Raw genomic sequence first — 113276 nt, 5'->3', positions numbered from 1 at the left:
GATGGCTCGCAGTTTGCCGTCCAGTTCAACTCGACCCGCTCCGTGGCCGAAGTTCAGGCCGAAGCAGCCACCAAAGTGAAAACCCACAGCCAGGAGCCCGCCGGCTCGCGCGTGGCGGCCACCGTGCAATCCGCGACCGACCGCGCCACCGTGCGGGCCCAAGCAGCTGACGCTGTCCGCCTGGGCCAGATCCCGCGCGGCGAAGCCACCTACCTGTAATCGCAGCTGCACGCTGGCCGGATTTCGGCCAGGCTCATCCAGAACCGCCGCGGAGGCTTCCTCCGGGCGGTTTTTTTGTTCCGGAAACCGCAGCACCATTGCAGCAAATGTCGTCCTACGTTAGGGCGGCCAACCTACTCAAACTCAGGGTAATCCCTAAAATGCCTGAACACTCTTGCGCTTGATGGCCGCGATCCGGTCCGTCAGCGCTTCTCTCGCCCTCCCCTGCGGTCTATCCGACCTCAGGAATCCACAGGTCCCCATGGCTCTCACCTCCATTTTTGCCGCGATGCGGCCACCTCCTGCCGCCCCCGACACGACGGACCGGATGCCGCTTGAGCAGATCCGGCATCAGATGCACCAAACCCTGCATGACTGCAAGAGCGTTGACGCGCAGCGCATCATTTTCAGGATCAACACGGCCCCTACGCCGGCCGACCTCTGGCTGTTGCGCAGTGACCTGTACCAGTGCATCTCGCGCACACGCGACCAGGCTGAAGCCACCAGGCGCATCAACGCCCTGCTGGGCACTTTCAGTGGCTGGCTGCCTGCCGCCCAACTCACCCCGATCTAGTTCGACCGGTTCCGTCCCGCGGGCCCAACTCGGCCAGAAAATCCAGGAAGGCCCGGGTCCGCGACGGCATGAACTTGCGCGTGGGCAGCGCCGCATAAATCGTGAAGCGACCAAACACCCAGTCCGGCAAAAGGTGCACCAGCGAGCCGCGTTCGAGGTGCGAGGCCACCAGCAAGCGCGACAGGAAGGTGATGCCGGCGCCATCAAGCGCCGCGCGCAGCAACACGTCAAAGCTTGTGGTTTGCAGTGCAGGCCTGAGGTCCACCTCGACGGCGTCACCGCCCCCCACCGGTTGCAGGCGCGTTTGCCGGCCATAGTGGCCGGAGTTCTGCGGCCACTGGAATTTCAGGTAAGTGTGGCCACGCAACTGTTCCGGCGCATCCGGTGTGCCGGCGCGCAGCAGGTAGTCGGGCGACGCGCAGGCGATCCAGTCGGTCGTGGCCAGCGGCCGGGCCACGATGTCACCGTCAAAACCCTCGTCCACCACCAGGAAGGTCACGTCAAACTCCTCGATGCGCGGCTGGGGAAAGGGGTCGATCTGCAGGTCCAGCAGCACCCCGGGGTGACGCGCATGCCAGGTGGCAATGCGCGGTGACAGGAAATACGAGGCCAGCACCGGCGTCGCCAGCACATGCAGCGTGCCCTGCAATTCGCGCGTGTGTTCCGCCGCGGCCGACTCGGCGTCCTCCACCTCGTGCAGGATGCTGCGAACCCGCAACAGGTAAGCCTCGCCTGCGTCAGTGAGTGCCAGCTTGCGTGTTGTGCGCTGCAGCAGGCGTACGCCCAGGTGTTCTTCCAGGGCCGCCACCATGCGCGTGACACCCGCTGGCGACATGTCGAGGGAGCGTGCTGCCGACGCAAAACCGCCCTCGTCGATCACATGCTGGAACACCTTCATTGAGCTCAAACGATCCATAGTGCAACAGATTGTATGGTTAATTCTCTATTGTTTCAATTACTGAAATGGTTAATTGATGACTATATAGTTTTAAATTGATCGATGAAGGCGTAAAGTTCAACCCATCGATGAGCACAAACCGACTCACCGAGACCGGACAAGATGGGACTGATGATGCCCACCCTGGCCGTAACTCTGTACCTACCCTGAAAGGATTCATCATGAAAACCACCCACCTGTTTGCCGTCGCCGCTTTCTCCACCCTGGCCGCTTTCGGCGCGCATGCCGACGAGGCCGACGGCTCGCAATTCGCCGTCCAGTTCAACTCCACCCGCTCCGTTGCCGAAGTCCGGGCTGAAGCACTCACCCCGGTGAAGATCAGCAATGGCAGCACCGGCTTTGTCGGCGTAACCAACTCCGGCCTGGAGCGCAGCGCGGTGCGTGCCAAAGCCATCGCAGCGTTGCGCAACGGGGAAATCCCGCAGGGCGAAATCGGCTACATGTAAACCTGCCGCGCCCGGAAGGGCCCTGCTGCTCCCGAAAAAAAGCCCGCTGCATGACTGCAGCGGGCTTTTTTTCGTGGATCAGGCGGTTCGGGCCTGTGGGCCCGTCACGGGTAGCGCCGCACCAGGGACTCGGCCACACACACCGGCCTGGTCGCCCCCTCCCGTTCGACCGTCACTTCCCAGGTCATCTGCTGCCCCTCGTTGTCAATCGGCTCGCAGGCCAGCAGCTTCAGGCGGGCGCGCAAGCGGCTGCCGACAGGCACCGGCGCCGTGAAACGCACCCGGTTGAGCCCGTAATTGACCCCCATGCGGGATTGAACAATCTCCAGGGACGATTCAAAAAATTTGGGCAGCAGCGACAGGGTCAGGAAGCCGTGCGCGATCGGCCCGCCGAACGGGCCCGCCCTGGCTTTTTCCGGGTCCACATGGATCCACTGGTGGTCGCCGGTGGCTTCGGCAAACAGGTTGACCTGCTCCTGGGTGATGGTCAGCCAGTCGCTGACAGCGACTTCCTGGCCGACACAGGCCGCCAGTTCGGAGAGGGTCTGGAAGGTTTTCATGCCCGGACTTTAACGCCCGCACCGATGGCGGCCTGTCCAGCCAGCGACACGGCCGACCCCGAAAGCGCCGCTGTCACTGGTCCAGCCAGCGACAGATGCCCTGCCACTGCTGCAGGTCTTTTTCCACCCGGCCCGGGGCAACGTCGAACACGGTCAGGCCACGGGCTGCCAGATGGATGTAGTTCTGGGTATCGCGCACATAACCGAGCACCGGCAAACCCAGGCCCTCGACAAAAGCACGCAGCTTGTCAGCCGCGATGGTGCGGGCATCGACGCGCATGCCGACGATGCCGACCTGCATCTTGCCGGCGTGGCGGTGTTCGGCGAGCTGGTCCAGAAAGCTGCGGGTGGCAAAAATATCAAACACGCTGGGCTGAAGCGGCACGATCACCTTGTCGGCCAGCTTGAGGACATCGTTGAAGCGCCAGCCGTGCAAGCCGGCGGGCGTGTCGAGCACCACATGGCTCGTGCCTTTGGGCGGTTTGACGATCAGGTCGGCGCTGACATCCCAGGTCGAGATCGGCCGGGCGGCGGGCGGCCGCAAGCCCAGCCAGAGGCGGGACGACTGCTGGCGGTCAGCATCGCCGAGCATGACCGCATGGCCCTGGCTGGCGAAATAACCCGCAACATTGGTCGACAGCGTCGTTTTACCGACGCCGCCCTTCGGATTGGCAATCACAACCACAGGCATGCGAATCTCCCGGAATTTTGTCGCTATGGTAACGGCTGGCAACACATCGGCCAAACCGCGGACGGGACGCAACAGTCGCGATGGAGCCGTCCCCCTTCTGCCAGCGCAATTGCCAAACCTGGCGTGGCGCCCTGCGATTTCAGTCAAATCGCCCTTCCGCCCTTGATGTACGGTCGCAGATAGCTCCTGTTTTTATAGCAAAGAGGGTGGGCACAACGATGTGGCAGCCGGGCAGTCACTCAAAACGTCTCAATTGCGCTGGTCCTGCGCCTCCCGCCGCAGCTTTTCCATCGTGCGCCGTTCGACGCAGACCGGATGCCTGCTGAAGGCAGGTTTGGCGCATTGTTCGTTCATGCAGATCTGGTACCCAAGCAACACCCGGCCTTCACAGGCCTGCGACGGACCGGACGACTGCGCTGCGGCAGCCGCAGGTGCCGGCGCGACGGCCGCCGCTGCAGCGCCCGTCCCGCCGTCCGCCGCGGCCGGCCGGGATGGCGTCGGCTTGTCCGTGCGCACCGGGGTGGCGCGTTTGGCTGATGGATTGACGGCGGCAGGCTCGGCACCCGCCTTGGCTGCCGGGCTGACAGGCGCTGCGCCGGCGGCCGTGCCCGGCAGGGCTGCGTCGGCGGGCGCCGCAACCACCGGCGCCGGTTGCCCGGAGAAGCCCTTGAACCCGACGCCGGCCAGCACCAGCACCGCCACGCCGGCCAGCACGACCAGCGGCATTTTGGAGCGCCCCGCTGGCGGCGCGCCGGATGCGGCCGGCGCGACGGGCGCGACGGGCGCGGAGGCTTGGGCCTTGTCCGGCACCGGGCTGTGAAGCGGCACCGTCGCCAAGCCCACCTGGGTCACTTCGGCGTCGCGGGCGTCGGGTGTGGCCGGCACACCCGCAGGAGGATCAAGCGGGGGATTCGAAGCCGGGATCGGGGCCAAACGGGTATGGGAAGCCTGCAGCCGCGTCCATTCGCTGGCCTCTTCGGTAAAAACCTCCGTGGCGGTGGATTCGATGCCCGCTCCAGAGCCATCGGCCTCCACCGTGTCGCCCAGCTTGCGCAGGCGCCGGCGCGCCAGATCGGCGTAAATGCCGGAGGGAAACCTGTCGAGAAACCCTTCCAGGTCACCCAGGTCCTCAGAGTCCTTGATGTCCTTCCAGTAGACCAGCTCAAGCTCCTGCGTCACGGTCGAGCCGGTGTCGGTGCCGGTCGTGTTGAGCTTGACGGTGGAGCCGCCCGCGCGTGAGCGGCCGGTGTCCGTGGCCGTGCCGGCGCGCACGCCGGACGGGCTCACGGGCGGCACAATGGTCGGGTCCGACGCATGGCCGCTGGCTTCCTGCAGCGCAGCCGAAAACTCCTGCGCCGTCGCAAAACGCTGCTCGCGTTTTTTGGCCAGTGCCCGCGCCACCACCGCGTCGATGGCGGCCGGCAACTGCGTGTTGAAGCTGCTGGGCGCGGCCGGGGTGTGGCCCACGATCTGCTGGATGATCGCAAAGTCGGTGTCGCCGTCGAAGGGCCGCTTGCCGGTGAGCAGCTGGTACAGCACCACCCCGGCCGCAAACAGGTCGGCCCGTGCATCGATTGGCAGGCCCTGCACCTGCTCGGGCGACATGTATTTGAGGGTACCCACCATGGTTCCCTGGGTGCGTGTGGTTTCACCGGAATCCTGGATGCGGGCCACACCGAAATCAGTGAGCTTGACCCGGCCATCCGCCTCGATCAGCAGGTTGGCCGGCTTGATGTCGCGGTGCACGATGTTCTGCCGGTGTGCATAGTCCAGCGCAGACAACAGGTCCCGGACCATGCGCAGCGTTTCCTCCAGCGAATAACGCCGCCCCGCGTCCAGGTGGTGTTTGAGGTCTTCGCCCTGGATGAACTCCATGACCAGAAAGGCCATGTCGCCATGGCGGTCCGAGTCATACACGCTGACAATATGGGGGTGCTGCAGGCGGGCGGCCGAATGCGCCTCGGTGCGAAAACGCGCTTCGTACTCGGCAGCGGCCTCTTCGGACAGGTTTTCCACCTTGATGGTCTTGATCGCGACGCGGCGGTCCAGATTGGGGTCGCGCGCCTCGTAGACCAGCCCCATCGCGCCCTTGCCCAGCACGCGAATGATGTCGTAGCGTCCCAGCTTGTTGAGGCTCATGGGGTAAAGGTGAAAAAGAAGGGGCAAAGACCGATGGATACGTTTGGAAACAGCAATTCTATCGGTCGCCGCATCAACTTCTGATGGAAAAGCTGATCAGCGGGCTGCCTTCCTTGCGTTCGCACCCGGCGCTGATCTGTCCGCTGCCGACCAGATAACACTCGGTGCGGCGCAGCACCACGGCCTCGTTCTGGTTGCCGAAGTAGACCCAGGTGCCATAACTTGAGGCATCGCTGAGCACGAACTGCCCGCCGCGCCACTCCAGCGTGGCGTGCATGCGGGACACCCGCGGATCGTTCAGGGCCAGCGACGCGCCGGCGCCCCGGCCGATGGACATCCTGGCGCTGCCGGCGTTGACCTGCACGGCCTGCGCGCCGGCCACCAGTTCGAGAACCAGCGGCGCGGCGTCGGCAGCCAGCGAGCGGCCCATCATGGTGGCATCGTCGTCGCGGCCGCTTTGCCATTCCACCCGGTACACCGGGCTGGCTTCCGCCTTGCCGCGCAGGTGCATCGGCCCCAAGCTGCGCAATGACGCCCGCTGCAGCGGCCCCAGGGCCGCCCAGACGTTCTGCGTGGTGAGAATCTGCGCCGCGCCGGCCAGGTCGGCCAGGCGTGCCGCCGAATTGACGGTATCGCCAAAACAGTCGCCGTCGATCTCGATCACCTCGCCCGACTCCATGCCCATCTGCATCTGCACCGGCGCGCCACTGCCGCCGGGCCGGATGGGTGCGTCGAGAAAGCGTTTCTGGATGCAGACACAGGCGGCCAGCGCATCGACCACCTGCGGAAACACGACAAACAGACCGTCGCCCAGCAGCTTGACGACGCGGCCGTTGTGCTGCTCGAAGACCTGGCTCAGGGCGCCAACCAGTTGCGTGACAAAGCGCGAGGCGGTTTCATCCCCCAGCCGCTCGAACATGCTGGTGCTGCCGACGAGATCGGCAAAAACGACGGTGGTCATGAAACCATTCTGGAAAACCGGAGGAAAGAACAGACCGGCACGCACGCGGTGTCAAACGGTAACACGTAACCTTTTGCGCTCATATTGGCGATTTTTACAGAAAATCACAAGATCTCGCGTGTGCAGTTTTTCCGGCGACGCGCGCCACCCACAGGTCGGTGGCGCCCGGCCTCAGCGCAACCCGTCCCAGAGCAGCTTGCAGCCGGTGAGAAACATGCCGCCGTACAGCACCCGGTAAAACAGCACCTGGCTGATGCGCCTGGCCATGCGCACGCCGACCCAGACGCCCACGGGCGCCAGCGGCAGCAGGACCAGCGAGGTCGCCATGTTGCGCAGGTCGAGCAGCCCCAGCCAGGCATACGGAATCCACTTGGAAAGATTGATCACAAAGAAGAAAAACGCCAGGGTTGCGGTGAATTTGAGCGGGCTCAGGCGCAGGGGAATGACGTAGGCGCTGATGGGTGGGCCGCCGGCATGGGCCACAAAACTGGTGAACCCCGAGGTCGCGGTCAACAGCGCACCCAGCCACTTCGGCGGCGGCGGGCTGTCGGGTCGGGGCGGAAACAGCAGGCGCTGCGCCAGAAACAGCAGGGTGAAAAAACCCACGATGCCGGCCACGACCTTGCCGTCGAGCAGGCTGAACAACAGGGCGCCGACCAGCGTGCCCACCAGCCCGAAAGGCACCAGGAACTTCAGCAGTTTGAGGTCGAAGTCCTTGCGAAAAGCCGCCATGCCGAGCAGGTCCATCAGCAGCAGCACCGGCATCAGGATGGCCGCCGCCTGCGGCACGGTCACCGCCAGCGCCATCATGGGCACGGCCAGCGAGCCGAAGCCCGCCCCGAACCCGCTTTTGCTGACCCCCAGCAAGAGCACGGCGGGAACCGCCACGGCGTAGAAGAAGGGGTCAGTGATGAGCGGAAAGGTCACGGGTTTGCCGGCAAAAGCTGCCGATTATCGGGCCTGCAAGGGCGCTGGCGCCGCCAGGCTGCACCGCCAACAGATCGGCAGCGGACCGGTATTGATGCAAGAAATATGGCTCCATCCCTTTAGGAACGGACGCCAGCAGCTATTGTTTCAGGAGCAACGTCCAGCCAGGCGTCCCCGGCTTCATTCGTGCGTTTCCAGGCCCAGGTAGGCTTTCTGGATTTCCGGGCGTGTCAGCAACTCGCTGGCCTCGCCCTGTGCAACGATGCGGCCCTCTTCCATCACATAGGCGCGTTTGGCCAGCTCCATGGCCATGGCGACGTTCTGCTCCACCAGCAGCACCGAGGTGCCCTGCGCATTGATCTGGCGGATGATGCGGAACATGTCCATCACGATCAGCGGCGCCAGGCCCAGGGACGGCTCATCGAGCAGCAGCAAGCCGGGCCGCGCCATCAGCGCGCGGCCAATCGCCACCATCTGCTGCTGACCGCCCGAGAGCGATCCCGCGGGGCTGTCCAGCTTGACCTTGAGCACCGGAAACAGCGACAGCACATGCTCCAGCGAGGCCTTGCGGTGCGCCTTGGCCGAGGCAATGAAACTGCCCAGCTCCAGGTTGTCCAGCACCGTCATCTGGGTGAACAGCCTGCGGCCCTCCGGCACGATGGCAATGCCGGCCTCGCAAAACCGGTGGCTGGCCAGCGCGGTGATGTCCCGCCCGTTGAAGTGCAGGCTGCCCGCGCGTACCCGGTGCATGCCCGCAATGGCATTGATCAGCGTGGTTTTGCCAGCGCCGTTGGGGCCGACCACACACACCAGCTCGCCGGGCTGAACCTGCAGCGAGACATCCCACAGCGCCGGCGCCGCACCGTAATTGACAGAAATATTGTTGACTTCAAGCATGGGGTGTCCCCAGGTAAGCGCTGACCACTTCGCTGTTTTGCATCACTTCCTGGGCCGGGCCGACGGCAATCAGCTTGCCGTAGTTGAGCACGGCGACGCGGTCGGCCAGCGCCATCACCGCGCGCATGACGTGTTCGACAAACACAATGGTGGCGCCGCGGTCCCGGATCTTGCGGATCAGCGCGATAGCCTCGTTGATTTCGCCCGGTGTGAGGCCGGAGAGCACCTCGTCGAGCAGCACCAGGCGCGGCCGCGAAGCCAGCGCACGCGTGAGTTCGAGAAACTTGCGCTGGTGCAGGTTCAGGTCATCGGGCAGGGCATCGGCCTTGTCCTGCAGGCCGGTGAATTCCAGCCACTTCCAGGCTTCCTGCGTGGCCTGTTCGTGGTTCAGCGCCGCGCCGCCGAACATCGCCACCAGGGCCACGTTCTGCAGCACGGTCAAATGGGCAAACGGCCGGGGGATCTGGTAGGTGCGCGCGATGCCGGCCTGCGCAATGCTGTGGGCTTCCAGCCCGGCGAGCTGGCGGCCTTCAAAAAACATCTGCCCGCCGGTCGCCGGGAAATGCCCGCTCACCACGTTGATGAAGGTCGACTTGCCGGAACCATTGGGGCCGAGCAGGCCGAGAATTTCACCTTCATGCACCTGCAGGCTCACACCGTCGAGGGCCTGCACGCCCTTGAACGCTTTGGACAGGTTCTGCACGTCCAGCAGCACCTTGCCGGAAGCGGCCGGCGCTGGCGCGGCCTCGGGGGCAGCCGCGGCCTGCGCCGCAAGCGCCGGTGGAACCGAACGATGGCCCGCCGTCCGCTTGAGGAAGAAACCCAGAATGCCGTTGGGCATGAACAGGATCACCAGCACCAGGATCACCCCCACGGCGGCCTTGCCGGCAATCGGGTTGTTGCCAGCCGTGAAGAAGTACATCAGGCAGGTGATGGCCACGGCGCCGACGGCCGGCCCGGCCCAGTGGCGCGTGCCGCCCAGCACACTCATCAGCACCACCGTCAGCGGCACCACGATGGTGAAGGTTTCGCCGGCCGTCACGTAAGACACAAACAGCGCGTGGATGCCACCGGCCAGGCCGGCCAGCGCGCAGGAAATGCCGAAGGCCAGCAGCTTGTAGCGAAAGGTCGGCACGCCCATCACCTCGGCCACGTCTTCGTCGTCATGGATGGCAAACAGGCCCATGCCGAGCCGGGACGCCTGGATGCGGTACGAGATCAGCAGGGTCGCGACGGCACCGAAGAGGGCCATCAGGTAGATCGACGACGATGCCGTCGGACCGATCGCCGGGATCGCCACCGAATTGAGGTAAATGCCCGGACCGCCGTCAATGCGCGTATTGAGCACGATGGTGCCCACCACAAAGGTGATGGCCAACGTGAGCAGCGCAAACAACTCGCCGCGCACGGACTTGACCCGAAACACCACGGCGCCCAGCGCCATGCCCAGCAGGGCCGCCAGCAGCGCGGCCGCGGGCAGGGTCCAGAGAAACGGCCAGTTCAGGTTGGCCGCCAGCCCGGCGGAGGTGTACATGCCGATGCCAAAAAAAGCACCATGGCCGAAGGAGAAGTAGCCCGAATACCCCGAAAGAATGTTCCAGGACAGGGCCAGGATCATCCAGTGGCAGAGCAGGTAGAGAAAGGACTCGTAGAAGGCCGGCACGCCGAGCCAGGGCACGCTGGCCAGCAAGGCACCCGCGGCCAGGATGCCGATGACTGTTTTGTTCATTGTTCAGATCCGAACGGAGCGCCGGGCCGCCCCAAGCAAAGTTCAGCCCCCTCGGGGGGCAGCGAAACACACGAAGTGGTGAGCGTGGGGGTCATAGCTTCCCGGGACGAAACAGCAGCATCACGATCAGCAGCGAAAACGAGACGATGGGTGCCCACGAGGGCGCGGCGACCGCCATGGTGATGGCCTCGCTGACACCGATGATGATGCCGGCCACCAGCGGGCCGAGCGCGCTGCCCAGGCCGCCGAGCATGACCGCCGCAAAGACGACGCCGACCCAGGCAAAAATCTGCGAGGGCGTGAGTGTGAAGGTCAGCGCCAGGCAGATGCCGGCGACCGCCGCCAGCGCGGCGCAGATCCCGGCCAGCATCAGCGACATGCCTTTCTGGTTGATGCCGAAGGCCGCGGCAATCGGTCCGTCCTCGGCCATGGCACGCAGTGCCTTGCCGAGGTCGGTGTAACGCATGGCCGCCCAGATCAGCAGTGACAGGCTCACCGCCACCACCAGCGTCACCAGCTCAGGCACCGGAATGTAGAGCGAGCCAATCGTGAACTTCTGGTCGTTGTAATGCGTCTCGAGACGGCGGAAATCCGCCGTCCAGATTGCCTGGATCACGCTTTCCATCACCACCGTGATGCCGAAGGTGACCAGCAGCGAATTGAAGGGCGAGATTGCAAAACGCGACAACACCCATTGCATGCCCACGCCAAACAGGAAAAACAGCGGCGGCAGGATCAGCAGCGTCAGCAGCGGGTCCACATGCCACACGGTGGCCATGTGGTAACTCATGTAGGCCGCCAGAAACACCAGGCCGAAGTGGGCCAGGTTGATCTGGCGCAGCAGGCCCCAGGTCAGGCCCAGCCCGAGCCCGATCAGGCCGTACAGGCCGCCGATGAAGATCCCCGAGAGGATGGACTGGGCGAGCAGGTTGAAACTCGGGAAACTCATGGGCGGCTCGCGGCGTCAGTTGACTTGCAGCTTGACGCCGGCGGGCGCGAACTGCGCCGGATGCACCACGACCCACTTGCCGTTTTGCACCTGCTTGATCTTCATCAGGTCGTCGCCGTAGTTGCCGGGGCCGTCAAAACGCAGGCGGCCGTGGATGGTCTCCACCCGGTTCTTGCGCAACCAGGCGCCGATCGCCTTGTCGTCAAAGCTGTTGGCGCCGCGCACGCCGGCTTCCAGGATCTGCCAGGCCGAGTACGAGGCCGCAGCCTGCACCTCGACCGAGGTGTCAGGCAGGTTGGCCTTGGTGGCGCGTTCGTTGAACAGTTTGACAAATTCGGCCGCAACCGGGTTGGCGGTGAACGGAGCGTGCTCTTCGAAGATCGTCAGCGACAGCGCATTTTTGCCATCGGGCGACTTGGTCATGGGGCCGGGCGCGGGATAGGTGTGGAAATGGAGCGGCGGCACGTAGTCGATTTTTTTCATCGCGTCGAGCAGCATGTTGCCCTCCAGGCCGATGTCGCCCACCCAGACCAGGTCCGGCTTGGCGTCCTTGACACGCGCGGCAATCGGTCCGAAATCGCGGTTGCCGAAGTCCCATTCGAGAAACAGCACTTCCTTGAGGCCGCGTTTTTTGGCGACTTCCCGCGCGCCCAGCGACATGAAGTGGATGGATGGAAACTTGCTGGTGACGAAGGCGACCGTCTTCGGCGGCTTGGGCGAAGCGGCCAGCGCGTCGAACACCGAGTTGGGCACCGTCGTGCCGGGGTCCGACCCCAGCGACCAGGCCGGAAACGCCATCTCGTACTTGGCCAACGCCGGAATGCCGAAGGTGTGGTGCACCAGCACCTTGTTGTAACGCTGGGCCACGCCCATGGCCGAGAGAATCGCCCCGGTGGCATAGGGCCCCATCAGCAGGTCCACCTTGTCCGAGGTCACGAGCTGCTCATACAGGGTGCGGGCCAGCTCCGGCTTGGACTGGTCGTCCTTGACAATCCATTCCACCTTGCGCCCCAGCAGGCCACCCCTGGCGTTGAGCTGGTCCACATAGATTTCGCCTGCCAGCTTGTGTGTCAGCGCGGTGGTGGCCAGCGGTCCGGTCAGCGCCAGCGTGCTGCCGATACGCAAGGGCGCGGGGGCCTGGGCGGCGGCAGGCATCGCCAGCAGGCTGACGGCTCCCGCCGCAGCAAGGGCGGACAAAAATCGGTTGAAAAGTTTCATGGTTTGTCTCCTGTTGATTTATAGGTAAGGACGCGGAAAAACTCGGGACTCAGTCGACCTGCGCGCCGGAGCGCTTGACCAGTTCAGACCATTTTGAAATTTCCGTCCGGCCGAAGGCGGCCAGCTCATCGGGCTTCATGCTGCGCAGCTCCAGACCCTGCGCGCCAAGTTTGGCCACAACCTCGCTGCTGGCCATGGCCTGGGCGGCGGCATCGCGCAGCCGGGCCAGGACAGGCGCCGGGGTGGCGGCGGGCGCGTAGATCATGAACCAGGCCACCAGGTCAAAGTCGCCCGCGCCCTGCTCGGCGATAGCCGGCACGTCCGGCGCAGCGGCGCTGCGCTTTGCACTGGAGGCCCCCAGCGCGCGCAGCTTGCCGGCCTTGATGTGGGGCAGCACGGCCGCCGGGTGGTAGAACATGAACTGCACCTGCCCGCCCATCACGTCGGACATGGCCAGGCCCCCTTCCTTGTAGGGCACATGCACCATCTCGCCGCCCAGCCTGGCCTTGAGCAGCTCGCCGGCCAAGTGGCCCGAGGTGCCGTTGCCGGCCGAGGCAAAACTCACGCCGCCGGGTTTGGCCGCCTGGGCCGCAAGGTCTTTCACCGACTTGAACGGCGAGTTGGCCGCCACCACCAGCAGCGTCGGCGTGTAGCCGGCGAAGGCGACGGGGGAGAAATCCTTGAGCGGGTCGTACGGCAGCTTTTTGTACAACGTGGCATTGATCGCATGGGTGCCCACCGTACCCATCACCAGGGTGTAGCCGTCCGCCGGCGACTTGGCCACCAGGTCGGAGCCGATGACACCGCCGGCGCCGGCGCGGTTTTCAACAATGACCGCCTGTCCCAGGGGTTTGGCCAGGGCTTCGCCAATGACGCGGGAAATGATGTCTGTCGTGGTGCCCGGGCCGAAAGGCACGATCAGCTTGACGGGCCGTGACGGATAGTCCTGTGCCAGCACGGCCGCCGGGCTCAGGCCCAAGGCGGCCAGGCCCAGTGTGCAGGCGGCCGCCAGCAGCGTGCGCCGCGCCAGGCGCGGGTGCAGGGAAGGGATGGAAAAAGAGGTCATGCGCGGGTTTCCGGTTGGGGTGTTGTGGCGGCGCGCGGGGTCCAGCCGCCGCGAAGTTCTGCGTTGTGCTCGCCCAGCAGGGGCGGTGCGGTGACATCGAGGGCGCGTTCGCCATCGAAGGAGACGGGCGAACGCACGGTGCGAAAGGTTCCGACCACCGGGTGCTCGGTTTCGACAAACAGCTGCAGGTGCCTGGCCTGCGGATCGTCGGGCACCTCGGCCGTGGTGTACATGGGCGCATGCGGCACGTCCCCGGCTTCCAGGCGGCGGCACCATTCCGCGCGATCGCGCTGGGCGAAGATCGGACCCAGCACGGCGATCATGTCTTCCTGGTGCGCGATGCGGGCCTCGCGCGTGGCAAAACGCGCGTCATCAAAAATGTCCGGCTTCTCCATCGCCGCGGCCAGGCCCTGCCAGAACTTGGGCGGCGAGGACATGTGCAGGGCGATCCATTTGCCGTCCGAACACTGCATCACATACGACTGCGACACGCTGGGCCGGCTGAACGGGCCCATGACTTCATTGGCGGAAAACAGGTGCTGGAAGGCGTCGAGGTTGAAGTGCGTCATGGCTTCGAACATGGAGACTTCCACCTTGCGGCCCACGCCGGTGGCGTGGCGTTCATGCAGCGCCCCGAGAATGCCGTAGGCCGCGTAGAAGCCGGTCAGGGAATCGGCCATGGCCGGGCCCAGCACGCGCGGATCCTTCGGGTTGACCAGCAGGCCCAGGAAACCGCTGACGGCCTGGGCGACGGTGTCGTACGTCGGTCGATGTGATGAGGGCCCGGTGGCACCGAAACCGCTGATGGAGCAATAGATCAGCCGAGGATTGAGCTTGCGCAGGCGCTCCTCGCCGACGCCGATCTGCTCGGCCACGCCGGGCCGGAAGTTCTGGATGTAAACGTCGGCTTCCTTGATCAGCGCATCGAACTGCGCCAGGTCCGCGGCCTGTTTGGTGTTGAGCGTGATGCTGCGCTTGTTGCGGTTGTAGGTCTGGAAATGTGGACTGTACAGGCCGTCCTTGAACGCCCGGAAAGGATCCCCCGTGCCCGGCAGCTCGACCTTGACCACGTCGGCGCCGAGGTCGGCCAGCAACATCGAAGCCGCCGGCCCGGTGATGAAGGTGCCGTGTTCCACGACCCGCACGTCCGCGAGAACCTTGCTCATGCCTGGCGCTCCGCCGGCATCTCGCCGGTGTATTCCAGCTCGCGCGTGGCCTGGTAGGACAGCGCAAAACCGATGGGGTCGCTGAGCTCTTCGTTCAGGTGCGCGATCAGGCTCGCGGTGCGCGCCAGCATGGGCACGCCCTTGAGCGCGTTAACCGGGAAGTCCACCCCCAGCAACACGGCGGGAATGGCGCCCGAGACATTGAGCTTGAGCTCCTTGCCAACGATCTCGGGAATCACGGCTTCCACGGCCTGGGCGATCTCCACGTAACGCTGGCCACCGCCGGCCCGGGCCGACACCTCGAACAGCTTGCCCACACGCGGATCGCGCGCCTTGTGCTCCGGGTGGCCATAACCGGCAATCGCCTGCTTGCGCGCGCGCAAGTCAGCCACCACCACACGGGCCGCCGCCTTGAGGTCACCGTGGTGGTTTTCAGCCTCCTTCTCGACCGCCAGGAACAGGCGCCCGGCGGTTTCCGAGGCGCCGAGGATCACCGAGCCGGAGCCGAGGATGCCGGCCGCGACGGCGCCCTGCATCGCGTCCGGCGCAGCCGCCAGCGTCATGCGCGCGGCCTGCACGCTGGGCACCAGGCCGTGTTCGGCAATGGCGACCAGGGTGGAATTAAGCACGGCGCTGGTGGCGGCGTCGGCGCGGCGCCCGGTCACCAGCAGGAAGAAGTAGTCGCCGAAGTTGATCTGCCCGATCAGTTCATGCGCAAGATCAGCGCCGCGAACAACGATGGTGTTTTCGTTCGAGGTGCAGATCGCAGAACGGGGCACAGTGGCCTTGCCGATTTTCAAATCATTTCTCCAGTCAAGAAAGGTGCGCGGGGGGCTCAGGCGCTGGCCACCAGCCGGAAGTCGTACTTCGCGCTGTGGAAAGGTTTGTCGAGGGTGCGGCCGTCGGGTGCGGGGCCGGCCAGGTGGGCATCGAAGTCCACGATCAGGCTGTTGCGCACGCCGAACACGGCATCCGAGTCGATGTAGGGGCTGTCGGACACGAAGATGTGGGTGGTCAGCCGCTCGTGGCCGGGCGCGGTCAGCATCATGTGCATGTGGCCGGGCCGGTTCGGGTGGCGGCCCATGCGGTGCAGCATGCCGCCCACCGGGCCATCGTCGGGCACGGGATAAAACGAGGGCTTGATGGACCAGAAGCGGTAGTTGCCGTCCGCATCGGTGTGAAAACGCGCGCGCAGGGCCATGCCCGCGTCCGCACCCTTTTGCATGTCGTAAAAACCCTCGCCATCGCCCGACCACACGTCCACCGCGCAGTTGGCAATCGGCTGGCCGGCCAGGTCGGTCACGCGGCCGTGGTAGTAACAGGGCTCGCCCGGGTTGCCTGCACCAATGTCGGCGCCCAGCGGCAGTTCCGGCGCGCCTTCCCAGTAGAACGGACCCTGCACGGTGGCTTCGGTCGGGGCATCGACACCGCTGCGTGCCTTGTGCGCCGCGGCGCCCTTGGCCTGCTCGATCGCCACCACCAGCATGGAAATGCCCAGCGTGTCGGACAGCAGGATGAACTCCTGGCGCTTGTCGTCACACATCTTGCCGGTGGCGGTGAGGAACTGGATGGCCGTCATCCATTCCTCGGGGGTGAGCTGCACGTCCTGCACGAAGGCGTGCGCGTGTTTGACCAGGGAGGTCATGACCTGCTTGAACCGCGCGTCCTGGCAGTCGTCCATGCGGTCCACCACGGCCTGCGCCAGGTCCTGTGCTTCGAGTTGCGCCATATCTTGTCTCCTGTAATCGTTTACCCTGAGTGGTTAACCCTAGGGCTGGGCATTGGAAAAGCAGCGTCAGTCTAGGACCTCAGACCCCGCTCCGGAAGTGATTAATTTCCACCGTTATCATCGATGCCATCAATGATGAAAACGGAGCTTCTTTCATGGAACTGCGCCACGTCCGCTACTTCGATGCCGTCGCCGAAACCCTGAATTTCACACGCGCCGCCGAGCGCCTGCACGTCACCCAGTCGACGCTGTCGCACCAGATCCGGCAGCTCGAAGACGAACTCGGCGTCGAGCTGTTTGACCGCAGCAGCAAAAAAGTCCGGATGACCGAAGCCGGCGAAATCCTGCGCAGCCACCTGACCCCGGCGCTGGGGCAAATCGACCGTGCCGTGCAGGCCCTGCGCAGCAATGCCGAAACCCTGACCGGCAGCATTCGCCTGGGCACCACGCCGAGCTTCAACACACGCATGGTGCCGCTGTGCGTGTCCACCTTCCTGCACCACTACCCGGGCATCCAGGTGACGGTCGAAGAACTGTCGGCCGACATGATTGCCCGGCGCCTGGCCTCGGGCCACCTGGACCTGGCTGTGTCCTACCGCCCCGAGGGCACCGACCTGTGGTTCGAGCCGCTTTACAACGAGGAGCTGCGCCTGGTGGTGGCCAGTTCGCACCCGCTGGCGACACGTCGGCGCGTGCGCATGGTCGAGCTGCATCATGTGCGCATGGTCCTGCTGCCGTCCCAGTTCCTGACGCGCAAACTGCTGGACGACTGTTTCGAAGCGGCGGGCGCCGAGCCCCTGGTGGCGGCGCAACTCAACTCCATCGCACCGATGATCGAGCTGATCCGCCAGACCGGGCTGGCCGGCATCATTGCGGAGACGGCCGTCACGCCCTCGGCCGACCTGCGCGTGGTGCCGCTGGAAGACCCGACCCCAATACGCACACCCGGCATGCTCTGGAAAAAAGGCGCCACACGCTCGCCCACGATCAAACATTTCGCGGACATCATCCGGCGGGCGGCCAGCCCGGCCACCTGACAGCGGCCATGCCGGTTCACAGCACCGTGCATGCCTGCTCAAAGGAAAGGCGCGGATTGCGGTCGAACAGCTGGCTGTCGTCGCCGTAGCCGAGGTTGATCAGGAAGTTGGCCTGCAGGCGGCCGTCGGCAAAAAACTCCGCATTCACCTTGGCCAGGTCCACCCCGCTCATCGGGCCGCAGTCCAGGCCCAGGGCACGCGCCGCCATCATGAAGTAGCCGCCGCCGAGCGTGCCGTTGCGCGTGGCCGTGCCTTCGGCGAGGGCCTTGTTGCCCTCGAAGTTTTCCTTCGCGCCCGGCTTGTGCCAGACCTGGGGCATGTGTTCATAGAACCTGGTGTCGTTGGCCACGATCACGGTCACCGGTGCCGTCCTTGTCTTGTCGAGGTTGCCGGGCGACAGGGCCGGCAGCAGGCGCGCGCGCGACTCGGGCGAGATCAGGAACACATAACGCGTCGGCTGGGTGTTCATCGAGGTGGCGCCCATCTTCGCAACGTCGTAGACCTCGCGCAGCAGGGACAACGCCACCGGCTTGTCGAGAAATCCGTTGGCGGTACGTGCCTGGAGGAACAGCTGGTCGAGGCACTCGGGGGCAATTTTCATGGGTTCGCTTTCAATGGTTCAAATGGTTCAAAAATGGAGAAGCTCACTCGGCCTTGATGCCGGCGTCGCGGATCAGCCGGGTCCAGCGCTCGACATCACGCTGCACCAGGGCGCGGGTGTCAGCCGTGTCCAGGCTCATGGGTTTGCCGCCGGCCTTGCGGAAGGCCTCGGTCACGTCAGGCGCGGCAATCACCTTGGCCAGATCGCTGCGCAGGCGGGCCAGCACCTCGGGCGGCGTTTTCGCCGGCGCGAAGTAGCCGAACCAGGACTCCAGCTCCAGCGCCGCCGTGCCGGTTTCATGGATCGTCGGCACCGCCGGATGCATGGGGTTGCGGGCCGCGCCCGACACGGCCAGCGCCCTGACCGTGCCGGCATCGACCTGCACGCGCGCCGTGGGCGACAGGTCAAAGAACAGGTCCACCCGCCCGCCCAGCAGGTCCTGGTAGGCCGCCTGCGCGCCGCGGTAGGGCACATGGGTGATCTCCACACCGGCCAGGTGCCACAGCGCTGCAGCCAGCACATGCTGGCCCGAGCCGTTGCCGGCCGAGGCGTAGGTCAGCTTGCGCGGGTTGGCCCGGGCATAAGCCACCACCTCCTGGAGCGAGGCCAGCGGCAGGTCCTTGCGGGCCATCAGCGTGTAGCTGTAGGCCACGGCCAGACCGAGCGGCTCGAAGTCCTTCAGGCTGTCATACGGCAGGTTGGGATACAGGCCGGGATTGAGCGCCAGGTTGGAGACCGAGCCGACCAGCAGGGTGTAGCCATCGGGTGCCGATTTGGCCACGAAGTCGGTGCCGACCAGCGTGCCCGAACCCGGCTTGTTTTCCACGATGACGCTCTGCCCCACCTGCTTGCCCAGGCGGTCGGCCAGCAGGCGGCCGACAAAGTCGAAGCCGCCGCCCGGCGGCTGCGGCACCACCACCTTGACCACCTTGGTCGGGTAAGGGCTGCCCTGGGCGTGCACCAGCGGCAGGAACGCGGCAGCAAGCAGCAAGGCGGCTGCGGCAAATCGCAGCGGCGGCGGAATCACGCTCACGCTGAAAGAGAAGATGGATGTTTTCACGATGTCAGCGCTCCAGGGGTCCGCCGGCCAGCCAGCGCGCGCCGCGACGGTACAGCTCGTCGACCACCGGCCCCTTGAGCATCGGCATGTCGAGCTTGACGGTGTAGCCGATCCGCGTCTGGATATAGGCCAGGTGGCGGTAGCCTTCCGGAAAAGCGACCAGCGCCTGTGCATCAAGCTTCAGGCTCGCCGAGGCGTCCACCGGGTCGATGCGGTCTTTTTCGTAAATCGGCTGCCGGTGCAGCAGCTTCCACTGGCCTTCATGCTTTTCCACGAAGTCATAAAAGCGTCCGGTGCAGACCACGTCGCAGAGCACCGGGCCGTCCGCGCCCTCCACCATGCCGCGCTGGGAAATGGTCATTTTGGTCTGCGCGATGGCCCGTTCGCCCGCGACCTCGACGGCCGAGCCGCCGAGAAAATGCAGGATGCTGACCCCCTTGGCCCAGCCTTCTTTCGTCACACGAATGAAGTCCGCGAACGGTCCCTGGAACCAGGTCGCCATCATCACGCCTTCGGGGTGCCACACGGTGGCAAAACGCTCCCAGTCGCCTGCATCGCGCCAGACGGCCCAGCGCTCGACCATCTGCCGGATCAGCAGCTCGCTGTCCATGTCCCTGTTCCTGTTGTCATTCATTGACTGTCTCCTTGTGGTGTGGGGTGGCTCCCGGCCGGGTGCCGAACGGACCTTCGTAGTCGACCTGGTGGCGCGCGATGCGCAGATCGGCGAGTTCGCCCTTCACGCGCAGGTGTTCGGGATGGCTGGCATAGGCATCGAGCGCGGCCTGGCTGTCGAACTCGGAATAAAGCACCACGTCGCAGGCGTAATCGACCCGGCTGGCATCGACACCGATTTCCAGGTGCGCGAGACCGGGAATTTTCCCGCGCAGGCTTTCAAAACTGCGCTGCAGCTTGGCAATGCCCACCGCCTTGGCCTCGGGCGTGTCGCCGCGGATGTTCCACATGACGATGTGTTTGATCATGCGGGGAAGCCGGTTTTCTGCGGCCACAGGTTCACGAAGGCATGGATGCTGGTGCTTGCATACAGGCCCGCGCGGGTAAAGGGTTCATCGGCCAGCCAGGCGTGCGCTGCCTCGCGCGCGTCGAACTCGATCGCCAGCAGGCTGCCCAGCATGGTCCGGCCATCGTCAGTGACCAGCGGTCCGGCAAAGGAGATGCGCTCCGCCATGCCGGCCAGGTAGGCCTTGTGTTCGGGGCGGATGCGCTGGCGCAGCGCGCCGCTGTCGGGCTTGTCGATCAGGGAGAAGATGTAGATCACGTCATGAGGCCGGGTTGAGGACAAAATCAAAATCGAGGCGGTAAACGCCGTCGGGCTGCCTGACCCAGTCGGCCACCAGCGACTGGCGCACGCCGAACACCGCATCGGAGTCGAGGTAAGGGTCGCCATTGCGAAACACATGGGTCACCAGCGTTTCATAACCCGGGGCCTTGATCATGAAATGCAGGTGCGCCGGCCGCCAGGGGTGGCAGCTGGTCGCGCGCAGCATGTCGCCCACCGGGCCGTCCACGGGAATCGGGTAAGGCTCGGCCACGATGGTCCTGAAGGTAAAGCTGCCGTCTGCACCGGCATGGAGCACGCCGCGCGCCTGGAACTTGTCCAGGTCGGCGTACTGCACGTCGTAGTTGCCCGCGGCATCGGCCTGCCAGACCTCGATGTCGGCGCCGGCCACAGCCTCGCCGCCCAGGCCCAGCACCCTGCCGCGCACCACGCAGGGTTCGCCCACCGCGCCATTGGCCACATCGGCGCCATTGTCGAAATGCGGTGCACCCTCGACATGAAAGGGGCCGAACACCGTCGCCTCGGTGCAGCCGGGGGGCTTGTCATTGTTCATGGCCACCGTCAGCATGGACAGGCCCAGCGTGTCGCTGAGCAGGATGAACTCCTGGCGCTTGGCATCACACTTCTGGCCAGTCGCCGTCAGGAATTCGATGCCGGCCAGCCACTCGGCCTCGGTCAGCTTCACCTCGCGCGCAAAGGCGTGCAGATGCTGCACCAGGCTGGTCATGAGTTCCTTCAGGCGCGCATCGGGCGTGCCCGCAAAACGGGCCAGCACCGCCTGGGTGATGGTGTCCTGGTTCAGGTTGCGCATGGCCGGAATTTCCGAAAAACGGGAGCGTGGACGTGCATACTTTCCTTCGTGGACTCTCTGGCACTAAATGTAGGCTTGGGCGTCCCGGAACAAAAGCGGGCTGGCGCAAATGACTTTTCCGCGCCGCGGAAAAAAGGCTGATGCGGCTGGGCCACAATGCAGGCGGCCCAAAGAAAAAACAAAGGCGGCAACTGCAGGAGACATGGCTTGGATCGCTGGACGGAGATTGAACTGTTTGTGCAGGTGGCCGAAACCGGCAGCCTGAGCCGCGCCGCCGAAGCGCTGGACCTGTCCAATGCGGCCGCGAGCCGGCACCTGTCGGCGCTGGAAGAGCGCCTGGGCGCCCGGCTGGTGGAGCGCAACACGCGCCGGCTCTACCTCACCGACACAGGCCAGGAGTTTTTCAGCCGCGCCAAAACCATCTTGTCCGACCTGAAGGACGCCGAGTCGGCGGTCAACGCCACGGCGCTCAACCCGACCGGCATGCTGCGCATCACGGCCTCGCTGTCGTTTTCGCTGCACCACGTGGCGCCGCTGCTGCGCGAATACACGCAGCGTTACCCCAATGTGACCGTGCACGTCGAGGCCGCCAACCGCTACCTGGACATCATCGACAACAACATCGACGTGGCCATCCGCACGCGGGAGATCGAGCCTGACTCCAACATCACGATACGCCGCCTGGCGGAAACGCGCCGCATCCTGGCGGCGTCGCCGCGTTATTTTGCGCAGCACGGTTTTCCGAAAACCCTGGAAGACCTGCACAAACACAAGCTGCTGATCTACACCTACGCCAACAACCCGAACGAGCTGCGCTTCACCCGCGACGGTGCCTCCACCACCGTCACGGTCAAGGGTCTGCTGGAATCGAACGACGGCCAGATCCTGCGCACCGCGGCGCTGGACGGCATGGGCATCCTGGTGCAGCCCAGCTACATCGTCTACAACGACATCGTGGCCGGCCGACTGGTGCCGGTGCTCGACGAATGGGACCTGCCGCGCCTGACCATCAACCTGGCCTACCCCAGCCGGAAACACCTGTCGGCCAAAGTGCGCACCTTCATCGACTTCGTCGCCGAACACTTCGCCAAGCAGGACTACGAGCGCAAGTGGACCGGGCGCTTTGGTGTGTACTGACATGGGCGAGGTTCTGCATACCGACGTGCTGATCGCCGGTGGTGGCCCCTGCGGCCTGATGCTGGCCAACGAACTCGGCCGCCGCGGCGTGGCCTGCCTGCTGGTGGACCCGAAACCGGGCACCGCCTTCAACCCGCAGGCCAACGCCACGCAGGCGCGCACCATGGAGCATTTCCGCCGCCTCGGTTTTGCCGGCGAGATCCGCGCCCAGGGCCTGCCGGACGACCACCCGACCGACATTGCCTACTTCACGCGTTACACCGGCCATGAGCTGGCCCGCCTGCAGCTGCCCACCGCCGCGCAGGCGGTGAAAAACATCAAGGCCATGGGCGGCTCCTGGAGCGCGGCCGAACTGCCGCACCGCGTGTCGCAGAAGTTTGTCGAGGCCACCTTGCGCCGCCACGCCGAAGCCCTGCCCGGCATCGATGTGCGTTATGGCTGGGGTCTGGAAAGTTTCGAGGACCACGGCAGCCATGTGCAGGCGCAGGTGCGCGCCAGCGCCGGCGGGCCAGCCCTGGACGTGCAGGCCGCGTACCTGGTGGGCGCCGACGGCCCGCGCAGCCTGGTGCGCAGCACGTTGGGCATCGCCTGGGACGGCGCCAGCGGCGTCAAACGTGAGTTCATGGGCGGCAAGATGTTTGCGGTGTACCTGCGCGCGCCGGATTTTTACACTGTGTTCCCGCACGCCCGCGCCTGGATGTATGTGTCGGTCAATCCCGAACGCCGCGCCTTCATGGCCTCGGTGGACGGCCAGTCGGAGTTTGCCTTTCACGCCGCGGTGCACGAGGGTGAAGATGCCGACGCCTGGACCGCCGCCGACGCGCAGCGGATTGTCGATCAAGCCATGGGCGCGCATCTGGCCATCGAGGTGTTGTCGGTCGGCACCTGGACCGCGGGGCATTCGCTGGTGGCGCAGAGCTTCCAGCGCGGCCGGGTGTTTATCGGTGGCGACGCGGCCCACCTGTTCACGCCGACCGGCGGCCTCGGCTACAACACCGCGGTGGAAGACGCGGTCAACCTCGGCTGGAAACTGGCCGCCGTGCTGCGCGGCCAGGCGCCGCCGCAGCTGCTGGACAGTTACGGACCGGAGCGCCAAGCGCTGGCCGAACGCAACACCGCCTATGCCCGGCGTTTTGCCGATTCGGTCGGCAGCTTCCGCGCCACCGCCCTGCTGGAGCAGGGCGATGCCGCGGGCCAGGCCGAACGCGAACGCGCCTCCAGCTACCTGAACCAGCACGTGCGCCTGGAATTCAACATTCCCGGCGTGACTTTTGGCGGGCGTTACGACGGCTCGCCGCTGATCGTGAAGGACGGCAGCACGCCGCCGCCGGACGAAGCCGGCCACTACCAGCCCAGCGCCAGCCCCGGGGGCCGCGCACCGCACGCCTGGCTGGCGAACGGCGTCTCGCTGTACGACAGTTTCAACTTCGAATGGACGCTGCTGGCCCTGGGGCCGGAGGCCCCCGACACCCGCGCTTTTGTGGATGCGGCGGCGGCGCTGGGCCTGGACCTGAAAGTGGTGCGGCAGCCGTCAGACGCGCTGCTGGCGCTGTACGAAGCGCCGCTTACCCTGATCCGCCCGGACCAGATCGTGGCCTGGCGCGGCAGCCAGGGCCGGCAGGCGCTGCAGGTGCTCAAGCAGGCAACCGGGCATGCCGCCGGCACCGTCTGAGATCTGCCGACAGCTCCTTATTTGATAGCTGCGTGCGCCCACCCTGCTTGGGCTGAAGCTCGATTTGACTGAGACTTTTGGGCAGCGCCCCCAGTTCAGCGGCCTATCACCGCCAGGTAGGCCTGCCGCGTCTGCGGGTCCACGGACGCCAGCAGTTGCGGGTACGGCGTCTAGTGCCGGGCCAGCATGCGCGCCGAGGCGACCGCCTTGGAGTGGCGGTACCAGTGGCAGGTGTGCTGCATCAACAACAGTTCGGCCGACAGGGTGTAGGCCTTGTCACGCGGCGCGCGGCCCTGTGCATTGCTTGCCGCGCGCTCCAGCGCCTCGGCATGCACAACCAGGGCGCGCCGCATGTCGAAGGTGTTGGCGGGGAAAAACCGGTCGGTTTCAGGCAGAAACGCCGGCAGCTTGCTGACGCGGGCATCGGCCTCGTCCACCGCCGAAAAATCCGCGGCGAGACGCCGGAACTGCCCGCACAGCTGCTCCTCGGACAAGGCCAGCATGGTCCAGAGCCGGGCCCGGCGCTCCGGGTCTTTCTCCTCCAGCGCACTCAGGTAAGCCTCGATCAGGTTTTCCATCCGCTTTTCCACCTGGTAGCGGCCGAGAAAACCGTCCAGCAGGGCCATGCGCCTGGCCTGGTTTTTTGATTTGAACTGCCAGGCGCTGAAAGCGGCGACCATTAGCAGCAGAACAAAAATTTCCATGACAACACGGGTCTGTCCACAGAGGGCACCAGTCTAGTCCTGTCACCCGAAAATGGCGACCCATGAAAGCCGCCTTCGCATCCATGGCGGCCGACCGCGGCTCAGGCTTCGGGACGCTGCCCGTCGAAAGCCTGCTGCAGCAACTGGCGGATCGCAGCGCGCTCCAGCGGCCGCGGGTTCGGGTACTGGTTCTGCATGGCAATGTCGCAGGCCTTGTCAAGGTCGGACGCCTTCATGCCGATGTCCTTCAGCGCCACCGGCGCGCCGTTGTTCTGCGCCAGGTCGAACACCGCCTGCGCCGCACTGCGGCCCTGCAGCGCCTGCGCGATGGCCTGCATGGCCTGCGGCGCCGCGGCCGCGTTGTAGGCCAGCGCGTGCGGCAGCACGATGGTGTGGGTCTCGGCATGCGGCAGGTTGAAACTGCCGCCCAGGGTGTGGCACAGCTTGTGGTGCAGCGCCATGCCGACGTTGCCCAGCACAGTGCCGCACAGCCAGGCGCCGTACAGCGCATCGCTGCGGGCGGCGATGTCTGTCGCTTCTTTTTTGATAGCTGGCAGCGCCCGCCCCATGGCGGCGATGCCCTCTTTGGCCATCAGATCCATGATGGGGTTGCGGTCCACCGCATACAGGCCTTCGGCCGCGTGGGCCAGCGCGTTGATGCCGCTGGTCACGCTCATGCGGACCGGCAGGCTCAGGGTCAGCTCGGGGTCATAGATGACGGTGCGCGGCAACACGCGCGCATCCTTGCCGGTTTTCTTCAGCCCGCCCTCGGTGATGCCGTAAATGGACGTCATCTCCGAGCCGGCATAGGTGGTGGGGATCGCCAGAATCGGCAGGCCGGAGTCCAGCGCAATCGCCTTGCCCAGCCCGGTGGTGGAGCCGCCGCCAATCGCGACGGCGCAGTCGGCGCCGAGCTGGCGGGCCAGCTCGCGGGCTTCGCGGGCGGTCTCCATCGGCACATGCATGACGGCCCGGTCGAACACGCCGGCGGCACGCGGCCCCAGCAGGTCGGCAATCATCTCGGCCGAGGCGCGCTGCTCCGGTGTGGACAGCACCAGCGCCTTGCGTGCGCCGAGTGCCTCGATTTCGCGGCCCAGGTGCTGCAGGCTGCCGGCGCCGAAAATCACGCGGCCTGCCTGGCCGTTGTAGATGAAACTTCTCATGGTTCCCCTTTTCAGTCCGCAGGTAACCCGGCGCTGCGCTCGACCGTCTTGATGATGGCCGCGTAGTCGTCCTGGCCGTCGCCCTGGGCCAGCGCCGCCTGCATCAGCTGGAAGGTGAGCGCCGTCTGCGGCAAGGGTACATGGCTGTCGGCGCCGGCGCCCAGAATCAGCGTCAGGTCCTTGACCATCTGCTCGACCGTGAAGGTCGGCGTGAAGTCGCGCTGCGAGAGCTGCGCCGACTTCGCCTTGACGATGGGCGAGGCCACCGCGCTGGCGCCCAGCACCTGCCACATGTCGCCCCAGGCCAGCCCGCCCTTGCGGCCCAGGGTCAGGGCCTCGGCCAGCATGGCACTGGTCTGCGCAATCATCAGGTTGACCACCAGCTTCATCAGGCGCGCCTGCTCGGCAGCGCCGAGGTAAAACTGGTGCGGCCCCAGGGTCTTGAGCAAGGGCAACACGCTGTCATAAGCGGCGCGCGGGCCGGACGCCATCACCGTGAGCTGGGCCGCCTCGGCCATCTTGTTGTTGCCCGAGAGCGTGGTGCGCAGGTAGGCCACCCCGGCCGCCGCCAGCATCTGGGCGACGTCGGCCGACGCCTGCTGCGAGACCGTGCTGGTATCGATGTAGATCGCGCCACGCCGCGCGGCCCCCGCCACTTGGGCGGCGACCTCACGCAAGGCGGCGTCGTTGGGCAGCGAGGAAACAATGATGTCGGCACGCGCCATCGCGGCGCTGGCGTCATCAGCCACCTGCAGGCCCTGGCTGCGCGCCAATTGCAGGCGTGTCTCGCGGGGGTCGCGGACCGTCACCGCATGGCCGGCCGCGTGGAAATGCCCGGCCATGGGCAGGCCCATCTTGCCGACACCGGCGACATGCACCAGCGTCATCACTGGCCCTTGAGACCGGCCGCCTTGGCAATGCGCGCGGCGGCGTCCACCTCGGTCTTGATGAAGGCATTGAAGGCCTCGACCGACAGCGGGAAGGGCTCGGCGCCCAGCTTGTTCATGCGCTCCTTGACCTCCGGATGGGCCATGGCTTTCAGCGCCTCCTCATGCAGGCGTTTGACCACAGGCGCGGGCGTGGCGCTCGCCACAATCATGCCGACCCAGAAGGTGTAGTCGGAGCCCGCCACGCCGGCCTCGACCGTGGTCGGCACCTGCGGCAGCGCGGGCGACCGGCTGGGCGTGCTGACGGCCAGCGCCTGCAGCTTGCCGTCCTTGACCAGCGGCAGGGCCGAGGCCAGCGGCGCGAAGAACCAGTCGTTGCTGCCGCCGATGACATTGGTCATCGCTTCCGGCGTGCCCTTGTAAGGCACATGCAGGGCCTCGATGCCGGCCTGCAGGCGAAATTTTTCCGCGTTGAGGTGGGTCGCGCTGCCGACGCCGGCCGAGGCGTAGTTGAGCTGGCCCGGTTTGGCCCTGGCGGCGGCCACGAGGTCAGCCACCGACTTCCAGCCCTTGGCCGGGTTGACCACCAGCACATTGGGCAGGGCCGCCAGCGGCGTGATGCCGGTGAGGTCGCGGAGGGTGTCGTAACCTATGGTGCTGTAGATCGCCGGATTGAGCGCATGGCCCGACGAATGCACCAGCACGGTGTAGCCGTCGGCCTCGCCTTTGGCCACCTGGCCGGCGGCGATGGTGCCGCCGGCGCCGGGCTTGTTCTCGATCACGATGGGCTGGCCCATGCTTTTGCTCATGGTGTCGGCGATGCTGCGGGCAATCAGGTCGGTGCCGCTGCCGGCCGTGAAGGGCACCAGGAATTTGATGGGTTTGCTGGGGTAACCCTGTCCTGAGCCTGTCGAAGTGGCCTGGGCCAGCGCGCTGCCCACGGCCAGCAGGCTCATGGTGAAAAAGATGAAACGTTTCATGGTGCTTGTCTCCTTGGTTTGATGGTCAAAATGGGTCTCCGCCCTTTTATTACCTGCGCAGTCAGCTATTTATTTGATAGCAACATCGCCTCCGCGATTTTTTGTCCCGAGGCCTGCAACGCCGCCAGCTGCGGCGCCAGGTCCACGCCCAGCAGCTGGCCGTGGCGTTTTTTCCAGCGCCCGGCCACCATCACGCTGTCGATGTTGGCCAGCGAGGTCTGCATCACCACCGAGTTGACCGGGTCGTGCACCGGCTGCATGTTGAGGTCAGTCGCGCGGATCAGCACCAGGTCGGCCTGCTTGCCGGCGGCCAGCGAACCGATGCGGTGCGATTGCTTGAGCATGCGCGCACCTTCGACCGTCACCCAGGACAGCGCCTCGCGCGTGGTGATGGTCGACGTCGGTGGAATCGTGCCGTAGGTTTCGCGGTAGGCCACGTTGTCGAGCGAGCGCTGGATGCCCAGCGCGATGCGCGCCTGCGTCAACATGTCGCCGCTCATCACGCTTTCCAGGTCCACGCCCAGTGAGGGGGCGCGGCCCAGCGCCCGCAGCCGGCCGGTCAGCGGGTGGCCGTGGCCCTGGCTCATTTCGCTTTCGGCTGCGGCTGAAAAACTCATGCCCAGCTCGCAGAAACGCTGCAGCTGCACGTCATTGAGCGCGTGCCCGTGCACGATGTTGATGTGGTCGCCCAGCAGGCCGGCCATGTCCAGCTGGCGCCAACCGTCGGGCGTGCGCGCCGGACCGCCGCCCTGGTGCAGCGAGGCGATCAGCCCGAGTTCCTTGGCCATGGCGAAGTCGTGCAGCGCCACCTCCAGCGTCGAATAATGCGGCCCCAGCACCGCCGCCTGCACACTCAGCAGCGGCTGGCCCTGGTGCGCCTTGAGCAGGCGCTCGATTTCCGCGCGCGGATGCGGCACCTCCCAGAACGGTGCCTGCCCGGGCAACGGGTCGGGCTTGGGCGTGCCATGAAAAAAAGCCGCGCGTATGCCGGACGCGAGCAGGCCGCTGATGGCCGCGTCGTTGTGCGCCGGCGTCGGGTTGTTGTGGCACCAGTCGGCCAGCGTGGTCGTGCCGCAGTTGAGCTGGTTCAGCGAACCGACCAACGTGGCAATGTGCAGATCGTCGGGCGTGAACACGGTGGCCAGCCCGGCGTGCATCTTTTTGAAATACTCGAGCAGTGTCCAGTTGGCGGCCAGGCCGCGCAGCGCGGTCTGCCAGGTGTGCATGTGGGCGTTGACCAGGCCCGGAATGATGATGTGGCCGGTGGCATCCACCACCTGCGCATCGTCGGCCTGGATGGCCGGCGCAATCTCGGTCAGGGTGTCGCCCGTCACGAGGATGTCGCCGCTGGGCAGGTCGCCCTGCGCATCCATGGTGACGATGGTGGCGCCGCGGATCAGGGTTCTGGCGGGTGTGCTGGCCATGGTCAGGTTTCGAGGCCGTCGCTCATCTTGACGTTTTCCGGCTTCAGTGCCAGGCCGGCGTCCCTGGCGGTTTCCACCAGCAGCACGGCAAAGTCGATGTCCTCGTGGCCGCGGCCGACCATCCGGGCCACCGACTCGCGCGTGGCCGCCGCAGCCGGCATGGCCACGCCATGCGCCCGCGCAGCCCCGAGGCCGAGGTCCATGTCCTTGAGCAGCAGCTTGGGCGTGAAGGTCACCTGGTCAAACGTCAGGTTGGTCAGCATCGGCGTCTTGTACCGGGTGTACATGGAGCCGAGCACCGAGTCGTTGATGCTTTCGAGAAAGATGTGACGCGGAATGCCGGCCTTTTCGGCCAGCACCGTGATCTCGCAGAGGTTCTGGATGATCACGCCGAACATGGTGTTGTGGGCAATTTTCCAGATGCGCGCCAGTTCGCCCTCGCCCACCCACATCACCTTGCGCGCCATGGCCTGCAGGTAGGGCTCGACCTCGGTGTACAGCACCTTGGGTCCGGAGGCCACCTGCAGCAGCTTGCCGGCCTTGGCCACTTTGGCGTTGCCGGATACCGGCGAACACAGGTAGCCGACCCCCATGGCTTCGAGCCGCGTGCGGATTTCGGCCGAACCCTCCTGCGAGATCGACGAGCTGTCCACCACCACCCTGGGTTTGGCCGTGCCCGCCACCAGGCCGCCTTCGCCGAACAGCACCTGCTTCAAGTCGTCGGTAGTGGAGACCATGGTGAAGACGATGTCGCAGGAAGCCAAGTCCTGCTTGCTGCCGACGATGGTGGCACCGTAGTCCGCCAGCGGCGCGGCCTTGGAAGCCGTGCGGTTCCACACACTGACCTCGTGGCCGGCCTTGATCAGGCGTTTGGCCATGGCCTCGCCCATGCGTCCCAAACCTATCCATCCGATGCGCTTGCCCATGCTGGTTCCTTGTTTCTTGTGACCCGGGCCAGTGTGCAGCAGCACCTGCCGGGGTTCAAGAAATCCAGCGGAAATCAGTTTTTCAGGGACCGAAAAATAGCGGCAGCTGCCAGGCCGGCGGCCGCCGCGGCACAATCGCCCCATGGAAAACATCAACACCTGGGGCAGCTGGCTGCGCCATGCGCTGGAACTGTCGGCCACCGTGGCCTTTGCCCTCTCCGGGGTCATGGTGGCGGCGCGCAGCCGGCTCGATGCCGTGGGTGTCTTTGTGGTGGCGTTTGTGGCTGCTTTTGGCGGCGGCACGCTGCGCGACCTGCTGCTGGACCAGCGGCCCTTCTTCTGGGTCCGGCATGTGGAGTATGTCTGGGGCATTCTGGCGCTCGGCACGGCGGCGATGCTGTTCATGCGCCAGCGCCATTTCGAACCCACCGAGCGCGTCATGCAGATCCCCGATGCGCTGGGCCTGGGCCTGTTCGCCGCGGTCGGGGTGGACGTGGCCAGCCAGGCCGGCATGCCGGCGCTGGTCTGTGTGTTGATGGGCATCGTCACCGGCGTGTTCGGTGGCGTCTTGCGCGACATCGTCTGCAACGAAATCCCCAGCGCGTTTCGCGACCACCGGCCGTATGCGGTCTGCGCTTTTGTCGGCGGCTGGGTGTACCTGGGACTGAGCGCGCTCGGCGCGCCCGAATGGGTCGCGCTGGTCAGCACGGTGACCATCACCGCCGGCCTGCGCCTGCTGGCGCTGTGGCGCGACTGGCGCCTGCCGCTGTGGCAGGTGGGGCATTAGAGCGCGGCTCGAGCCTCAGCGCAAGACGCGAACCCGCGAAACGCCATGGCCATGGCCCCGGCCTGGCCGCCTTGAGCGTTCAGTTCAACCCTGTCAAACGCGTTCGATCACCAGCGCAATGCCCTGTCCGACACCGATACACATGGTGCACAGCGCGTAACGGCCGCCGGTGAGGTGCAGCTGGTTGACCGCCGTGGTCACCAGGCGCGCACCCGAGGCCCCCAGCGGATGGCCCAGCGCAATCGCGCCGCCGTTCGGGTTGACGCGTACGTCGTCGTCCTGCAGGCCCAGCAGGCGCAACACCGCCAGGCCCTGGGCCGCAAAGGCCTCGTTGAGTTCGATCACGTCCATCTGCGCCAGGCTCAGGCCGGTCAGTGCCAGCACTTTTTCGGTCGCCGGGGCCGGGCCGATGCCCATGATGCGCGGTGGCACACCGGCCGTCGCCATGCCGACAATGCGCGCGCGTGGCGTCAGGCCGTTCTGCTTCGCCGCCTCTTCGTTGGCAATCAGCAGCGCGCAGGCGCCGTCGTTGACGCCCGAGGCGTTGCCCGCCGTGACACTGCCGTCAGGCCGCACCGCGCCCTTGAGTTTGGCCAGCGCCTCCAGCGAGGTTTCGCGCGGATGTTCGTCCTTGCTGACAACAACGGGGTCGCCTTTTTTCTGGGCGATGGTGACCGGCGTGATCTCGGCGTCGAAGAAACCCGACTTCTGCGCGGCCACCGCCTTCAGCTGGGAAGCCAGCGCCATCTTGTCCTGGTCTTCGCGGCTGATCTTGTACTCGGCCGCCACGTTTTCAGCGGTTTCCGGCATGGCGTCCGTGCCGTATTTTTCCTTCATCAGCTTGTTGACGAAGCGCCAGCCAATCGTGGTGTCGTACATCTGCGCGGCGCGGCTGAAGGCACTCTCGGCCTTGGCCATCACAAACGGCGCGCGGCTCATGCTCTCCACGCCACCGGCAATCATCATGCGGGCCTCACCGGCCTTGATGGCGCGGGCCGCCGTGCCGACCGCGTCCATGCCCGACCCGCAGAGGCGATTGATGGTGGCGCCCGGCAGCTCCAGCGGCAGGCCGGCCAGCAGCGTGGCCATGTGGGCCACGTTGCGGTTGTCTTCGCCGGCCTGGTTCACGCAGCCGTAAATCATGTCGGTGACGGCCAGCCAGTCGACGTTGGGGTTGCGTGCCATCAGCGCCTTCAGCGGCACGGCAGCCAGGTCGTCGGTGCGCACGCTGCTGAGCGCGCCGCCGTAACGGCCGAAAGGGGTACGGATGGCGTCACAGATAAAAGCTTGGGGAGTCATGGTCGTTCTCACAGATGGGTTATCAAAGGGCCTGGACAGGCTAGGCCGGAACGGAAATTTTCGCGGCCTTACACCGCGATGGGCAGGCCGACCAGCTTCTCCAGCTCGTCGTGCGCCAGCCCCTCGACTTTATCCACCAGCCGCAGGCCTTGCGGCGTGCATTCCAGGGTGGCCAGGTCGGAGTAGATGCGTTTGACGCAGGCTATGCCGGTCAGCGGGTAGCTGCAGGTCTGGACCACCTTGCTCTCGCCCTTCTTGGTCAGCAGGTCCATCATGACCCAGGTCTGCCTGGCCCCGATGGCCAGGTCCATGGCGCCGCCCACGGCGGGAATGGCGCCGGGCTCGCCGGTGCTCCAGTTGGCCAGGTCGCCGGTGCTTGAAACCTGAAAGGCACCAAGCACGCAGATGTCCAGGTGGCCGCCGCGCATCATCGCAAAGCTGTCGGCATGGTGGAAATACGAGCCGCCCTTGAGCAGGGTCACCGGCTGCTTGCCGGCATTGATCAGGTCGAAGTCCTCGTCCCCCTCGGCAGGGGCCGGCCCCATGCCGAGGATGCCGTTCTCGCTCTGCAGGATGACCTCGATCCCTTCGGGCAGGTGGTTGGCGACCTGCGTCGGCATGCCGATGCCCAGGTTGACGTAGGCCCCTTCATGGATGTCGCGTGCCACGCGGGCGGCGAGCTGGTCTTTGCTGCGTTTCTGGTAGGTCATGTCAGGCTGCCTGTTTGAAGCCGCCGCCCTGCGTGGCGACACGGTCAATTTTGACGATCCGGTGCACAAAAATGCCGGGGGTCACGATGTGCTCCGGGTCCAGCGCGCCGAGCGCCACGATCTCGTGGACAGTCGCCACCGTGTGTTTGGCCGCCGTCGCCATGACCGGGCCAAAGTTGCGCGCCGCCTTGCGGTACACCAGGTTGCCCCAGCGGTCGCCACGCTCGGCCTTGATCAGCGCCACGTCGCCGTAAATCGGCATTTCCAGCACGTAGTGCCGGCCATTGATTTCGCGGGTTTCCTTGGGCGAACCATCGGCATGTTTTGCCAGTTCGGTGCCGAACCCGGTCGGGGAGAAAAACGCGCCTATGCCGGCACCCGCCGCGCGCAGGCGCTCGGCCAGGTTGCCCTGTGGCACCAGCTCCAGCTCAAGCTTGCCGGCGCGGTAGAGCTCGTCAAAAACGTAGCTGTCGGTCTGGCGCGGAAAGCTGCAGATGATCTTGCGCACGCGGCCGGTCTTGAGCAGCGCGGCAAGACCGGTGTCGGCATTGCCGGCGTTGTTGTTGACCACGGTCAGGTCCTTCGCACCCTGCGCAATCAGCCCGTCAATCAGTTCGTTCGGGATGCCGGCCGTGCCGAAACCGCCGATCAGCACGGTGGCCCCGTCCTGCACGCCGGCCAGCGCCTCGGCCACCGACCGGGCTGTCTTGTTGATCATGAAGCGGTCTCCACCGGAAAAATCACATGCCTTGAATTTGTTCTTATGTAGAACAAATGTTCGTATAATGAATTTTAGGAGATTTCCGCACCCATGGCAATTGCTGCATCCCCTTCGGGTCCTGATGGCCGGCCCGCTCCCGCGCCGGGCGACAGTTATGTCCAGTCCTTCGCGCGCGGGCTGGAGGTCATCCGTTCTTTCAGCGCGCAGGCGCCGCGCCAGACGCTGAGCGAGGTGGCGGCACGCAGCGGCTTGACACGCGCCGGTGCACGGCGCATTTTGCTGACCCTGCAGACGCTGGGCTATGTCGTCAGTGACGGCAAGCTTTTTTCCCTGACCCCGCGCATCCTGGACCTGGGTTTTGCCTACCTGTCGTCCATGCCGATCTGGAACCTGGCCGAACCGGTGATGGAAGGTCTGGCTGAGGAAGTCGGGGAGTCGTGTTCTGCCGCGGTGCTGGAAGGCACGGACATTGTGTATGTGATGCGTGTCGCCACCCACAAGATCATGAGCATCACGCTGGGGGTCGGCTCGCGCCTGCCGGCCTACTGCACGTCCATGGGCCGCGTGTTGCTGGCCGGCCTGCCGGAAGACGAAGCCCTGGCCTGCCTGAAAGCCTCCGGACTGGCGCCGCTCACCCGCCACACGGTGACGGACCTGGACACCCTGCGCCAGAAAATTGCGCAGACGCGCAAGCAGGGCTGGTGCCTGGTGAACCAGGAGCTGGAAGAAGGCCTGGTGTCCATGGCCGCGCCGATTCTGGACCGGCAGGGCAAGAGGGTGGCGGCCCTGAACATCAGCGGGCAGGCCAACCGGACCAGCGCCAGGGCCATGCAGGACAGCATGCTGCCGGCCCTGCTGGCCGCCGCGCAAACGATTTCACGTCTGCTCAGCGTTCAACGCACCTGATCGGGCCATGACCCGACGGGCTGTTCAGGACTTGCGGGAACCCATGACCAGCACCACGGCGCCGAGGACAATCGCGCCAATGCTGAGCCACTGGGGCACATTGATCGACTCTTTTTCCTGCACGGTCAGCTGGATGGGGCCGATGTTGGCTTTGGTGGTGTCCTTGGTGAAGCTGAAACCGCCGGTGAAAAAGCCGGCCAGGCCAAGCACGATCAGGACAATGCCTGTGATTCTGATTGCATTCATGAAGTTCTCCTCGCCGGATGATGGGTATGCCGGCGCGCGCTTGCCGGGATCACGCTGCCGTGGGGGTAATCTAGCCGATCAGGCCCCGCAGGGCCGTAGGACATTGCCGACGGACCTTTTCGCGTCCCGAAAACACCACAGCGGCAGCCACCACAGGCCCCATGCTACGCTTGAGCCATGTTCACGCCTACGCAAGCCGACGTCCGTCGTTTTTTCTGCTCCGTTTATGCCAAGGCCCGCTCAGGGCAACCGCTGGAAGCTATTGAAACCATAGCAAGCCAGTGGCTGGACGAACACCCCGAGTACCACGCCGACTTTGCCGATGCCGATGCGGCGCTGGACAAGATGTACGACGTGGAAGGCGGCAAGACCAACCCCTTCCTCCACCTGTCCATGCACCTGTCGATCAGCGAGCAGTGTTCGATTGACCAGCCGCGCGGCATCCGGCAGGCCGTCGAGTTGCTGACCGCCCGGCGCAATTCGCTGCACGACGCCCACCATGAAGCCATGGACTGCCTGGGCCAGATGGTCTGGGAAAGCCAGCGCGCCGGGCGCCCGCCCGACGGCGACGCCTACATCGCCTGCGTGCAGCGCCAAGCCACTAAAGACTGACCACGGAATGACAAAAGCCGCTGAAATCAGCGGCTTTTTTGCAGGAGCGAAACCGTTTAGCGGAACTTGCTCTGCGGAACCACTTTCAGGTCACCCTCGACGGAGGACAGGTAGCTGGCCAGCTGCTTGAGTTCTGCGTTGGTGTACTGCTTGGCCATGCCAGCCATGATGGCGTTGCCGCGGCCAACCTTGGGGTTGTTCTCGACCTTGTAGGCCTTGAGCGCCACAAACAGGTAGTCGGCATGCTGGCCGCCGAGCTTGGGGTAGGACGGGTCGATCGGCTTGCTGAAGTCGGCACCGTGGCAGGAGGCGCAATTGGCCTTGCCCAGCAAGGCAGCGACGGCCGGGCTGGGCGTTTTGGCGGTGCGTGCTGCGGCGGCTGCGCCTTCGGTCACGCCATGCTGGGCGTAATACGCGGCCAGATCGGCAATGTCCTGGTCGTTCAGCGACTCGGCGATGCCGCGCATGGTGGGGTGTTTGCGCTCGCCTTTTTTATAGGCATGCAGGGCGGCGTCAATGTACTTGGCGCTCTGGCCGGAAATCATGGGGACTTTGTAGACCTCGGGGAAGCTGGCCTGGTAACCCTTGATACCGTGGCAGCCGATACACATGGCATTTTTGGTTTCGCCGGCCTTGACATCACCCTTGATGTCCTGGGAATGGGCGGAAACCGTCACAAATGAGACAGCCAGGGCGAATATGGTGGTGAACAGCTTGGTCATTTTGCGCGCACAATCAGAAGAGAATTTGTTATAAAAAACAACCGCTGATTATATCTATGCCTGCCGCGGCCCGGTCCTGCCCCGGCTGAATCAACGCAGATTCACTCCTCTTCCCGTTTACACCTCCTGTCCATCATGAAATTCCAAGGCTCCAAAAACTACGTCGCCACCCAGGACCTGATGCTCGCCGTCAACGCCTCCGCCACCCTGAAAAAGCCCCTGCTGGTCAAGGGCGAGCCCGGCACCGGCAAGACCATGCTGGCCGAGGAAGTGGCCGAAGCCTTGCAACTGCCGCTGTTGCAGTGGCACATCAAGTCCACCACCAAGGCGCAGCAGGGCCTGTATGAATACGACGCAGTGTCGCGCCTGCGCGACTCGCAGCTCGGCGACGAAAAGGTCAAGGACATCCACAACTACATCATCAAGGGCGTGCTCTGGCAGGCCTTCACGGCCGACGAGCCAGTCGCGCTGCTGATCGACGAGATCGACAAGGCCGACATCGAGTTCCCGAACGACCTGCTGCGCGAGATCGACCGCATGGAGTTCTACTGCTACGAGACACGCGAGTTGATCAAGGCCAAACACCGGCCGCTGGTCTTCATCACCTCGAACAATGAAAAAGAACTGCCCGACGCCTTCTTGCGCCGCTGCTTTTTCCACTACATCAAGTTCCCGGATGCCGACACGATGAAACTGATCGTCGACGTGCACTTCCCCGGCCTCAAGAAAGAACTGCTGGCCGCGGCCATGAAAACCTTTTACGACGTGCGCAACCTGCCCGGCCTGAAGAAAAAGCCGTCTACCAGCGAACTGCTGGACTGGCTCAAGCTGCTGGTCGCCGAAGACATTCCGCTGGAAGCGCTGCAAAGCAAGGAAGACAAGGTCGCCGTGCCGCCGCTGGTGGGCGCGCTGCTCAAGAACGAGCAGGACGTCACCTTGTTTGAAAAACTGGTGTTCATGCAACGCCACAACCGCTAGACAAGCCATGGCAAGCGACAACCGCAACTTGCTGGTCGAAGGCCTGTCCGACGCTGTCGGGTTTGTCGGCGGCGCGCTGCTCGGCTTCTGGCTGGGCCGGCTGTTCGGCCTGGACATTTTTGCCGCCGGTTACGGCAACAGCGCCATAGGCGGCATCGTGCTGGTCGGCCTGGGCGGTGGTCTGGGGCTGCAGATCGCGCGGCGCTGGCGCCGTGCGCAGGCCAAAAAACAGGGCAAAGACACATGAGTTTTGTGCAAGCCGTCATTCTTTCCGGGCGCGGCGTGGAGCTGGTGCCGCTGGCACTGGATCACGAAGCCGGCCTGCGCGCCGCGGCCGCCGACGGCGAGCTCTGGAAGCTGCGCGTGACCTCGGTGCCCGAACCGGACCAGACCCACGCCTACATCGGGGACGCGCTCCAGGCCCGCGACGCCGGCCACCGCTTTGCCTTTGCGGTGCGCGACGCCGCCAGCGGCACCGTGCTGGGCAGCAGCAGTTACCACGACATCTTGCCGGCCGTGAAACGTGTCGAGATTGGCTACACCTGGTACGCCGCGCGCTGCCAGCGCACGCACGTCAACACCACCTGCAAGCTGCTGATGCTCACCCACGCGTTCGAGACCCTGGGCTGCCACGTGGTGGGCTGGCGCACCGACAATTTCAACTTCGCCTCGCAACGCGCCATCGAACGCCTGGGCGCCCAAAAAGACGGCGTGATCCGCGGCCACGCCTTGCGGCGCGACGGCACGATTCGCGACACGGTGATGTACAGCCTGCGCGCCGGCGAGTGGCCGGAAGTGAAGGCGCAACTCCTCTACCTGCTGGACAAGCCGCGTCCATCGAAGCCATGAAGGGAGCCCGACCATGTTGATCGACTTCTTCTACACCCTGCGTTCGGCCAAGCTGCCGGTCTCGGTCAAGGAATACCTGATGCTGCTCGAGGCGCTGCAGGCCGGCGTGGTCGGGCCCAACAGCGGCAAGGGGGAGGACGGCGAGATCGGCGCAGGCGCGTACAAAATCGACGACTTCTATTACCTGAGCCGCACCGTGCTGGTGAAGGACGAAAAACACTACGACAAGTTCGACCGCGCCTTTGCGGCCTACTTCAAGGGTGTGGAGATGATTGCCGACTTCACCAAGGACATTCCACTGGAATGGCTGCGCAAGAACCTGGAGCTCGAACTCAGCCCCGAAGACAAGGCCAAGATCGAGAAGATGGGCTGGGACGAGCTCATGGAAACGCTGAAAAAACGTTTTGAAGAACAGAAGGAACGCCACGAAGGCGGCAGCAAATGGATAGGCACGGGCGGCACCTCGCCGTTTGGCGCCAACGGCTTCAACCCGCAGGGCATTCGCATCGGCCAGGAGAAAAGCCGCAACAAAAGCGCGGTGAAAGTCTGGGACCAGCGCGCCTACAAGGACTACGACGACACCCAGGAGCTGGGCACGCGCAACATCAAGGTGGCACTGCGCCGCCTGCGCAAGTTCGCACGTGAAGGCCATGTGGAAGAGCTAGACCTGGACGACACCATCCGCTCCACCGCGGCCAACGCCGGCTGGCTGGACATCAAGATGGTGCCCGAGCGCCACAATAACGTGAAGGTGCTGCTGCTGATGGACGTGGGCGGCACCATGGACGAACACATCAGCCGCGTCGAAGAACTGTTCTCGGCCACCAAGACCGAGTTCAAGCACATCGAGTTTTATTACTTCCACAACTGCGTCTATGACTTCATGTGGAAGAACAACCGCCGCCGCTTCAGCGAGAAGTTCGCGACCTGGGACATCATCCGCAAGTACAACAAGGACTACAAGCTGATCTTTGTGGGCGACGCGACCATGAGCCCCTATGAAATTTTGCAGCCGGGCGGCAGCGTCGAATACAACAACGAGGAAGCCGGCGCCGAGTGGATGCAGCGGCTGACCAATGCCTTCCCGAAATTCGTCTGGATCAACCCCGAGCCGCAAGGCGTCTGGCAGTACCGTCAGAGCATCAGTGTGATCCAGCAGCTGGTGAACCAGCGCATGTACCCGCTAACCATCAAGGGGCTGGAAGAGGCGATGCGCCTGCTGTCCAAGTGACGCGGCCTGAAGCGGCCTAGCCGTTCAGCACCTGATCGTCACGACAGCGTAAAAAGATGGTGCCCTTGGCAGGAATCGGACCTGCGACCTATCCCTTAGGAGGGGATCGCTCTATCCACTGAGCTACAAAGGCAGACGCGTAGTTTACCAAGGCGGGCCGGTGCCGCCGGGCCACGCCGCGGCGGGAATCGCAAGCCTTCCGGGGCGGGCGCCTGCCGACCATCAACCGGCAGCCGCCAATAGCTACTTTTTTGATAGCTGCTTGTGCACGTGGAATAAGGGCTGGATGTCAAAAACACTTAAAATTCCGCCCCTTCCGCCCCCCCCCCCAGGCCAATGCGGGCGGCCATCCCGTATGCGTCATGTCGATAAAACCCGAAAAAATCGACACATGGCGACGATGTGTCGATCCAGCAGACAGATGTGGAACGACTCCAGCCCCTTAACTTGCTCCGTCAGAATACAAGCGATTCAGACACACAGGGGCGACACGGCTTCAAATCTCGTGGCAGTTGAAAACCGCCTGTAGGCCGCAGCCGACCAGTTATGGGCCAATACCGGCCTCAAACCTTCTGAATTTTTTACACCCGTTCTAGGCCTGATTTTTTTCGTTACGCCGACAACCGCTTTGGTGAAGCTGGCAGGGCGCGGGAAGCCAAAGGTATTGCCTTCGTCAACGGCCTGCCTTGCCCCGAGCTGTCGGACCGCTCTGGCGTGATTGTGATTACCGCATCGGCCCCACCAGCAACCCGAAAGCGCTGGTCATCCGGACCGAAAAAATGGCCCGGGCGTGCGCCCAAGCCAGGAATTAAGAGTCAGGGGAGCTTCCATTTGGCATCATATTAAATAATAATGCTATTTTCTTTAATAAATACAATCCTTATTCAAGGAAACGCCATGCTTCGTAACGCAACAGGGACTTACACCGCCAGCGTAGCCGGCGGCGAAACCGTTCAGGCATTTGTACCTGCACCTTTGCCCCCGGCTCCCCCGCTGCATTTAACTGGCACCCGCCAAAGCTTGCTGGAACGCGCCACGCTGGCGGTCGGACGGCTGGACAGCGTCAGCATGTTGCTGCCCGATCCCCAGCTTTTTCTCTATGCCTATGTCCGGCGGGAGGCGGTGCTGTCGTCACAGATCGAGGGCACGCAATCGTCGCTGTCCGATCTCCTGCTGTTTGAACTGGACGAGTTGCCCGGCGTGCCGTTTGACGACGTGGTGGAGGTATCCAATTACATTGCAGCGCTGGAGCACGGCATGACTCGCTTGCGCGAAGGCTTTCCACTGTGCAACCGGCTTCTACGTGAAATGCATGAGCACCTGATGGCACGCGGGCGCGGCAGCGACAAGGCACCCGGAGAATTTCGCCGTAGCCAGAACTGGATTGGTGGTACCCGCCCCGGCAACGCCCGTTTTGTGCCGGCGCCGCCCCAGCAGGTCGAGCCCTGCATGTCGGCGCTGGAAAACTTTATCCACGACCAGGGACAAACCGAGTCCAGTCCGGTGTTGCTCAAAGCGGCTCTGGCGCATGTGCAGTTTGAAACCATTCACCCTTTTCTCGACGGCAACGGCCGCCTGGGCCGGCTGCTGATTGCGATGCTGCTGCACGACGGCGGCTTGCTTGCGCAGCCGCTGCTCTACTTGAGCCTGTATTTCAAGCAGCACCGCGCCACTTATTACGAGTTGCTGGATCGGGTGCGTACCCACGGCGACTGGGAAGCCTGGGTGGATTTTTTTCTGGAGGGTGTGGAACAAACTGCCACTGGCGCGGTGCAAACCGCACAGCGGCTGGCGGCGCTGTTCCAGCAGGATATTCAGCGCAGCCAGGTGATCGGGCGCGGTGCGGCCAATGCGCAGCGCGTACTCGGGGCGCTGCGCAGCCGCCCTCTTTGCAGTCTGAGACAACTCTGTCAGGAAGCGGGCATGACATTCCCCACCGCCTCCAAGTCCATGCAAGCCCTGGTGAGCCTGGGCATTGCCCGTGAACTGACCGGGCAACGCCGCAACCGTATTTTTGTTTACGACGCTTATCTGAACATTCTGAACGAAGGGGGGGAGCCAATTTGAGGAGGCTCTCGCGGAGCCGCATCTGAAGCCTATTACTCCTGTTTAAATAGCTGCTCACGCCTGCCAGTTATGGGATTAGGGCAAAAAAAGGCATGCAGCCGAAGCGGCTCACCGCATCACCACCCCACGCCCAGGCACACTCAGCGAGCGTCCAGTCGGCCGAGCAGCGCCTGCAGTTCCGACATGCCCTCCGTCAACACGGCGTCGGTGTCGCCGGCCACCTCGCCCTGTGGCGTCAGCTGGTGCACCACCTCGGGGAGAATCTGCGCCAAGCCGTCCGCCACCTCCTGCTGCGGCACGCCCAGCTGCTGCGACAGGCGCGACAGTTCGCCCAGCCCCACCACGTCGTCGATGGCCTGCGGCGGCATGGCTTCGTTTTCACCCGTCGACACCCAGGACGCCGCCTGCTGGCTGTAACCTTTTTGCTGGAATTTGCCCAGCACCGCGCCCAGGCCGCCATTGCGCTGCACCCACTGCATGGCCAGGGGCAACAGCATGGCCAGCAGCGCGCCGCCGCCACCGCCCAACGGAGCGTTGCGTTCCGTGGCGGCACCCGCCGGCGCACGACCGCGGCCCAGCATTCCGCCCAGCAAGTCACCCAGGCCGCCACCGGCGCCCCCGTCCAGCGATGGGCTCTCCGCACCGGGCTGGCCGCGACCGCGTGTGGCATGGGACAAAACGCCTGCCAGTATCTGTTCAATCAAACTGTTTGCCATGTGGGACTCTCTTGCCGAAGGAAATTTCGAGCTTAGGCGTCGCAGCGGCTGGCATGTGTAGGCGGGAGCGCCAACACAGCGCGGATGGCGCCCTCAAAATTGCTATATTTTTAATAGCTACTCACGCAAGAAAGACATGGGCTGGAGGCCCAAAAGTCTTGAAACTTCGGCCAATCAGCGCATCACCAGCCCGCCATCCACAAACAGGGTCTGTCCGGTCATGAAGCCGCTCCAGTCGGAGGCCAGGAACAGCACCGGACCGGCCACGTCGTCGGGGGTGGCGATGCGGCGCAGCGGGGTCTGGGCGGTCAGCAGGTCGCGGACTTCTTCTTTCGTCTGCCGGCTGGCGGCCGTCGGGTAGACCAGGCCGGGCGCCACACAGTTGACGCGTATGCCCAGCGGACCCAGTTCAGCCGCGAGGTTGCGGCTGAAGCCGACCAGGGCGGACTTGGCCGTGCTGTAGTCGTGGTAGGGCACGCTGGGGCGCTCGACCAGGTCGCTGGCGAGGTTGACGATGGCACCCTGGCTGCGCTGCTTGAAATGCGGCAGCACGGCCTGGCAGACGTTGAAGGTGGCGCGCACCGCGCCGTCAATCTGGCGCTGGTAGTCGGCCCAGTCCAGCTCCCAGAACAGCTTGCGCTGCTCGGGGTCGAAACTGTAGGACGCAAAGGCGTTGTTGACCAGCACGTCGATGCGGCCCATCTCGGCCAGCACCTGGGCAACCATCGTATGGACGGCAGGCTGCGAACTGACATCGGCCTGCAGCGCCCAGCCGTCGCCACCCAGTGCCTTGCATTCATTCGCGACGGCTTCGGCCGAGGCAGCGTCCTGCAGGTAGTTGATGACCACCGCCGCGCCCTCGCGCGCGAAGCCGCGCGCAATCGCCGCGCCTATGCCGCGCCCGGCGCCGGTGACCAGCACCACCTTGCCCTTGAACTTCATGGCCACTCCTTCTTACTTCTTACTTTGCCGGCAGCAGGTCCTGCATGACCACGTCCGAGGCCTTGATCTCGCGCTGGATCATGCCGAGTTTTTTGTAGCTGTCGGCGGCTTTCTGGAACATGGCCATGTCGAGCGCGCCCAGGCCGCGCGCCTGCGTGACGGCTGAAACGCTGGCGGCGTTGCGCAGGTTGATGATCTCGCGGTTCATCGCCGGGTTCTTGCCGTCGATGGCGCGTTTGACGGCCAGCGCGGCGGCTTCGTCCGGGTTGGCCATCATCCAGGCCATGCTGTCGCGGTAGCCGGCGAGAAAGCGCTTGAGCACGTCCTTCTTCGTCTGGTAAGTGGCTTCGGTCACCACAAACAGGTCGCTGGAAATGTTCAGGTGGTCGCGCACCGCCATCACGTTGACATCGGCCAAGCCTTTCGAGCGGCCGACCAGCAGGCCGGTGTCGGTCGCAGCGGTCGCATCGACCTGGCCCTGCATCAGCGGCGCGAAGTTGAGCAGGCCGGTGACGACGATGGTCACGTCGGCCTCGGTCAGCCCGGCCTGCTGCAGCAGCACCAGCAGGTTTTGCCGGGTGCCGCTGGACAGGCTGTAGACGCCGATCTTCTTGCCCTTGAGGTCAGACGGCCGGGTGATGCCGCTGGATTTGAGCGCGACCACGTTGAAGACGTTCTGCGGGTAGATGTCGTAGATCGCACGCAGCTTTTCGCCCTTGTCGAGCGCGGCGAAGAAGGAACCGGGGTCGGTGAAAGCCACCGTGGCCTGGCCGGTCAGCATGTTGCGGATCGCGTCGCCGCCGCCCGCGCCCGGCACGTAGCCGAGCTCGATGCCGCGCGCCTTGAAGAAACCTTTGTCCTCCTCGACCAGCAGGTTGGTGATCTCGGTGATGGGCTGGCTCCAGCCGGCCACCACCACCTTGTCGGCGGCGTGGGCCAGGCCAGCGGTCAGGAGCAGGGCAGCGGCGAGGGTACGAAGAAGAGAGGTGAAGGGGTACATGTCAGTCCTTTGAGTTTTCTTTTAAATGCGGCCAGAGCAGCAGGCGTTCCAGGCCAATCGCCAATTGATACATCACCAGGCCCAGCACGGTGATCAAGAGCAGCACGGCGAACATCAGCGGCGTGTCCATCATGGCCTGCGAGGCGATGATCAGCGCGCCCAGGCCCTTGCTGCCGCCTATGAACTCGCCGACCACCGCGCCGACCAGCGCCAGCACCACCGCCACGCGAAAACCGGCCATGACGACCGGCAGGCCCGAGGGAATCTTCAGGCGCAGCAGGGTCTGCATCGGCGTGGCGCCCAGCATGCGGAACAGCTCGAGCTTGCGCGGCTCGACCTGCTGCAGGCCGGTCAGCGTGTTTTCCATCAGCGGAAAAAAGCAGATCAGCGCGGTGATCACCACTGTTGATGTCATGCCGAAGCCGAACCAGACAATGAACAGCGGCGCCAGCGCCAGCTTGGGCACGACCTGGCTGACCAGCACGTACGGAAACAGCACGCGGCGCAGAAAGGCCGACTCGCCCAGCACGAAGCCACCCAGAAAACCAGCGGCGCAGCCGAGCGCCAGTCCCAGGACCAGCTCGGTCCCGGTGTGCAGCAGGTGCGGCCAGAAGTAGCCGCTGCGCAGCCCGCTCCACAGCGCCGCCCCGATCACCGAGGGCGCGGGCAGCACCAGCGCCGAGACATGCGCGCCACGCGCCAGCGCCTCCCAGCCGAGCACGATGGCCACGAACAGGCCCAGGCTTGCAAACCGTCCCAGCATCACACGGCTCAGCATGTGTCCCCTCCGTCCATGGCGCGCCGCACCTGCGCACACACCGCGTTGAAAGGGGCGCCGTAACGCAGCTCGCGCCCGCGCGGCCAGGGCAGGTCCACCGCCAGGTCGTCGGTGATTTTTCCGTCGGCCATCACGGCCACGCGATCGGCCAGGTAGACCGCTTCGCTGATGTCGTGCGTGACAAAAAACACCGTGGTCTGTGCGAGGCGGCAGATGCGCAGAAAGTCGTCCTGCAGTTCCTCGCGCGTGATCGCGTCCAGCGCCGCAAACGGCTCGTCGAGCAGCAGCAGCGAAGGCGCCAGCAGCAAGGCGCGCGCAATCGCGACGCGGCTCTGTTGCCCGCCCGACAGCTCGGTCGGGAAACGCCGGCCCAGGCCGGACAGGCCCATCAGCGCCAGCAGTTCGTCGGCACGCGTGCGATCCGCCGGCAGCGGCTTGCGCTGCAAGGCGACCGGCAGCAGCACGTTGTCGAGCACGGTTTTCCATTCGAGCAGGGTCGGCGCCTGGAACACAAAGCCGAGCTGGCGGCCCGGCTTGCCAAAGGCCTGGCCATCGACGGTGACCGTACCGGCGTCGGGCAGCAGCAGGCCGGCCGCGAGTTTGAGCAGCGTGGTCTTGCCGCAGCCGCTGCGGCCGACCAGGCTGTGCACCTCACCGCGCGCGATCTGCCAGTCGACCTGGTTCACCACCTGCGGGTAGGCCGGGAAGCTGTAGCTGACCCCGCGCATGTCGAGAAAAGCCTGCGTATCAGTCGACATACGGCGCCAGTATGTCGGCTGCGGCTTCGGCCGAGCTGTCGATGTCCACCATCTGCACCAGGTCGAGCAGGCTGAAGCGCCCGTCGTGGTGCCAGCCGGCTTCGGGCGACGTCATCTGGCCGAGCGCGCAGATGCGCGTGACGCCGGCGCGGCCGAGCTGCTCGGCGAGTCCGAACAATTCGCGCGGTGCGGCCGCCACGCCGACCGTCTGCAAGAAGGCGCGGTGCGGGCCCAGGAGCGGGATCACGTCGGCCAGCAGATCGACCGCCACCACACGCACCGTGCGGTTCAGGGCGCCGGGCGCCAGCGGCTGCAGGCTGGGGTGGTAAACCACGGTCCAGTCGCCCTCGCCTGCCACCTGCGGCCCGCCGGGCGACAGGCTGTGGATTTCCTCGGCCTGGCGCCATGCAGCGAGATCGGCCGCTTCGCCCAGGCTCAGCGTGCGCCGCGGGTATTTCTTTTCGAGGGCGGACAGTTCATGCGCGAGGTAGCGTGAAAACTCGTCCGGGCTGATTTTTCCACCGCGTGCCACATAAAACACATGCGGCGAATAACAGCCTTGCTGGTCGTACCGCACCACGTCGTAGGCCGCCTGCTGAGCCGCCCGCGACGCCTTGCGCGCATCGAGCGCGGACGCGGCCACCAGGCCGAAACTGAGCTTGTGGCCAAAGGGCAGGAAACGCGTGGTGACCGGCACCTGGCGCCGCACATCGGCCAGCGCCGCGTTGCTGCCGTAGGCCAACACCAGGTCGGCGTGGCCGAAGAACACTTTCTCCTGCGCCTCGTCGCCGCCCTTCCACCAGACCACGGCCAGGCAGTCGGCCAGACCCGGATCGATCTCGACCAGCAGCTGCGCGAACCAGCCGGCCAGCAGCGGCTCGGCGCTGGCCACCTTGCCGACCGTGCCGGACTTGACCAGCAAGCCGGAAATCAGGCTCCACAGGCACAGGCCGGGCACATTGCCGGCCCAGACATGCACCGCCACATCGGGACCGAAGGCCTTGGAGAAGCCGCCCTTGGGACGCGGCACAAAGTCGTCGAGCAGTTGCGGGTTGCCAAAGTCTTCAGCCAGAAAACGCAGCAGTTGCGGCTTGCGGAAGGTCTTGAGGTAACCCGTCAAGCCCAGGCGTACCATCTCCGCGTCGTAACCGGTCACCCGCGGCAACACGCTGTCGGCCTTGCGCCGCCACGGGTCCTGGGGGTCCAGCAGGCGGTGGATGGCGCGGTCTATGGTGTCCACGATCTGCGCCACCGTCAGCGATTTGAGGTAGCTGCGGCTGGCGTTGCGCACGCGCTGCGTGAGCGCGATGATTTGCGCTTCGGTCAGCACCGGCACGGCCACCTCGACGCGGCCGCCCGTGCTCTCGAAGGCCAACGTCTGCCACGCGAGCTCATCGGCGCGCAGGCCCGGCAGGTAGCCGGCGGTTTCGCGCAGCAGCCTCATGCCGCGGCCGCCTGCAAAAATTCCTCGACCGCCAGCGAGCAGCCCTTGGCCGCGCTGCCCTGCGCGCGGCCCAGCAGCAAGAAGCCGCCGTCCACCGCCACACCCACGTCTTCGGTCAGGATGGTGGTCACCGAGTTGAAGTTCGCCAGGTCGCAATGCGCGAGGATGCCCTGCTGACCGCGCGGCAATTCCTCACCACTGAGCGGCTCGACCACGCGGCTGCGGATCCAGTGCGGGCCCGACTTGACCGAGGGCAGGGTCGCATTGCCGTCGTCGTAGAACTGCGTGCTGAGTTCGGTCATGCCGTACATGTTGATGCACTGGCGGGTGGGGATGCCCAGCGTGGCCGAGAGCTGGGCATAAAAGTCCTGCATCGACAACTCGCGCGACTGGCCCTTGAAGCCGCCGGTGTCCAGCACGCGGCTGCCGGCCGGCAGGGCGAATGTTCTGCCCAGGCGCTGCAGTTCGTCGAGCAGGTGCACAAAGCTGTAACTCGCGCCCAGCAGCGCATACGGCTCGCCGGTCTGCTGCGCGCGCTCGAGTTCGGCAATCAGGCGCACCGTGTCCAGGCCCTGCTGCGTCAGCAGGTAGTGGCTGGCTTCGGTGCCGAACTCGCGCAGGGCCAGCGCGAGGTAATGCGCCAGCGAGGAATTCGGCAGCAGCGTCTCGTCCGGAAACAACATGCCCATGCGGATGCGGCCGCTGCCGGCCATGAAGCGTTCGCGGAAATTGCGGATCATGGACGCGTCGTACACGGCCAGCGTGGGGTGGTGGTGCTTGCCCTTGACCTCGGCCTGCGTGGTGCCGCTGGTCATGAAGGTGCGCTCGGCTTCGCTGGCGGGAATGCAGCTCAGGGTCAGGGCCTTGAAGGCGCTGATGGGCACGGCGGGAATGTCGCGCCAGCTCTTGACGGTGCGCAGGGTTTTGCCGCGCTGCTGGCAAAAGCGCTGGAACGGCAGGTTGTGCTGGAACTGGTGCGCAAACAGCGCGAGCGCCTGCCGGTCGAAGGCCTCGTCGGACGGGTGGGTGTCGGCCAGGAAGGCCAGCAGATCAGCAATCAACGCCGGTGGAGCCATGGGTCACGCTTTCGGTTGCTCTGTTGAACAAGTGCTCCGAAAGATGTGGCAGTCCCGCACCGGGTTGCTGACAGCTCTCCTTACGTCGGTATGAACCGATTCAAGTTCGCGGGTTTGGTTCTGACCATCTCAGCCACCCCTGCCGTTTCCAGCAGGGCTGCACCCCGGAGCAAGGGAAATTCTAGCGGAATGCGTCCCGCCTGGCCAAACCGCGGGAATCAGTCGCGCTTGGCCCACTCCACAAACTCCGGCTCGAAACCCCTGGACTTCAAAAAATCGGCCAGGGCGTAACCGGTGCCGGCCGGCCAGCACTTCACATCTTCATGGGCATACAGCCGGTAATCGACCAACTCGGGAGAGAGTTTGACTTCGCCATGGCCGACGGCGCTGTAGGCAATGATGATCTGGTTCATGCGCTGGAAGTCGTAGACGCCGATCAGTTGGAGGTCGGTCACGTCGAGGTTGGTTTCTTCCTTGATCTCACGGGTGATGCCGCCTTCGGGCGTTTCGCCGGCTTCCATGAAGCCGGTGATCAGCGCGTACATCTTGCCGGACCAGGCGGCGTTGCGCGCCAGCAGGATCTTGCCCTGGTGCTCGATGATCGCGGCCAGCACCGGCACCGGGTTGTTCCAGTGGGTGTAGTCGCAGGCCGGGCAGCGCAGGCGTGCGGTCTCGCCGCTGTCTTCCAGCTGGGAAATCATCGCCAGCGGGGTGGCGCAACTGGGGCAAAACTTGAATTCCTGGCTCATGACATGCAAACCTTTTTGCTTCTTTTTTGATAGCTACCTGCACCCGTGGAACAAGGGCGGCAGCCCACTTTTTATATACAAACCCTGGCCAAACCGTTCGCCCTGAGCCTGAACGGCAGGGACATCAGGCCGGAAACACACCAGTCGACAGATACCGGTCGCCGCGGTCGCAGACGATGAACACGATCACCGCGTTCTCCACGGTTTTGGCAATCTCCTGCGCCACCCAGCAGGCGCCGGCGGCCGAGATGCCGGCGAAGATGCCCTCTTCGCGCGCCAAGCGGCGGCACATGTCTTCGGCGTCAAGCTGGCTCACCAGCACGGTCTCGTCGATGTGGCTGGGGTCGTAAATTTTCGGCATGTAGGCCTCGGGCCACTTGCGGATGCCGGGAATGCGCGAGCCCTCGCTGGGCTGCGCGCCGATGATCTTGATCGCCGGGTTTTTCTCTTTCAGGAAACGCGACACGCCGGTGATGGTGCCGGTGGTGCCCATAGCGCTGACAAAATGCGTGATTTTCCCGTGCGTATCGGCCCAGATCTCGGGACCGGTGGTCTCGTAGTGGATGCGCGGGTTGTCCTGGTTGGCAAACTGGTCCAGCACGCGGCCCTTGCCGTCTTTGGCCATCTGGTCGGCCAGGTCGCGCGCGTGCTCCATGCCGCCGCTTTTGGGCGTGAGGATCAGCTCGGCGCCGAAAGCCTTCATGGTTTGCGCGCGTTCAATCGACAGATCCTCCGGCATGATCAGCACCATGCGGTAACCCTTGATGGCCGCGGCCATGGCCAGCGCAATGCCGGTGTTGCCGGAGGTGGCCTCGATCAGCGTGTCGCCGGGCCGGATCTCGCCGCGCTCCTCGGCGCGCTTGATCATGGACAGCGCGGGCCGGTCTTTCACCGAGCCGGCGGGGTTGTTGCCTTCGAGTTTGCCGAGGACCACGTTGTGGCGTTGGGTGTTGGCTTGGGACTGGATACGTTGCAGTGCCACCAGGGGTGTTTTGCCAATGGCGTCTTCGATGGTCGGATAATTCATACCCTGCACTGTGCCATAATTTACCTCTTTGCTTCTTCCTGCCCGGGTGGTGAAATTGGTAGACGCAGGGGACTCAAAATCCCCCGCCGAAAGGCGTGCCGGTTCGATTCCGGCCCCGGGCACCACCTCTTGTGAACACCAGTCGCTTGGTTCTCCCGAACCGGCCCGCCTTTGGGCGATAGTGACAAAGCGCACTTCGTACGCGGGTTCGATTCCGGCCCCGCGCACCCCCTCTTGTGAACACCAGTCGCTTGGTTCTCCCGAACCGGCCCGCCTCTGGGCGATAGTGACAAAGCGCACTTCGTTCGCGGGTTCGATTCCGGCCCCGCGCACCAGATACAGGCCCTTCCAGTTTGGGAGGGGCCTTTTTTGTGGGCGTTGCCCGCAAAAAGCGCAGAAGCACGGATACTGGCGGGCATGACTTCCTCCCGCGCCACCACCCCCCTGCACCAACTCGACGCCTGGCAAGCCGCCAGCCTGCTCGCACGCCGCGAACTCCAGGCCGTGGACCTGGTCCGCGCCTGCCTGGACCGCATTGCCGAACGCGAGCCGCAGCTGCAGGCGTTTGTGCAGCTGGGCGCCGATGCCGCGCTGGCGACGGCCCGCGAACTCGACGCCGGGCCGGTGCGCGGCCTGCTGCACGGCCTGCCGTTTGGCGTGAAGGACTTGTTCGACACCTGTGACCTGCCCACCGCTTACGGATCACCCATTTATGCCGGCCAGCAGCCGCTGGCCGATGCGGCGGCCGTGGCGCTGTGCCGGGAGGCCGGCGCGGTGCTGCTCGGAAAAACCGTGACCACCGAGCTGGCCAACATGTTCCCCGGCGTCACGCGCAACCCGCACCACACCGAGCACACGCCGGGCGGCTCGTCGAGCGGTTCGGCCGCCGCCGTGGCCGACGCCATGCTGCCGCTGGCGCTGGGCACACAAACGGCCGGTTCGCTGATTCGGCCGGCGGCGTTTTGCGGCGTGGTCGGCTACAAGCCCAGCCACAACCGCGTGCCCCGGGCCGGCGTCAAAAGCCTGTCGGAAACGCTGGACACGGTGGGCGGCTTTGCGCGCAGCGTGCGCGACGTGGCGCTGCTCGGCGCGGTGCTGACCGGCGATACGCGGCTGGCCGACCCCGCCGCGTTTGCACAAACAGCCGCACCGCGCATCGGCTTTTGCCGCACACCCGAGTGGGCCCAGGCCGATGAGGACACCCAGCAGGCCTGGGCCCAGGCCGAAGCAGCGCTGGCCGGCCACGGCGCGCCGCTGGCGCTGCCGCCCGAGCTGGCCGGCCTGGTTGCCGTGCAGAAAGAGGTGCAGGCGTTCGAGACCGCGCGCTCCCTGAGCGATGAACGCCTGCGGCATCGCGACCAGCTCAGTGCGCCCCTGCAGGCACTGATTGCGGCTGGCCTGGCCATCGCGGGTGACACCCACGCGCACAACCTGCGGGTAACGGCGCAGGCGCGGCACCAGGCGCAGGCCTTGTTCGGATCACACGACGTGTTGCTGGCCCCCAGCAGCATCGGCGAGGCCCCGGCCGGGCTGGACGGCACGGGTGACCCGCTGTTTTGCCGGACCTGGACCCTGCTGGGCCTGCCCTGCGTGCACCTGCCTTTTGCCCGGGGCCGCCGCGGGCTGCCCGTGGGCCTGCAGCTGGTGGGCGCCCCTGGCGACGACCACCGTCTGCTGGCGGCCGCGCACTGGGTGCATGCGCGCCTGAGCTGGTAAGCCCCTTGCAGCCAGGCGCGGGTGCCGGGTGACTTGACCCTGCGCAATGCCACGGCATTGAATCAGGCGCATTCTTGAATCGCAGTGTTTTCTGCGGCTTCGGGAGTCCGTCATGTGCTCACTTCGTCGTTGGACCCTGCCCTTCGGGGCGGCTGTCCTGCTGGCGGCCCTGCCCGCCTTGGCGACCACCGTCCAGCCGCCGACCGCCCAGGAAATGATTGCAGCGCTGGCCAGGGCCAACGCCTCGGTGGTCGGCGTGCGTGCCTTGGTGGACGAGGAGGCGCGGTCGGCCGAGACCCTGGGCCAACTCCGCCGCGGCTCCGGGGTGGTGATTGCGCCGGATGGCCTGATCCTGACCATTGGCTACCTGATGCTGGAGGCCGAACAGATTGAAATCGTCACGCAGGACAACAAGACCCTGCCGGCAAGCGCCGTGGCCTACGACCTGGCGACCGGTTTCGGCCTGCTGCGGCCCGTGCTGCCCCTGCGCGCCGGCAGCAGCAACAGCAGCGTCAGTGTCGCGGTGCTGGGCAGCAGCCTGACCCTGCAAGCCGGCGAGGCGCTGATGGCCGTGACCGGTCCGCAGACCAGCGACGACGGCGAGATCAGCATGATACGGCTGGTCAGCAAACGTCCATTTTCCGGCACCTGGGAATACCACATCGACATGGCCCTGTTCACCAGCCCGCCCCTGCTGGGCAACGGCGCCAATCACAGCGGCGCGCCGCTGTTCAACCAGAAAGGGGAACTGGTGGGCATAGGCTCGCTGCTGGTGGCGGACGCCAGCGGACAAAACCGGCCCCTGCCCGGCAACATGTTTGTGCCGGTGGACCTGCTGCGCCCCATCCTGGCTGAAATGCAGCGTTCCGGCACCAGCGCCCAAAGCCACCGGCCCTGGTTGGGCCTGAGCTCGATTGACCAGGGCGGACGCATCCAGATCGTGCGCGTCAGCAAGGACAGCCCGGCCGAGCTGGCCGGTCTGGAAGCCGGCGACGTGGTGCTGGCGGTGGACGGCATCAAGGTCGCGACGCTGGCCGACTTCTACAAAAAACTCTGGGACCGGGCCGCACCCGATGCGGAAGTGGCCCTGACGGTGCTGCAGGGTGCCGACGTCAAGACCATTGTGCTGAAGGCGCAGGACCGCCTGCAGACCCTGAAAAAACCTTCCGGCATCTGAGGCTTCAGGTCAAATCGGCCCTCAGCCCTTGACAGACAAGCGCCACCAGCTCCTGATTTTGTAGCATCTAAGGTGCGACGGCAGTCAGCAGCGGCCGGCCGTGGGTGCTCGCCCGGAGCTCCAGCGCAGCCATGGGACCCGGCCCCGGACCCGATGCCGGCTCGTCGTCCAGCTTGAATTCGTCCACCGCCGTCTGCAACTGCAGGGTCTGCTCGGCCAGCGATGCGGCGGCAGTGGCGGCCTGCTCCACCAGCGCCGCGTTTTGCTGGGTCGCCTGGTCCATCTGCACCATGGCCTGGTTCACATGTTCGATGCCCTTGCTCTGCTCGACCGAGGCCGCCGAAATCTGCTCGAGCAGGCTGCTGACGCGCCTGACGGCCTGCACGATGTCCTGCATGGTCCGGCCCGCCTGCCCGACCAGCTCGGAGCCGTTCTCCACATGCGCCACGGAGTCGGCAATCAGGGCCTTGATCTCGCGTGCCGCGCCGGCACTGCGTTGGGCCAGGCCGCGCACCTCGCTGGCCACGACCGCAAAGCCGCGGCCCTGCTCGCCGGCACGCGCGGCTTCCACCGCGGCGTTGAGCGCCAGGATGTTGGTCTGGAAGGCGATGCCCTCGATGACCGCGATGATGTCCACAATCTTCCTGGAGCTGCCGCTGATGGCGGCCATGGTGTCCACCACCTGGACCACCACCTCGCCACCGCGTGCGGCAATGTCCGAGGCACTGGCCGCGAGCCCGCTGGCCGTGCTGGCATGCCCGGCATTCAGCCTGACCGTGGCGGTCAGCTCCTCCATGCTGGAGACGGTCTCCTCCAGCGAGGCAGCCTGCTCTTCCGTGCGGCGCGACAGGTCGGCGTTGCCGGCCGCGATGTCCCGGGACGCCAGGGTGATCGAATCGGTCGAGGCCTTGATGCGGCTGACCAGATCGGTCAGGGTGTCCTCCATGCCGCCCAGGGCGCCCAGCAGGCGGCCGAAATCACCGCCACGTTCGGTGGCAAACTCCTGGCTGAGGTCGCCCGATGCCACGGTTTCGGCAATGTAGATCGCCTCATTGAGCGGCTGCGCAATGCTGCGCGCCAGCCGCCAGCCCACGATGCCGCTTGCCAGCAAGGCGGCCAGCCCGAGCGCCAGCATCCAGCGGCGCGCCGCGGCCATGTCGCTTTCAACAACCTGTCCGCGCGCCCGGACCTGGCGCGTCTGCAGTTCGGCCAACGCCAGCAGCTCCTGCTGCAGCCGGTCCAGCGTCTGCCGGGCTTCGCCGCCCCAGCTGCGGAGGGCCGCCTCGCGTTCGCCCGCCTCCAGTTGCCGGGTGACATTGACCAGGGCCAGCGCATGGGCGGCGCGCGTGCTGCGAATGTCCGCCAGCCGGGCTTTTTCTTCTGCCGGCGGGCTGCCTTGGTCCAGCGCAGCCAGCGCTTCTGCCACGGCTTTGTCGCCGGCCGCCAGTTGCTGCCGCAGCACCGCCGCCTGCGCGGCATCACCGGCCAGGAAGAGCTCCAGCGTACGTCGTGCGTTCGCCTGGGTCGCGGCGCTGGCCGTCGCCGTCGCCCCGGCGCGGGACCAGTCGTGGTCGGTGATGTCGCGGCTGGCCGCGCCGACGCCGGCCAGGCCGCCCAGCCCCACCGCCACCAGGGCGCCCGTCATCAGCAGGACCAGGCCGAAGCCCGCCCCCAGCCGCGTGCTGATTTTCCAGTTGTCGATTTGCATGTGTGTCGCCTCCTGCGGGCCGCTTCCGTCTCAAAACGCGGGAGAGGCCAGACCCATGCACGGTAGCAAGAAAGGTCGGGCAGGATAGCGCTGAAAAGCGCGCAAAACAGGGCCCTATTCACTGTAATGAAAATGACCTCCCGCCCTTGCCCGGCCGGCGCAGAAAGCTACTCTTTTTGTAGCATCAAACCCTGTGCCACCGTGGGGTAACACAGGTGCAGCCTCAGCTCCTGCTTCAGGCGCGTGTTGTCGAGCCGGCGCGACTCGCTCATGAAACTCAGCAGCATCAGAGGCAACTCGTCCTGCGCGGTGCTGCGTGCCACCCGCGGCGGGCGCGGCAGGCTGTACAGGTCGGCCGCGAGGTCAAAGTAGTCGCCCATCTTCAGCTCGGTGTCGTCGCTGGCATTGGTGGTGCGCTGCGGTTTGCCGCGCCACAGGGCCGCCACGCAGGCGCGTGCCAGGTCGTCGGCATGGATGTGGTTGGTGAACACGTCGTCGGCGGGCGCCAGCACCGGCGTGCCCTTGAGCAGGCGGCCGTGCGGCGTGCCGCCCTCGCGATCGGGGGCGTAAATGCCCGGAATGCGCAGCGTGTGCACGCGCACACCGCTGGAACGGCCAAAAAAGCGCAGTTGCGACTCGGCATCAACGCGGCGCCAGGCGCGCGGCGTGTGCGGGTTCACGGGGCGGGTTTCGCTGGCCCATTCGCCCTGGCAATCGCCGTACACGCCGCTGGTCGAGCCGTACACCACCGCTTGCGGCAGGCCGCGCAGGCGCAAAACGCGCAGCAGGGCCAGCGTGCGCGGGTCGCGGCGCCAGTCGGGCAGGTTCTCGCCGGGTGGCGGGGCCAGGTGGACCACGCGGGTGGCCAGCCCGGCCAGCCGCCGCAGGGTCGCGGGCTGGTCCAGGTTGCCGGCCAGCGGCGTGATGTGCCGGGCGCGCAGTTCAGGGCGGCGCTCGGGCGACGAGGTCAGGGCCAGCAGGCGCACACGCGGCGCCAGCTGGCGTGCGACACGCAGGCCGACGTCGCCGCAGCCGATGATCAGAATACGCTGGCGGCGAAAGCGCGAAGGCAGGGCGCCGAGGGGACTTTGGTTTGAGGGCAAAATTGGGGAATCTGCTGAAAACAGCCAGAGTTATAAAAACAGGATTACGTCAGAGGATAACCAGTATGACTTTCAACGTCACCGTGCTGCCCAGCGGCCGCTCGTTCACCGCCAACCCCGACGAAGCGCTGCTGGCCGCGGCCATCCGCCAGGGCATCGGCATGCCCTACGGCTGCAAGGACGGCGCCTGCGGTTCCTGCAAGTGCAAAAAGATCGAAGGCACGGTGGTGCACGGCCCGCACCAGCTCAAGGCACTGTCGCACGAGGAAGAAGCCGCGGGGTTCATCCTGACCTGCTGCGGCGTGGCGCAGACCGACGTGGTGCTGGAGTCGCGCCAGGTGACCGACGAAAGCGCCTTCCCGATCAAGAAAATGCCGGCCCGCGTGAGCAGCCTGGCGCGCGCCTCGCACGACGTGATCGTGATCCGCCTGCAACTGCCGGCCAGCGATGTGTTCAAGTACCACGCCGGCCAGTACGTGGAGTTTTTGCTGCGCGACGGCGACCGCCGCAGCTACTCCATGGCCAATGCGCCGCACACGCAGCTGGACAACCCGGGCATCGAACTGCACATCCGCCACATGCCGGGCGGCAAATTCACCGAGCAGGTGTTCGGCACCATGAAGGAAAAAGACATCCTGCGCATTGAAGGGCCTTACGGCAGCTTCTTCCTGCGCGAAGACAGCGACAAACCCATGGTGCTGCTGGCCTCGGGCACGGGCTTTGCGCCCATCAAGGCGCTGATCGAACACATGCAGTTCAAGGGCATCACCCGGCCCGCGGTGCTGTACTGGGGTGGCCGCCGCCCGGCCGACCTGTACATGAACGACTGGGTGATGGCCAAGGTCGCAGAAATGCCCAACCTGACGTATGTGCCGGTGATCTCCAACGCGCTGCCGGAAGACAACTGGACGGGCCGCACCGGTTTCGTGCACAAGTCGGTGCTGGAAGACTTCCCCGACCTCTCGGGCCACCAGGTCTATGCCTGCGGGGCGCCTATCGTGGTGGACTCGGCCCGCGCCGACTACAGCGCGATCGGCGGCCTGCCGCCGGAAGAGTTTTTTGCGGACTCGTTTACTACTGAGGCGGACAAGGCCAAAGCGCTGGCCTGAATTTTTCCGCCGCTGGCGTCACGCTCCGTTAGTGGTCGGCATGGGGGCAGTAGGAGCAACTCCCCACTCCCTCCCCCCGCCCCTCGCCCCGCTGGGCGATGGCGGGGGACTTCATGTGGCCGCGTGTGCTGCGCTCGCGTGCAAACATGACGGCTGCTTGACTCCGCCATGACGCGCTGCGCGCGTCATGGCTCCCCGCATTCGGTGTTTGGTATTTGTCTTTGTTCCCCCACCCGTCGGGCTGGGCCGAGGAGCACAGCCGAAAGTGGATCAGGGCGAGCGATTGTCTGAGCCGAAGGCGAGTTCGAGCTCGACCCCACTTTAGGCGAGCACCGGAGGTTGCCCCGAAGCGCAGCGCAGGGGACCCAGACCATCGGGTCGCCTTTTCTTTTGCTTACTTTTCTTTTGGCCGTGGCGACGCAAAAGAAAAGTGAGTTGCCGCCGGGCAACCCCCGGCTTATTGGAAGACCCTCCAACTCGCAAGCTTGAACAGGCTTCGACAGGTTCAGCCCGAACGGCGCATGGAAACGCTATTAATTCAATAGCTTCTTGCGCCCGTGGAATAAGGGCCAGAGCCTCAAACGCCTCTCAATAAAATCAATCCACTCGCGCCCCGGAAGCCTTCACCACCTTCTCATACTTGGCCAGCTCGCTTTTCATGAAAGCGCCAAACTGTTCCGGTGAGCTCGCCACGGGCTCGGCCAGCAGCGCGGCAAAGCGGGTTTTGGCTTCCGGCGAGTTGAGGGCAGCCACAAAAGCCTGGTTCAGTTTGACGACCACGTCTTTCGGTGTGGCGGCCGGGGCCACCAGGCCCCACCAGGTGTCGATGGCAAAACCCTTCAGCGTTTCGGCCACGGCCGGCACCTCGGGCAGCGCGGCACTGCGCTTTTCGGTGGTCACGGCCAGCGCCTTGAGTTTGCCGGCCTTGATGTTGGCGGAGGCGGTTGCCAAGTTGTCGAAATTGAAATCGACCTGGCCGCTGAGCAGCGCGAGCTGCGCCGGGTTGCCGCCGTTGTAGGGAATGTGCAGCGCAAAAATGCCGGCTTCCTTCTTGAACATCTCGCCGGCCAGGTGGCCCGCACTGCCGTTGCCGCCGCTGGCGTAGTTGAGTTTGCCCGGGTTGGCTTTGGCGTAGGCGATCAGGTCCGCCAGTGTGTGGATGTTCAGGCGTTTGGCGGTGTCGGCGTTCATCACCAGCACGTTCGGCACGCGCAGCATCTGCGTGATGGGCGCAAAGTCGGTGGCGGCGTTGTACGGCATCTTGCTGTAAAGCCACGGATTGATGGCGTGGGTGGCCACGGCGGCAATGCCGATGGTCAGACCGTCGGGCGCGGCTTTGGCCACCACATCGGCGCCGATGTTGCCGCCGCCACCGGGACGGTTTTCAATGATCACGGTGCCCAGGGTGTCCTTGACGCGCTCGGCCATGAGGCGCGCGGTCACGTCGATCGGGCCGCCGGGGGCATAGGGCACGATGATGCGCATGACCTTGGGTTGCGCCACGGCGAGAGGGGACGACAGGGCCAGCACGGCGATGGCGGCCGCGGCCAGCGCGCGGGCTGCGAAAGAAGGGAGGCATGATGTTTTCATGGCCCCGATTGTGGCAAAACCGGGAACCGGGGTCACCGTGGCATTCCCTAGCTCATGCGCCAGGGCCCATGCGGGTCATTGAAGCGCCGCAGCCCGTTCGCCCGGAGCCTGCCGAAGGATCGCCACAGTTCAAACAGGCGTTGACAGGTCAGCCCGAAGGGTTGGCATCAGATCGCGCTATGAATTAAATAGCTGCTTGCGCCCACCGCACAAGGGCCAGGCGCACAAAACCCTGAAGAATCACTCCCCCAGGTAAGCCGCCCTCACCCGCGGATCGTCCAGCAAGGCCTTCGCCTCGCCATTCATCGTGACCAGGCCCGACTCCATGACATAACCGCGGTCGGCAATGCCCAGGGCCCGGCTGGCGTTCTGTTCGACCAGCAGCACGGTGACGCCCTGCGCCGACACGTCCCTGACGACTTCAAAAATCTTGTCGACCATGATGGGACTCAGGCCCATGGACGGTTCGTCGAGCAGCAAGACGCGGGGACGGCTCATGAGCGCACGCCCCATGGCCAGCATCTGCTGTTCGCCGCCGGACATGGTGCCGGCGAGCTGGTCCTTGCGTTCGCGCAGGCGCGGGAACAGCGTAAACATCTTTTCCATGTCAGCAGCGATTTCGGCCTTGTCGTTGCGGATGTAGGCGCCCATCTGCAGGTTTTCCGTGATGGTCATGCGGGTGAACACGCCGCGGCCTTCCGGCACCATGGCCAGGCCTTCCTTGACCAGGTCCCAGGCGCCCTGGCCCTTGATGCTTTTGCCCAGGTATTCGATGTCGCCGTCGAGCAGCGGCTGCGTGCCGGTGATGGCTTTCATGGTGGTGGTCTTGCCGGCGCCGTTGGAGCCGATCAGCGTGACCAGTTCACCCTCCTTGACTTCGAAATCGACGCCCTTGACCGCCTGGATGCCGCCGTAGGCCACTTTGAGGCCGGTGACTTTGAGCAGGGTGGTATGACTTGTGGTGGCCATGTTCTTGATTTCCTTCAATGACCGGTGCCCAGATAGGCGGTGATCACTTTTTCATTTTTCTGCACCTCGGAGGGCGGGCCTTCGGCAATCTGCTTGCCGTAGTCGAGCACGGTGACGCGGTCGCACAGGCCCATGACGAGCTTGACATCGTGCTCGATCAGCAGGATGGTGCGGTTGTCCTTGCGGATCTGGTCGATCAGCTCGCGCAGCTGCACCTTCTCGGTGGCGTTCATGCCGGCGGCAGGTTCGTCCAGGGCAATCAGCTGCGGGTCGGTCGCGAGGGCCCGCGCGATCTCGAGGCGGCGCTGGTCGCCGTAGCTCAGCGTGCGCGCCTTGTAGTCGGCGTATTTGCCGATGCCCACATAGTCGAGCAGCTCCTGCGCGCGTTTGGAGATGGCCGCTTCCTCGGCCTTGAAACCCGGCGTGCGAAACACCGCGCCGATCAGGCCCGATTTGGTGCGGATGTGGCGCCCCACCATGACGTTTTCCAGCGCCGTCATGTCGGCAAACAGGCGGATGTTCTGGAAGGTGCGCGCAATGCCGGCCTTGGCCACTTCGTGCACGGCCGACGGCTTGTAGGGCTTGCCGGCCAGCTCGAAGGTGCCGCTGTCGGGCGTATACAGCCCGGTCAGCACATTGAAGAAGGTGGTTTTGCCGGCGCCGTTGGGGCCGATCAGGCCGTAGACCTGGCCGCGTTCGATGTGGATGCCGACATCGCTGAGGGCCTGCAGGCCGCCAAAACGTTTGGAGACGCCGGAGACTTTGAGAATGGTTTCGCTCATGGCCTTGCCCTTATTTTCCGCTGCCGGTGTTGACCAGCGATTTGCCGTGGTCGGGCGCCGGCCACAGGCCGCGCGGCCTGGACAGCATGATGGTGATCATGGCCAGCGCAATCAGCAGCTGGCGCAGGATGGCGGAGTCGAGGCGGCCGCCCGTCATGGCCTGCAGCGGACCGGCCACGTGGCGCAGCACTTCCGGCAGCGCGGCCAGCAGCAACGCGCCGAGAATGACACCCGGCAGGTGGCCGATGCCGCCGAGCACCACCATGGCCACAATCATGACCGACTCCATCAGGCTGAAGGACTCAGGCGAGACAAAACCCTGGAAGGCGGCAAACATGGAGCCGGACACGCCGCCAAAGGTCGCACCCATGCCGAAGGCCAGCAGCTTGAGGTTGCGGGTGTTGATGCCCATGGCCTTGGCCGCGATCTCGTCTTCGCGAATCGCCATCCAGGCGCGGCCGATGCGCGAGTTCTCCAGCCGGTGGCAGATGACCACCGACACGATGACCAGCACCAGAAAGAGGTAGTAGTACATCGACACCGAGGTGAACTCGATGCCGAAGAAGTCATGCGTCTTGCCCAGGTCGAACCCGAAGAACTTCATCGAGTCGATCTGGCTGATGCCCTTGGGCCCGTTGGTCAGGTTGATGGGACGGTCCAGGTTGTTCAGGAACACGCGGATGATTTCGCCAAAACCCAGCGTGACGATGGCCAGGTAGTCGCCACGCAGCTTCAGCGTGGGGGCGCCCAGCAGCACGCCGAAAAGACCGGCGAGGGCCGCCGCCATCGGAATGACGGCCCAGATCGGCAGGTGCAGGCCATTTGGGAAATTGGCAGCTATGAAGGGAAAGGCATCGGCCAAATGCGGCGAAGCGAGCAAGGCATACAAATAGGCACCCACCGCAAAGAAAGCCACGTAGCCGAGGTCCAGCAGGCCGGCGTAACCCACCACGATGTTCAGGCCCAGGGCCAGCAGGACATAGAGCAGGGCCATGTCGACAATGCGCACCCAGGCGTTGCCGCCCTGCTGCAGCAACAAGGGCAGCACCAGCAGGGCCGCCGCGACGATGAGAAAAGTGACGATTTTTTTGGTTTTCATCGAGGTTCTCCTAGGCCCTGTCCGCCACACGTTCCCCGAGCAGCCCTGAAGGCCGCAGCGTGAGCACAAAAATAAGCACGATAAAGGCGAAGATGTCCGAGTACTGGCTGCCCAGCACGCCACCGGTCAGCGGGCCAATGTAGCCGGCGCCAATGGCTTCGATCAGCCCCAGCAGAATGCCGCCCAGCACCGCACCGCCGAGGTTGCCGATGCCGCCGAACACCGCGGCGGTGAAGGCCTTGAGGCCGGGCAGAAAGCCCATGGTGTGCTGCACCGTGCCGTAGTTGGACGCGTACATCACGCCGGCCAGCGCCGCGAGCACGGCGCCGATGATGAAGGTCGCCGAGATGACGGTGTCGGGTTTGACGCCCATCAAGGCGGCCACACGCGGGTTCTCGGCGGTGGCGCGCATCGCCCGGCCCAGCCGCGTGTAGTTGACCAGGTACATCAGGATGGACAGCGAGACGGCGGTGGCAGCCAGGATGAAGATTTGCGTGACGGTGATCACGGCGCCGCCGATTTGCAGCGGCTCGGATGGCAGCAGGGTCGGGTAAGGCTTGTAATTGGGCTTCCAGATGATCATGGCCAGGGTCTGCAGCAGAATGGACATGCCGATGGCGGTGATCAGGGGTGCCAGCTTGGGCGAGTTACGCAGCGGCCGGTAGGCGATTTTTTCAATCGCAAAATTGAGCGCACCGCACACCACGAAGGCGATCAGCAGCGAGATCACCAGGATGATCCAGCCCGGCGTGCCCGGCATGGCCTCCTGCATCCAGACGATGATGGTCCAGCTGGTCAGCGCCCCCACCATCAGCACCTCGCCGTGCGCGAAGTTGATCAGGTTGATGATGCCGTACACCATGGTGTAGCCCAGGGCGACCAGGGCATACATGCTGCCCAGCACCAGCCCGTTGATGATCTGCTGAAGCAAAACTTCCATAACTCAGTCTCCGATTGGTTGAAATTGTCAACTCCGCCTGGCGGCCACGAACCTCCTGGGATCACCATGAGGCCGTGTGAGTTAACAAAAAGCCCGCCTATCAACACCAGATGACAACTGGATTGGGTGGCGAGCTAATCCGCAAATTGTAGCCATGCGTCTCTAGCGAGAAACGGGCCAGCAAGCCGGTTTTCGCGGGGTTTACCCTCGAGATAGCGTATTTATCGAACCGAATCAGGCTTTATCAGCAGGTTTTGTTTTCCATTAGTTTTTCTGCTTGTTCATCAACTTCAGCTCATTCAACTTATCACCAATCCTGATCTCCAGACCCCGGTTCACCGGACGGTAAAACACCGGCACCGGCATGCCGTCGGGGAAGTAGCTTTCGCCGGCGGCAAAGCCGCCCTCCTCGTCATGGGCATACCGGTAGTTCTTGCCGTAATCGAGCTCTTTCATGAGCTGGGTCGGCGCATTGCGAAGGTGCAGCGGCACCGGCCGGCTGCCGTCCTTTTTCACCAGTGCCCTGGCCTCGTTGAAGGCCTTGTACACCGCATTGGACTTGGGGGCGATGGCCAGGTAGACCACACATTCAGCCAGCGCCAGCTCGCCCTCGGGCGAACCCAGGCGCTCGTAGACCTCGGCGGCGTCGAGCGCCAGCCGCAACGCACGCGGGTCAGCCAGGCCGATGTCCTCGCTGGCCATGCGGATCAGGCGCCGCGCCATGTATTTGGGCTCGGCACCGCCGTCGAGCATGCGCACCAGCCAGTACAGCGCAGCGTCCGGGTCGGAGCCGCGCACCGACTTGTGCAGCGCCGAGACCGTGTCATAGAACTGCTCGCCGCCCTTGTCGTAGCGGCGCATGCGCTCGCCCAGCACCTTGAGCAGCCAGGCCGCCGTGACCTCCAGACTGCCGCCCTTTTTTTCGCGCTGGGCCGCCACATTGAGCGACTCCAGCGTATTGAGCAGCCGCCGGGCATCGCCGTCGGCATAGGCCACGAGCTGGTCGGCAGCCTCGGCAGCTATGTTTTTGATAGCTGGCAGCGCTTTCTCGGCAAGGACCCTGGCGATGATTTGCCTGAGATCCTCCTCGCCCAGGGGCTGCAGCACATACACCGCCGCGCGTGACAGCAAGGCCGAATTGACTTCAAACGAGGGGTTTTCGGTGGTCGCGCCGATGAAGGTGAACAGGCCGCTTTCCACATGCGGCAGGAACGCATCCTGCTGGCTCTTGTTGAAGCGGTGCACCTCGTCGACAAACACGATGGTGCGTTTGCCGCCCTGGCCCTGCCAGATGCTGGCCTGCTCGACCGCTTCACGGATTTCCTTGACACCGCCCAGCACGGCCGAGATGGTGATGAAGTGAGCGTCGAAACTGCTGGCCATCAAGCGTGCGATCGTGGTTTTACCGACGCCGGGCGGGCCCCACAGGATGCAGCTGTGGGGCTGGCCCGACTCAAAGGCAATGCGCAGCGGCATGTCCTCGCCGAGCAGGTGCTGCTGGCCAATCACCTCACCGAGGTTTTTCGGGCGCAGGCGCTCGGCCAGCGGGGCCGCCGCCCGGACATCGGCATCCTGCCCGAAAGGGGTCCCGTCAAGAGCGGCCATGTATCCTCTTCTGTTTGTCCTATTGGCGAATCACGTCCGCGCCGGCCGGTGGCTTGAACTGGAAACCGGCGGCACCCAGGGCCGGGTTGACCTCGAACTGGCTGAAGGTCATGACCGAACGCTGGCCGAAGCTGTCGAGGATTTCCAGCACGGCCAGCTCGCTGCCCTTGCCGGTGTTCCTGAAACCGACGGTGATGTTTTGCACCTGGCCGTCCTTGGTCCTGGGTGTGGCCTGCACCCACTCCAGGCCGTTTCTGTCGGGCTGCGGTACCAGGGTGAAATCGGCCTGCAAGGCCTTGATGTCTGCCGCCGCCGCGATCACGGCCGCGGGCGTGCCGCTGAGCACCTGCGTGAGCTTGCGGGCCGTGACCTGGTTCAGGTCCACGTCGTGCAGCCACAGGGTCTGGCCGTCGGACACGATGCTTTGCTCAAACGGTTTTTTGTAGACAAACTTGAAGCGGTTGGGGCGCAAAAATTCGAAGCTGCCACTGGAGGTTTTTGTCTTGGCGGTCTGCCCTTCGCGTGCCGGGCTGGTCACCACCTGGGTGAACACGGCCCGTCCGCTTTTGGTGTTCTTGACAAAGGCCTCCAGGCTTTCCAGGCCGTTGGTAGTGCTCACCTGCGCACTGGCAGCAATGGCAAAAACGGCAAAGAGGCCGGCCAATGTGGCCCGGCATGCGCTGGCCAAGGGACGGCGGGCGGGGGCGGAAAATCGGAGGGAATGGGTCATGGCAAATAGAGGGGTAAGCCCCGTTGGGTGAACAGTGCTTGTGGGACTCAAGCGGCGGGCATTGGTTGCCTGAACAATGTATCGCCCCGGTAAATCCCCTGCTGTCGTCATTCGGCGCGTGCGGGCACCAGAATTTCGCGCTGTCCGCTGCCCGACATGGCGCTGATCATGCCCGATTTCTCCATCTCTTCAAGCATGCGGGCAGCCCGGTTGTAACCGATCTTGAGGTGGCGCTGCACCAGTGAAATCGACGCCTTGCGGTTTTTCAGCACGATCTCGACCGCCTGGTCGTACATCGGGTCCTTGTCGCCCTCGCTGCCGCCGTTGCCATCCCCCAGCAGGTCACCCTCGCCGTCCACCGTGCCGCCTTCGAGCACGCCGTCAATGTAGTTGGGTTGGCCCTGCTGCTTCAGGTAGGCGACGACGCGGTGCACCTCGTCGTCGCTGACAAAGGCGCCGTGTACACGGACCGGAAAACCGGTGCCACTCGGCATGTACAGCATGTCGCCCATGCCCAGCAGCGCCTCGGCGCCCATCTGGTCAAGAATGGTGCGGCTGTCGATCTTGCTACTGACCTGGAAGGACAGGCGCGTCGGGATGTTGGCCTTGATCAGGCCGGTGATCACGTCCACGCTGGGGCGCTGGGTGGCCAGCACCAGGTGGATGCCGGCGGCGCGCGCCTTTTGCGCCAGGCGGGCGATCAGCTCCTCGATCTTCTTGCCGACCACCATCATCAGGTCGGCCAGCTCGTCGATCACGACCACGATGTAGGGCAGGCGCTCCAGTGGCTCGGGCTGCTCCGGCGTCAGGCTGAAGGGGTTGTAGATGAACTCGCCACGCGCCTTGGCGTCGTCGATCTTGACGTTGTAGCCGGCCAGGTTGCGCACCCCCATCTTGCTCATCAGCTTGTAGCGCTTTTCCATCTCGGCCACACACCAGTTCAGGCCGTGCGCGGCCTGGCGCATGTCGGTGACCACGGGGGCCAGCAGATGCGGAATGCCTTCGTAGACACTCATCTCCAGCATCTTCGGGTCGATCAGCAGCAGGCGCACATCGCGCGCATCGGCCTTGTAAAGCAGGCTCAGGATCATCGCGTTGATACCCACCGACTTGCCGGAGCCGGTGGTACCGGCCACCAGGCAGTGCGGCATCTTGGCGAGGTCGGCCACCACCGGCGCACCACTGATGTCCTTGCCCAGGCCAATGGTCAGCATGGACTTGGCCTCGTTGTACACCTGCGAGCCCAGGATTTCGCTGAGCTTGATGGACTGGCGTTTGGCGTTGGGCAGTTCCAGCGCCATGTAGTTTTTGCCGGGAATGGTCTCGATCACGCGGATGGACACCAGGCTGAGCGCGCGCGCCAGATCCTTGGCCAGGTTGACAATCTGCGCGCCCTTGACGCCGGTGGCCGGTTCGATCTCGTAGCGCGTGATGACCGGACCGGGCGCGGCCGCCACGACACGCACCTCGACGCCGAAGTCCTTGAGTTTTTTCTCGATCAGCCGCGACGTCATCTCCAGCGTTTCGGGCGCCACGGTTTCCTGACGTATCAGCGCGCCGTCCAGCAGGTCCACCTGCGGCAGCTTGGAGTCGGGCATTTCACTGAACAGCGGTTTTTGCCGCTCCTTGGCCACCCGCTCGCTTTTGGGAATTTCGGCCAGTGTCGGCTCGATCAGCACGGGGACCGGATGATGTTCCTCGATCTCGATGCGTTCTTCATGCAGGATTTCCTCGCGCTCGCGGGCTGCGACGCGGCCCACGGCCAGATCCTCGGCCATCTCGCGTTTTTCGCGGCGCGACTCGATCAGCTCGTCAATCCAGGCGCCTATGCGCTGGGCCGTGTGGGCCCAGGAAAAAGAAAACACCACCGACACCGCAATCACGCCGACAGCAATCCAGACCAGGCCGGAGCCGGTAAACCCCAGCCACTTCACGCTGGCGGGGCCCGCCAGGTGCCCCAGCACCCCGCCCGCATGGCCGGGCAGCCTGAATTCAAAGCGGTACAGCCGCGACCATTCGAGCGCCGTGCTGGCCAGCAGCAGCAAGGCCAGGCAGGACCAGAATTTGACCCGGTCAACCGCCGTGCTGGAAGCGGGCTGGCTGCGCAGGCCACGCGCCAGCGAACCCAGCCAGGCACGAACACCTGCAGCCAGCGCCCACCAGACGGAAAAACCAAACAGGAAATAGCTGGCATCGGCCAGGTGTGCGCCCAGGCGCCCGCCCCAATTGCGGGTGATGGCTTCGCCGGCCTTGAGCGCGCTGGCCGCTTCGCTGCTGCCGGTGGTGGACCAGGCCGCGTCCTGCGGCGAATAGCTGAGCAGGGCGCCGAGCCAGAAGACCAGCGCGAGCAGGCCCAGGATCAGGCTGACTTCATGCGCAAAGCGTTTCACGCCGCCTGCGGGACCGGTGGCGGAAGAGGTTCTGGAGTTCAGGGTATCAAGCGAATAAGTCATAGGGCAAGCACTGAGCTTACCTCAGTTAACCAGGCCTGCATGACGCAAAAAGGTGACAGAAAAACTGCTGTCAGCCCAGGGTACTGAGCCTGTCCTTGACCCACATCGAGCCATCGGCGCGGGTCTCGATATAGCCGCGCTCTTCCAGGTCTTTCATCACGCGGCTGACCATCTCGCGCGAGGCCCCGACCATTTTGGCCAGGTCCTGGCGCGAGACCTTTTCGCGGATCACGGCGTTGCCCTCGCGGTCCGGGACCGCGGACTCCAGCAAGGCCCTGGCGACGCGGCCGTAGACATCCATCAGGGCCAGCGATTCGATCTTGCGGTCGGCATGGCGCAGGCGCTGCACCAGGCCTTTCATGACCGCGTAGGCCATGGAACTGTTTTCGGGCAGGCAGCGGGCAAACTCCGGCCGGCCCACCACCAGCACGTCGGTCTGGACTTCGGTGCGCACAGTGGCCGAATGCGGTTCGTTGTCGATCAGGCTCATCTCACCGACATAGTCGCCCGGGTGCAGGGTGGCCAGGATCACCTCCCGCCCGCGCGCATCGGCGGTCACGACGCGCGCCCGCCCGGTCAGGATGATGGCCAGGGCGTTCGACTTCTTGCCCTGTTCGACAATGGCTTCACCGCGTTTGTAGCGGCGCTTGATCACCGCCTGGGCCACCGATTCGGCCTGGCCGGTCGTCAGCATCGAGAACAGGGGCACCCGACGAATCAGTTCAAGGTTAGACACCATCGTAGACATGACAAACTTCTCCAGACCACGCCACTCAAGAATCCAGAAGTCCGCCGACACCCCGGGACGCGGCCCCGGCTGCTGCAAACTTCTGGAACGGGTTCTTACAATAGCGTGTGTTGTGCCAACTATTTCCGCCCGCCAGGGGTTTTAAACCCTGTGGTCAGCCCCGACTCTAACTGAGTTCAAATGCTTTCCCCTACAGATTTTCACCATGCGACATTCTAAAGTTCTCATTCTGGGGTCTGGCCCCGCAGGCTACACGGCAGCTGTTTATGCCGCGCGCGCCAACCTCAATCCGGTGCTGATCACCGGCATTGCGCAGGGGGGACAGCTGATGACCACCACGGACGTCGACAACTGGCCGGCCGATCCCATGGGTGTGCAGGGCCCGGCACTGATGCAGCGTTTTCTGGAGCACGCCGAGCGTTTCAAGACAGAAATCATCTTCGACCATATCAACAAGGTCGATTTCAGCCAGCGCCCCTTCACACTGACCGGCGACAGCGGCACCTACACCTGCGACGCGCTGATCATCGCCACCGGCGCTTCCGCCAAGTACCTGGGCCTGGACTCCGAAACCGCCTTCATGGGCCGGGGTGTGTCGGGTTGCGCGACCTGCGACGGCTTTTTCTACCGCGACCAGGAAGTCAGTGTGGTCGGCGGCGGCAACACCGCGGTGGAAGAGGCCCTGTACCTGTCCAACATTGCCAGCAAGGTCTATCTGGTCCACCGGCGCGACAAGTTCAAGGCCGAACCCATCCTGGTCGACAAGCTCCACGAAAAAGTCGCCGCCGGCAAGATCGTTCTGAAGCTGCACCAGACACTCGATGAGGTGCTGGGGGATGCGGCCGGTGTCAATGGCGTGCGCCTCAAGAACACGGAAACCGGTGCCACCGAAGATCTCCCCGTTCAGGGCTGCTTCATCGCCATCGGCCACCAGCCGAACACCGACATTTTTGCCGGCCAGCTGGACATGAAGGACGGCTACATCGTCACCCGGTCCGGCTTGCAGGGTTTTGCCACCATGACCAGCGTGCCCGGCGTCTTCGCCGCCGGCGACGTGCAGGACCATGTCTATCGCCAGGCCATCACGAGTGCGGGCACCGGCTGCATGGCGGCCCTCGACGCCCAGCGTTTTCTGGAACAGAGCAGCTGACCAGACCCCCACAGGGGGGCTGATTTCCCCTGGGGCGGCCCCGGCGGTGAATGGCCATTCGCCCCATCCTCTCCAGATCAGTTGGGAGGAATGCATTTTCAGGCTATAATCGCAGGCTTGGCTGAGTATCCGACGGGTGCCAGCATCCCTTTTTTTTCTTTTTTTATACGGAGAGTGCTCATGGCACGCGTCTGTCAGGTTACGGGCAAAGGCCCGATGGTGGGAAACAACGTTTCTCACGCGAACAACAAAACCAAGCGTCGGTTTTTGCCTAATCTGCAATACCGCCGTTTCTGGGTCGAGACGGAAAACCGCTGGGTTCGCCTGCGTACGTCCAGCGCCGGTTTGCGCCTTGTTGACAAGCTCGGCATCGACGCGGTCCTGGTGGACCTTCGTGCCCGCGGTGAAATCTAAGGAGAATCATCATGGCAAAAGGCGCACGCGAAAAAATCAAGCTGGAATCGACTGCCGGCACGGGTCACTTCTACACGACCACCAAAAACAAGAAGACCACACCTGACAAGATGCTGATCATGAAGTTTGATCCCAAGGCACGCAAGCATGTGGAATACAAGGAAATCAAGCTGAAGTAATTCAGCCTGAACCTGCAGCACCTTGTGCTGCACCATGAAAAAACCCGCCGGAATGCATCGTTCCGGCGGGTTTTTTCATGGCCGTACCGGTTTGCTCCGGCGCAGCCAGGGATCATTGAAGGCCGGATCCGCAAGGCCTCCTCGCGGTGTCGCAAGGCTGTCCAGCAGACAGAGGCAGGCACCCGCCGGAGTGCTCAAATTGCCCCCGCCCTTATCGATTGGCGAAACCACGGCCCCAAAGAAAAACCGCCTGGGCGCGAGGCGCCGAGGCGGTTGGCAGCGCGGGAGGCAAGCCCCCGACGGCGGAGAGTCAGGCGCGGGCGGCGCGCAACTTCATCGAGAACTCCTGCAAGGCGGCAATGCCGCTTTCTTCAGCACGGCGGCACCAGGCCTGCAAATCGGCGGCCAGCTGCTCGCGCGACGCCGACCTCGACAGCCACATCTGGCGCAACTCTTCGCGCATGGTAACCATCTTGTCGAGCACCGGGTGCTCGGCACGGGCCTGCGCCACTTGAGGCTTGGCGGCGGCAGGAACCTTGTCATCGTCGCGATGCAACCAGCGGTTGGCCGCCTGCAGCACCGAGATGTCGGCCTTGCGGGCCTTGAGCGCCTCGATTTCAGCCTTGCCGGCACGGCGCAGTTCACGCGCAAAACCGGCCATCACCTCGTAGCGGTGGGCAATCAGGGCCTCGAGGGTTTTCTCGTCGGCCACAGGCTGGATGTCTCCGAGCTGAAGCCGGGGCGGCACCTTCTTGACAGTCGCGAGACCGATTTTCTCCATGGCGCGGATGTACACCCAGCCAATGTCGAACTCGTAGGGCTTGACCGAGAACTTGGCCGAGGTGGGGTAGGTGTGGTGGTTGTTGTGCAGCTCTTCGCCACCGATCATGATGCCCCAGGGCGACACATTGGTGCTGGCATCCGGTGCCTCGAAGTTGCGATAACCCCAGTAGTGGCCAATGCCATTGATGATGCCGGCGGCCGTCACGGGGATCCAGATCATCTGAACAGCCCAGACCGCCAGACCGGCTACGCCGAACAACGCCAGGTTGATGACCATCATCAGGCCAACGCCCTGCCAGCTGTAACGGGTGTAGAGATTGCGCTCGATCCAGTCGTTCGGCGTGCCATGGCCGTACTTGACCATGGTCTCCTTGTTCTTGCTTTCAGCACGGTACAACTCGGCACCTTCCCAGAACACCTTCTTGATGCCGTAGGCCTGCGGGCTGTGCGGGTCTTCCGCCGTCTCACATTTGGCGTGGTGCTTGCGGTGGATAGACACCCACTCCTTGGTGACCTGGCCGGTACCCAGCCAGAGCCAGAAACGGAAAAAATGCGAGGGGATGGCGTGCAGGTCCATCGCCCGGTGCGCCTGGTGGCGGTGCAGGTAAATCGTCACGCTGGCGATGGTGATGTGAGTCGTCACCAGTGTGTACAGCACAATTTGCCACCAGCTGGCGGCGAGCAAACCATTGGCCAACCAATCAAGGGCGGCATCAAACAAGACCATGAGAATCCTTTAAACAGTCACCAGCCACGCATACCAAAATTATCTCCGGAGGCTGTGCCGGACAACTTTTCATTGTAATTGGGACCGTGCCAAACAGCAAGCCGGAGCACCAACACCAAAACCGATAGAAAACGGACAAAACCAACGATAAACAGGAAACGTCGGCTTATTCACCGTCTTTTCCGGCCAAAATCATCAAGCCTTTTGCCACACTGCGGCAAAAAAGCCGTCCGTCTGATGCAGGTAGGGCCAGAGCCGCAGGTAGGGGCCGCGGCACAGCGTTTCAGCCGCTTCCACCCCTAGATGGGTCAGCAAAGGCCCGGTTTCAAGGACGGTGAATTCTTTATTCGCGGCGCTGAAGGCCTCGGCGATCGCCTCGTTTTCCTCGCGCAGGATGCTGCAGGTGGCGTAAACCAGCCGTCCGCCCGGCTTGAGCAGCCGTGCAGCGCTCTGCAAGATGGCGGTCTGCTTGGCGGTCAGCTCCTCGATGGCCTGCGGGTTGTGCCGCCATTTGAGGTCGGGGTTGCGGCGCAGGGTGCCCAGACCCGAACACGGCGCATCAACCAGCACCCGGTCGATCTTGCCGGCCAGGCGCTTGATACGCTCGTCGCGCTCGTGCGCGATCGCGACCGGGTGGACATTGGACAGGCCGCTGCGGGCCAGCCGTGGCTTGAGCGCATCGAGCCGGTGGCCCGAGGTGTCAAAGGCGTAGAGCCGGCCGGTGTTGCGCATGCTGGCGCCCAGGGCCAGCGTCTTGCCGCCGGCGCCGGCACAGAAATCGACCACCATTTCCCCGCGTTTGGCATCGACCAGCAAGGCCAGCAACTGCGAGCCTTCGTCCTGCACCTCGATCGCGCCGCGGGTGAAGGCCTCCAGCTTGTTGAGCGCCGGTTTGCCGGCCAGCCGCAGGCCCCAGGGGGAATACGGCGTGGCGACGGCCTTGATGCCGGCCTTGGCCAGCTCCTTCTGGATGTCTGACCGCTTGTCTTTGAGGGTGTTGACCCGCAGGTCCAGCCCGGCCGGCGCATTGAGGCTTTCCACCAGCGGCCAGAAATCGGCCCCAAGCTGGGCCTTGAGCGGCTCCACCAGCCATGCCGGCAGGTTGTGGCGGTGCGGCTCCATCAGGTCGTCCGGTTTGACCTGATCGCAGCGCGACAGCCAGTCCTTTTCCTGGTCCGTCAGGGCGCCCAGCAGGAAATCGCGGTCTGCCGCAAAACCCAGAATGGCCAGGCGCCGCTCGGTCGGGCCGCTGCCGTGCTGGGCCAGGTAGGTGTAGAGATTCTTTTTGCGCAGGACGCCGTAAATCGTCTCGGCCACGGTCGCGCGCTCGCGCGGGCCGAGGCGTTGCTCACGAAAATGGCGCGACACGACCATGTCGGCGGGGTGTTCAAATTTAAGGACCTGCTTGAGAAGCGTGGCACAACTGTCGAGTAAGGCGTTAGGATGCATGCCCCTATTGTCCCACCGCGGGCCCGCGGCGTGCCTTCTTGCCTCTGGATGACCATGTCTGACGACCTCCCCCCGCTGATCACCACCCCGCCCGGCCTGTACCGCCACTACAAGGGCCTGCTGTATGAAGTGGTGGGCACGGTGCGCCACAGCGAAACCCTCGAACCCCTGACGCTTTACCGCGCGCTGTACGGCGAACACGGCCTGTGGGTGCGGCCGGCCGCCATGTTCAATGAAGAAGTGGTGATCGACGGCGTGCGCCAGCCGCGCTTCACCCGCCAACCCGATTAAGGGCAAACGGGCGCAGCGCCGGGCCGCCCCGGGCAACGCCAGCCGCCTATTGGTCATGAAAAGGGCAGCGCAACGCCGAAGGCACCCGCCCTGAGAAACAGGGGGACCCTCCCCCGTCAACGATAATCGTGGGTTATGTCCGAATCCACCGAAATCGAAAAACAGGTCAAGCGCCGCCGCACGTTTGCCATCATCTCCCACCCTGACGCCGGCAAGACCACGCTGACGGAAAAGCTGCTGCTGTTCTCGGGCGCGATCCAGATCGCCGGCAGCGTCAAGGCGCGCAAGGCCGCACGCCACGCCACCTCCGACTGGATGGAGATCGAAAAGCAGCGCGGCATCTCGGTGGCCAGCTCGGTCATGCAGATGGAATACCGTGACTGCGTGATCAACCTGCTCGACACGCCCGGCCACCAGGACTTCTCGGAAGACACCTACCGCGTGCTGACCGCCGTCGATGCCGCGTTGATGGTGATCGACGCGGCCAACGGCGTCGAGCCGCAGACGCGGCGCCTGCTGCAGGTCTGCCGCGCGCGCAACACGCCCATCCTGACCTTTGTCAACAAGATGGACCGCGAGGTGCAGGACCCGATGAGCGTGATGGACGAGATCGAGCAGGAGCTCGGCATGACCGTGGTGCCCTTCACCTGGCCGGTCGGCATGGGCAAGCTGTTTCACGGCGTCTACGACAGGCGCGAAAAACGCATGCGCGTGTTCAGCCCCGGCGAAGACAAGGCCGGCGGCGACGATGAAATCCTGGCCGGCCTGGACAACGCGGAAGCGGCCCGGCGTTTTGGTGCCGAGTTCACCCAGGCGCAGGGCGAACTGGAGCTGCTTGAAGGCGCCTCGCCGGAATTCGACCGTGCCGCGTTTCTCTCCGGCAAGCAGACACCGATGTTTTTCGGTTCGGCCATCAACAACTTTGGCGTGCAGGAAGTGCTGGACGCGCTGGTGGACCTGGCACCGGCGCCGGCCGACCGCACCGCCCTGCAACGCGTGGTGCACCCGGAGGAAAAGAAATTCTCGGGCGTGGTCTTCAAGATCCAGGCCAACATGGACCCGGCGCACCGCGACCGCATCGCCTTTTTGCGTGTGGCCAGCGGCGAGTTCACACGCGGCATGCGCCTGAAGGTGGTGCGCAGCGGCAAGGAGATCCGGCCCAACACCGTGGTGAGTTTCATGAGCCAGCGCCGCGAGCTGCTGGACACCGCTTTTGCCGGCGACATCATCGGCATCCCGAACCACGGCATCCTGCAGCTCGGCGACACGCTCACCGAAGGCGAAGCGCTGCAGTTCACCGGCCTGCCCTTCTTCGCGCCGGAAATGTTCCGCGCGGTCGAGGTCGCCGACCCGCTCCGCAGCAAGCAGCTGCGTGCCGGCCTGACCCAGCTCGGTGAAGAAGGCGCGATCCAGGTGTTCCGGCCGATTGCCGGCTCCCTGCTGCTGCTGGGCGCCGTCGGCCAGCTGCAGTTTGAAGTGGTGGCGCACCGGCTCGAGCACGAATACGGCGTCAAGGCGCGCATCATGCCCAGCAACTTCAACCTCGCACGCTGGGTCACCTGCGACGACCCGAACGAGCTGAAAAAATTCATCGATGCCAATGCGCACCGCGTGGCGCTCGACGCCGTGGATGCACCGACCCTGCTGGTGGACCACAGCGCCACCTTGCGCGCCGTTGAGCAGCAGTGGCCCAAGATCAAGTTCCACGCGCTGCGCGAGCACGCGGGCCTGGTGTTCCAGTCAAAAATCTAACCTTTTCGGCATCCAGCCCAGCAGGGACGAGCGCAAGCTGCTATTGATTCAATAGCAGCCGCGCTCTGCCCCGTCACTGCGCCTTGAGAAAATCGCCGACCTCAAGAAGGATCAGCTCGTTGTCGTCGGCCTTGTTGGGCTCGCGGCTGCTGGAAAACGGCAGGTTGTTGTCGTTGCCCACGACGATGTGTATGGCATCGACCACATCCACGTTCTCGATCGTGAAGAAGGGGAAGGTCAACACGCCGTTGTTCAGCGGCTTGCGCGCCAGCCTGGCCGGGTCGGCAATCGCCATCAGGTCGATGTAGCCGATCTTGCGCAGCGCGCCGCCGACGTTGGCCTCGCTGAGCTCGACCTTGTAGACCCGCTTGAATTTGGCCAGGTCGTGGAAGCAGTTGCTGCTTTTCTGGCCTTCGGGGCAGGCCTTGTCGGCCGTGCCTTCGCCGTTGTCGCGCTCGATGATCAGGCCGGTCGTGCCGTCGATCATGTTGAAGTCACCGATTGCATGGCTGGCGTTTTCGAGCACATATTTCCAGTGGCGGCCGGTCCAGCTTTCGCTCTTCACATCGAACTCGAGCACGCGCAGGTAGTCCTTGCCGTCGAGCTTTTCATTGCCCTTGGTGGACGCATCCCACAAGGCGCCTTCCAGCAAGGCATACAGCTTGCTGCCGTCTTTCGAGGCCGCCATGCCTTCATAACCCTTGGAGCGGCGCACCTGGAAATCCACCACGCCGCCGGGCACGCCCGGCGTGGTCACGGCCGGGTGGTCGGGCGAACGCACCAGCTTGCCGTCCACCTGGGTTTCAAACACGGCCAGCACCCGGCCCTTCATGTCGGCCTTGATCAGGAAGGGGCCGAACTCGTCGCCTATCCACAAGGCGCCGCCGGCGATCTGAAAGCTCTCGGTGTCGAAATCGCTGCCGGTCAGGTAGCGCTGCTTCGTGCCCTCGTGAACGATGCGAAACGGCACCTTCTTGTCCGGATCGTGCAGGAAAATCGTTTCCCGCCGCTTCATGCTGCCGCCCTTGAAGTCCACGGCGTAGCGGTTCAGGTAGAGCATGGAATCGGGCGAATTGGCCTTGGCGCCCGAACCGTTGTCGGTGAGGATCCAGAAGCTGCCGTCGGGCATTGTCTTGATGCCGGAGTGGCCTTGCAGCGGCTGCCCCCGGAACGGCAGCGACACACCGGTGGGTCGGCCTGCCGACAGACCCTCCACCGTGCCCAGGGCTTCGACCCGTTTGCCGGTGGTGAATTTTCCGGCGTTCTTCAGGTCCTGCGGCGCGTCTTTCGGTGCGGCAATGAAAGACTGCGCAGGCATGACCACATGGCCGGCCAGGGTGGCCGGGAAGGCAGTCTGCGCATGCAGCGGGGTGACCAGCAGCGCGGCGGCCAGCGCGGGCAGCACCGACTGAACAAGCAGGCGACGGACTGGGGTGAAGCGGAAATAAGGCATGTGACATCCGTTGTTGAAGGAAGACGCATGGTGGTCAATTCTTGTGACATCGTGATGACCGGACAGTCCGCGACCGGGCTGCAGGCGCTTAAACAATAGGTTATGCAATAAGCTAGGCACATGTACGGAAAGGCCAGCTTGCGCATTTTTTTTCTGATGCTGCTGGGCCTGGTGCTGCGGGCAGGCTACACGCAGGATTTTGGCCGCCTTTACGGCGACAGCGTCACCATCACGCTGGCCGAACCACTGCGGTGGGTGGCCGTCCCCAAAGGCACGGTCGCCTCGCCGGAGGCCTTCACCGCCGCCGAGCCCCGGGGCTTGCAGCCCTACACCGCCAGCACGGTTCTGCCCACCTCTGACGGGCAGGACGTCTGGGCCACCTTCTCGCTGCCGGCCACCGAAACCCTGCAAACCTGGTTCATCCGCCTGCCGGGCCAGACGCTCGTCAAGGCCAGCCTTTTTTCGCCCGGGCCCCGGGGCGACTGGCTCGTGCAGGCGGCCGGCGAGGCCATCGCTCCGGCCGACTGGTCACTACGCACCCGCGTGCCGAGCTTTGAATTGCAGACCCGCACTGACCGCGTGCAGACCTACTACCTGCGCTTCGAGAACCGCCGGGCCTTCACGGGCCGGCCCATGCTGCTGTCTCCCATCGAATACGTCGACGGCGCCTCCCGCGTCGGCGTGGTGATTGGCCTGATGTGGGGCATGTTCAGCGTGCTGGCCATGCTGAGCCTGGCCGCGTTTGCGCTGGCACGCAACCGGGTGTTTCTGTGGCTGGGCGCGGTGGTGGTGACACTGATGTTCACGCAGCTGGTGCTGATCGGCTACGGCGGCTGGCGCATGTGGCCAGGCAGCGCACACCTCAACCAGGTCATGGGCTGGGTCTCGTCCGCGCTGAGCCTGGCCGCGGGGGCCTGGTTCTGCGCCCAGGCCAGCTACGCCAGGAGCGGCCATCCGCGCATCTACCGGCTGCTGGCCGTCGTCGCAGCGGGCAGCCTGCTCATGGCCGGCCTGATGGCCATCGATCGGGATTTGATCGCGCGCGACCTCCGCAACCTGTGGCTGGCACTGGCCACGCTGGCGATCCTGGGCAGCCTGGTGTGGATGTCCCTGCGCGGGCAGGCGTGGAACCTGCTGCTGTTGCTGGGAACAGCACCCATCGCACTGGCAGCGCTGGCCAGGCTTTCCTACAACGCGGGCTGGGTGCAGAACATCGAGGCGGCGCAGGTGGCCGGCGTCCTGTCGGCCATGTTCGGGCTTCTCTGGATTTTCCTCGTGCTAGCCTGGCGCAGCCGGGCCGCGCTGTTTTCCAGCCACCGCGGCACCGCCTTGGCAACTTATGATCCGGCCAGCGGACTGATGCTGCCCCGGGTCGTCGAGAACCGGCTTGCGCAAATGCTGCTGCGCGCGCGTCGCAAACGCTCGGAATGCGGCCTGTTGATGCTGAGCTGGCTGGACCAGGCCCCCAGCCCCGACGAGTTGAGCGACCACAAGCGCAGCACCGCGCTGTCGCGCATTGGCGAAATCCTGCGCCGGGCCGCGCGTGACATGGACACCGTGGTTCGTTGCGACGAGAACCTCTTTCTGATGCTTATCGAAGGCCCGGTCAACCGCGAGGCCGTCTCCGAGGTCGCCACCAAGATCCTGGCGGACTGCATACGCCTGTCCGAAAAACTGGACGATCCCAATGCATTCAACTTGCACATCGCCATCTGGCATGACACGCCTCGCAAACAGACCAACCCGCAAGTCCTCGGAAGCCTGAAAACCTGCCTGCGCCGGATGGCATCAGGGCCGAAGCGCTACGTCCAGTTTGTCGATGCGGCCGGCGGCACCGCCAGCATGCCGCCCGAGGACAGCATCCGCCGCGAAGACCTGCTGGCGAAAATCAATGCGATCGAATCATCCCATCCGGCACTGAACGACCAGCAGCGTTCCCGTCTTCACGGCGCGGGCAGCGGCAAGGCGGTTTTGTAGCGCACCTGCTTGAGCGCAAAACTCGAGCGTATTTTTTCAATGCCCGGAATCGGCGTGAGCTGCTCGAGGATGAATTTTTCGAGCGCCGCGATGTCGGCCACGGCGACCCGGATCAGGTAGTCGCTGTCGCCCGTCATGAGGTAGCACTCCATCACCTCGTCATGCTCGACAATGCGCCGCTCGAACTCGGCAAGCGAGTCCTTGTTTTGCGAGCGCAGGCTGATGGAAATGAACACACTCAGGCCCAGGCCCAGCGCCGCGGCATTGGCGATCGCCACATAACGGTCGATCACCTTGGCCGCCTCCAGCGCCTTGACCCGGGCCAGGCAGGGCGATGGGCTCAAATGCACGCGTCGGGCCAGCTCCACGTTGGACAGCGAACCGTCGCGCTGCAACTCGTCGAGTATCCGTAAATCCAGTGCATCCAGCTTCATGGCGCTTCATTTCTCCAATTCAAAGCATTTTATGCCGCAAAAAATACTTCTTGCAACGCATTTTGACAGCTCATGTGGCACCAAGCGGCCTATATTGGAGGGCATGAATGCACCCGTCCCCCTTCACGCCCTGCAGCAGCCCGCCATGCCCCTCACCGACACCGATCCCCAGGAAACCGCCGAGTGGCGCGAAGCCTTCATGGCACTGGCCGCAACGCAGGGTCCGTCCCGCGCGCGTTACCTGCTCGATGAGCTGGCGCGGCTGGCGCGTGAGCAACGCGTGGGCTGGAAGCCGGAACTCGCCACACCCTACGTCAACACCGTGGGCGTCAACGAGCAGCCGGTTTTTCCGGGCGACCTGGCCATGGAAGAACGGCTGGCCTCGCTGATGCGCTGGAACGCGCTGGCCATGGTGGTGCGCGCCAACCAGGCCGAATCCGGCGGCTCCGCAGAGCTGGGCGGCCACATTGCCAGCTATGCCAGCGCGGCCGACCTGTTTGAAACCGGCTTCAACCACTTCTTTCATGCCCGCGAAGGGCTCGGTGAAGGCCAGCACCGCGGCGACCTGGTGTTTTTCCAGCCGCACAGCGCACCCGGTGTCTATGCCCGCGCCTACCTCGAAGGCCGGCTCGGCGAGAAGGACCTGGGGTTTTACCGGCAGGAACTCTCGGCGGCAAAACAAGGTGCACAGGGGCTGTCGAGTTACCCGCACCCTTACCTGATGCCCGACTTCTGGCAGTTCCCGACCGGCTCCATGGGCATAGGCCCGATCAGCTCGATCTACCACGCGCGTTTCATGCATTACCTCACGCACCGCCGCCTGCTCGACTGCGCGGGCCGCAAGGTCTGGGGCGTGTTCGGTGATGGCGAGATGGACGAGCCCGAGTCCATGAGCGCGCTGACCCTGGCCGCACGCGAAGGCCTGGACAACCTGGTCTGGGTCGTCAACTGCAACCTGCAGCGCCTGGACGGCCCGGTGCGCGGCAACGGCCGCATCATCGACGAGCTTGAGAAGCTGTTTGCCGGCGCCGGCTGGAACGTCATCAAGCTGGTCTGGGGCAGCGACTGGGACGGCCTCTTTGCGCGCGACATCACAGGCGCACTGACACAAGCCTTTGCGCACACCGTCGATGGCCAGATGCAGACTTTCGCCGCCAAGGACGGCCGCTTCAACCGCGACAACTTCTTTGGCCAGAACGAAGAGCTTGCGCGGCTGGCGCAGGGCATGACCGACGAACAGATCGACCGGCTCAAACGCGGCGGCCACGACCTGGTGAAAATCCACGCGGCGTATGCGGCGGCCGCCAACCACGCCGGCCAGCCCACGGTGATCCTGGCGCACACCAAAAAAGGCTACGGCATGGGCAGCGCCGGCCAGGGCAAGATGACCACGCACTCGCAGAAGAAGTTCGACGAAAGCGATCTGCTCGAATTCCGCAACCGCTTCAACCTGCCGCTCAGTGACGAACAAGCCAGGCAGCTGGCGTTTTACAAGCCGGCCGCAGACAGCCCGGAAATGCAGTACCTGCACGCCAGGCGCGCCGCGCTGGGCGGCTACCTGCCCAAGCGCGAAACCAGCGCCGACATGGTCCCTGTCCCCGCCCTGCCGGTGTACGCCAACTTTGCGCTGGCCGCCGACGGCAAGGAGATGAGCACCACCATGGCCTTTGTGCGCATGCTGGGCGGCCTGCTGAAAGACGCGGCGCTGGGACCACGCATCGTGCCCATCGTCGCCGACGAGGCACGCACCTTCGGCATGGCGAACCTGTTCAAGCAGGTCGGCATTTATTCCAGCGTGGGCCAGAAGTACGCGCCGGAAGACATCGGCTCGGTGCTCAGTTACCGCGAGGCGCTCGACGGCCAGATTCTCGAGGAAGGCATCAGCGAAGCCGGCGCGCTGGCGAGCTGGACGGCGGCCGCCACCAGCTACAGCGTGCACGGGCTGGCGATGCTGCCCTTCTACATTTATTACTCGATGTTCGGCTTCCAGCGTGTCGGCGACCAGATCTGGGCCGCCGCCGACCAGCGTGCCCGCGGCTTTTTGCTGGGCGCGACCTCGGGCCGCACCACCTTGGGCGGCGAAGGCCTGCAGCACCAGGACGGCTCCAGCCACCTGGTGGCCGCGACCATTCCCAACTGCAAGGCCTACGACCCGGCCTTTGCCTGCGAACTGGCCGTCATCCTTGACCGCGGCATGCGCGAGATGATGGTCGAGCAGCAGGATGTTTTTTACTACGTCACGCTGATGAACGAGAACTATGCGCAGCCGGACCTACGGCCCGGATCGGAAACCGGGATTGTTCGCGGTTGCTATAAATTTGATAGCTACTTGCGACCGTCGGACAAGGGCCAGACCCCGAAAATTCTCAAGAAAATCACACTGATGGGCTCTGGCGCGATTTTGACCGAGGTGATCAAGGCGGCGCAGCAGCTGGCGGAGCAAGGCGTGGACGTGACGGTCTACAGCGTGACCAGCTGGAGCGAACTCGCACGCGACGGCGCGGCCTGCCAGCAGCACGCGCTGGCCGGCGAAGCCACACCGGAGGCGTTCATCGCAGAACTACTCAAGGACAGCGAAGGCCCCATCATTGCCGCCACCGACTATGTGCGCGCCGTGCCGGAAAGCATCCGCGCCTTCCTGCCGGCCGGCCGCAGCTACCTGACCCTGGGCACCGACGGTTTCGGCCGCAGCGACACGCGCGCCGCGCTGCGCAGCTTTTTCGGGGTCGATGCGTCAAGCATCGTCCAGGCAGCGTTGCACCAGTTGAAGGCGGGCTGAAAAACCGCCAGGCCGGTTCAGGGCTGGCTCTGCAGCCAGGCTTTCACCGCTTGGGGGTACAGCTGGTGCTCCTGCACCAGCACGCGCGCGGCCAGCGTGTCCGCCGTGTCGTCCGGCAGCACCGGCACGACCGCCTGCGCGAGGATGGGGCCGTGGTCGAGCTCCGCGGTGACCTGATGCACCGTGCAGCCGGCCTCGCGGCAACCCGCATCGATGGCGCGCTGGTGCGTGTTCAGGCCGGTGAAGGCCGGCAGCAGCGAGGGGTGGATGTTGACCAGCCGCCCCGCGTAATGCCTGACAAACCCTGGCGTGAGGATGCGCATGAACCCGGCCAGCACCACCAGCGCGGGCTGGTGGGCGTCGATCAGTTGCATCAGCGCCGCATCAAAGGCTTCGCGCGTGGCAAACGCCTGGTGACTCAGGACCTGCGTGGCCACGTCCAGCGACTGCGCGAGCTGCAGCCCGGCCGCGTCGGGCCGGCTGCTGATGACCGCGGCCACACGCGCACCGAACTGCTGCTGCCAGTGCTGCGCCTGTGCGGCGCGGACGATGGCCGCCATGTTCGAGCCGCTGCCCGAGATCAGGATCACGATGTTTTTGGGTTGGCGTGGCATCAGCTTGGGCATGGGTGCATGGATTATCGCGATCACGCGCACGGCTGCGGCGGCCTGGCCAGGGCAAACAGCAGCAGCGTCACCACGCCCATGCCGACCAGCAGCCAGAGCAGCCCGGTGTAGCCGCCCAGCCCCAGCAAGGCCCAGGCCGTCAGGAACGGTGCCGCGGCGCGGGTGCACAGCGCAATGCCCGACATCGCGCCGCTGATGCGCCCCACATGCTCGCGGCCGTAGAAGTCCGGCACGATGTTGCTGCGCACGATGGTGATCAGGCCGTTGGCCACCCCAAACAGCACGGCAAAGCCCACCAGCACCAGGGGCTGGCGGCCCAGCACAAACACCATCAAGGCCAGCGGAAACAGCGCCAGCACCATCAGCCCGAGGCTGCGGTGGCTCAACGGACGGCCCAGCCACAAAAAGGCAAAACGCCCCGCCACCTGCGCCGGGCCGAACCAGACCATGACCGCCACCGCCTCGGTCTGCGACAGCCCGCGCGACTCGAACGCCGGCATCAGGTGCGCCCACACGGTGGACAGCGCAAACGCATACAGCGTGAAGGTGGCCGTCAGCAACCAGAAGGTGCGGCCCTGCATGGCCTGCCGCAGCGTGGCCTGGTCCTGCGCCACTTCCACTGGAGCGCCGTCGGACACGGCGGGGCGTTTCCAGGGGCCGCGCAGCACCCAGGCATGCAGCGGCGCCACCAGCAGCAGGACCCCGGCCATCACCAGCAGCGCGGGCCGCCAGCCCAGCGTGAGCAGCAGCCACGCGGCCGCGGGAAAGGACAGCGTGCTGGCAAATCCGCCCACCAGCGTGATGGTGGTGATGCCCTGGCGGTAGCGGTCGGGGAAACGTTTGGTGATTTCGCTGAAGGCAGGTTCATACAGCGTCATCGCCATCGCCAGCCCGAGCAGCGCCCAGGCGGCGTACAGCAACAGCAGGCTGTAGGCCTGCGACCAGAGCGCGCAGCCGGCGGCACCGATCAGCGCCCCACCGGTCAGCACGGCACGTCCGCGGCCGCGGTCGATCGCCGCGCCGACCGCATAGGTCGCCAGGCCCCAGACCATCAGGCCCAGCGTGAACGCCCCCATGATGTCGGGCTGGCTCCAGCCCATGTCGCGCTGCATGGGCAGCACGAAGGACGAAAAGCCGTAATACATGATGGCCCAGACAAGAATCTGGCCGACACTGAGGGCGCTGATGATGGTGCGGTAGGAAGGCAAAGTGGGGTGATTATCCGGGGCGGAACGACACGCTGGCCCGCGCCCGATTCTGCTAGGCGGAATCGCTCGCTATTTGTCCCAACTGGGACATAAAATTCCGAACGACCGTGCTAAAAATGCAGCAGTAACTCGAACCCGACGGAGACACGCATCTTATGGATCTCGCTTTCACCCCCGAAGAACAGACATTCCGCGAAGACATTCGCGCCTGGGTTCACGCCAACCTGCCCGCCGACATTTCGCACAAGGTGCACAACGCCCTGCGTTTGAGCCGCGACGACATGCAGCGCTGGGCCAAAATCCTCGGCAAAAAAGGCTGGCTCGGCCATGGCTGGCCCAAGGAATTTGGCGGCCCGGGCTGGAACGCGGTGCAAAAACACCTGTTCGAGGAAGAATGCGCACTCGCCGGTGCGCCCCGCGTCGTGCCGTTTGGCCCGGTGATGGTGGCGCCGGTGATCATGGCCTTCGGTTCGCCCGAGCAGCAAAAACGCTTTCTGCCCGGCATCGCCAGCGGTGAGGTCTGGTGGAGCCAGGGCTACAGCGAACCAGGCTCGGGCTCGGACCTGGCTTCGGTCAAATGCCGCGCCGAACGTGTCGGCGACAAATACATCGTCAACGGCCAGAAAACCTGGACCACGCTGGGCCAGTACGGCGAGTGGATTTTCTGCCTGGTGCGCACCAGCACCGAGGGCAAGCCGCAAACCGGCATTTCCTTCCTGCTGATCGACATGAAGTCGCCCGGCGTCACCGTGCGGCCCATCGTGCTGCTCGACGGCGAGGCCGAGGTCAACGAGGTCTGGTTCGACAACGTCGAAGTCCCGGCCGAGAACCTGGTCGGCGAGGAAAACAAGGGCTGGACTTATGCCAAGCATTTGCTCAGCCACGAGCGCACCAACATTGCCGACGTGAACCGCGCCAAACGCGAACTCGAACGCCTCAAACGCATCGCCAAGGCCGAGGGCGTGTATGACGACCTGCGCTTCCGCGACGAAATCGCCAAGATGGAAGTCGATGTGGTGGCCCTGGAAATGCTGGTGCTGCGTGTGCTGTCGGCTGAAAAATCAGGCAAGAACTCGCTGGACATCGCCGGCCTGCTGAAGATCCGCGGCAGCGAGATCCAGCAGCGCTACACCGAACTCATGATGCTGGCGGCCGGCCCTTACAGCCTGCCCTTCATCGAGGAAGCCATGGAAGCCGGCTGGCAAGGCGACTTCCCCGGCGGCATGACGGCCGACGCGCCGCTGGCCTCGACCTATTTCAACATGCGCAAGACCACGATTTACGGCGGGTCCAATGAGGTCCAACGCAACATCGTGTCGCAGTTCGTTCTGGGCTAGCAAGGTTTCATAAATCCATTTTTCGGGCGAATTGCTTCGTTGCGCGGTGCTCGCAATCCTCATGTACCCAAGTACATTCCGGTTGCTGCGCTCCGGGTCCCTCGCACTTCATCCCGAAAAGCTGAATTTCTGGAACCTTGCCAAATACATTTAGGAGACATCATGGATTTCGATTTCACCAACGACCAGGAACAACTGCGCGATGCCGTGGGCAAGTGGGTCGCCAAGGCTTACGACTTCGAGCGCCGCCGCGGCATTGCCAAGGCTGGCGGTTTCTCGCGCGAGGCTTACGGCCAGCTGGCCGAACTCGGCCTGACCGGCCTCTATATTCCTGAAGACGACGGCGGGCTCGGCATGGGCCCGGTCGAAGGCATGGTCGTGATGGAGGAACTCGGTCGCGGCATCGTGCTCGAGCCGCTGGCCCAGACCCTGATCGCCGGCGCCGTGTTGTCCGGCTACGCACCGCCAGCCGTGAAGGCCGCCTGGCTGCCAAACATCGCCAGCGGCGAAGCACTGGTGGTGCTCGCGTCGCAGGAGCGCGCCGCCCGCTACAAACTCGATGTGTGTGAAGCAAAAGCGACGCCAGCCGGCGCCGGATGGACGCTGACAGCTACCAAAAACATAGTACCTGCCGGTGACCAGGCTGATGCCTTCATCGTCCCGGCGCAGGCCAACGGCAAGATCGCGCTGTTCCTGGTCGAGCGCACGGCCCAGGGCGTCAGCACCCGCGGCTACGGCACGCAGGACGGCGGCCGCGCGGCCGACGTGGTACTCAAGGACGCACCGGCCACACTGATCACGCTGGACGGCCTGGCGGCGCTGGAGCATGCCACCGACGTCGGCATCGCCGCCACCTGCGCCGAAGCCGTCGGCGTGATGGACAAGACCCTGGCCATCACCGTCGAGTACATGAACACGCGCAAGCAGTTCGGCGTGGTCATCAGCAGCTTCCAGGCGCTGCGCCACCGCGTGGCCGACATGAAGATGCAGCTGGAGCTGGCCCGCTCCATGAGTTATTACGCCTCGCTCAAGCTCAACGCGCCGGCCGCCGAACGCCGCGCCGCCATGGCCCGTGCCAAGTACCAGCTCGGCGTCTCCATGCGTTTTGTCGGCCAGCAGGCGGTGCAGCTGCACGGCGGCATCGGCGTGACCGACGAATACATCGTCAGCCACTACTTCAAGCGGCTGACCCAGATGGAAATGAGCTTCGGCGATACCCTGCATCACCTGGGCGAGGTCTCGGCCCGCATGCAGGACACGGCGGGCGTCTTCGCCTAAAGATGTGGCCCCCACGGTCGCTCACTGCGTGTAGCTCCCTGCCCCCCGAGGGGGCCGCTGCGCCTGCGAACTGGCAAAGCCAGATCCGCGGCCCCTGCTTGTATTGAGAAACTGAGCTCTGCCGTTTAATCACTAGCTCCTTTAAAACCTTTGGGAAGACACCCCATGATGCTGCACCGCCGCCTTCTTCTCGTGCTTGCTGCCACCGGCCTGGTGCTGGCCGGCTGTGCCACGACGCCCCCATCCGGGGAACACCCGCCCATCGTGTTTGTGCACGGCAACGGCGACAGCGCTTCCATCTGGCAAAGCACGGTCTGGCGCTTCGAGTCCAACGGCTGGCCACGCGAACGCCTGCATGCCATCGACCTGCCTTACCCGTTGGCGCGCGACGAAGACGGCAAGGCCCAGCCGGGACGCACCTCGACGGCGGAACACATGGCTTACCTGAAGGCCGAAGTAGACAAAGTGTTGCAGGCCACCGGCGCACGGCAGGTGGTGCTGGTCGGCAACTCGCGCGGTGGGTATGCGATTCGCAACTACATCCAGAACGGCGGCGGCGCCAGCCGCGTGAGCCACGCCATCCTGGGCGGCACGCCCAACCACGGCGTCTGGGCCATCAAGGGTTTCCGCGAAGCCAATGAGTTCTCCGGCACCGGTGCCTTTCTGACCGCCCTCAACGCCCCGAAAAACGCCGCCGGCGACGAAGTCACCGGGCCGGTCAAGTGGCTGACCCTGCGCTCGGACAACAACGACAAGTTCGCCCAGCCCGACGGCGTGTGGATAGGCGCCAAAGGCACACCGACCAACGTCAGCTTCGAGGGCCCGGCCCTCAAGGGCGCGACCAATATCGTGCTGGCGCGCGTCGACCACCGCGAGACCTCGTTTTCACCGGCGGCGTTCGAGGCGACCTACCGTTTCATCACCGGCCGGGCGCCGCAGTCCACCGCCATCCAGCCCAACTCACCGCTGGTGCTGAACGGCAAGATCACCGGCCTGGGCCTGCGGCCCACCGACCCGGCGTCGGGCAACTATTCGAACAACCTGCCGTTGCCCGGCGCGCAACTCGCGGTCTACGCCACCGACGCGGCCACCGGCGCACGCGTGGGCAACGCGGTGCACAACAAAACCGTGGGCGCCGACGGCGTCTGGGGGCCCTTCAACGCCCAGTCCGGCACGCAATATGAGTTTGTCATCAGCGCGCCAGGGTATGCCACCACCCACATCTACCGCAGCCCCTTCCCGCGCTCCAGCAACCTCATCCACCTGCGCGCCGACCGCCCGGCCGACGCCGACAAAAGTGCCAAGTCCAGCATCACGCTGACGCGGCCACGCGGCTACTTCGACGCGATGCGCGACAAGATGTCATTCGACGGCAAGGCCCTGCCGGGCGTGCCGCCCGCGGGCGCGGGCGTGTCCAGCTCAAAGATCAACCTGAGCCAGAACGGTGTTCGCCCGATTTCGGCGGAGTTCAATGGCGAGAAGATCACTGGGCGGACCTGGCCTATGGCGGACGGGCACCTGGTGGTGCTGGAGCTGACTCACTAGTTTTTTTGAGGCGCTTGCCTGCAAATACGCTCAAACCGGCCAGCAGGGAGACAGGCGCTTCGGCCACCTGCGTGATGCGTGCGATCTGGCGTTGGACCCGAGCGGATCAGGCGCCTGCGTCCGATAGAGAAGTGGACAGCGCTTCTCGCACGACCCGGGCAACGGAATATTCGGCTATGGCTTTGTGTCTGCAATAGCCTGACGCAAGCCAAGCCCGCAAATCTTTTGCGCCCTTACTTGCGTTGCATGACATGCAGCATCTGGCGATGTTTTGGCGAGTGACGATCTTTGCGTCGTTGACGATGTGCTCCCAGGAGGGCTTGGCCCCACGCAAGGTGCTTGGAAGCGAAAAGTCGCCTCTGCAATAGACGCATGACGAATCTCGCGCAAGGACTTCTTCCTCCAGCCAAACGGGGATGTTCCAGCGGTTCACCTAGCACCTGCTTGGGTCATTCGCATGACGGCAATTGATTTCCATTTTTTCAGCGGTCAGATGTGCTGCAGGCGCTGGGAGGCGCGGACTGCCACGCTCAAACCAGCAGCCGCGACGTCCTCGGCACATGCGCCATCAAGAACTCCATCTGGTCCGCCAGGATGCGGCGGTTGCGCAGGATGAAGTCTTCCCACAGGCTGGGAACATACGGGGTGTAGAGCAGCGGCATGTGGGCCTGTTCGGGGGTGCGGCTGCTCTTGCGGTGGTTGCAGGCGCGGCAGGCCGTGACCACGTTCATCCAGGTGTCGATGCCGTTCTGTGCAAACGGGATGATGTGCTCGCGGGTCAGGTCTTCCTCGTGGAAATGGTCGCCGCAGTAGGCGCACACATTGCGGTCACGGGCAAACAGCTTGCTGTTGGTCAGCCCGGGCTTGAGGTCGAAGGGGTTGATGTTGGGCACGCCCTTGGTGCCGATGATGCTGTTGACGGTGATGATCGACTGGTTGCCGGTGATGGCATTGTGGCCGCCGTGAAACGTGGCCACCTGCGCACCCATCTCCCAGCGCACTTCATCCGAGGCATAGTGCAGCACGGCTTGTTCAAGGCTGATCCACGATTGCGGCAACCCCTGGGCTGAGAGTTTCAAGACCTTCAAACGAACCTCCAACATTTAAAAAAACGCATGGAAACCGGACTCAAATTGCTTGAACCATCAATATACAGCGAATTCATGACAAAGCCGGGGCAATCCCCCTTTTCAGCTCTCCAGCCCCATCCAGCCGACCCGAGGCGCTATTAAAACGATAATTGGCAGCATGAAAGTTTTCCGCGGCTACCAGCACCCCCAGTTGGCGACGCAGTGCGCGCTGACGATTGGCAACTTCGATGGCGTGCACCGCGGCCACCAGGCTATGCTGGCGCTGCTGAAAAACGAGGCGCAGCACCGCGGCGTGCCCAGCTGCGTGATGAGTTTCGAGCCCCATCCGCGCGACTACTTCGCCGCCGTGGCGCGCAAGCCCGAACTGGCGCCGGCGCGTATCGCCACGCTGCGCGACAAGCTGACCGAGCTGGCGCGTTGCGGCATCGACCAGTGTGTGGTGCTGCCCTTCAACGCGCGGCTGGCGGCCCAGCCGGCCCAGGCCTTCATCGAAGACGTGCTGGTCAAAGGTTTGGGCGTGCGTTACGTGCTGGTGGGCGACGACTTCCGCTTTGGTGCCAAACGCGCCGGCGACTACGCCATGCTCGATGCCGCCGGCGAGCGGCTGGGTTTTGACGTGGCCCGCATGAACAGTTATGAAGTGAGCAATACGCGCGTGTCGAGTTCGGCCGTCCGTGAAGCCCTGGCCCAGGGGCAAATGACACGGGTGGCGAGCCTGCTGGGCCGGCCTTACAGCATTTCCGGCCATGTGGTGCATGGCCGCAAGCTCGGGCGCGACCTGGGTTTTCGCACCCTGAACCTGCGCTTTTCCCACTGGAAGCCGGCCGCCAGCGGGATTTTTGCGGTGCAGGTGTTCGGCCTGTCGGAGCAGCCCCTGCCCGGTGTGGCCAACCTGGGCATCCGGCCCTCGCTGGACCCCGCCGACGTCAATGGCGGACGCGTGCTGCTGGAGACCCATTGCCTGGCCTGGCCCGCCGGCTTGGGGCTGGAGGAGGCATACGGTAAAATCATCCGGGTGGAACTGCGACACAAACTGCACGACGAACTGAAATACGACGGTCTGGACAGCCTCAAGGCGGGGATTGCCCGGGACTGCGACGATGCGCGGGCGTTTTTTGCCGAGGCCGCGAAGTCATTTTCAGCCTCCATGCACACGGAAACCAGCCGCCAGACCACGCGCGACCGAATTTAGACGATCTCGTCGCCTCTGGCCCCGCCCCTCCCTCCCGGCGCACGGCTTTCTTCCCGACCCGTATTCCGGCGGCTTGGCCTCATCAAGCCGCTTCAACAAAAGCATCCCATGTCCGACAACAAAACCGATTACCGCAGCACCCTGAACCTGCCCGACACGCCATTCCCCATGCGCGGCGACCTGCCCAAACGCGAAGCCGGCTGGGTCAAGGAATGGGACGACAAGGGCATCTACAAAAAGCTGCGCGACGTACGCGCTGGCAAGCCGAAGTTTGTGCTGCACGACGGCCCGCCGTATGCCAACGGCCAGATCCACATCGGCCATGCGGCCAACAAGATTCTCAAGGACATGATCGTCAAGGCGCGCCAGCTCAAGGGGCTGGACGCCGTGTATGTGCCGGGCTGGGACTGCCACGGCCTGCCGATCGAAAACGCCATCGAAAAGCTGCATGGCCGCAATCTTCCACGCGATGAGGTGCAGGCCAAAAGCCGCGCCTTTGCCACCGAGCAGATCGCCGGCCAGATGGCCGACTTCAAACGCCTGGGACTGATCGGCGACTGGGCCCATCCCTACCGCACCATGGACTTCGGCAACGAAGCCGATGAGATCCGCGCGCTCAAACGCATCATGGAACGCGGTTTTGTGTACCGCGGCCTCAAGCCTGTCTACTGGTGTTTTGACTGCGGCTCCTCGCTGGCCGAGTTCGAGATCGAATACGCCGACAAGAAATCGCAGACGCTGGACGTTGGTTTCCAGTGCGCCGAGCCGGAAAAACTGGCCACGGCCTTTGGCCTGAAAAGCCTGGCCAAAGACGCGTTCGCGGTGATCTGGACAACCACCGCGTGGACCATCCCGGCCAACCAGGCGCTGAACCTGAACCCCGAGCTCGAGTACGCGCTGGTCGATACCGAACGCGGCATTTTGTTGCTGGCCTCGGTGCTGGTAGACAAGTGCATGGAGCGTTACCAGCTCACCGGCACCGTGCTGGCCACCACCACCGGCAAACAGCTGGCGCTGATCAATTTCAAACATCCGCTGTACGAGGTGGATGCCGGCTACCGGCGCCTGAGCCCGGTCTTCCTGGCCGACTACGCGACCGCTGACGACGGCACCGGCATCGTGCATTCCTCGCCTGCCTACGGCGTGGAAGACTTCAACTCCTGCGTGGCCAATGGCATTGCCTACGACGACATCCTGAACCCGGTGCAGGGCAACGGCCGTTACGTCGATGAGCTGCCGCTGTTCGGCGGGCTGAACATCTGGAAAGCCGCGCCGCTGGTGATCGAGGCCCTGCGCGACGCCGGCCGCCTGTTTTCGACGCATGACATCGTGCACAGCTACCCGCATTGCTGGCGCCACAAGACGCCGGTGATCTACCGTGCCGCGGCCCAGTGGTTCATCCGCATGGACGAGGGCGAAGGCGTGTTCACCAAGGACAAGGCGCCGCGCACCCTGCGCCAGCTGGCGCTGGACGCGATCGAGGAAACCAGCTTCTACCCGGAAAACGGCAAAACCCGCCTGCGCGACATGATTGCCGGCCGGCCCGACTGGTGCATCAGCCGCCAGCGCAACTGGGGCGTGCCCCTGCCGTTTTTCATCCACACCGCCACCGGCGAGCTGCACCCGCGCACCATGGAAATCATGGACCAGGCCGCCGCCATGGTGGAGGCCGGCGGCATCGAGGCCTGGAGCAAGGCCAGCGCCGAGTCCATCATCGGCGCCGATGCCCCCGACTACCTCAAGAGCACCGACATCCTCGACGTCTGGTTCGACTCGGGCACCACGCATTTCCACGTGCTCAGGCGCAGCCATGCTGACCAGTCCGCCTGGCCGGCCGACCTGTACCTCGAAGGCCACGACCAGCACCGCGGCTGGTTCCACTCGTCGCTGCTCACCTCGTGCGCCATGTACGACCACGCGCCCTACAAGGGCCTGCTGACCCACGGCTTCACGGTGGACGGCAAGGGCCGCAAGATGAGCAAGAGCGAAGGCAATGTGGTGGCACCGCAGGAAGTGTCGGGCAAGCTGGGCGCCGAAATCATCCGCCTGTGGTGCGCCTCGACCGACTACTCGGGCGACCTGGCCATTGACGACAAGATCCTGGCTCGGGTGGTCGATGCCTACCGCCGCATCCGCAACACGCTGCGTTTTCTGCTGGCCAATGTCAGCGACTTCGAACCGGCGACGGACGCCGTGCCGTTTGAACAGATGCTGGAGATCGACCGTTACGCGCTGAGCCGTGCGGCCCAGCTGCAGGCCGACATCCTGGCGCATTACGAGGTGTACGAGTTCCACCCGGTGGTCTCCAAACTGCAGATCTACTGCAGCGAGGACCTGGGCTCCTTCTACCTCGACATCCTGAAAGACCGGCTGTACACCACGGCGCCGAAGTCGCTGGCCAGGCGCAGCGCGCAGACCGCGCTGCACCAGATCACCCATGCGATGCTGCGCTGGATGGCGCCTTTCCTGAGCTTCACGGCAGAAGAAGCCTGGACGGTGTTCGGCAGTTCGGAGTCCATCTTCATGGAAACCTATGCCGACCTGGCCGCGCCCGATGCGGCCCTGCTGGCCAAATGGACACGCATCCGCGAACTGCGTGATGCGGTCAACAAGGACATCGAGGCCCTGCGCGCGGACGGCAAGGTCGGCTCATCGCTGCAGGCCAAAGTGACCCTGGAAGTCACCGCCGACGACCACGCATTGCTGGCCAGCCTGGGCGATGATTTGAAGTTTGTCTTCATCACCTCCGCTATTGATTTAATAGCTGGAGGCGCACAATCCATCAAAACCGAAGCCAGTTCCGCCGTCAAATGCGAACGTTGCTGGCATTACCGGGACGACGTCGGCCACGATGCTGCGCACCCGACGATTTGCGGGCGCTGCACCAGCAATCTCTACGGCGCGGGTGAAGACAGGAAATTTGCATGATGGCCACGACCACCCTCCGCACCACCTCCACCAGCTTGCTGCCCTGGCTGGGCCTGGCACTGATCCTGCTGATTGCCGACCAGTTCACCAAGGTGCTGATCCTGGGCTACTACCAGCTCGGGGACGCGACCTATGTCACCAGCTTTTTCAACGTGGTGCGGGTGCACAACACCGGCGCTGCGTTTTCCTTCCTGGCTTCCGCGTCGGGCTGGCAACGCTGGTTCTTCACGGCCATCGGCATCGGGGCGGCGCTGTTCATCCTGTGGATGCTCAAGTCGCACCCGGGGCAAAAGCTGTTTTCCTTTGCACTGGCCTGCATTCTGGGCGGCGCGGTCGGCAATGTGATTGACCGCACGCTGCATGGCTATGTGGTCGACTTCCTGGACTTCCACTACGCCGGCTGGCACTTCCCGGCCTTCAACGTGGCCGACAGCGCCATCACCGTCGGGGCCATCTGCCTGGTGCTGGACGAACTGCTGCGCGTGCGGAAGGCGAAATAAGCGCTTCCTGAGCCTGCGCATCACCTGCCTGCAACGGGCAGCGTGGTGAAAAATGCACGGCCCCCGCCGCAAAGCGCCGGTCCTTCGCGCCCCGGCGTTATAGTGGTCCTCCACTCTTATGAAGCATTTGTTGAATTTGCTGGCCGCCATAGCGCTGCTGGTCTGGGGCACCCACCTGGTTCGGACCGGCATCCTGCGCGTGTTCGGGGCCAACTTGCGCCACGTGCTGTCGCGCAGCGCAGGCAACCGCTTCACCGCCGCCCTGTCGGGTCTGGGCGTGACGGCATTGGTGCAGTCCAGCACTGCCACCTCGCTGATCGTTTCCTCCTTTGTCGGCCAGGGGCTGATCGCGCTGCCGCTGGCGCTGGCCGTGATGCTGGGCGCCGACATCGGCACCAGCCTGATGGCCGTGGTGTTCTCGTTTGACCTGTCCTGGCTTTCGCCCCTGCTCATCTTCACCGGCGTGGTGCTGTTCATCTCACGCCAGACCACCAATGTCGGACGTTTCGGCCGCATCCTGATCGGCCTGGGGCTGATGCTGCTGGCGCTGCGCCTGGTGACGGACTCGACCGCGGTGCTGACCTCGAACGCCGCCGTCAAAGCCCTGCTGGGCACGCTCAGCAGCGACCTGCTGCTGGAGATCACGGTCGGTGCGATGCTGGCCGTGGTGTCCTACTCCAGCCTGGCCATCGTGCTGCTGACGGCCACCCTGGCGGCCTCGGGCGTCATTCCGCTGGACGTGGCGCTGGGGTTGGTGCTGGGGGCCAACCTCGGCAGCGGGCTGCTGGCGGTGCTGACCACGGCCCGCTCGACCATCGAAGTGCGGCAGGTGCCGCTGGGCAATTTCCTTTTCAAGCTGCTTGGTGTCGCCGCAGCCGTGCCCTTGGTCGGCCTGTGGCTGCGCCATGTGCGGCCCTTTCTTGGCGAGACGGCCACCACGGTGGTGCTGTTTCACCTGATGTTCAACGTGCTGGTCGGCCTGGTGTTCATCACATCGACGCAGGTGGTGGCACGCTGGGTTGAAAAACTCCTGCCGCGTCCGGTCAAGGGCGGTGCCGCCGGCGGCCGGCCGCACCACCTGGACCCGACGGCGCTGGCCACACCGTCCCTCGCCATCTCCTGCGCCGCCCGCGAAGCGCTGCACCAAGCCGACGTGGTCGAAAGCATGCTGGCCGGTGTGCTGGATGTGATCCGCCACAACGACCTGCGGCTGGCCGAGGACTTGCGCAAGATGGACGACACAGTGGACGAGCTGTATTCGGCCATCAAGTATTACCTGACCAAGATCTCGCGCGAGGCCCTGGGCGAGGAGGAAAGCCGGCGCTGGACCGACATCATCAGCTTCACCATCAACATGGAGCAGATCGGTGACATCGTCGAGCGTGTACTGATCGACATCGAGGACAAGAAGATCAAGCCAGGACGCAACTTCTCGGAAGCCGGCATGGCCGAGATCTGCGAGCTGCACCAGCGACTGCTCGACAACCTGCGCCTGGGCATGAGCGTTTTCCTGAACGGCAATGTGCGCGATGCAAAAAAACTGCTGGAGGAAAAGGCGCGTTTCCGCGACCTGGAGCGCGCCTACGCCACCACCCACCTGGGCCGGCTGTCAGACAACACGCCACAGAGCATGGAGACCAGCTCGCTGCATATCGACTTGATCAGTGACTTGAAACGCATCAACTCGCACATCTGCTCGATCGCCTACCCCATCCTTGACTCCGCCGGCGCCCTGGCACCGAACCGCCTGCGTCAGGGTGTGCTGACCGATGAGCTGCTCTGAGCGGCCAGCCCGCGCGGCATGAACCCCGACGCCGGCCAGCTCTGGCGCGCGCCGCGCTGGGCCCTGGCGGTGCTGCTGGCCCTGCTGGGCATGCTCGGGCCGTTTTCCATCGACACCTACATCCCGGCGTTTTCAGGCATTGCGCGCTCGCTGGGCGCCACGCCGGTCGAGATGCAGCAGACGCTGTCGGCCTATCTGTTCGGCTTTGCCTTCATGAACCTGTTTCACGGGGCGCTGGCCGACAGCTTCGGCCGCCGACCGGTGGTGCTGTGGGGCATCGCGATGTTCACCGTCGCGTCCGCCGGCTGCGCGCTGTCGCAAAGCATCAGCCAGCTGGTGTTTTTCCGGGCGCTGCAGGGCCTGTCCACCGGTGCCGGCATCGTGGTTTCGCGTGCCGTGATCCGCGACATGTTCCCGCCGGCGCAGGCGCAGAAGGTGATGAGCCAGGTGACGATTTATTTCGGCGTGGCGCCGGCGATTGCGCCCATCATCGGCGGCTGGTTGTTTGTGCACCTGAACTGGCATGCGATTTTCTGGTTCCTCACCGGCATTGGCGTGCTGCTCTGGACCGCCAACTACAAGCTGCTGCCCGAGACCCTGCACATCACGCAGCGCCAACCCTTCAATGTGAAACACCTGATGCGCGGCTACTGGCAGCTGGGTTCGAGCGCGCGTTTTTTCCTGCTGGCGCTGGCCAGCGGCGTGCCCTTCAACGGCATGTTTTTGTACGTGCTGGCGGCGCCCGAGTTTCTGGGCTCCCACCTGGACCTGGCGCCGACCGAATTTTTCTGGTTTTTTGTGCTGACGATCGCCGGCATCATGGCCGGCGCCTGGCTCAGCGGCCGGCTGGCCGGCAAGATTGCGCCCAAGCAGCAGATCCGCCACGGCTTTGTCATCATGCTGGTGATTGCGGTGCTCAACCTGGCGGCCAACCTGCTGTTCAAGGCCCATGTCTCCTGGGCGTTGTTTCCGATTGCGGTGTTTGCCTTTGGCTGGGCGCTGATGGTGCCGGTGGTGACGCTGCTGGTGCTGGACCTCTACCCCGAACGGCGCGGCATGGCCTCGTCGCTGCAGGCCTTCATCGGCTCGACCGCCAACGGCATCGTCGCCGGCGTGATCGCGCCGCTGATCATGCACTCCACCGTGGCGCTGGCGGCCGTGTCGCTGCTGATGATGGGCATCGGCCTGCTGGCCTGGCTGTACCTGCACCACCGCTGGCCGGAGATCGGCCGGGCGGTGAATGAATAAGGGCCCCCACGCTCCGCCGCTGCGCGGGTCGCTGCCCCCCGAGGGGGCGCTGCGCCTGCGGGCCGGCAAAGCCGGACCCGCGGCCCCTGCTGGTAAGGGAAAACGCCCCACTTTCGCTGAGACCCGTTCGTCCTGAGCCTGTCGAAGGATGCCCCCGAGGGGGCCGCTGCGCCTGCGGGCCGGCAAAGCCGGACCCGCGGCCCCGGCTTGAAAGGGAGAAGTCCCCTAGCTGCTGAAGTGCTTAGGCCAGCAGCGCGGCCTGGATCAATGCCGCTTCGAGTGTGAACTCCCCGTCGCGCATCCTCTGCAGCAAGGCATGGCCGTCCATCAGCGCAAAACACGCGACCTCGCCGTCCTGGTTCACCGGCGTGACACCGTCCGGCACGGTGCAGTGGTACCAGTCGATGTCTTCGACGACGTAGCCCGCGCCGCCCCCGTCCCTGGCAGGCCGGCAGGTGCGCAGCCGCCCGCCGTGGCGCACGGCCTGCAGGTCGGCCAGATGCAGGCCGGCCTCCTCCCAGGTCTCGCGCACCAGCGCCGTCGCCAGCGTGTCTTCGGCGGACACCATGCCACCCATCAGGGTGTCCCACAGACCAGGGTCGTTGGGCTTGTCGAAAGCCCGTTGCTGCACCCAGAAACGGCCGTTCACGGTTTGTCCCACCAGATGCACGGCCTGGGTGGCGATGCCCAGCGGCCGGACCGCCGCGCGCTCCACCGTACCGAGGCGAACCCCATGCTGATCGTGCACCGCGAGTTGCTCATCGCGCCAGGCGCCGGCGAGGTCGACCGCGTGCAGGGCGGCAGCCACGCGGTTCAGGCCGGCCGTCACATCGCCCAGCAGGTGCCAGCCCGGCCGCCCATCGCGCTCTTCTTTTAAGAGCTGCTTGCGCCCGTCCGGCAAGGGCTGCAGGTCGATTTGATCTAGAAAATCAGGCTCAACCGATCCGATCAGCGATGCACCGGACCACAGCGGCACGCGCGGGCGCAAGGGCGGCTGAGCGGCGGCGGCGCGCTGGGCACGCAGCCAGCCCAGGTCGAAAGCCCGCGGGTTCCCCACCTTCGGTCACAGGGTCAGGATGGTGCAGCCGGTGGTCTTGCGCGCTTCCAGGGAAATATGCGCCTGTTGCACCTGGGCCAGCGGGAAGCGCTGGTCGATCTGGATGTTCACCTTGCCGCTGCTGACCATGGCAAACAGCTGGTCGGCCATGTCCTGCGTGCTTTCGCGCGTGGCAATGTGGGTGAACAGCGTGGGGCGCGACACGTAGAGCGAGCCCTTGGCGGCCAGCAGGCCGATGTCCAGCGGCTCGACCTTGCCCGAGGCGTTGCCGAAATTGGCCAGCAGGCCGAACGGACGCAGGCAGTCGAGCGACTTGAGGAAAGTGTCCTTGCCGACCGAGTCGTAAACCACCTTCACGCCCTGCCCGCCGGTGATCTCCTTGACGCGGGCGACAAAATCCTCTTTCGCGTAATTGATGACAAAGGCCGCGCCCTGCGCTTTGGCCAGCGCGCACTTGTCGTCCGAACCGGCCGTGCCTATGAGTTGCAGGCCCATGGCCCTGGCCCACTGGCAGGCGATCAGGCCGACGCCGCCGGCCGCGGCGTGAAACAGCACAAAATCGCCGGCCTGCAAGCCGCCCTGCGGCTGGGTGCGGTTCAGCAGGTACTGCACCGTCAGGCCCTTGAGCATCATGGCCGCGCCGGTCTCGAACGAAATGTCGTCGGGCAGCTTGCAGACACACTTGGCGGGCATCACGCGCAGCTCGCAATAACTGCCGGGGGGCTGGCTCGCATAGGCCGCGCGGTCGCCGGCCTTCAGGTGCGTGACGCCCTCGCCGACGGCCTCGACCACGCCCGAGGCTTCCATGCCCAGCTGCAGCGGCATGGGCAGCTTGTACAGGCCGGCGCGCTGGTAGACGTCGATGTAGTTCAGGCCCACCGCCTTGTGACGGATGCGGATCTCGCCAGGGCCGGGTTCGCCGACAGTCACCTCCACCAGCTTGAGTTCTTCAGGACCGCCGTTCTTGTCAATCTGGACGGCGAGTGAGGTGGTCTGGGCCATGGTGGTTTTCCTTGAATACGGTGAAAGGGATGCGAAAAGAAGAATGCGGCCTGCATCCTGCCACGAATCACCGGGATGCGCTCGCCGCGGACGCCGCCGGCCCGGGCACCGGGCGGGTGTTCAGGCTTTCCTCAGCAATCCCGCGGCGCGCTGGGTACAGTCGCCGCATGACACCCGGCCTGACCCCTCGCACCGCCCTGCTGCTGATCATCCCGCCGCTGCTCTGGGCCGGCAATGCCGTGGTCGGACGGCTGGTCAACCAGCTCGTGCCGCCGATCACGCTGAACTTCCTGCGCTGGGCGCTGGCGTTTGTGATCCTGCTGCCGCTGGCCGGCTGGGTGCTGCGCCGCCGCAGCGGCCTGTGGGCCCATTGGCGGCGTTTTGCACTGCTCGGCCTGCTGGGCGTGGGCGCCTACAACGCGCTGCAGTACCTGGCGCTGCAGACATCGACCCCGCTCAACGTGACGCTGGTCGCGGCCAGCACGCCGGTGTGGATGCTGGGCATAGGCTGGCTGTGTTTTTCCCAGAAGGTGTCGCGACGACAGATCATGGGAGCGCTGCTGTCGATCGCCGGCGTGCTGGTGGTCCTGTCGCGCGGCCAGTGGTCGCTGCTGGCCCAGGTCCGGCTGGTGCCCGGCGACCTGTATGTGCTGCTGGCCACCGTGGCCTGGGCGTTTTACAGCTGGCTGCTGGCCAGACCCGCGGAGCCGCCGGAGATCCGCAACGACTGGGCGGCGTTCCTGATGGCGCAAATGATTTTCGGGCTGGGCTGGTCCGGCCTGTTCGCAGCCAGCGAGTGGGCCCTGACCGATGCCCACATCCGCTGGGGCTGGCCGCTGGCGGCCGCCCTGCTGTATGTCGCCCTCGGGCCGGCCATCCTGGCCTACCGCTGCTGGGGCGTGGGGGTGCAGCGCGCCGGCCCCGCGGTGGCGGGATTTTTCGCCAACCTCACACCACTGTTTGCGGCCCTGATGTCGGCCGCCTTCCTGGGCGAGCTGCCGCACCTGTACCACGGGCTGGCGTTCGCGCTGATCGTGGGCGGGATTGTGGTGTCGGCGCGGCGATAAGGCCGGCAGCCGGCGCGCTGGCTACTTCGCCAGCCAGCCCAGGCTTTTGGCGTGCAGGCTCTGGATGTAAAGCCTGTCGGGTGTTTCCGTGACGCCGGTGGTTTCCGGGTAGGCCCCGCTGGGGTCCTGGAGGTCGGCGACGATTTTTCCGTCTTCCGTGAAGGCCAGGACATGCCCGTACGAAGGCGGAATGGGCCACATGGCGCGCGGGAGCCGCAGGGTGAGCTTGCGCAAAAAGGGCTGGTCCGCGAGTTTGTCGACCGTCGGGTTTCTGGGCTTGGCCAGGCCCAGCCAGATCCTGCCGTCCAGGCCGCGCATGAGGTTGTCCGGGTAACCGGGCAGGTTGTCCAGCAACACACTGGCCTGCGGACCCGGCTGCGCGACATCCAGGTCGCTGGCATCGACGGATACTGTCCACACCCGGTACTTGCCAGTCTCCGCAACGAACAACGTCTTGCCATCCTGACTCAGGGCAACACCATTGGCAAAACCCAGGCCCCGGGCAACCACACGCGTGACCCGGGTCGCCGGGTCGAATTCCAGAATGCGCCCGGTCGATGACTGCTCGAGAATGTCCAGCACACTGGCTTCGAAGGTTCCGCCCCAGCGGGCCGGCGCAAAACGTGTGGAGGCATCGCTGAGATAAATTTTCCCGTTGCCGGCCACGATGACCGCATCCGCATAACGAATCGGGTCGCTCCCGACTCTGTCGGTCAGCAGCGTGATCTTTTTGTCCGGGCTGATGGACAGCAGACCCTTGACCGCATCGGCCGCAATCAGGTGGCCTGCGGCGTCAAAGTCAAAACCCAGCACCCGGCCCCCGGTGTTGGCAAACACCTCCCGCGCGCTGCCGTCCGGGGCCATGCGCAGGATGGTGCCGCTGGCCACGGCCACATACAGCTTGCCGTCCCTGGCCATCACCACATGCTCGGGGCCTTCTTCGGCACCCAGCGAAATCATCTGCAGACCCGCCAGCTTGTTGTTGACCGCGTGCGGTCCGGTGTAGCCCGGGGCCGTGCTGGCGGTCCAGCGGACAGGCTCTATCGGTACCGGCCACCAGCTCAGGTAAGCGCCGGCCACCGCCACTATCAGGACCAGGATCAAGGCTGCCTTTTTCATAGGCTGGACTATAGCCTTGAGCCCAGCCGTCGACCGACAGCGCCCTGCTTCGCTGGCAGGTCCCGCTGGCAGGTCCGCAAATGGCCAGTGGCGGCCGGAAGACCGGGCATGATGCGTGTTTCCGGAGAACAGGCACCTATGACACCCCCGCTTCCCCGCGCCCTGCTGGCCCTCACCGGGTCCAACCTCGCGGCACAGTCGGCCGAGCAACTGAGTCTGGCGGCGGTGCCCATCGTCGCCGTCCTGGTCCTGGGCGCCGGGCCCGGCGACATCGGCTTGCTGGCGACCGCCCAGACCCTGCCCTTCCTGCTGCTGTCGATTCCCCTGGGCCTGCTGGCCGACCGCACATCGCGGCGCCGCCTGATGGTGTGGGCCGAGAGCCTGCGCGCCCTGGCCCTGTTCGGCCTGCTCGCAGCCGTGCTGTCCGGCCAGCTCTCCATCGGCTTGCTGGCGGTGCTGGGCTTTCTGGGTGCCGTCGGCACCGTGGGTTTCAGCGTTGCGGCGCCTGCCCTGGTGCCCGCGCTGGTGCCGCGTGAGGCACTGGCGCGGGCCAACGGCCGGTTGGAACTCGCCCGCAGTGCCGCGTTTGCTGCCGGGCCCGCGCTGGGCGGGGCACTGGTCACCTGGGCCGGCGCACCTGCTGCGTTTGCGCTGGCCGCCGTGTTGTCAGTCGCTGCGGTGGTTCTGCTGCTGCGGCTGGTGGAACCGTCGCGCGCGCCCATGGCCAGGCGTCACCCGCTGCTCGACATTCGGGACGGCGCGCACTGGGTCTGGCACCATGCGCTGCTGCGGCCCATCTTCCTGACGGCGGTAGCCTGGAACATTTCCTGGTTCGTGTTGCAGGCCGCGTACGTGCCCTACGCCATCCGGCTGCTCGGCCTGGGCGCCGCCGCTGTGGGCATGACGCTCGCCGCGTATGGCGCCGGCATGGTGGTGGGCGCGCTGCTGGCCCCGCTTGTGGTTGCGAAGCTGCCCTTCGGCCGGGCGATTCAACTCGGGCCGGCCGTCTCGGTGCTGGCAGCACTGACCATGGTCGCCACACTTGCCCTTCCGTCCGGCGTGCTGGCGGGCGTGGCGTTTTTTCTCTTCGGCGCCGGCCCGATTGTCTGGACCATCACGTCCACGACCTTGCGGCAAACCGTCACCCCCGGCGCCATGCTGGGACGTGTCTCGGCGATTTTTCTGGCGGCCAATACCGGGGCCCGGCCCATCGGCGCCGCACTGGGCGGTTTCGTGGGCGCGACCTGGGGCGAACCCGCCTGCCTGGTGCTGGCCCTCGCAGGGTTCGCCGTGCAGGCGTGGATTATTTTTGGCTCGCAAGTCAGGGTGCTGCAGCGCCTGCCAATGCCGCAGGCTTGAGGCCCGGGCTTCTGCGCAGCACATCCTGTTCCGGTCGCTGCCTGGCGCAGGTCGAGCCGATCGCGGCAACGGTTCCGCACAAGTTTTAGGCGGGCGCGCCTCAAGCTTTCTCGTGGTTCTGCCGATAAGCAGGTAACGAGGAAAGCGGTGCATGGCGCTTCGCTCCGCCGTGGGTCCTGGCCAGCAAGCGCGTTTTTCAAATGCAACGCCGGGTCGCCCCAGGCTGGAGGAAGACACGCCGCGTTTTTTCTCCCCCTCACCTTCTGGAGTCCCGATCATGTTTCTAGGCAATATCTCTATTGGCAAGCGTCTGGCCCTTGTGGTCGGCGTCATCCTTGCGCTGTTTCTGACAAGCAGCGTGCTTGCCGTCCTGAAGCTGCGGCAACTGGGCACTGAAATCAACGCCATGGTCGAGAAAAACGTCAAGACCGAGCGGGCTGGTGCCGACTGGCTGCGCCACACCACCTCGGGCGTGCAGCGGGCCGCGGCCATTGCCAAAAGCAGCGATGCCAGCCTGATTGCCTACTTTGCGCCGGCCACGGCCTCGTCCATCACGCAAACCAACGAACTCCAGAAATTCATCGAAACGCAGATGGACACGCCGGAAAAACGCCAGCTGTTCAGCAAAGTGGGCGAGTTGCGCAAGAACTACCTCGCGGCCCGCGAGGAAGTCAGCAAAGCCAAGCTGGCCGGCGACGTGGAAGGCGCCAACCGCATTTTCAACGAACGCTTCGAACCCACCTCGCGCAGCTATCTTGCGGGCGTGCAGCAAATGGTGGACACCGAACGGGCGCAACTGGACGCTGCGGCGCAACGCAGTGAAGACTTGCGTGCCAGGACCAGCCTGCTGCTGATCGTCTGCACCGTGTTGTCACTGGGCCTCGGCATCCTGCTGGCCTGGTTGCTGGTACGCAGCATCACGCAGCCCCTGCAGCGCGCGGTGCAGGTCGCCCAGGCTGTCGCCGCTGGCAACCTGACCAGCCGGATCGAAGTGACAAGCAAGGACGAAACCGGCCAGCTGATGCAGGCCCTGAAAGACATGAACGACAGCCTGGCCAAGGTGGTCGGCGAAGTCCGCAGCGGCACCGACACGATAGCAACCGCCTCCAGCCAAATTGCCGCCGGCAACCACGACCTGTCGTCCCGGACCGAAGAGCAGGCCAGCTCCCTGGAAGAGACCGCCGCGTCGATGGAAGAGCTGACCAGCACCGTCAAACAAAACGCCGACAACGCCCGCCAGGCCAACCAGCTGGCAGTCACCGCCTCCAGCGTGGCCGTCAAGGGCGGCAGCGTGGTTGCCGAAGTGGTCGGCACCATGGGCGCCATCAATGCTTCGTCCAGAAAGATCGTCGACATCATCGGCGTGATCGACGGCATTGCCTTCCAGACCAACATCCTGGCCCTGAACGCCGCGGTCGAAGCGGCCCGGGCCGGGGAACAGGGCCGAGGCTTTGCGGTGGTGGCCGCCGAAGTCAGAAACCTGGCCCAGCGCAGTGCGGCAGCGGCCAAAGAGATCAAGACCCTGATCGGCGACTCCGTCGACAAGGTCGAAGAAGGCAGCAAACAGGTGGCCGAAGCCGGCAAGACCATGGACGAGATCGTCGACAGCGTCAAACGCGTGACCGACATCATGGCCGAGATCACGGCGGCCAGCCAGGAGCAGACCCAAGGCATAGAGCAGATCAACCAGGCGATCACGCAGATGGACCAGGTGACGCAGCAAAACGCCGCGCTGGTGGAAGAAGCCGCTGCGGCAGCGTCCTCGCTGCAGGAGCAGGCCAGCGGGCTCAGTCAGGTGGTCAGTGTGTTCAGGCTGGGCAGCGACCAAGTGCAGCACCAGGATCACCCGGCGTCCGCCCGTCCGGCGAGTTCCAAGGCCAGGCCCATGCAGCCGCCCAAAGCCAGGCAGGCCATTGCGGCGCCGCGCAGGCCCGCTGCACCGGCCGGCGAGCTGGCTGCGGCTGGCGGCAGCTGGGAAACGTTCTGAGTTTGGGGGGCAACCGCCGTTGACGGCGGTTGCCAGGGTAAATCAGAAGTGAATCAGAAACTGCCCGGATAGGCCCCGCCATCGGCCAGGACGTTCTGGCCCGTCATGTAAGCGGCATGCGTGCTGCACAGGAAGGCACAGATCGCACCGAACTCGTCAGGCGTGCCAAAGCGACCAGCGGGAATTTGTGCCTGTTGCGCGCGGCGGATCTCTTCGACACTCTTGCCGGACTTTTCAGCGGCGGCACGCACGGTGGTGGCGATGCGGTCGGTGTCGAACTTGCCTGGCAGCAGGTTGTTGATCGTGACACCCTGGGCCGCCAGCTTGGTGCGCGCCACGCCAGCGACAAAACCCGTCAGCCCGCTGCGCGCACCGTTGCTCAAGCCCAGAATATCAATCGGCGCCTTCACCGAGCTGGAGGTGATGTTGATGATGCGGCCAAAACCGCGCGCCGCCATGCCGTCCACCGTGGCCTTGATCAGCTCGATCGGAGTCAGCATGTTGGCGTCCAGCGCCTTGATCCAGGCGTCGCGGTCCCAGTCGCGGAAGTCGCCCGGTGGCGGACCGCCGGCGTTGGTCACCATGATGTCGAAATCCTTGCGCACCGCGAAGACCGCCGCGCGGCCTGCCACGGTCGTGATGTCCGCCGCCACAAACTGCACGCTGGCGCTTGCCGGCCGGGCGCTGTCAGCTATTAATTTTGCAGCAGTCGCTTCCAGCACCTCGGCGCCGCGCGCGACGATCAGCACGTTCACGCCTTCACGCACCAGTGCCTGGGCACAGCCCAGGCCAAGGCCCTTGCTTGCGCCGCACACCAAAGCCCATTTGCCTGCAATACCTAAATCCATAATAATTTCCGCTTCTTCGTTGAAAGTTGATGGGCCATGATACTGAGTAAATCCAAGCGCGTTCACTGGCTGGGCTCTTGTGCCCTCCTGCTGGGCAGCGCACTGGCCCATGCACAACCCGAATCGGTGCTGGTCAAGCGCACCACCGAGTTGCGCGAGGCGCCGGGTGAAACATCGCGCAGCGTGGCCCCGCTGGCGGCGCGCACGCCGGTCACGCGCGCGGGCGCGCGCCAGGGCGCGTGGATCCAGGTGCGTACCGCCGAAGGCGCCAGCGGCTGGGTCCACATTTTCGACGTGGCCCCGGCCAGCAGCGCCGCGGCGCCCAGCGCCGGCGCCAATGCGCTGCGCGGCCTGACCAGCTTTTTCAACAAGGGCAGCGCCCAGGGCGGGGCCACCACCGCCACGTCCACTGTGGGCATACGCGGGCTGGGCGCGGAAGACCTGGCGCGCGCGCAACCCAACATGGCGGCGGTGGCGCAAGCCGACACGCTGCGCATGGATACCGACCAGGCCCGCCAGTTCGCCAGCGCGGCGGCACTGCGCAGCCGGCCCGTGGACGCCCTGCCCGAGCCGGCGCCGCTGCAAAACGCCGGCCCCACGGGTAACAACAACAATAACAACAACTAGAACGGGAGCCGCCCATGAACCTGCCACATCGCCTCCCGCAGCCGGCCTGGTTGATGCCGCTGGCGCTGGCCGCCGGCCTGGCCTGCATGCCGGCGCACGGTCAGGACGCCGGCAAGGCCCTGAACCTGCTGGGCTCCTTTCTGCGCCAGGCCGCGCCCGCCGAAGCGCCGGCCGGCGCTGGCCAGGCTTCCCGCGCTGGCGACCTGATCGGCCTGCTGTCGCAGTCGCTCGAACAGATCGACGAGCCCAAGGAAATTGAAATCGGCCGCCAGCTGGCCGCCGTGCTGCTGGGCAGCAAGCCGCTGCATCCTGACATGGCGCTGCAGCGTTACGTCAACCAGCTCGGGCGCTGGATCAGCCTGCAGTCCCCCCGGCCGCACCTGCCCTGGACCTTCGCGGTGCTGGACGATGCCGGCTTCAACGCCTTCGCCGCGCCCGGCGGTTATGTGTTCGTGACCAAGGGACTGGTCGAACGGGTTGCCGACGAGGCCGAGCTGGCCGGCATCCTGGCGCATGAAATCACCCACGTGACCGCCAAACACCACCTGCAGGCGATTGCCAAAACCGCGCGGGCCGGCCTGCTCACGCAGGTCATCGGCACGCAGATCAAGGGCGAACTGGCGGGCGCGGTGTCGGCCCAGTTGCTCAATCTGGGGCGCGACCTGTATTCACGCGGGCTGGACCAGACCGATGAATTCGATGCCGACCGCAGCGGTGTGGCGCTGGCCGCACGCGCCGGTTTTGACCCCTATGGCCTGGTGGCCGTGTTGCAGCAGCTGCGTACCGCCACGCCCGACAACCCGCTGTTTGCCTTGTCGCTGAGCACGCATCCGCCGGCGCAGCAGCGGCTGGACCTGCTGGAGCAGGCCATGGGCAACCGGTTGGACGGCCTGAGCGGGCAGCAGGCCGTCACCGTGGCCCAACGCATGGAAGGCCTGGCGGCACGCCGCAGCACAAGCGTCAGCGCCGCACCGCCGGCAGCCGCTCCCAAACGTGCGCCGGTCAAGAAATAGCCCGCGTTCCGTTCCTGCTGTCAATACAAGCAGGGGCCGCGCCCCCCGAGGGGCTGTAGCCTGCGGCTCCAAAGCTGCTTGAGCAGCTTTGGACAGGCGACAGAAGCGAAGCCTCTGGCGAGCGGCGGCCTGCAAGGCCTCGCGCAGCACACGAAGTGGCAAGCGTGGGGGCCCTACTTTCCGCGGCTGAACACAAAAATACCCGCAATGACGAGTACCGTACCCGCCGCCACCCAGGCGGTGAACGGCTCCCCGAGAATCAGCACGCCCATCAGGATGGTGGACATCGGGCCGACCATGCCGGTCTGCGCGGCCAGGCTGGCGCCTATGCGCTCGATGGCCATCATCACCATCAGCACCGGGGCCGCCGTGCACAACGTGGCATTGAGCACCGAGAGCCAGATCACCTCGGGCGCAACATTCGCCGCGCTGAGCGGCCTGAGCAGCAGGAACTGCAGGATGCAGCACAGGCAGGCGACCGTGGTGGCCAGCCCCACCAGGCGCAGGGCGCCCAGGCGCTTGACCATCTCGCCGCTGTAGACCAGGTAGAGCGCATAACTGACGGCGCTGAGAAACACCAGCAGCGCGCCCCAGGCGGCCTCCGGTCCCAGCAGGGTGATCTCGTGGCCGAAGACCAGCACCACGCCGCTGTAGCTGATCGCCATGCCCATGATTTGCGGCGTGCTGATGCGCCTGCGGTACAACGCCAGCCCCAGCAGCAGGACCAAGGTGGGATTGAGGTAAAGGATCAGCCGCTCCAGCGAGGCGCTGATGTAGGCAAGCCCGGCGAAGTCCAGGAAACTCGCCAGGTAATACCCGGTGAAACCGAGCCAGAGCACGCCCAGCCAGTCCTTGCGGGTCAGGGCCGCCTTGCCGCGGCTGGCCCACCAGGCCATCACGGCAAATATCGGCAGCGCAAACAGCATGCGGTACATGATGAGCGTGACCGCATCGACGCCATGGCGGTAGGCGAGCTTGACGATGATCGCCTTGCCGCTGAAGGCGATTGCACCGAAGGTCGCCAGCAGCAAGCCGGTTGCTATGCTTTTAGGAGCTGCCTGCGCCCTATTCTCCTGGGCTGGAAGTGTTTTTGGCTCTAAACTTCTGGACAAGAGGCAATTTTAGAAACCGACGGCCTGGCCGTCGCGCCGGCTGTCGCTGGCCGCCACATAACCCTCGACCTTCGGATCGCCGGCGCGGCAGATGAACTGGCCCGCACCGAAGTCCTGGTAGGAGTCGTTGATGACTTCCATGCGGTGGCCGCGGTCCGCCAGGCCTTGCACGGTTTGCGGGTTCATCGACGCTTCGACATTGATTTCAAAACCGGCGTTGTAGCGCCAGCGCGGCGCATCACAGGCGGCCTGCGGGCTCTGTTGGTAGTCGAGCATGCGCACCAGCGTCTGCATGTGGCCCTGGGGCTGCATGTTGGCGCCCATCACACCGTAACTCATCACCGGTTGCCCGTCTTTCGTGAGGAAGGCCGGGATGATGGTGTGGAAGGGACGCTTGCCCGGCGCCACCTGGTTGACGCCGGCCTGCAGGCTGAAGGCGTGGCCGCGGTTTTGCAGGCTGATGCCGAACTCGGGCTCGACACAACCCGAGCCAAACCCCATGTAGTTGCTCTGGATGAAGCTGACCATCATGCCGTCTTCGTCGGCCGCGGTGAGGTAAATGGTGCCGCCCTTGACCGGGTTGCCGGCGCCGAAGTCCTGCGCTTTTTTCATGTCGATGAGTTTGGCACGGGAGGCGAGGTAGCTGTCGTCGAGCATTTGATCGACACTCACCTCCATCGACGATGGCTCCGCCACGTATTTGTAGACGTCGGCAAAAGCCAGTTTCATCGCCTCGATCTGCAGGTGCTGCGAATCCACCCCGTCGACCGCCAGCCCGGCCACATCGAACTTGTCCAGGATGCCCAGCGCAATCAAGGCCGAGATGCCCTGGCCGTTCGGCGGGATCTCGTGCAGCGTGTGGCCGCGGTAGTCCTTGCCGATGGGCTTGACCCACTCCGGCTGGTAGGACGCAAAGTCTTTGGCCGTCAGGCTGCCGCCGTTTTGGGCAGAGAATTTTTCAATTGCCTGCGCGATCTCGCCGCCGTAATACGCCGCACCCTTGCTCTGGGCGATCGCCCGCAACGCCCTGGCGGCGGCCTTGAACTGGAACAGCTCGCCGACATTCGGCGCGCGGCCCCAGGGCAGAAAGGACTGGGCAAAACCGGGCATCGACTTCAGTTCGTTGGTAGCGGCCGCCCACTTCTGCCGAACCACCGGCGGCAGCAGGTAGCCCCGCTCGGCAATTTCGATGGCGGGCTCCATCAGGTCGGCAAACGGCAGCCGGCCAAAACGCTCGCTCATGGCCACCCAGCCGGCCACGGCACCGGGCACGGTCACCGAATCAAGACCGCGCTTGGGCGGGGTGGCAGCGCCGTCGCCGTATTTGCGCTTGAAGTAGTCCGGCGTCCAGGCCTGCGGTGCGCGGCCCGAGGCATTAAGGCCATGCAGTTCCTTGCCGTCCCACAAGATGCAGAAGGCGTCACTGCCCAGACCGTTGCTGACCGGCTCGACGATGGTCATGGCAGCGGCGGCGGCGATGGCGGCATCCACCGCATTGCCGCCCTTGAGCAGCATGCGCAGCCCGGCCTGCGCGCCCAGCGGGTGCGAGGTGGACACCACATTGCGGGCAAACAGGGGAATGCGGGTGGAGGTATAGGGATTGCTGTAATCGAAGTTCATGAATGGCTCTGGAAATGGGAGGGCTGGCGCCAAGCCCTGGCGCCGGTGAAACGCTGTCAGTCGGTGGTGATCTTGCGTTCGGAAATGATTTTTTTCCACTTGGCGTTGTCGGTCTTGACCATCGCCGCAAAGGCCTGCGGCGTGCCGCCGGTGGGCTCGGCGCCCAGCCGGGCAAACCGCTCTTTGACGTCGGGGTCGGCCAATGCCGCATTAACCGCCTGGTTCACCCGGGCCGTCAGTTCGGCGCTCAGGCCTTTGGGGCCGTACACGCCGAACCAGGTCACCGACTCGAAGCCCGGCAGCACCTCGGACACCGTCGGCAGATCAGGCGCGAGCGCGGTGCGCTTGAGGCTGGTCACCGCCAGGGCGCGCAGCTTGCCATCCTTGACATGCGGCATGCCGGTGACAAAGGAGTCGAACAGCACATCGAGCTTGCCGCTGATCAGGTCCGGCATGGCCAGCGCCGTGCCCCGGTAGGGAATGTGAAGAATGAAGGTGCCGGACTGCGCCTTGAAGTACTCGGTGGTCAGGTGCACGATGGTGCCGTTGCCGCTGGACGCGTAGTTCAGCCGCCCGGGATTTTTCCGCGCATGGGCGATGAACTCCTGCATGGTCCTGGCTGGCGAGGAGTTGGGCACCAGCACGACGTTGGGCGAACTGGCGACGTAGCCGATAGGCGTGAAATCCGTCTCGGCGTTGTAGGGGATTTTCGGGTTGATGGCCGGGCCTATGCTGTGGGTGCTGGAGGTCGCCAGCAGCAGCGTGTAGCCATCCGGCGCGGCCTTGGATGCGGCATCGGCGCCTATGGTCCCGCCGGCGCCCGGCCGGTTGTCGACCACCACGGTCTGCCCGATTTTTTCACCGAGCTTTTGCGACAACGCGCGCGCCAGGATGTCGGTCGCACCGCCCGCCGGGAAAGGCACGATCATGCGGATCGGCCGCACCGGGTAGGCCGCCCCGGGGGCCGCCGCAGAAGTCTGTGCCGCGGCGGGCAAGGCGGCCGCAACCGCAACACCGGTCACCGCCAAAAAAATGATATGTCTACGTTTCATTTCGCCATTGTGCAACGGTTTTCCTGCCGACAGGGTTCAGACAGTTTTACTCAAAAAAAACGGCACCCGAGGGTGCCGTTGGGACACTTCACCGAGGCATCATTCCTCGACAAAAGCCTCTTCACGCTTGTTCTTGACCGACGGCAACAGCACGATCACCAGCAGCAGCGCCCCGGCGGCCAGCAGCCCGGCCGACAGCGGACGCGTCACAAACACGCTCCAGTCGCCGCGCGAGAGCAGCAGCGCCCGGCGCAGGTTTTCTTCCATCATGGGGCCCAGGATGAAGCCCAGCAGCAGGGGGGCAGGCTCCGTCCCCAGCTTGATGAAGAGATAACCGATCACGCCAAAAATACCCACCATCCAGATATCCCAAGTGTTGTTGTTGGTCGAGTAAACACCAATCGCACAGAACAGCACAATCGCGGGGAACAGGAAGCGGTAAGGCACGGTCAGCAGCTTGATCCAGATGCCGATCAGTGGCAGGTTCAGGATGATCAGCATCGCGTTGCCGATCCACATCGAGGCAATCAGGCCCCAGAACAGCTCGGGGTTGCTGGTCATGACCTGCGGGCCGGGCTGGATGTTGTGGATCGTCATGGCGCCCACCATCAGCGCCATCACGGCGTTCGGCGGAATGCCCAGAGTGAGCAGCGGAATGAAGGAAGTCTGTGCCCCGGCATTGTTGGCGGACTCAGGACCAGCCACGCCGCGGATGTTGCCCTGACCGAAGGGAACTTCGCCCGGCTTCATCTTCATTTTCTTTTCCAGCGTGTAGGCGGCAAACGCGGCGAGCAAGGCGCCACCACCAGGCAGGATGCCCAGCGATGAACCCAGAATGGTCCCGCGCAGCACGGCCGGCGTCATATCCTTGAAGTCCTGCTTGGTCGGAAACAGGCCCGACACCTTGGCGGTAAAAACTTCACGTTCATGTTCCGGCTGTGCCAGGTTGCTGATGATCTCACCGTAGCCGAACACACCCATGGCAATCACGATAAAACCGATGCCATCGGTCAGTTCGGGAATGTCAAAGCTGAAACGTGCGACACCGGAGTTCACGTCGGTACCCACCAGGCCCAGCAGCAGGCCCAGCACAATCATGCCCACCGCCTTGAGCAGCGAGCCGGAAGCCAGCACCACAGCGCCGATCAGGCCCAGCACCATCAGGGCGAAGTATTCGGCCGGACCGAATTTGAAGGCCAGCTCGGTCAGCGGCGGCGCGAAGGCAGCCAGAATCAGGGTGCCGACGCAGCCGGCAAAAAACGAGCCCAACCCGGCCGCGGCCAGTGCCGGCCCCGCTCGACCCTTCCTGGCCATCTGGTAACCGTCGATACAGGTCACCACGGACGACGACTCACCGGGCAGGTTCACCAGGATGGCGGTGGTTGAACCACCGTACTGGGCACCGTAATAAATGCCGGCCAGCATGATCAGCGCGGAAACCGGGGGCAGCGCGTAGGTGGCCGGCAACAGCATCGCGATGGTGGCGACCGGGCCGATGCCGGGCAACACGCCAATCAAGGTGCCAAGGAGGCAGCCGGCGAAAGCGTAGAGCAGGTTGATCGGCGTGAATGCCACGCCAAAACCCAGGGACAAATTTGCAATCAGATCCATTTTCTTTTCCTTAGCCGGTGATGAAGGACGGCCACACGGGGAACTGCAATTTCAGCGCAAGAACAAAGGCCAGGTAGCTGCCGACGGCCAGGATGGTCGCCAGAATGAAGGTGGTCTTGAGTTTCCAGCCGGGTTCCGCCATGCTGGCAACAAAGGTCAGGACATAGATCGCCACGATCATGCCGAAGGCGGGGAATTTGATGGCCGGCAGACCCGCCAACAAGATGCCGAACACCACGTTGGCAGCAATGATGTAACACAGCGGCTTCCAGGCCCATTTGCCGATCTTGTCTCCGCCCACCGTCTCGACCACGAGGGCCTTGAAGGTAATCACCACCCCGATCAGCGCCAACAGGACGCCCAGCATCAGCGGGAAATAGCCCGGTCCCATGCGTGCCCCGGTGCCGACGTTGTAAGTCGTTGCACCCCACGCAAACGCCACACCGACACCCATGAACATGAGACCGGCAAAAAAGTCTTTTTGACTCTTGATATTCACGGTTTGTCTCCTCTAACTAAAGAATGAATCGCTGGATTGTGCATGTAATTGCCCCTGAAGGGGATGTGGCTTTCACTTACGCAAAAAAGCGGCAGAAAAAATCCGCCTGTCCCGGGCGGGACAGGTTTCAGGCCATGGGCGGTGTCGTGGAAAGGATTTCCTCGATGGTGGTCAGGCCTTCAGCCACCTTGAGCGCGCCCGCCAGCCGCAGCGGCCGCATGCCGTCGGCCAAAGCCTGGCGCCGCAGCGCGTCGATGCTGGGCTCTTTGGTGACCTTGTCCTTGAAGGCCTCGGTCACCGTCAGCAATTCATACAGCCCCATGCGGCCCAGGAAACCGGTCATGCGGCAATCAACGCAGCCGGCCGGCTTGTAAGGCTGGTAGGCACCGTTGATCTGCCAGGGCTTGACGATTTCGGTGAGCGTTTCGCGCGAACTGCCTTCGTCTTTTTCGCGGCACTGCGGGCACAGCGTGCGCACCAGCCGCTGCGCCAGCACACCCAGCAAGGTGGCGTTGATCAAATAGGAGGGGACGCCGAGTTCCATCAGGCGCGACACCGCCGAAGGCGCGTCGTTGGTGTGCAGCGTGCTGAAGACCAGGTGCCCGGTCAGTGCCGCCTGCACCGCCATTTCGGCGGTCTGCAGGTCGCGGATCTCGCCGACCATGATGATGTCCGGGTCCTGCCGCATCAGCGCGCGCAGGCCTTCCGGGAAATCAAAATCGAGGTGCGCCTGCACCTGGGTCTGGTTGAAGGCCGGCTCGATCATCTCGATCGGGTCTTCGATGGTGCTGACGTTGACCTCTTCGGTGGCGATGCGTTTGAGCGTCGAATACAGCGTGGTGGTTTTGCCCGAGCCGGTCGGCCCGGTCACCAGCACGATGCCATAGGGCCGCTTGACGAGTTGCTCCCAGCGCGTCGCGTCGTGCTGGGAAAAGCCCAAGGCGTCGAGGTCCTTGACGGTGGTGTCGGGGTCAAAAATCCGCATCACCATTTTTTCGCCGAAGGCCGTCGGCAAGGTGGACAGGCGCATCTCGATTTCGTCGCCGCGCGGGTTGCGGGTCTTGATGCGGCCGTCCTGCGGCCGGCGCTTCTCGACCACGTCCATGCGGCCCAGCAGCTTGATGCGTGCCGTCATCGCGTTGTGCACACCCATGGGCAGCTGGTAAACCGGGTGCAACACGCCGTCGATGCGAAAGCGGATCACGCCCTGGTCGCGCCGCGGCTCCAGGTGGATGTCGCTGGCGCGCTGGTCAAAGGCGTATTGCCAGAGCCAGTCCACCACCTGCACCACGCCCTGGTCGTTGGCATCGAGCTGCTTGTTGGTTTTGCCCAGCTCCACCAGTTGCTCGAAGCTCGCGGCGCCGGCGTTGCCGCCGGCCTTCATGGCCGCCTTCACCGACTTGGCCAGCGCAAAAAACTCGGCGGTGTAGCGGGCAATTTCCAGCGGGTTGGCCACCACCAGGCGCACGCTGCGCTTGGCCTGGCGCTCAACCTCGGAGACCCAGTCGGTGACGAAGGGCTCGGCGGTCGCCACCACCACCTCGGACGGCGTGACCTGCACCGGCAGCACCTTGTGGCGTTCGGCATACACGGCCGACATGGTGTCGGCCACCTTGCCCACGTCCACCTTTAGCGGGTCGATGCGCAGGTAGCCCAGCCCGGCCCGGCCGGCCAGCCACTGGGCAATGGTTTCAATGTCCAGCGGCTTGCCGTCGGACACGCGGTTCATGCTGACGCTGGCCAGCCGGATCAGCGGGTGCTGCGCGCTCTGGACCTGCGAGCAGCGCGCAATCGTGCGCTGCGCCTCGGCCGCCGAGATCAGCCCGTCGTCACTGAGCCACTCCACCAGCCGGCGCCAGTCCAGGGGCCCGGCCGGGGCGGCGGACCGGGGGGTGGATTCAGGG

105 protein-coding genes, 2 tRNA genes and 1 riboswitch (1 of these 108 running past the window's edge) are annotated in these 113276 nt (G+C 64.8%); of the genes, 38 read left to right on the top strand and 69 right to left on the bottom strand.

What is annotated here, in order from left to right:
• Nucleotides 1–219: the 3' portion of a DUF4148 domain-containing protein gene (locus B7G53_RS08940; protein WP_176491319.1), read on the top strand. 75 nt of this gene lie to the left of the window's left edge; only the last 219 of its 294 coding nucleotides appear in the window; the start codon falls outside the window, past its left edge; its stop codon occupies nucleotides 217–219.
• 262 nt (nucleotides 220–481) lie between these two features.
• Complete coding sequence (locus tag B7G53_RS08935; RefSeq protein WP_096666692.1) at nucleotides 482–793, top strand: hypothetical protein; 312 nt, start codon at nucleotides 482–484, stop codon at nucleotides 791–793.
• Here B7G53_RS08935 and B7G53_RS08930 read toward each other — a convergent pair.
• Nucleotides 780–1709 (bottom strand): LysR family transcriptional regulator, encoded by a 930-nt coding sequence (locus tag B7G53_RS08930; protein ID WP_096666689.1) that lies wholly within the window; start codon nucleotides 1707–1709, stop codon nucleotides 780–782. The genes B7G53_RS08935 and B7G53_RS08930 overlap by 14 nt on opposite strands.
• 203 nt (nucleotides 1710–1912) lie before the next feature.
• Between B7G53_RS08930 and B7G53_RS08925 the strand changes: the two genes are divergently transcribed.
• Complete coding sequence (locus tag B7G53_RS08925; protein ID WP_096666686.1) at nucleotides 1913–2197, top strand: DUF4148 domain-containing protein; 285 nt, start codon at nucleotides 1913–1915, stop codon at nucleotides 2195–2197.
• A gap of 104 nt (nucleotides 2198–2301) precedes the next feature.
• Here the strand turns inward: B7G53_RS08925 and B7G53_RS08920 are convergent, their stop codons facing one another.
• From B7G53_RS08920 to B7G53_RS08860, 13 genes are all read right to left on the bottom strand, one after another.
• Nucleotides 2302–2757, bottom strand: coding sequence for a MaoC family dehydratase (locus B7G53_RS08920; RefSeq protein WP_096666684.1), 456 nt, complete (start codon nucleotides 2755–2757; stop codon nucleotides 2302–2304).
• A 73-nt stretch (nucleotides 2758–2830) separates the two neighbouring features.
• Nucleotides 2831–3448: a ParA family protein gene (locus tag B7G53_RS08915; protein ID WP_096666681.1), complete on the bottom strand. Its 618-nt coding sequence runs from the start codon at nucleotides 3446–3448 to the stop codon at nucleotides 2831–2833.
• 249 nt (nucleotides 3449–3697) lie between these two features.
• Entirely contained in the window at nucleotides 3698–5587 is a 1890-nt protein-coding gene (locus tag B7G53_RS08910; protein WP_096666678.1) for a serine/threonine-protein kinase, read from the bottom strand.
• Nucleotides 5588–5660: 73 nt separating this feature from the next.
• Nucleotides 5661–6548, bottom strand: coding sequence for an adenylate/guanylate cyclase domain-containing protein (locus B7G53_RS08905; protein ID WP_096666797.1), 888 nt, complete (start codon nucleotides 6546–6548; stop codon nucleotides 5661–5663).
• 171 nt (nucleotides 6549–6719) lie between these two features.
• Nucleotides 6720–7475 (bottom strand): sulfite exporter TauE/SafE family protein, encoded by a 756-nt coding sequence (locus B7G53_RS08900; RefSeq protein ID WP_096666675.1) that lies wholly within the window; start codon nucleotides 7473–7475, stop codon nucleotides 6720–6722.
• A 180-nt stretch (nucleotides 7476–7655) separates the two neighbouring features.
• A complete protein-coding gene (locus tag B7G53_RS08895) occupies nucleotides 7656–8372 on the bottom strand; it encodes an ABC transporter ATP-binding protein (protein ID WP_096666672.1) in 717 nt (238 codons plus the stop codon).
• A complete protein-coding gene (locus B7G53_RS08890; RefSeq protein WP_096666669.1) occupies nucleotides 8365–10101 on the bottom strand; it encodes a branched-chain amino acid ABC transporter ATP-binding protein/permease in 1737 nt (578 codons plus the stop codon). The genes B7G53_RS08895 and B7G53_RS08890 overlap by 8 nt, the downstream gene beginning before the upstream one ends.
• A gap of 91 nt (nucleotides 10102–10192) precedes the next feature.
• The gene (locus B7G53_RS08885; protein ID WP_096666666.1) at nucleotides 10193–11050 is read right to left on the bottom strand and encodes a branched-chain amino acid ABC transporter permease; all 858 of its coding nucleotides are present in this window, start codon (nucleotides 11048–11050) and stop codon (nucleotides 10193–10195) included.
• Nucleotides 11051–11065: 15 nt separating this feature from the next.
• On the bottom strand, nucleotides 11066–12268 hold the full coding sequence (locus tag B7G53_RS08880; RefSeq protein ID WP_096666663.1) for an amino acid ABC transporter substrate-binding protein: 1203 nt from the start codon (nucleotides 12266–12268) through the stop codon (nucleotides 11066–11068).
• 49 nt (nucleotides 12269–12317) lie between these two features.
• Nucleotides 12318–13334 carry a Bug family tripartite tricarboxylate transporter substrate binding protein gene (locus tag B7G53_RS08875; protein ID WP_096666661.1) on the bottom strand — a complete coding sequence of 339 codons (1017 nt, stop codon included), beginning with the start codon at nucleotides 13332–13334 and terminating at the stop codon, nucleotides 12318–12320.
• On the bottom strand, nucleotides 13331–14500 hold the full coding sequence (locus tag B7G53_RS08870) for a CaiB/BaiF CoA transferase family protein (protein WP_096666658.1): 1170 nt from the start codon (nucleotides 14498–14500) through the stop codon (nucleotides 13331–13333). Before B7G53_RS08870 ends, B7G53_RS08875 begins: the two co-directional genes overlap by 4 nt.
• Nucleotides 14497–15300 (bottom strand): citryl-CoA lyase, encoded by an 804-nt coding sequence (locus B7G53_RS08865; RefSeq protein ID WP_096666655.1) that lies wholly within the window; start codon nucleotides 15298–15300, stop codon nucleotides 14497–14499. The genes B7G53_RS08870 and B7G53_RS08865 overlap by 4 nt, the downstream gene beginning before the upstream one ends.
• A 35-nt stretch (nucleotides 15301–15335) precedes the next feature.
• Nucleotides 15336–16229, bottom strand: a complete 894-nt coding sequence (locus B7G53_RS08860; RefSeq protein WP_096666652.1) for a dioxygenase family protein — start codon at nucleotides 16227–16229, stop codon at nucleotides 15336–15338.
• 155 nt (nucleotides 16230–16384) lie between these two features.
• Between B7G53_RS08860 and B7G53_RS08855 the strand changes: the two genes are divergently transcribed.
• A complete protein-coding gene (locus B7G53_RS08855) occupies nucleotides 16385–17266 on the top strand; it encodes a LysR substrate-binding domain-containing protein (protein WP_096666650.1) in 882 nt (293 codons plus the stop codon).
• Nucleotides 17267–17282: 16 nt separating this feature from the next.
• On the opposite strand, the gene B7G53_RS08850 is transcribed toward B7G53_RS08855, so the two are convergent.
• Genes B7G53_RS08850 through B7G53_RS08825 form a run of 6 tightly spaced genes read right to left on the bottom strand, consistent with a single transcriptional unit; the run spans nucleotide 17283 to nucleotide 21035 of the window.
• A complete protein-coding gene (locus tag B7G53_RS08850; protein ID WP_096666647.1) occupies nucleotides 17283–17867 on the bottom strand; it encodes a malonic semialdehyde reductase in 585 nt (194 codons plus the stop codon).
• 43 nt (nucleotides 17868–17910) lie between these two features.
• Entirely contained in the window at nucleotides 17911–18927 is a 1017-nt protein-coding gene (locus B7G53_RS08845; protein WP_176491318.1) for a Bug family tripartite tricarboxylate transporter substrate binding protein, read from the bottom strand.
• 4 nt (nucleotides 18928–18931) lie between these two features.
• Nucleotides 18932–19561 carry a nuclear transport factor 2 family protein gene (locus tag B7G53_RS08840; protein ID WP_096666641.1) on the bottom strand — a complete coding sequence of 210 codons (630 nt, stop codon included), beginning with the start codon at nucleotides 19559–19561 and terminating at the stop codon, nucleotides 18932–18934.
• Nucleotides 19554–19907 (bottom strand): Dabb family protein, encoded by a 354-nt coding sequence (locus B7G53_RS08835; RefSeq protein WP_096666638.1) that lies wholly within the window; start codon nucleotides 19905–19907, stop codon nucleotides 19554–19556. The genes B7G53_RS08840 and B7G53_RS08835 overlap by 8 nt, the downstream gene beginning before the upstream one ends.
• Nucleotides 19904–20203 carry a YciI family protein gene (locus tag B7G53_RS08830; protein ID WP_096666635.1) on the bottom strand — a complete coding sequence of 100 codons (300 nt, stop codon included), beginning with the start codon at nucleotides 20201–20203 and terminating at the stop codon, nucleotides 19904–19906. The genes B7G53_RS08835 and B7G53_RS08830 overlap by 4 nt, the downstream gene beginning before the upstream one ends.
• Before the next feature lies 1 nt (nucleotide 20204).
• On the bottom strand, nucleotides 20205–21035 hold the full coding sequence (locus tag B7G53_RS08825) for an intradiol ring-cleavage dioxygenase (protein ID WP_096666632.1): 831 nt from the start codon (nucleotides 21033–21035) through the stop codon (nucleotides 20205–20207).
• A 207-nt stretch (nucleotides 21036–21242) separates the two neighbouring features.
• Here B7G53_RS08825 and B7G53_RS08820 point away from each other — a divergent pair, with 207 nt between their 5' ends.
• Nucleotides 21243–22172 carry a LysR family transcriptional regulator gene (locus B7G53_RS08820; RefSeq protein ID WP_096666629.1) on the top strand — a complete coding sequence of 310 codons (930 nt, stop codon included), beginning with the start codon at nucleotides 21243–21245 and terminating at the stop codon, nucleotides 22170–22172.
• Between the two features lies 1 nt (nucleotide 22173).
• A complete protein-coding gene (locus B7G53_RS08815; protein ID WP_096666626.1) occupies nucleotides 22174–23844 on the top strand; it encodes an FAD-dependent oxidoreductase in 1671 nt (556 codons plus the stop codon).
• Between the two features lie 170 nt (nucleotides 23845–24014).
• Here the strand turns inward: B7G53_RS08815 and B7G53_RS08810 are convergent, their stop codons facing one another.
• From B7G53_RS08810 to B7G53_RS08785, 6 genes are all read right to left on the bottom strand, one after another.
• Nucleotides 24015–24548 carry a hypothetical protein gene (locus tag B7G53_RS08810; RefSeq protein ID WP_369680276.1) on the bottom strand — a complete coding sequence of 178 codons (534 nt, stop codon included), beginning with the start codon at nucleotides 24546–24548 and terminating at the stop codon, nucleotides 24015–24017.
• A gap of 101 nt (nucleotides 24549–24649) precedes the next feature.
• Complete coding sequence (locus B7G53_RS08805; protein ID WP_096666623.1) at nucleotides 24650–25711, bottom strand: maleylacetate reductase; 1062 nt, start codon at nucleotides 25709–25711, stop codon at nucleotides 24650–24652.
• 11 nt (nucleotides 25712–25722) lie between these two features.
• A complete protein-coding gene (locus tag B7G53_RS08800) occupies nucleotides 25723–26598 on the bottom strand; it encodes an NAD(P)-dependent oxidoreductase (RefSeq protein WP_096666620.1) in 876 nt (291 codons plus the stop codon).
• Nucleotides 26598–27578: a Bug family tripartite tricarboxylate transporter substrate binding protein gene (locus B7G53_RS08795; RefSeq protein ID WP_255249952.1), complete on the bottom strand. Its 981-nt coding sequence runs from the start codon at nucleotides 27576–27578 to the stop codon at nucleotides 26598–26600. Before B7G53_RS08795 ends, B7G53_RS08800 begins: the two co-directional genes overlap by 1 nt.
• A 65-nt stretch (nucleotides 27579–27643) precedes the next feature.
• Complete coding sequence (locus B7G53_RS08790) at nucleotides 27644–29002, bottom strand: amidohydrolase family protein (protein WP_096666616.1); 1359 nt, start codon at nucleotides 29000–29002, stop codon at nucleotides 27644–27646.
• Nucleotides 29003–29004: 2 nt separating this feature from the next.
• On the bottom strand, nucleotides 29005–30072 hold the full coding sequence (locus B7G53_RS08785) for an NAD(P)-dependent oxidoreductase (protein WP_255249951.1): 1068 nt from the start codon (nucleotides 30070–30072) through the stop codon (nucleotides 29005–29007).
• On the opposite strand from B7G53_RS08785, the gene B7G53_RS08780 reads away from it, so the two are divergent.
• The gene (locus B7G53_RS08780) at nucleotides 30071–30715 is read left to right on the top strand and encodes a trimeric intracellular cation channel family protein (RefSeq protein ID WP_096666610.1); all 645 of its coding nucleotides are present in this window, start codon (nucleotides 30071–30073) and stop codon (nucleotides 30713–30715) included. The two genes, B7G53_RS08785 and B7G53_RS08780, sit on opposite strands and share 2 nt — an antisense overlap.
• 93 nt (nucleotides 30716–30808) lie before the next feature.
• Here B7G53_RS08780 and pcaF read toward each other — a convergent pair whose 3' ends face one another.
• The 3 genes from pcaF to B7G53_RS08765 all read right to left on the bottom strand — a co-directional run bounded on the left by pcaF (nucleotide 30809) and on the right by B7G53_RS08765 (nucleotide 33442).
• Nucleotides 30809–32014 (bottom strand): 3-oxoadipyl-CoA thiolase, encoded by a 1206-nt coding sequence (gene pcaF / locus B7G53_RS08775; protein WP_096666607.1) that lies wholly within the window; start codon nucleotides 32012–32014, stop codon nucleotides 30809–30811.
• A gap of 68 nt (nucleotides 32015–32082) precedes the next feature.
• Nucleotides 32083–32724, bottom strand: coding sequence for a 3-oxoacid CoA-transferase subunit B (locus tag B7G53_RS08770; protein WP_096666604.1), 642 nt, complete (start codon nucleotides 32722–32724; stop codon nucleotides 32083–32085).
• A gap of 1 nt (nucleotide 32725) precedes the next feature.
• Nucleotides 32726–33442: a 3-oxoacid CoA-transferase subunit A gene (locus B7G53_RS08765; protein ID WP_096666601.1), complete on the bottom strand. Its 717-nt coding sequence runs from the start codon at nucleotides 33440–33442 to the stop codon at nucleotides 32726–32728.
• Between the two features lie 93 nt (nucleotides 33443–33535).
• On the opposite strand from B7G53_RS08765, the gene B7G53_RS08760 reads away from it, so the two are divergent.
• The gene (locus B7G53_RS08760) at nucleotides 33536–34351 is read left to right on the top strand and encodes an IclR family transcriptional regulator (protein WP_096666598.1); all 816 of its coding nucleotides are present in this window, start codon (nucleotides 33536–33538) and stop codon (nucleotides 34349–34351) included.
• 24 nt (nucleotides 34352–34375) lie between these two features.
• Here B7G53_RS08760 and B7G53_RS08755 read toward each other — a convergent pair whose 3' ends face one another.
• Nucleotides 34376–34597 (bottom strand): hypothetical protein, encoded by a 222-nt coding sequence (locus B7G53_RS08755; RefSeq protein WP_176491317.1) that lies wholly within the window; start codon nucleotides 34595–34597, stop codon nucleotides 34376–34378.
• 177 nt (nucleotides 34598–34774) lie between these two features.
• Between B7G53_RS08755 and B7G53_RS08750 the strand changes: the two genes are divergently transcribed.
• A complete protein-coding gene (locus tag B7G53_RS08750) occupies nucleotides 34775–35209 on the top strand; it encodes a DUF1841 family protein (protein WP_096666594.1) in 435 nt (144 codons plus the stop codon).
• Between the two features lie 56 nt (nucleotides 35210–35265).
• On the opposite strand, the gene B7G53_RS08745 is transcribed toward B7G53_RS08750, so the two are convergent.
• On the bottom strand, nucleotides 35266–35931 hold the full coding sequence (locus tag B7G53_RS08745; RefSeq protein ID WP_096666591.1) for a c-type cytochrome: 666 nt from the start codon (nucleotides 35929–35931) through the stop codon (nucleotides 35266–35268).
• 135 nt (nucleotides 35932–36066) lie between these two features.
• Between B7G53_RS08745 and B7G53_RS08740 the strand changes: the two genes are divergently transcribed.
• From B7G53_RS08740 to B7G53_RS08725, 4 genes are read left to right on the top strand one after another with little or no spacing between them, the layout of a single operon-like run.
• Complete coding sequence (locus tag B7G53_RS08740) at nucleotides 36067–36909, top strand: AAA family ATPase (RefSeq protein WP_096666588.1); 843 nt, start codon at nucleotides 36067–36069, stop codon at nucleotides 36907–36909.
• 7 nt (nucleotides 36910–36916) lie between these two features.
• Complete coding sequence (locus B7G53_RS08735; RefSeq protein WP_096666585.1) at nucleotides 36917–37156, top strand: hypothetical protein; 240 nt, start codon at nucleotides 36917–36919, stop codon at nucleotides 37154–37156.
• A complete protein-coding gene (locus tag B7G53_RS08730; RefSeq protein ID WP_096666582.1) occupies nucleotides 37153–37758 on the top strand; it encodes a GNAT family N-acetyltransferase in 606 nt (201 codons plus the stop codon). The genes B7G53_RS08735 and B7G53_RS08730 overlap by 4 nt, the downstream gene beginning before the upstream one ends.
• Before the next feature lie 13 nt (nucleotides 37759–37771).
• Nucleotides 37772–38989 (top strand): vWA domain-containing protein, encoded by a 1218-nt coding sequence (locus tag B7G53_RS08725; protein WP_096666579.1) that lies wholly within the window; start codon nucleotides 37772–37774, stop codon nucleotides 38987–38989.
• A gap of 57 nt (nucleotides 38990–39046) precedes the next feature.
• Here the strand turns inward: B7G53_RS08725 and B7G53_RS08720 are convergent.
• Nucleotides 39047–39122: transfer RNA gene (locus tag B7G53_RS08720), tRNA-Arg, on the bottom strand.
• A gap of 719 nt (nucleotides 39123–39841) precedes the next feature.
• Between B7G53_RS08720 and B7G53_RS08715 the strand changes: the two genes are divergently transcribed.
• The gene (locus B7G53_RS08715) at nucleotides 39842–41056 is read left to right on the top strand and encodes a Fic family protein (RefSeq protein ID WP_255249950.1); all 1215 of its coding nucleotides are present in this window, start codon (nucleotides 39842–39844) and stop codon (nucleotides 41054–41056) included.
• Nucleotides 41057–41196: 140 nt separating this feature from the next.
• On the opposite strand, the gene B7G53_RS08710 is transcribed toward B7G53_RS08715, so the two are convergent.
• The 9 genes from B7G53_RS08710 to cysM all read right to left on the bottom strand — a co-directional run bounded on the left by B7G53_RS08710 (nucleotide 41197) and on the right by cysM (nucleotide 49546).
• On the bottom strand, nucleotides 41197–41772 hold the full coding sequence (locus B7G53_RS08710) for a YidB family protein (RefSeq protein WP_096666572.1): 576 nt from the start codon (nucleotides 41770–41772) through the stop codon (nucleotides 41197–41199).
• A 174-nt stretch (nucleotides 41773–41946) separates the two neighbouring features.
• Nucleotides 41947–42714 (bottom strand): 3-oxoacyl-ACP reductase, encoded by a 768-nt coding sequence (locus B7G53_RS08705; RefSeq protein ID WP_096666569.1) that lies wholly within the window; start codon nucleotides 42712–42714, stop codon nucleotides 41947–41949.
• Between the two features lie 19 nt (nucleotides 42715–42733).
• Nucleotides 42734–43714 carry an ABC transporter substrate-binding protein gene (locus tag B7G53_RS08700; RefSeq protein ID WP_096666564.1) on the bottom strand — a complete coding sequence of 327 codons (981 nt, stop codon included), beginning with the start codon at nucleotides 43712–43714 and terminating at the stop codon, nucleotides 42734–42736.
• A gap of 1 nt (nucleotide 43715) precedes the next feature.
• Nucleotides 43716–44492 (bottom strand): ABC transporter permease, encoded by a 777-nt coding sequence (locus tag B7G53_RS08695; RefSeq protein ID WP_217992603.1) that lies wholly within the window; start codon nucleotides 44490–44492, stop codon nucleotides 43716–43718.
• Nucleotides 44486–45250, bottom strand: a complete 765-nt coding sequence (locus B7G53_RS08690; protein ID WP_096666561.1) for an ABC transporter ATP-binding protein — start codon at nucleotides 45248–45250, stop codon at nucleotides 44486–44488. Before B7G53_RS08690 ends, B7G53_RS08695 begins: the two co-directional genes overlap by 7 nt.
• A complete protein-coding gene (locus B7G53_RS08685; protein ID WP_176491316.1) occupies nucleotides 45240–46694 on the bottom strand; it encodes an acyl-CoA reductase in 1455 nt (484 codons plus the stop codon). Before B7G53_RS08685 ends, B7G53_RS08690 begins: the two co-directional genes overlap by 11 nt.
• Nucleotides 46691–47770, bottom strand: coding sequence for a LuxE/PaaK family acyltransferase (locus tag B7G53_RS08680; protein WP_096666558.1), 1080 nt, complete (start codon nucleotides 47768–47770; stop codon nucleotides 46691–46693). Before B7G53_RS08680 ends, B7G53_RS08685 begins: the two co-directional genes overlap by 4 nt.
• A gap of 60 nt (nucleotides 47771–47830) precedes the next feature.
• Nucleotides 47831–47947, bottom strand: a riboswitch (TPP riboswitch).
• Between the two features lie 41 nt (nucleotides 47948–47988).
• A complete protein-coding gene (locus tag B7G53_RS08675) occupies nucleotides 47989–48519 on the bottom strand; it encodes an NUDIX domain-containing protein (RefSeq protein WP_096666555.1) in 531 nt (176 codons plus the stop codon).
• Nucleotides 48520–48643: 124 nt separating this feature from the next.
• The gene (gene cysM, locus B7G53_RS08670) at nucleotides 48644–49546 is read right to left on the bottom strand and encodes a cysteine synthase CysM (RefSeq protein WP_096666552.1); all 903 of its coding nucleotides are present in this window, start codon (nucleotides 49544–49546) and stop codon (nucleotides 48644–48646) included.
• 40 nt (nucleotides 49547–49586) lie between these two features.
• Here cysM and B7G53_RS08665 point away from each other — a divergent pair.
• From B7G53_RS08665 to B7G53_RS08655, 3 genes are all read left to right on the top strand, one after another.
• Nucleotides 49587–49671, top strand: a tRNA-Leu gene (locus B7G53_RS08665).
• A 292-nt stretch (nucleotides 49672–49963) separates the two neighbouring features.
• Nucleotides 49964–51262, top strand: a complete 1299-nt coding sequence (locus B7G53_RS08660; protein ID WP_096666549.1) for an amidase — start codon at nucleotides 49964–49966, stop codon at nucleotides 51260–51262.
• 112 nt (nucleotides 51263–51374) lie between these two features.
• On the top strand, nucleotides 51375–52439 hold the full coding sequence (locus B7G53_RS08655; RefSeq protein WP_096666546.1) for a S1C family serine protease: 1065 nt from the start codon (nucleotides 51375–51377) through the stop codon (nucleotides 52437–52439).
• A gap of 67 nt (nucleotides 52440–52506) precedes the next feature.
• Here B7G53_RS08655 and B7G53_RS23325 read toward each other — a convergent pair whose 3' ends face one another.
• Together B7G53_RS23325 and B7G53_RS08645 are read right to left on the bottom strand one after the other, a co-directional pair.
• Complete coding sequence (locus B7G53_RS23325) at nucleotides 52507–54147, bottom strand: methyl-accepting chemotaxis protein (RefSeq protein ID WP_096666543.1); 1641 nt, start codon at nucleotides 54145–54147, stop codon at nucleotides 52507–52509.
• A 167-nt stretch (nucleotides 54148–54314) separates the two neighbouring features.
• Complete coding sequence (locus tag B7G53_RS08645; protein ID WP_096666541.1) at nucleotides 54315–55250, bottom strand: SDR family oxidoreductase; 936 nt, start codon at nucleotides 55248–55250, stop codon at nucleotides 54315–54317.
• Nucleotides 55251–55315: 65 nt separating this feature from the next.
• Here B7G53_RS08645 and B7G53_RS08640 point away from each other — a divergent pair, with 65 nt between their 5' ends.
• On the top strand, nucleotides 55316–56359 hold the full coding sequence (locus B7G53_RS08640; RefSeq protein ID WP_096666538.1) for a CDP-6-deoxy-delta-3,4-glucoseen reductase: 1044 nt from the start codon (nucleotides 55316–55318) through the stop codon (nucleotides 56357–56359).
• Nucleotides 56360–56956: 597 nt separating this feature from the next.
• Here B7G53_RS08640 and B7G53_RS08635 read toward each other — a convergent pair.
• From B7G53_RS08635 to B7G53_RS08595, 9 genes are all read right to left on the bottom strand, one after another.
• The gene (locus B7G53_RS08635) at nucleotides 56957–57949 is read right to left on the bottom strand and encodes a Bug family tripartite tricarboxylate transporter substrate binding protein (RefSeq protein WP_096666536.1); all 993 of its coding nucleotides are present in this window, start codon (nucleotides 57947–57949) and stop codon (nucleotides 56957–56959) included.
• 240 nt (nucleotides 57950–58189) lie between these two features.
• Nucleotides 58190–58918: an ABC transporter ATP-binding protein gene (locus B7G53_RS08630; protein ID WP_096666787.1), complete on the bottom strand. Its 729-nt coding sequence runs from the start codon at nucleotides 58916–58918 to the stop codon at nucleotides 58190–58192.
• Nucleotides 58919–58932: 14 nt separating this feature from the next.
• Nucleotides 58933–59700 carry an ABC transporter ATP-binding protein gene (locus B7G53_RS08625; RefSeq protein ID WP_096666533.1) on the bottom strand — a complete coding sequence of 256 codons (768 nt, stop codon included), beginning with the start codon at nucleotides 59698–59700 and terminating at the stop codon, nucleotides 58933–58935.
• Nucleotides 59701–59710: 10 nt separating this feature from the next.
• Nucleotides 59711–60799, bottom strand: coding sequence for an ABC transporter permease subunit (locus B7G53_RS08620; protein ID WP_096666530.1), 1089 nt, complete (start codon nucleotides 60797–60799; stop codon nucleotides 59711–59713).
• 10 nt (nucleotides 60800–60809) lie between these two features.
• Entirely contained in the window at nucleotides 60810–61739 is a 930-nt protein-coding gene (locus B7G53_RS08615; RefSeq protein ID WP_096666527.1) for a branched-chain amino acid ABC transporter permease, read from the bottom strand.
• A gap of 264 nt (nucleotides 61740–62003) precedes the next feature.
• On the bottom strand, nucleotides 62004–63344 hold the full coding sequence (locus tag B7G53_RS08610; protein WP_096666525.1) for a replication-associated recombination protein A: 1341 nt from the start codon (nucleotides 63342–63344) through the stop codon (nucleotides 62004–62006).
• Between the two features lie 19 nt (nucleotides 63345–63363).
• A complete protein-coding gene (gene lolA / locus B7G53_RS08605) occupies nucleotides 63364–64008 on the bottom strand; it encodes an outer membrane lipoprotein chaperone LolA (protein ID WP_441338979.1) in 645 nt (214 codons plus the stop codon).
• 173 nt (nucleotides 64009–64181) lie between these two features.
• The gene (locus tag B7G53_RS08600; protein ID WP_096666518.1) at nucleotides 64182–66527 is read right to left on the bottom strand and encodes a DNA translocase FtsK; all 2346 of its coding nucleotides are present in this window, start codon (nucleotides 66525–66527) and stop codon (nucleotides 64182–64184) included.
• A 70-nt stretch (nucleotides 66528–66597) separates the two neighbouring features.
• Nucleotides 66598–67275 carry a Crp/Fnr family transcriptional regulator gene (locus B7G53_RS08595; protein ID WP_096666515.1) on the bottom strand — a complete coding sequence of 226 codons (678 nt, stop codon included), beginning with the start codon at nucleotides 67273–67275 and terminating at the stop codon, nucleotides 66598–66600.
• A 205-nt stretch (nucleotides 67276–67480) separates the two neighbouring features.
• Here B7G53_RS08595 and trxB point away from each other — a divergent pair, with 205 nt between their 5' ends.
• The 3 genes from trxB (at nucleotide 67481) to rpmG (ending at nucleotide 69018) form a co-directional block, all read left to right on the top strand.
• A complete protein-coding gene (gene trxB / locus B7G53_RS08590; protein WP_441338977.1) occupies nucleotides 67481–68425 on the top strand; it encodes a thioredoxin-disulfide reductase in 945 nt (314 codons plus the stop codon).
• Between the two features lie 180 nt (nucleotides 68426–68605).
• A complete protein-coding gene (rpmB, locus tag B7G53_RS08585; protein WP_096666509.1) occupies nucleotides 68606–68839 on the top strand; it encodes a 50S ribosomal protein L28 in 234 nt (77 codons plus the stop codon).
• Between the two features lie 11 nt (nucleotides 68840–68850).
• Nucleotides 68851–69018, top strand: coding sequence for a 50S ribosomal protein L33 (gene rpmG, locus B7G53_RS08580; protein ID WP_007863188.1), 168 nt, complete (start codon nucleotides 68851–68853; stop codon nucleotides 69016–69018).
• A 310-nt stretch (nucleotides 69019–69328) separates the two neighbouring features.
• Here rpmG and B7G53_RS08575 read toward each other — a convergent pair whose 3' ends face one another.
• Both B7G53_RS08575 and B7G53_RS08570 read right to left on the bottom strand, forming a co-directional pair.
• Nucleotides 69329–70528 (bottom strand): DesA family fatty acid desaturase, encoded by a 1200-nt coding sequence (locus B7G53_RS08575; protein WP_096666506.1) that lies wholly within the window; start codon nucleotides 70526–70528, stop codon nucleotides 69329–69331.
• Between the two features lie 195 nt (nucleotides 70529–70723).
• Nucleotides 70724–71977: an RsmB/NOP family class I SAM-dependent RNA methyltransferase gene (locus B7G53_RS08570; RefSeq protein ID WP_096666503.1), complete on the bottom strand. Its 1254-nt coding sequence runs from the start codon at nucleotides 71975–71977 to the stop codon at nucleotides 70724–70726.
• Nucleotides 71978–72031: 54 nt separating this feature from the next.
• Here B7G53_RS08570 and B7G53_RS08565 point away from each other — a divergent pair, with 54 nt between their 5' ends.
• Nucleotides 72032–72268, top strand: a complete 237-nt coding sequence (locus B7G53_RS08565; protein WP_441338976.1) for a DUF1653 domain-containing protein — start codon at nucleotides 72032–72034, stop codon at nucleotides 72266–72268.
• 135 nt (nucleotides 72269–72403) lie between these two features.
• Nucleotides 72404–74020: a peptide chain release factor 3 gene (locus B7G53_RS08560; RefSeq protein ID WP_096666497.1), complete on the top strand. Its 1617-nt coding sequence runs from the start codon at nucleotides 72404–72406 to the stop codon at nucleotides 74018–74020.
• A 73-nt stretch (nucleotides 74021–74093) separates the two neighbouring features.
• On the opposite strand, the gene B7G53_RS08555 is transcribed toward B7G53_RS08560, so the two are convergent.
• Nucleotides 74094–75473 (bottom strand): esterase-like activity of phytase family protein, encoded by a 1380-nt coding sequence (locus B7G53_RS08555; protein ID WP_096666495.1) that lies wholly within the window; start codon nucleotides 75471–75473, stop codon nucleotides 74094–74096.
• 138 nt (nucleotides 75474–75611) lie between these two features.
• On the opposite strand from B7G53_RS08555, the gene B7G53_RS08550 reads away from it, so the two are divergent.
• Complete coding sequence (locus B7G53_RS08550) at nucleotides 75612–77450, top strand: sensor domain-containing diguanylate cyclase (RefSeq protein WP_176491315.1); 1839 nt, start codon at nucleotides 75612–75614, stop codon at nucleotides 77448–77450.
• Here the strand turns inward: B7G53_RS08550 and B7G53_RS08545 are convergent.
• On the bottom strand, nucleotides 77417–77884 hold the full coding sequence (locus tag B7G53_RS08545; RefSeq protein ID WP_096666489.1) for an Lrp/AsnC family transcriptional regulator: 468 nt from the start codon (nucleotides 77882–77884) through the stop codon (nucleotides 77417–77419). The two genes, B7G53_RS08550 and B7G53_RS08545, sit on opposite strands and share 34 nt — an antisense overlap.
• Nucleotides 77885–77987: 103 nt before the next feature.
• On the opposite strand from B7G53_RS08545, the gene mdeB reads away from it, so the two are divergent.
• Nucleotides 77988–80663: an alpha-ketoglutarate dehydrogenase gene (mdeB, locus tag B7G53_RS08540; protein WP_096666784.1), complete on the top strand. Its 2676-nt coding sequence runs from the start codon at nucleotides 77988–77990 to the stop codon at nucleotides 80661–80663.
• A gap of 17 nt (nucleotides 80664–80680) precedes the next feature.
• Here mdeB and purN read toward each other — a convergent pair whose 3' ends face one another.
• Complete coding sequence (gene purN / locus B7G53_RS08535; protein ID WP_255249948.1) at nucleotides 80681–81289, bottom strand: phosphoribosylglycinamide formyltransferase; 609 nt, start codon at nucleotides 81287–81289, stop codon at nucleotides 80681–80683.
• Between the two features lie 20 nt (nucleotides 81290–81309).
• A complete protein-coding gene (locus tag B7G53_RS08530; protein WP_096666487.1) occupies nucleotides 81310–82497 on the bottom strand; it encodes an MFS transporter in 1188 nt (395 codons plus the stop codon).
• Nucleotides 82498–82652: 155 nt separating this feature from the next.
• Between B7G53_RS08530 and B7G53_RS08525 the strand changes: the two genes are divergently transcribed.
• From B7G53_RS08525 to B7G53_RS08510, 3 genes are all read left to right on the top strand, one after another.
• A complete protein-coding gene (locus tag B7G53_RS08525) occupies nucleotides 82653–83834 on the top strand; it encodes an acyl-CoA dehydrogenase family protein (protein WP_096666484.1) in 1182 nt (393 codons plus the stop codon).
• Between the two features lie 162 nt (nucleotides 83835–83996).
• Entirely contained in the window at nucleotides 83997–85112 is a 1116-nt protein-coding gene (locus tag B7G53_RS08520) for an acyl-CoA dehydrogenase family protein (RefSeq protein ID WP_096666481.1), read from the top strand.
• A gap of 168 nt (nucleotides 85113–85280) precedes the next feature.
• Nucleotides 85281–86657 carry an alpha/beta fold hydrolase gene (locus B7G53_RS08510; RefSeq protein WP_176491320.1) on the top strand — a complete coding sequence of 459 codons (1377 nt, stop codon included), beginning with the start codon at nucleotides 85281–85283 and terminating at the stop codon, nucleotides 86655–86657.
• 530 nt (nucleotides 86658–87187) lie between these two features.
• Here the strand turns inward: B7G53_RS08510 and B7G53_RS08500 are convergent.
• The gene (locus B7G53_RS08500; protein ID WP_096666778.1) at nucleotides 87188–87745 is read right to left on the bottom strand and encodes an HNH endonuclease; all 558 of its coding nucleotides are present in this window, start codon (nucleotides 87743–87745) and stop codon (nucleotides 87188–87190) included.
• A gap of 160 nt (nucleotides 87746–87905) precedes the next feature.
• Between B7G53_RS08500 and B7G53_RS08495 the strand changes: the two genes are divergently transcribed.
• The 5 genes from B7G53_RS08495 (at nucleotide 87906) to B7G53_RS08475 (ending at nucleotide 95399) form a co-directional block, all read left to right on the top strand.
• Nucleotides 87906–88940: a bifunctional riboflavin kinase/FAD synthetase gene (locus B7G53_RS08495; protein WP_096666472.1), complete on the top strand. Its 1035-nt coding sequence runs from the start codon at nucleotides 87906–87908 to the stop codon at nucleotides 88938–88940.
• A 108-nt stretch (nucleotides 88941–89048) separates the two neighbouring features.
• Nucleotides 89049–91868, top strand: coding sequence for an isoleucine--tRNA ligase (gene ileS / locus B7G53_RS08490; RefSeq protein ID WP_096666469.1), 2820 nt, complete (start codon nucleotides 89049–89051; stop codon nucleotides 91866–91868).
• Nucleotides 91868–92368: a signal peptidase II gene (lspA, locus tag B7G53_RS08485; protein ID WP_441338975.1), complete on the top strand. Its 501-nt coding sequence runs from the start codon at nucleotides 91868–91870 to the stop codon at nucleotides 92366–92368. Before ileS ends, lspA begins: the two co-directional genes overlap by 1 nt.
• A gap of 118 nt (nucleotides 92369–92486) precedes the next feature.
• Nucleotides 92487–94151, top strand: coding sequence for a Na/Pi cotransporter family protein (locus B7G53_RS08480; protein ID WP_096666464.1), 1665 nt, complete (start codon nucleotides 92487–92489; stop codon nucleotides 94149–94151).
• A gap of 18 nt (nucleotides 94152–94169) precedes the next feature.
• Nucleotides 94170–95399 (top strand): multidrug effflux MFS transporter, encoded by a 1230-nt coding sequence (locus B7G53_RS08475; protein ID WP_096666461.1) that lies wholly within the window; start codon nucleotides 94170–94172, stop codon nucleotides 95397–95399.
• Nucleotides 95400–95640: 241 nt separating this feature from the next.
• Here the strand turns inward: B7G53_RS08475 and B7G53_RS08470 are convergent, their stop codons facing one another.
• Entirely contained in the window at nucleotides 95641–96456 is an 816-nt protein-coding gene (locus B7G53_RS08470; RefSeq protein WP_096666458.1) for an NUDIX hydrolase, read from the bottom strand.
• 6 nt (nucleotides 96457–96462) lie between these two features.
• Nucleotides 96463–97458, bottom strand: a complete 996-nt coding sequence (locus tag B7G53_RS08465; RefSeq protein ID WP_096666455.1) for a quinone oxidoreductase family protein — start codon at nucleotides 97456–97458, stop codon at nucleotides 96463–96465.
• A gap of 167 nt (nucleotides 97459–97625) precedes the next feature.
• Here B7G53_RS08465 and B7G53_RS08460 point away from each other — a divergent pair, with 167 nt between their 5' ends.
• Complete coding sequence (locus B7G53_RS08460; protein ID WP_096666452.1) at nucleotides 97626–98525, top strand: DMT family transporter; 900 nt, start codon at nucleotides 97626–97628, stop codon at nucleotides 98523–98525.
• A gap of 21 nt (nucleotides 98526–98546) precedes the next feature.
• Here the strand turns inward: B7G53_RS08460 and B7G53_RS08455 are convergent, their stop codons facing one another.
• The gene (locus tag B7G53_RS08455) at nucleotides 98547–99644 is read right to left on the bottom strand and encodes an SMP-30/gluconolactonase/LRE family protein (protein WP_096666449.1); all 1098 of its coding nucleotides are present in this window, start codon (nucleotides 99642–99644) and stop codon (nucleotides 98547–98549) included.
• A 138-nt stretch (nucleotides 99645–99782) separates the two neighbouring features.
• Between B7G53_RS08455 and B7G53_RS08450 the strand changes: the two genes are divergently transcribed.
• Nucleotides 99783–101003 (top strand): MFS transporter, encoded by a 1221-nt coding sequence (locus B7G53_RS08450; RefSeq protein ID WP_096666446.1) that lies wholly within the window; start codon nucleotides 99783–99785, stop codon nucleotides 101001–101003.
• 277 nt (nucleotides 101004–101280) lie between these two features.
• On the top strand, nucleotides 101281–102990 hold the full coding sequence (locus B7G53_RS08445; RefSeq protein WP_096666443.1) for a methyl-accepting chemotaxis protein: 1710 nt from the start codon (nucleotides 101281–101283) through the stop codon (nucleotides 102988–102990).
• A gap of 53 nt (nucleotides 102991–103043) precedes the next feature.
• Here B7G53_RS08445 and B7G53_RS08440 read toward each other — a convergent pair whose 3' ends face one another.
• On the bottom strand, nucleotides 103044–103838 hold the full coding sequence (locus B7G53_RS08440; protein ID WP_096666440.1) for an SDR family oxidoreductase: 795 nt from the start codon (nucleotides 103836–103838) through the stop codon (nucleotides 103044–103046).
• A 36-nt stretch (nucleotides 103839–103874) separates the two neighbouring features.
• Between B7G53_RS08440 and B7G53_RS08435 the strand changes: the two genes are divergently transcribed.
• Together B7G53_RS08435 and B7G53_RS08430 are read left to right on the top strand one after the other, a co-directional pair.
• Nucleotides 103875–104465: an SH3 domain-containing protein gene (locus B7G53_RS08435; RefSeq protein ID WP_096666437.1), complete on the top strand. Its 591-nt coding sequence runs from the start codon at nucleotides 103875–103877 to the stop codon at nucleotides 104463–104465.
• A gap of 14 nt (nucleotides 104466–104479) precedes the next feature.
• Nucleotides 104480–105478 (top strand): M48 family metalloprotease, encoded by a 999-nt coding sequence (locus B7G53_RS08430; protein WP_096666434.1) that lies wholly within the window; start codon nucleotides 104480–104482, stop codon nucleotides 105476–105478.
• A gap of 173 nt (nucleotides 105479–105651) precedes the next feature.
• On the opposite strand, the gene B7G53_RS08425 is transcribed toward B7G53_RS08430, so the two are convergent.
• The 6 genes from B7G53_RS08425 to B7G53_RS08400 all read right to left on the bottom strand — a co-directional run bounded on the left by B7G53_RS08425 (nucleotide 105652) and on the right by B7G53_RS08400 (nucleotide 113236).
• A complete protein-coding gene (locus B7G53_RS08425; RefSeq protein WP_096666775.1) occupies nucleotides 105652–106521 on the bottom strand; it encodes a DMT family transporter in 870 nt (289 codons plus the stop codon).
• 78 nt (nucleotides 106522–106599) lie between these two features.
• On the bottom strand, nucleotides 106600–108210 hold the full coding sequence (locus B7G53_RS08420; RefSeq protein ID WP_096666431.1) for a gamma-glutamyltransferase family protein: 1611 nt from the start codon (nucleotides 108208–108210) through the stop codon (nucleotides 106600–106602).
• A 56-nt stretch (nucleotides 108211–108266) separates the two neighbouring features.
• Complete coding sequence (locus B7G53_RS08415) at nucleotides 108267–109262, bottom strand: Bug family tripartite tricarboxylate transporter substrate binding protein (protein WP_096666773.1); 996 nt, start codon at nucleotides 109260–109262, stop codon at nucleotides 108267–108269.
• Nucleotides 109263–109361: 99 nt separating this feature from the next.
• Nucleotides 109362–110873, bottom strand: coding sequence for a tripartite tricarboxylate transporter permease (locus B7G53_RS08410; RefSeq protein WP_096666428.1), 1512 nt, complete (start codon nucleotides 110871–110873; stop codon nucleotides 109362–109364).
• A 10-nt stretch (nucleotides 110874–110883) separates the two neighbouring features.
• Nucleotides 110884–111372, bottom strand: a complete 489-nt coding sequence (locus tag B7G53_RS08405) for a tripartite tricarboxylate transporter TctB family protein (RefSeq protein ID WP_096666425.1) — start codon at nucleotides 111370–111372, stop codon at nucleotides 110884–110886.
• Nucleotides 111373–111499: 127 nt separating this feature from the next.
• Nucleotides 111500–113236: a GspE/PulE family protein gene (locus B7G53_RS08400; RefSeq protein WP_096666771.1), complete on the bottom strand. Its 1737-nt coding sequence runs from the start codon at nucleotides 113234–113236 to the stop codon at nucleotides 111500–111502.
• Nucleotides 113237–113276: the final 40 nt, after the last annotated feature.

Source organism: Polaromonas sp. AET17H-212, from assembly GCF_002379085.1.
Lineage (GTDB): Bacteria > Pseudomonadota > Gammaproteobacteria > Burkholderiales > Burkholderiaceae_C > Polaromonas.
This window is presented reverse-complemented; position numbering and strand designations above follow the sequence as displayed.

Coding starts and splice junctions, on each gene's coding strand:
- B7G53_RS08655 (WP_096666546.1), top strand. CDS start 51,375: ATGTGCTCACTTCGTCGTTGGACCCTGCCCTTCGGGGCGGCTGTCCTG.
- B7G53_RS23325 (WP_096666543.1), bottom strand. CDS start 54,147: ATGCAAATCGACAACTGGAAAATCAGCACGCGGCTGGGGGCGGGCTTC.
- rpmG (WP_007863188.1), top strand. CDS start 68,851: ATGGCAAAAGGCGCACGCGAAAAAATCAAGCTGGAATCGACTGCCGGC.
- B7G53_RS08705 (WP_096666569.1), bottom strand. CDS start 42,714: ATGAAGTTCAAGGGCAAGGTGGTGCTGGTCACCGGCGCCGGGCGCGGC.
- B7G53_RS08860 (WP_096666652.1), bottom strand. CDS start 16,229: ATGGCGCAACTCGAAGCACAGGACCTGGCGCAGGCCGTGGTGGACCGC.
- B7G53_RS08810 (WP_369680276.1), bottom strand. CDS start 24,548: ATGGAAATTTTTGTTCTGCTGCTAATGGTCGCCGCTTTCAGCGCCTGG.
- B7G53_RS08750 (WP_096666594.1), top strand. CDS start 34,775: ATGTTCACGCCTACGCAAGCCGACGTCCGTCGTTTTTTCTGCTCCGTT.
- B7G53_RS08525 (WP_096666484.1), top strand. CDS start 82,653: ATGGATCTCGCTTTCACCCCCGAAGAACAGACATTCCGCGAAGACATT.
- trxB (WP_441338977.1), top strand. CDS start 67,481: ATGCGACATTCTAAAGTTCTCATTCTGGGGTCTGGCCCCGCAGGCTAC.
- ileS (WP_096666469.1), top strand. CDS start 89,049: ATGTCCGACAACAAAACCGATTACCGCAGCACCCTGAACCTGCCCGAC.
- B7G53_RS08855 (WP_096666650.1), top strand. CDS start 16,385: ATGGAACTGCGCCACGTCCGCTACTTCGATGCCGTCGCCGAAACCCTG.
- B7G53_RS08925 (WP_096666686.1), top strand. CDS start 1,913: ATGAAAACCACCCACCTGTTTGCCGTCGCCGCTTTCTCCACCCTGGCC.
- B7G53_RS08850 (WP_096666647.1), bottom strand. CDS start 17,867: ATGAAAATTGCCCCCGAGTGCCTCGACCAGCTGTTCCTCCAGGCACGT.
- B7G53_RS08765 (WP_096666601.1), bottom strand. CDS start 33,442: ATGATCAACAAGACAGCCCGGTCGGTGGCCGAGGCGCTGGCCGGCGTG.
- pcaF (WP_096666607.1), bottom strand. CDS start 32,014: ATGACTCCCCAAGCTTTTATCTGTGACGCCATCCGTACCCCTTTCGGC.
- B7G53_RS08450 (WP_096666446.1), top strand. CDS start 99,783: ATGACACCCCCGCTTCCCCGCGCCCTGCTGGCCCTCACCGGGTCCAAC.
- B7G53_RS08600 (WP_096666518.1), bottom strand. CDS start 66,527: ATGACTTATTCGCTTGATACCCTGAACTCCAGAACCTCTTCCGCCACC.
- purN (WP_255249948.1), bottom strand. CDS start 81,289: ATGCCCAAGCTGATGCCACGCCAACCCAAAAACATCGTGATCCTGATC.
- B7G53_RS08475 (WP_096666461.1), top strand. CDS start 94,170: ATGAACCCCGACGCCGGCCAGCTCTGGCGCGCGCCGCGCTGGGCCCTG.
- B7G53_RS08840 (WP_096666641.1), bottom strand. CDS start 19,561: ATGAATGACAACAGGAACAGGGACATGGACAGCGAGCTGCTGATCCGG.
- B7G53_RS08745 (WP_096666591.1), bottom strand. CDS start 35,931: ATGACCAAGCTGTTCACCACCATATTCGCCCTGGCTGTCTCATTTGTG.
- B7G53_RS08435 (WP_096666437.1), top strand. CDS start 103,875: ATGATACTGAGTAAATCCAAGCGCGTTCACTGGCTGGGCTCTTGTGCC.
- B7G53_RS08895 (WP_096666672.1), bottom strand. CDS start 8,372: ATGCTTGAAGTCAACAATATTTCTGTCAATTACGGTGCGGCGCCGGCG.
- B7G53_RS08835 (WP_096666638.1), bottom strand. CDS start 19,907: ATGATCAAACACATCGTCATGTGGAACATCCGCGGCGACACGCCCGAG.
- B7G53_RS08770 (WP_096666604.1), bottom strand. CDS start 32,724: ATGACCTACCAGAAACGCAGCAAAGACCAGCTCGCCGCCCGCGTGGCA.
- B7G53_RS08640 (WP_096666538.1), top strand. CDS start 55,316: ATGACTTTCAACGTCACCGTGCTGCCCAGCGGCCGCTCGTTCACCGCC.
- B7G53_RS08695 (WP_217992603.1), bottom strand. CDS start 44,492: ATGCTGAGCCGTGTGATGCTGGGACGGTTTGCAAGCCTGGGCCTGTTC.
- B7G53_RS08630 (WP_096666787.1), bottom strand. CDS start 58,918: ATGGCCACCACAAGTCATACCACCCTGCTCAAAGTCACCGGCCTCAAA.
- B7G53_RS08780 (WP_096666610.1), top strand. CDS start 30,071: ATGGAAAACATCAACACCTGGGGCAGCTGGCTGCGCCATGCGCTGGAA.
- B7G53_RS08625 (WP_096666533.1), bottom strand. CDS start 59,700: ATGAGCGAAACCATTCTCAAAGTCTCCGGCGTCTCCAAACGTTTTGGC.
- B7G53_RS08725 (WP_096666579.1), top strand. CDS start 37,772: ATGTTGATCGACTTCTTCTACACCCTGCGTTCGGCCAAGCTGCCGGTC.
- B7G53_RS08690 (WP_096666561.1), bottom strand. CDS start 45,250: ATGTCGACTGATACGCAGGCTTTTCTCGACATGCGCGGGGTCAGCTAC.
- B7G53_RS08465 (WP_096666455.1), bottom strand. CDS start 97,458: ATGGCCCAGACCACCTCACTCGCCGTCCAGATTGACAAGAACGGCGGT.
- B7G53_RS08420 (WP_096666431.1), bottom strand. CDS start 108,210: ATGAACTTCGATTACAGCAATCCCTATACCTCCACCCGCATTCCCCTG.
- B7G53_RS08870 (WP_096666658.1), bottom strand. CDS start 14,500: ATGAGCAAGGTTCTCGCGGACGTGCGGGTCGTGGAACACGGCACCTTC.
- B7G53_RS08730 (WP_096666582.1), top strand. CDS start 37,153: ATGAGTTTTGTGCAAGCCGTCATTCTTTCCGGGCGCGGCGTGGAGCTG.
- lspA (WP_441338975.1), top strand. CDS start 91,868: ATGGCCACGACCACCCTCCGCACCACCTCCACCAGCTTGCTGCCCTGG.
- B7G53_RS08620 (WP_096666530.1), bottom strand. CDS start 60,799: ATGAAAACCAAAAAAATCGTCACTTTTCTCATCGTCGCGGCGGCCCTG.
- B7G53_RS08885 (WP_096666666.1), bottom strand. CDS start 11,050: ATGAGTTTCCCGAGTTTCAACCTGCTCGCCCAGTCCATCCTCTCGGGG.
- B7G53_RS08740 (WP_096666588.1), top strand. CDS start 36,067: ATGAAATTCCAAGGCTCCAAAAACTACGTCGCCACCCAGGACCTGATG.
- B7G53_RS08555 (WP_096666495.1), bottom strand. CDS start 75,473: ATGCCTTATTTCCGCTTCACCCCAGTCCGTCGCCTGCTTGTTCAGTCG.
- B7G53_RS08875 (WP_096666661.1), bottom strand. CDS start 13,334: ATGACCTCTTTTTCCATCCCTTCCCTGCACCCGCGCCTGGCGCGGCGC.
- B7G53_RS08635 (WP_096666536.1), bottom strand. CDS start 57,949: ATGAAAACATCATGCCTCCCTTCTTTCGCAGCCCGCGCGCTGGCCGCG.
- B7G53_RS08415 (WP_096666773.1), bottom strand. CDS start 109,262: ATGAAACGTAGACATATCATTTTTTTGGCGGTGACCGGTGTTGCGGTT.
- B7G53_RS08905 (WP_096666797.1), bottom strand. CDS start 6,548: ATGACCACCGTCGTTTTTGCCGATCTCGTCGGCAGCACCAGCATGTTC.
- cysM (WP_096666552.1), bottom strand. CDS start 49,546: ATGAATTATCCGACCATCGAAGACGCCATTGGCAAAACACCCCTGGTG.
- B7G53_RS08510 (WP_176491320.1), top strand. CDS start 85,281: ATGCTGCACCGCCGCCTTCTTCTCGTGCTTGCTGCCACCGGCCTGGTG.
- B7G53_RS08910 (WP_096666678.1), bottom strand. CDS start 5,587: ATGAGCCTCAACAAGCTGGGACGCTACGACATCATTCGCGTGCTGGGC.
- B7G53_RS08915 (WP_096666681.1), bottom strand. CDS start 3,448: ATGCCTGTGGTTGTGATTGCCAATCCGAAGGGCGGCGTCGGTAAAACG.
- B7G53_RS08930 (WP_096666689.1), bottom strand. CDS start 1,709: ATGGATCGTTTGAGCTCAATGAAGGTGTTCCAGCATGTGATCGACGAG.
- B7G53_RS08440 (WP_096666440.1), bottom strand. CDS start 103,838: ATGGATTTAGGTATTGCAGGCAAATGGGCTTTGGTGTGCGGCGCAAGC.
- B7G53_RS08935 (WP_096666692.1), top strand. CDS start 482: ATGGCTCTCACCTCCATTTTTGCCGCGATGCGGCCACCTCCTGCCGCC.
- B7G53_RS08805 (WP_096666623.1), bottom strand. CDS start 25,711: ATGAGAAGTTTCATCTACAACGGCCAGGCAGGCCGCGTGATTTTCGGC.
- B7G53_RS08460 (WP_096666452.1), top strand. CDS start 97,626: ATGACACCCGGCCTGACCCCTCGCACCGCCCTGCTGCTGATCATCCCG.
- B7G53_RS08410 (WP_096666428.1), bottom strand. CDS start 110,873: ATGGATCTGATTGCAAATTTGTCCCTGGGTTTTGGCGTGGCATTCACG.
- B7G53_RS08660 (WP_096666549.1), top strand. CDS start 49,964: ATGACTTCCTCCCGCGCCACCACCCCCCTGCACCAACTCGACGCCTGG.
- B7G53_RS08545 (WP_096666489.1), bottom strand. CDS start 77,884: ATGAAGCTGGATGCACTGGATTTACGGATACTCGACGAGTTGCAGCGC.
- B7G53_RS08495 (WP_096666472.1), top strand. CDS start 87,906: ATGAAAGTTTTCCGCGGCTACCAGCACCCCCAGTTGGCGACGCAGTGC.
- B7G53_RS08790 (WP_096666616.1), bottom strand. CDS start 29,002: ATGGCCAGCACACCCGCCAGAACCCTGATCCGCGGCGCCACCATCGTC.
- B7G53_RS08445 (WP_096666443.1), top strand. CDS start 101,281: ATGTTTCTAGGCAATATCTCTATTGGCAAGCGTCTGGCCCTTGTGGTC.
- B7G53_RS08615 (WP_096666527.1), bottom strand. CDS start 61,739: ATGGAAGTTTTGCTTCAGCAGATCATCAACGGGCTGGTGCTGGGCAGC.
- B7G53_RS08920 (WP_096666684.1), bottom strand. CDS start 2,757: ATGAAAACCTTCCAGACCCTCTCCGAACTGGCGGCCTGTGTCGGCCAG.
- B7G53_RS08430 (WP_096666434.1), top strand. CDS start 104,480: ATGAACCTGCCACATCGCCTCCCGCAGCCGGCCTGGTTGATGCCGCTG.
- B7G53_RS08595 (WP_096666515.1), bottom strand. CDS start 67,275: ATGTCTACGATGGTGTCTAACCTTGAACTGATTCGTCGGGTGCCCCTG.
- B7G53_RS08565 (WP_441338976.1), top strand. CDS start 72,032: ATGTCTGACGACCTCCCCCCGCTGATCACCACCCCGCCCGGCCTGTAC.
- mdeB (WP_096666784.1), top strand. CDS start 77,988: ATGAATGCACCCGTCCCCCTTCACGCCCTGCAGCAGCCCGCCATGCCC.
- B7G53_RS08560 (WP_096666497.1), top strand. CDS start 72,404: ATGTCCGAATCCACCGAAATCGAAAAACAGGTCAAGCGCCGCCGCACG.
- B7G53_RS08760 (WP_096666598.1), top strand. CDS start 33,536: ATGGCAATTGCTGCATCCCCTTCGGGTCCTGATGGCCGGCCCGCTCCC.
- B7G53_RS08735 (WP_096666585.1), top strand. CDS start 36,917: ATGGCAAGCGACAACCGCAACTTGCTGGTCGAAGGCCTGTCCGACGCT.
- B7G53_RS08755 (WP_176491317.1), bottom strand. CDS start 34,597: ATGAATGCAATCAGAATCACAGGCATTGTCCTGATCGTGCTTGGCCTG.
- B7G53_RS08715 (WP_255249950.1), top strand. CDS start 39,842: ATGCTATTTTCTTTAATAAATACAATCCTTATTCAAGGAAACGCCATG.
- B7G53_RS08880 (WP_096666663.1), bottom strand. CDS start 12,268: ATGAAACTTTTCAACCGATTTTTGTCCGCCCTTGCTGCGGCGGGAGCC.
- rpmB (WP_096666509.1), top strand. CDS start 68,606: ATGGCACGCGTCTGTCAGGTTACGGGCAAAGGCCCGATGGTGGGAAAC.
- B7G53_RS08700 (WP_096666564.1), bottom strand. CDS start 43,714: ATGTACCCCTTCACCTCTCTTCTTCGTACCCTCGCCGCTGCCCTGCTC.
- B7G53_RS08610 (WP_096666525.1), bottom strand. CDS start 63,344: ATGGCCGCTCTTGACGGGACCCCTTTCGGGCAGGATGCCGATGTCCGG.
- B7G53_RS08480 (WP_096666464.1), top strand. CDS start 92,487: ATGAAGCATTTGTTGAATTTGCTGGCCGCCATAGCGCTGCTGGTCTGG.
- B7G53_RS08680 (WP_096666558.1), bottom strand. CDS start 47,770: ATGGCTCCACCGGCGTTGATTGCTGATCTGCTGGCCTTCCTGGCCGAC.
- B7G53_RS08675 (WP_096666555.1), bottom strand. CDS start 48,519: ATGAGCCAGGAATTCAAGTTTTGCCCCAGTTGCGCCACCCCGCTGGCG.
- B7G53_RS08890 (WP_096666669.1), bottom strand. CDS start 10,101: ATGAACAAAACAGTCATCGGCATCCTGGCCGCGGGTGCCTTGCTGGCC.
- B7G53_RS08710 (WP_096666572.1), bottom strand. CDS start 41,772: ATGGCAAACAGTTTGATTGAACAGATACTGGCAGGCGTTTTGTCCCAT.
- B7G53_RS08570 (WP_096666503.1), bottom strand. CDS start 71,977: ATGCATCCTAACGCCTTACTCGACAGTTGTGCCACGCTTCTCAAGCAG.
- B7G53_RS08785 (WP_255249951.1), bottom strand. CDS start 30,072: ATGGGGCGATTGTGCCGCGGCGGCCGCCGGCCTGGCAGCTGCCGCTAT.
- B7G53_RS08815 (WP_096666626.1), top strand. CDS start 22,174: ATGGGCGAGGTTCTGCATACCGACGTGCTGATCGCCGGTGGTGGCCCC.
- B7G53_RS08825 (WP_096666632.1), bottom strand. CDS start 21,035: ATGCGCAACCTGAACCAGGACACCATCACCCAGGCGGTGCTGGCCCGT.
- B7G53_RS08800 (WP_096666620.1), bottom strand. CDS start 26,598: ATGACGCTGGTGCATGTCGCCGGTGTCGGCAAGATGGGCCTGCCCATG.
- B7G53_RS08455 (WP_096666449.1), bottom strand. CDS start 99,644: ATGAAAAAGGCAGCCTTGATCCTGGTCCTGATAGTGGCGGTGGCCGGC.
- B7G53_RS08575 (WP_096666506.1), bottom strand. CDS start 70,528: ATGGTCTTGTTTGATGCCGCCCTTGATTGGTTGGCCAATGGTTTGCTC.
- B7G53_RS08520 (WP_096666481.1), top strand. CDS start 83,997: ATGGATTTCGATTTCACCAACGACCAGGAACAACTGCGCGATGCCGTG.
- B7G53_RS08685 (WP_176491316.1), bottom strand. CDS start 46,694: ATGAGGCTGCTGCGCGAAACCGCCGGCTACCTGCCGGGCCTGCGCGCC.
- B7G53_RS08795 (WP_255249952.1), bottom strand. CDS start 27,578: ATGAAACGTTTCATCTTTTTCACCATGAGCCTGCTGGCCGTGGGCAGC.